The 111516-nt window shown below is 66.6% G+C and carries 113 protein-coding genes, 2 pseudogenes and 1 riboswitch (1 of these 116 only partly in view); of the genes and pseudogenes, 61 read left to right on the top strand and 54 right to left on the bottom strand.

Annotation, left to right across the window (positions count from 1 at the left end; all coding sequences use genetic code 11):
• From AC5Y5O_RS18760 to AC5Y5O_RS18780, 5 genes are all read right to left on the bottom strand, one after another.
• Window positions 1-232: DUF222 domain-containing protein (locus tag AC5Y5O_RS18760; protein WP_500026634.1), on the bottom strand; the 232-nt coding region annotated here is incomplete at its 3' end.
• Window positions 233-383: 151 nt separating this feature from the next.
• Window positions 384-1490: a 3-beta-hydroxysteroid dehydrogenase gene (locus AC5Y5O_RS18765; RefSeq protein ID WP_096289777.1), complete on the bottom strand. Its 1107-nt coding sequence runs from the start codon at window positions 1488-1490 to the stop codon at window positions 384-386.
• A gap of 61 nt (window positions 1491-1551) precedes the next feature.
• Window positions 1552-1812: an exodeoxyribonuclease VII small subunit gene (locus tag AC5Y5O_RS18770; RefSeq protein WP_096289776.1), complete on the bottom strand. Its 261-nt coding sequence runs from the start codon at window positions 1810-1812 to the stop codon at window positions 1552-1554.
• Window positions 1802-3061, bottom strand: a complete 1260-nt coding sequence (xseA, locus tag AC5Y5O_RS18775; RefSeq protein WP_096289775.1) for an exodeoxyribonuclease VII large subunit — start codon at window positions 3059-3061, stop codon at window positions 1802-1804. The genes AC5Y5O_RS18770 and xseA overlap by 11 nt, the downstream gene beginning before the upstream one ends.
• Complete coding sequence (locus AC5Y5O_RS18780) at window positions 3058-3666, bottom strand: lipid droplet-associated protein (protein WP_096289774.1); 609 nt, start codon at window positions 3664-3666, stop codon at window positions 3058-3060. Before AC5Y5O_RS18780 ends, xseA begins: the two co-directional genes overlap by 4 nt.
• An 89-nt stretch (window positions 3667-3755) precedes the next feature.
• Between AC5Y5O_RS18780 and AC5Y5O_RS18785 the strand changes: the two genes are divergently transcribed.
• The gene (locus AC5Y5O_RS18785) at window positions 3756-4754 is read left to right on the top strand and encodes a 4-hydroxy-3-methylbut-2-enyl diphosphate reductase (protein ID WP_096289773.1); all 999 of its coding nucleotides are present in this window, start codon (window positions 3756-3758) and stop codon (window positions 4752-4754) included.
• A gap of 23 nt (window positions 4755-4777) precedes the next feature.
• Here AC5Y5O_RS18785 and AC5Y5O_RS18790 read toward each other — a convergent pair whose 3' ends face one another.
• A complete protein-coding gene (locus tag AC5Y5O_RS18790) occupies window positions 4778-5965 on the bottom strand; it encodes a DUF6542 domain-containing protein (RefSeq protein ID WP_500026639.1) in 1188 nt (395 codons plus the stop codon).
• 227 nt (window positions 5966-6192) lie between these two features.
• Here AC5Y5O_RS18790 and ychF point away from each other — a divergent pair, with 227 nt between their 5' ends.
• From ychF to AC5Y5O_RS18810, 4 genes are all read left to right on the top strand, one after another.
• Window positions 6193-7266 (top strand): redox-regulated ATPase YchF, encoded by a 1074-nt coding sequence (gene ychF, locus AC5Y5O_RS18795; RefSeq protein ID WP_500026640.1) that lies wholly within the window; start codon window positions 6193-6195, stop codon window positions 7264-7266.
• Between the two features lie 134 nt (window positions 7267-7400).
• The gene (locus tag AC5Y5O_RS18800) at window positions 7401-7766 is read left to right on the top strand and encodes a nuclear transport factor 2 family protein (RefSeq protein ID WP_096289770.1); all 366 of its coding nucleotides are present in this window, start codon (window positions 7401-7403) and stop codon (window positions 7764-7766) included.
• Between the two features lie 53 nt (window positions 7767-7819).
• Window positions 7820-8644, top strand: a complete 825-nt coding sequence (locus tag AC5Y5O_RS18805; protein ID WP_096289769.1) for a MerR family transcriptional regulator — start codon at window positions 7820-7822, stop codon at window positions 8642-8644.
• A 179-nt stretch (window positions 8645-8823) separates the two neighbouring features.
• A complete protein-coding gene (locus AC5Y5O_RS18810; protein WP_096289768.1) occupies window positions 8824-9222 on the top strand; it encodes a VOC family protein in 399 nt (132 codons plus the stop codon).
• A 38-nt stretch (window positions 9223-9260) separates the two neighbouring features.
• Here AC5Y5O_RS18810 and arr read toward each other — a convergent pair whose 3' ends face one another.
• A complete protein-coding gene (gene arr / locus AC5Y5O_RS18815) occupies window positions 9261-9671 on the bottom strand; it encodes an NAD(+)--rifampin ADP-ribosyltransferase (RefSeq protein WP_096289767.1) in 411 nt (136 codons plus the stop codon).
• Window positions 9672-9804: 133 nt separating this feature from the next.
• Between arr and AC5Y5O_RS18820 the strand changes: the two are divergent.
• The 6 genes and pseudogenes from AC5Y5O_RS18820 to AC5Y5O_RS18845 all read left to right on the top strand — a co-directional run.
• Window positions 9805-10095: pseudogene (locus AC5Y5O_RS18820) on the top strand (hypothetical protein); the annotation flags it as partial.
• Between the two features lie 108 nt (window positions 10096-10203).
• On the top strand, window positions 10204-10350 hold the full coding sequence (locus tag AC5Y5O_RS18825) for a hypothetical protein (protein WP_165796466.1): 147 nt from the start codon (window positions 10204-10206) through the stop codon (window positions 10348-10350).
• A 93-nt stretch (window positions 10351-10443) separates the two neighbouring features.
• On the top strand, window positions 10444-10806 hold the full coding sequence (locus AC5Y5O_RS18830) for an Mtp family mycobacterial-type pilin (protein WP_096289765.1): 363 nt from the start codon (window positions 10444-10446) through the stop codon (window positions 10804-10806).
• Window positions 10807-10827: 21 nt separating this feature from the next.
• Entirely contained in the window at window positions 10828-11379 is a 552-nt protein-coding gene (locus tag AC5Y5O_RS18835; protein WP_096291327.1) for a VOC family protein, read from the top strand.
• A 13-nt stretch (window positions 11380-11392) separates the two neighbouring features.
• Window positions 11393-11911, top strand: a complete 519-nt coding sequence (locus tag AC5Y5O_RS18840; RefSeq protein WP_500026641.1) for a nitroreductase/quinone reductase family protein — start codon at window positions 11393-11395, stop codon at window positions 11909-11911.
• A gap of 224 nt (window positions 11912-12135) precedes the next feature.
• Window positions 12136-12756 carry a peptidoglycan endopeptidase gene (locus tag AC5Y5O_RS18845; protein ID WP_500026642.1) on the top strand — a complete coding sequence of 207 codons (621 nt, stop codon included), beginning with the start codon at window positions 12136-12138 and terminating at the stop codon, window positions 12754-12756.
• Between the two features lie 358 nt (window positions 12757-13114).
• Here AC5Y5O_RS18845 and AC5Y5O_RS18850 read toward each other — a convergent pair whose 3' ends face one another.
• The gene (locus AC5Y5O_RS18850; RefSeq protein WP_096289762.1) at window positions 13115-13795 is read right to left on the bottom strand and encodes a guanylate cyclase; all 681 of its coding nucleotides are present in this window, start codon (window positions 13793-13795) and stop codon (window positions 13115-13117) included.
• Between the two features lie 160 nt (window positions 13796-13955).
• Here AC5Y5O_RS18850 and AC5Y5O_RS18855 point away from each other — a divergent pair, with 160 nt between their 5' ends.
• Window positions 13956-14141: a hypothetical protein gene (locus AC5Y5O_RS18855; RefSeq protein ID WP_096289761.1), complete on the top strand. Its 186-nt coding sequence runs from the start codon at window positions 13956-13958 to the stop codon at window positions 14139-14141.
• Here AC5Y5O_RS18855 and AC5Y5O_RS18860 read toward each other — a convergent pair.
• Window positions 14108-14926: an adenylate/guanylate cyclase domain-containing protein gene (locus tag AC5Y5O_RS18860; RefSeq protein ID WP_500026643.1), complete on the bottom strand. Its 819-nt coding sequence runs from the start codon at window positions 14924-14926 to the stop codon at window positions 14108-14110. The genes AC5Y5O_RS18855 and AC5Y5O_RS18860 overlap by 34 nt on opposite strands.
• Window positions 14927-15050: 124 nt before the next feature.
• Here AC5Y5O_RS18860 and AC5Y5O_RS18865 point away from each other — a divergent pair, with 124 nt between their 5' ends.
• Together AC5Y5O_RS18865 and gnd are read left to right on the top strand one after the other, a co-directional pair.
• Window positions 15051-16460, top strand: a complete 1410-nt coding sequence (locus AC5Y5O_RS18865) for a glucose-6-phosphate dehydrogenase (protein WP_096289759.1) — start codon at window positions 15051-15053, stop codon at window positions 16458-16460.
• Between the two features lie 11 nt (window positions 16461-16471).
• Window positions 16472-17500: a phosphogluconate dehydrogenase (NAD(+)-dependent, decarboxylating) gene (gene gnd, locus AC5Y5O_RS18870; protein WP_096289758.1), complete on the top strand. Its 1029-nt coding sequence runs from the start codon at window positions 16472-16474 to the stop codon at window positions 17498-17500.
• A gap of 24 nt (window positions 17501-17524) precedes the next feature.
• On the opposite strand, the gene AC5Y5O_RS18875 is transcribed toward gnd, so the two are convergent.
• Window positions 17525-18394 carry an alpha/beta fold hydrolase gene (locus tag AC5Y5O_RS18875; RefSeq protein ID WP_500026644.1) on the bottom strand — a complete coding sequence of 290 codons (870 nt, stop codon included), beginning with the start codon at window positions 18392-18394 and terminating at the stop codon, window positions 17525-17527.
• A 99-nt stretch (window positions 18395-18493) separates the two neighbouring features.
• Between AC5Y5O_RS18875 and AC5Y5O_RS18880 the strand changes: the two genes are divergently transcribed.
• The 5 genes from AC5Y5O_RS18880 to AC5Y5O_RS18900 all read left to right on the top strand — a co-directional run bounded on the left by AC5Y5O_RS18880 (window position 18494) and on the right by AC5Y5O_RS18900 (window position 22824).
• Complete coding sequence (locus AC5Y5O_RS18880; RefSeq protein WP_096289756.1) at window positions 18494-18997, top strand: VOC family protein; 504 nt, start codon at window positions 18494-18496, stop codon at window positions 18995-18997.
• Window positions 18998-19167: 170 nt separating this feature from the next.
• The gene (locus AC5Y5O_RS18885; RefSeq protein ID WP_096291326.1) at window positions 19168-19602 is read left to right on the top strand and encodes an Hsp20/alpha crystallin family protein; all 435 of its coding nucleotides are present in this window, start codon (window positions 19168-19170) and stop codon (window positions 19600-19602) included.
• A 90-nt stretch (window positions 19603-19692) separates the two neighbouring features.
• Window positions 19693-20487, top strand: coding sequence for a sigma 54 modulation/S30EA ribosomal C-terminal domain-containing protein (locus AC5Y5O_RS18890; RefSeq protein ID WP_500026645.1), 795 nt, complete (start codon window positions 19693-19695; stop codon window positions 20485-20487).
• Window positions 20488-20663: 176 nt separating this feature from the next.
• Window positions 20664-21566 (top strand): alpha/beta fold hydrolase, encoded by a 903-nt coding sequence (locus tag AC5Y5O_RS18895; protein WP_500026647.1) that lies wholly within the window; start codon window positions 20664-20666, stop codon window positions 21564-21566.
• A gap of 4 nt (window positions 21567-21570) precedes the next feature.
• Window positions 21571-22824 carry a WS/DGAT/MGAT family O-acyltransferase gene (locus AC5Y5O_RS18900; protein WP_500026650.1) on the top strand — a complete coding sequence of 418 codons (1254 nt, stop codon included), beginning with the start codon at window positions 21571-21573 and terminating at the stop codon, window positions 22822-22824.
• A gap of 3 nt (window positions 22825-22827) precedes the next feature.
• Here the strand turns inward: AC5Y5O_RS18900 and AC5Y5O_RS18905 are convergent, their stop codons facing one another.
• Window positions 22828-23433: a MarR family transcriptional regulator gene (locus AC5Y5O_RS18905; RefSeq protein WP_500026656.1), complete on the bottom strand. Its 606-nt coding sequence runs from the start codon at window positions 23431-23433 to the stop codon at window positions 22828-22830.
• Window positions 23430-25040 (bottom strand): pyruvate, phosphate dikinase, encoded by a 1611-nt coding sequence (locus AC5Y5O_RS18910; RefSeq protein ID WP_096291325.1) that lies wholly within the window; start codon window positions 25038-25040, stop codon window positions 23430-23432. The genes AC5Y5O_RS18905 and AC5Y5O_RS18910 overlap by 4 nt, the downstream gene beginning before the upstream one ends.
• Before the next feature lie 170 nt (window positions 25041-25210).
• Between AC5Y5O_RS18910 and AC5Y5O_RS18915 the strand changes: the two genes are divergently transcribed.
• Window positions 25211-25723: a DoxX family protein gene (locus AC5Y5O_RS18915; protein WP_096289751.1), complete on the top strand. Its 513-nt coding sequence runs from the start codon at window positions 25211-25213 to the stop codon at window positions 25721-25723.
• On the opposite strand, the pseudogene AC5Y5O_RS18920 reads toward AC5Y5O_RS18915, so the two are convergent.
• From AC5Y5O_RS18920 to AC5Y5O_RS18930, 3 genes and pseudogenes are all read right to left on the bottom strand, one after another.
• Window positions 25720-26467 (bottom strand): annotated as a pseudogene (locus AC5Y5O_RS18920) (GGDEF domain-containing protein). The gene AC5Y5O_RS18915 and the pseudogene AC5Y5O_RS18920 sit on opposite strands and share 4 nt — an antisense overlap.
• A 160-nt stretch (window positions 26468-26627) precedes the next feature.
• Window positions 26628-27992, bottom strand: a complete 1365-nt coding sequence (locus AC5Y5O_RS18925) for a flavin monoamine oxidase family protein (RefSeq protein WP_500026661.1) — start codon at window positions 27990-27992, stop codon at window positions 26628-26630.
• A gap of 81 nt (window positions 27993-28073) precedes the next feature.
• Window positions 28074-29489, bottom strand: a complete 1416-nt coding sequence (locus AC5Y5O_RS18930) for a short-chain fatty acyl-CoA regulator family protein (RefSeq protein ID WP_500026663.1) — start codon at window positions 29487-29489, stop codon at window positions 28074-28076.
• Window positions 29490-29608: 119 nt separating this feature from the next.
• Here AC5Y5O_RS18930 and prpD point away from each other — a divergent pair, with 119 nt between their 5' ends.
• From prpD to AC5Y5O_RS18945, 3 genes are read left to right on the top strand one after another with little or no spacing between them, the layout of a single operon-like run.
• Window positions 29609-31114 carry a 2-methylcitrate dehydratase PrpD gene (gene prpD / locus AC5Y5O_RS18935; protein ID WP_500026666.1) on the top strand — a complete coding sequence of 502 codons (1506 nt, stop codon included), beginning with the start codon at window positions 29609-29611 and terminating at the stop codon, window positions 31112-31114.
• On the top strand, window positions 31111-32019 hold the full coding sequence (prpB, locus tag AC5Y5O_RS18940; RefSeq protein ID WP_096289747.1) for a methylisocitrate lyase: 909 nt from the start codon (window positions 31111-31113) through the stop codon (window positions 32017-32019). Before prpD ends, prpB begins: the two co-directional genes overlap by 4 nt.
• Window positions 32016-33143, top strand: coding sequence for a bifunctional 2-methylcitrate synthase/citrate synthase (locus AC5Y5O_RS18945; RefSeq protein WP_500026673.1), 1128 nt, complete (start codon window positions 32016-32018; stop codon window positions 33141-33143). The genes prpB and AC5Y5O_RS18945 overlap by 4 nt, the downstream gene beginning before the upstream one ends.
• Before the next feature lie 4 nt (window positions 33144-33147).
• On the opposite strand, the gene AC5Y5O_RS18950 is transcribed toward AC5Y5O_RS18945, so the two are convergent.
• Window positions 33148-33369, bottom strand: coding sequence for a hypothetical protein (locus tag AC5Y5O_RS18950; protein ID WP_500026675.1), 222 nt, complete (start codon window positions 33367-33369; stop codon window positions 33148-33150).
• Between the two features lie 115 nt (window positions 33370-33484).
• Here AC5Y5O_RS18950 and AC5Y5O_RS18955 point away from each other — a divergent pair, with 115 nt between their 5' ends.
• Window positions 33485-35272, top strand: a complete 1788-nt coding sequence (locus AC5Y5O_RS18955) for a DUF3556 domain-containing protein (protein WP_500026678.1) — start codon at window positions 33485-33487, stop codon at window positions 35270-35272.
• Between the two features lie 54 nt (window positions 35273-35326).
• Here AC5Y5O_RS18955 and metE read toward each other — a convergent pair whose 3' ends face one another.
• From metE to AC5Y5O_RS18990, 7 genes are all read right to left on the bottom strand, one after another.
• Entirely contained in the window at window positions 35327-37606 is a 2280-nt protein-coding gene (gene metE / locus AC5Y5O_RS18960) for a 5-methyltetrahydropteroyltriglutamate--homocysteine S-methyltransferase (protein ID WP_096289744.1), read from the bottom strand.
• 148 nt (window positions 37607-37754) lie between these two features.
• Window positions 37755-37992, bottom strand: a riboswitch (cobalamin riboswitch).
• Window positions 37993-37994: 2 nt separating this feature from the next.
• Window positions 37995-38639, bottom strand: coding sequence for an SDR family oxidoreductase (locus tag AC5Y5O_RS18965; protein ID WP_500026683.1), 645 nt, complete (start codon window positions 38637-38639; stop codon window positions 37995-37997).
• Between the two features lie 63 nt (window positions 38640-38702).
• Window positions 38703-39545, bottom strand: coding sequence for an SDR family oxidoreductase (locus tag AC5Y5O_RS18970; RefSeq protein ID WP_096289742.1), 843 nt, complete (start codon window positions 39543-39545; stop codon window positions 38703-38705).
• A gap of 102 nt (window positions 39546-39647) precedes the next feature.
• Entirely contained in the window at window positions 39648-40952 is a 1305-nt protein-coding gene (locus tag AC5Y5O_RS18975) for a TetR/AcrR family transcriptional regulator (protein ID WP_096289741.1), read from the bottom strand.
• Between the two features lie 154 nt (window positions 40953-41106).
• Complete coding sequence (locus AC5Y5O_RS18980) at window positions 41107-41754, bottom strand: nitroreductase family protein (protein WP_500026689.1); 648 nt, start codon at window positions 41752-41754, stop codon at window positions 41107-41109.
• Entirely contained in the window at window positions 41754-42839 is a 1086-nt protein-coding gene (locus AC5Y5O_RS18985; protein WP_500026691.1) for an acyl-CoA dehydrogenase family protein, read from the bottom strand. Before AC5Y5O_RS18985 ends, AC5Y5O_RS18980 begins: the two co-directional genes overlap by 1 nt.
• A complete protein-coding gene (locus AC5Y5O_RS18990; protein ID WP_500026694.1) occupies window positions 42836-44050 on the bottom strand; it encodes an acyl-CoA dehydrogenase family protein in 1215 nt (404 codons plus the stop codon). The genes AC5Y5O_RS18985 and AC5Y5O_RS18990 overlap by 4 nt, the downstream gene beginning before the upstream one ends.
• 105 nt (window positions 44051-44155) lie before the next feature.
• Here AC5Y5O_RS18990 and AC5Y5O_RS18995 point away from each other — a divergent pair, with 105 nt between their 5' ends.
• The 9 genes from AC5Y5O_RS18995 (at window position 44156) to AC5Y5O_RS19035 (ending at window position 55257) form a co-directional block, all read left to right on the top strand.
• Window positions 44156-45850, top strand: a complete 1695-nt coding sequence (locus AC5Y5O_RS18995) for a nitric oxide reductase activation protein NorD (RefSeq protein WP_500026696.1) — start codon at window positions 44156-44158, stop codon at window positions 45848-45850.
• A 133-nt stretch (window positions 45851-45983) separates the two neighbouring features.
• Window positions 45984-46814 carry a CbbQ/NirQ/NorQ/GpvN family protein gene (locus tag AC5Y5O_RS19000; RefSeq protein WP_096289737.1) on the top strand — a complete coding sequence of 277 codons (831 nt, stop codon included), beginning with the start codon at window positions 45984-45986 and terminating at the stop codon, window positions 46812-46814.
• Between the two features lie 94 nt (window positions 46815-46908).
• A complete protein-coding gene (locus AC5Y5O_RS19005) occupies window positions 46909-48027 on the top strand; it encodes an ABC transporter substrate-binding protein (RefSeq protein ID WP_500026700.1) in 1119 nt (372 codons plus the stop codon).
• Window positions 48027-49166 carry a spirocyclase AveC family protein gene (locus tag AC5Y5O_RS19010; protein WP_500026703.1) on the top strand — a complete coding sequence of 380 codons (1140 nt, stop codon included), beginning with the start codon at window positions 48027-48029 and terminating at the stop codon, window positions 49164-49166. Before AC5Y5O_RS19005 ends, AC5Y5O_RS19010 begins: the two co-directional genes overlap by 1 nt.
• On the top strand, window positions 49159-50160 hold the full coding sequence (locus AC5Y5O_RS19015; protein ID WP_096289734.1) for an SDR family oxidoreductase: 1002 nt from the start codon (window positions 49159-49161) through the stop codon (window positions 50158-50160). The genes AC5Y5O_RS19010 and AC5Y5O_RS19015 overlap by 8 nt, the downstream gene beginning before the upstream one ends.
• 2 nt (window positions 50161-50162) lie before the next feature.
• Window positions 50163-51383, top strand: a complete 1221-nt coding sequence (locus tag AC5Y5O_RS19020) for a cytochrome P450 (RefSeq protein WP_096289733.1) — start codon at window positions 50163-50165, stop codon at window positions 51381-51383.
• Between the two features lie 145 nt (window positions 51384-51528).
• Complete coding sequence (locus AC5Y5O_RS19025; RefSeq protein WP_096289732.1) at window positions 51529-53013, top strand: aldehyde dehydrogenase family protein; 1485 nt, start codon at window positions 51529-51531, stop codon at window positions 53011-53013.
• 295 nt (window positions 53014-53308) lie between these two features.
• A complete protein-coding gene (locus tag AC5Y5O_RS19030) occupies window positions 53309-54457 on the top strand; it encodes a thiolase family protein (protein ID WP_096289731.1) in 1149 nt (382 codons plus the stop codon).
• Complete coding sequence (locus AC5Y5O_RS19035; RefSeq protein WP_500026707.1) at window positions 54454-55257, top strand: crotonase/enoyl-CoA hydratase family protein; 804 nt, start codon at window positions 54454-54456, stop codon at window positions 55255-55257. The genes AC5Y5O_RS19030 and AC5Y5O_RS19035 overlap by 4 nt, the downstream gene beginning before the upstream one ends.
• Before the next feature lie 2 nt (window positions 55258-55259).
• On the opposite strand, the gene AC5Y5O_RS19040 is transcribed toward AC5Y5O_RS19035, so the two are convergent.
• Genes AC5Y5O_RS19040 through AC5Y5O_RS19050 form a run of 3 tightly spaced genes read right to left on the bottom strand, consistent with a single transcriptional unit; the run spans window position 55260 to window position 57853 of the window.
• Window positions 55260-56276, bottom strand: a complete 1017-nt coding sequence (locus AC5Y5O_RS19040; RefSeq protein WP_096289729.1) for an NAD(P)/FAD-dependent oxidoreductase — start codon at window positions 56274-56276, stop codon at window positions 55260-55262.
• The gene (locus tag AC5Y5O_RS19045) at window positions 56273-56773 is read right to left on the bottom strand and encodes an isoprenylcysteine carboxyl methyltransferase family protein (RefSeq protein ID WP_096289728.1); all 501 of its coding nucleotides are present in this window, start codon (window positions 56771-56773) and stop codon (window positions 56273-56275) included. The genes AC5Y5O_RS19040 and AC5Y5O_RS19045 overlap by 4 nt, the downstream gene beginning before the upstream one ends.
• Window positions 56774-56797: 24 nt before the next feature.
• Window positions 56798-57853, bottom strand: a complete 1056-nt coding sequence (locus tag AC5Y5O_RS19050) for a type III polyketide synthase (protein WP_500026915.1) — start codon at window positions 57851-57853, stop codon at window positions 56798-56800.
• A 204-nt stretch (window positions 57854-58057) separates the two neighbouring features.
• Between AC5Y5O_RS19050 and AC5Y5O_RS19055 the strand changes: the two genes are divergently transcribed.
• Together AC5Y5O_RS19055 and AC5Y5O_RS19060 are read left to right on the top strand one after the other, a co-directional pair.
• Complete coding sequence (locus AC5Y5O_RS19055) at window positions 58058-59200, top strand: NAD(P)H-binding protein (protein ID WP_500026714.1); 1143 nt, start codon at window positions 58058-58060, stop codon at window positions 59198-59200.
• The gene (locus AC5Y5O_RS19060) at window positions 59197-59919 is read left to right on the top strand and encodes a CPBP family intramembrane glutamic endopeptidase (protein ID WP_096289725.1); all 723 of its coding nucleotides are present in this window, start codon (window positions 59197-59199) and stop codon (window positions 59917-59919) included. Before AC5Y5O_RS19055 ends, AC5Y5O_RS19060 begins: the two co-directional genes overlap by 4 nt.
• Here the strand turns inward: AC5Y5O_RS19060 and AC5Y5O_RS19065 are convergent.
• A complete protein-coding gene (locus AC5Y5O_RS19065; protein WP_500026718.1) occupies window positions 59916-61235 on the bottom strand; it encodes a DUF2867 domain-containing protein in 1320 nt (439 codons plus the stop codon). The genes AC5Y5O_RS19060 and AC5Y5O_RS19065 overlap by 4 nt on opposite strands.
• Before the next feature lie 76 nt (window positions 61236-61311).
• Window positions 61312-62124 (bottom strand): enoyl-CoA hydratase, encoded by an 813-nt coding sequence (locus AC5Y5O_RS19070; protein WP_096289723.1) that lies wholly within the window; start codon window positions 62122-62124, stop codon window positions 61312-61314.
• A 126-nt stretch (window positions 62125-62250) separates the two neighbouring features.
• Here AC5Y5O_RS19070 and AC5Y5O_RS19075 point away from each other — a divergent pair, with 126 nt between their 5' ends.
• Both AC5Y5O_RS19075 and AC5Y5O_RS19080 read left to right on the top strand, forming a co-directional pair.
• Window positions 62251-63333 (top strand): CaiB/BaiF CoA transferase family protein, encoded by a 1083-nt coding sequence (locus tag AC5Y5O_RS19075; protein WP_500026917.1) that lies wholly within the window; start codon window positions 62251-62253, stop codon window positions 63331-63333.
• Between the two features lie 44 nt (window positions 63334-63377).
• Window positions 63378-64142: a 3-hydroxyacyl-CoA dehydrogenase gene (locus AC5Y5O_RS19080; RefSeq protein ID WP_096289722.1), complete on the top strand. Its 765-nt coding sequence runs from the start codon at window positions 63378-63380 to the stop codon at window positions 64140-64142.
• A gap of 137 nt (window positions 64143-64279) precedes the next feature.
• On the opposite strand, the gene AC5Y5O_RS19085 is transcribed toward AC5Y5O_RS19080, so the two are convergent.
• The gene (locus tag AC5Y5O_RS19085) at window positions 64280-64411 is read right to left on the bottom strand and encodes a hypothetical protein (RefSeq protein WP_096289721.1); all 132 of its coding nucleotides are present in this window, start codon (window positions 64409-64411) and stop codon (window positions 64280-64282) included.
• Window positions 64412-64715: 304 nt separating this feature from the next.
• On the opposite strand from AC5Y5O_RS19085, the gene AC5Y5O_RS19090 reads away from it, so the two are divergent.
• Window positions 64716-67040, top strand: a complete 2325-nt coding sequence (locus AC5Y5O_RS19090; protein WP_500026724.1) for an MMPL family transporter — start codon at window positions 64716-64718, stop codon at window positions 67038-67040.
• 108 nt (window positions 67041-67148) lie between these two features.
• Window positions 67149-67790, top strand: a complete 642-nt coding sequence (locus AC5Y5O_RS19095; protein ID WP_500026725.1) for a class I SAM-dependent methyltransferase — start codon at window positions 67149-67151, stop codon at window positions 67788-67790.
• Between the two features lie 23 nt (window positions 67791-67813).
• Here AC5Y5O_RS19095 and AC5Y5O_RS19100 read toward each other — a convergent pair whose 3' ends face one another.
• Entirely contained in the window at window positions 67814-68542 is a 729-nt protein-coding gene (locus AC5Y5O_RS19100) for an SIR2 family NAD-dependent protein deacylase (protein WP_279304539.1), read from the bottom strand.
• A 27-nt stretch (window positions 68543-68569) separates the two neighbouring features.
• Here AC5Y5O_RS19100 and AC5Y5O_RS19105 point away from each other — a divergent pair, with 27 nt between their 5' ends.
• Complete coding sequence (locus AC5Y5O_RS19105) at window positions 68570-68938, top strand: Rv1152 family transcriptional regulator (protein ID WP_096289717.1); 369 nt, start codon at window positions 68570-68572, stop codon at window positions 68936-68938.
• On the opposite strand, the gene AC5Y5O_RS19110 is transcribed toward AC5Y5O_RS19105, so the two are convergent.
• Complete coding sequence (locus AC5Y5O_RS19110; protein WP_096289716.1) at window positions 68935-69771, bottom strand: class I SAM-dependent methyltransferase; 837 nt, start codon at window positions 69769-69771, stop codon at window positions 68935-68937. The two genes, AC5Y5O_RS19105 and AC5Y5O_RS19110, sit on opposite strands and share 4 nt — an antisense overlap.
• 15 nt (window positions 69772-69786) lie before the next feature.
• Window positions 69787-70320, bottom strand: a complete 534-nt coding sequence (locus AC5Y5O_RS19115) for a DUF1697 domain-containing protein (RefSeq protein WP_096289715.1) — start codon at window positions 70318-70320, stop codon at window positions 69787-69789.
• A gap of 35 nt (window positions 70321-70355) precedes the next feature.
• On the opposite strand from AC5Y5O_RS19115, the gene AC5Y5O_RS19120 reads away from it, so the two are divergent.
• Together AC5Y5O_RS19120 and AC5Y5O_RS19125 are read left to right on the top strand one after the other, a co-directional pair.
• Window positions 70356-70799, top strand: coding sequence for a PPOX class F420-dependent oxidoreductase (locus AC5Y5O_RS19120; RefSeq protein WP_096289714.1), 444 nt, complete (start codon window positions 70356-70358; stop codon window positions 70797-70799).
• A gap of 18 nt (window positions 70800-70817) precedes the next feature.
• Entirely contained in the window at window positions 70818-71021 is a 204-nt protein-coding gene (locus AC5Y5O_RS19125; RefSeq protein WP_096289713.1) for a DUF5302 domain-containing protein, read from the top strand.
• A 30-nt stretch (window positions 71022-71051) separates the two neighbouring features.
• On the opposite strand, the gene AC5Y5O_RS19130 is transcribed toward AC5Y5O_RS19125, so the two are convergent.
• Window positions 71052-71555 carry a nuclear transport factor 2 family protein gene (locus tag AC5Y5O_RS19130; RefSeq protein WP_096291320.1) on the bottom strand — a complete coding sequence of 168 codons (504 nt, stop codon included), beginning with the start codon at window positions 71553-71555 and terminating at the stop codon, window positions 71052-71054.
• Window positions 71556-71649: 94 nt separating this feature from the next.
• On the opposite strand from AC5Y5O_RS19130, the gene AC5Y5O_RS19135 reads away from it, so the two are divergent.
• Both AC5Y5O_RS19135 and AC5Y5O_RS19140 read left to right on the top strand, forming a co-directional pair.
• Window positions 71650-72222, top strand: a complete 573-nt coding sequence (locus tag AC5Y5O_RS19135) for an HhH-GPD-type base excision DNA repair protein (protein ID WP_096289712.1) — start codon at window positions 71650-71652, stop codon at window positions 72220-72222.
• A 28-nt stretch (window positions 72223-72250) separates the two neighbouring features.
• Window positions 72251-72397, top strand: a complete 147-nt coding sequence (locus tag AC5Y5O_RS19140) for a DUF1059 domain-containing protein (protein WP_084163488.1) — start codon at window positions 72251-72253, stop codon at window positions 72395-72397.
• A 13-nt stretch (window positions 72398-72410) separates the two neighbouring features.
• Here AC5Y5O_RS19140 and AC5Y5O_RS19145 read toward each other — a convergent pair whose 3' ends face one another.
• Together AC5Y5O_RS19145 and AC5Y5O_RS19150 are read right to left on the bottom strand one after the other, a co-directional pair.
• Window positions 72411-73487, bottom strand: coding sequence for an Rv1157c family protein (locus tag AC5Y5O_RS19145; RefSeq protein WP_096289711.1), 1077 nt, complete (start codon window positions 73485-73487; stop codon window positions 72411-72413).
• 47 nt (window positions 73488-73534) lie between these two features.
• The gene (locus AC5Y5O_RS19150) at window positions 73535-74212 is read right to left on the bottom strand and encodes a hypothetical protein (protein ID WP_207768588.1); all 678 of its coding nucleotides are present in this window, start codon (window positions 74210-74212) and stop codon (window positions 73535-73537) included.
• Window positions 74213-74398: 186 nt separating this feature from the next.
• Between AC5Y5O_RS19150 and AC5Y5O_RS19155 the strand changes: the two genes are divergently transcribed.
• Window positions 74399-75718: a mannosyltransferase gene (locus AC5Y5O_RS19155; protein ID WP_423790930.1), complete on the top strand. Its 1320-nt coding sequence runs from the start codon at window positions 74399-74401 to the stop codon at window positions 75716-75718.
• Here the strand turns inward: AC5Y5O_RS19155 and AC5Y5O_RS19160 are convergent.
• Entirely contained in the window at window positions 75715-75999 is a 285-nt protein-coding gene (locus AC5Y5O_RS19160) for a 4a-hydroxytetrahydrobiopterin dehydratase (RefSeq protein WP_096289709.1), read from the bottom strand. The genes AC5Y5O_RS19155 and AC5Y5O_RS19160 overlap by 4 nt on opposite strands.
• A 163-nt stretch (window positions 76000-76162) precedes the next feature.
• On the opposite strand from AC5Y5O_RS19160, the gene AC5Y5O_RS19165 reads away from it, so the two are divergent.
• The 6 genes from AC5Y5O_RS19165 to AC5Y5O_RS19190 all read left to right on the top strand — a co-directional run bounded on the left by AC5Y5O_RS19165 (window position 76163) and on the right by AC5Y5O_RS19190 (window position 82735).
• Entirely contained in the window at window positions 76163-77029 is an 867-nt protein-coding gene (locus AC5Y5O_RS19165; RefSeq protein WP_096291318.1) for a cyclopropane mycolic acid synthase family methyltransferase, read from the top strand.
• 135 nt (window positions 77030-77164) lie between these two features.
• The gene (locus AC5Y5O_RS19170) at window positions 77165-77362 is read left to right on the top strand and encodes a hypothetical protein (protein ID WP_133160879.1); all 198 of its coding nucleotides are present in this window, start codon (window positions 77165-77167) and stop codon (window positions 77360-77362) included.
• A gap of 149 nt (window positions 77363-77511) precedes the next feature.
• Complete coding sequence (locus tag AC5Y5O_RS19175; protein ID WP_500026737.1) at window positions 77512-78438, top strand: TIGR03619 family F420-dependent LLM class oxidoreductase; 927 nt, start codon at window positions 77512-77514, stop codon at window positions 78436-78438.
• 7 nt (window positions 78439-78445) lie between these two features.
• Window positions 78446-78838: a (deoxy)nucleoside triphosphate pyrophosphohydrolase gene (locus AC5Y5O_RS19180; protein WP_096289706.1), complete on the top strand. Its 393-nt coding sequence runs from the start codon at window positions 78446-78448 to the stop codon at window positions 78836-78838.
• 71 nt (window positions 78839-78909) lie between these two features.
• The gene (gene typA, locus AC5Y5O_RS19185) at window positions 78910-80799 is read left to right on the top strand and encodes a translational GTPase TypA (protein ID WP_096289705.1); all 1890 of its coding nucleotides are present in this window, start codon (window positions 78910-78912) and stop codon (window positions 80797-80799) included.
• Between the two features lie 61 nt (window positions 80800-80860).
• Window positions 80861-82735: an ABC transporter family substrate-binding protein gene (locus AC5Y5O_RS19190; protein ID WP_096289704.1), complete on the top strand. Its 1875-nt coding sequence runs from the start codon at window positions 80861-80863 to the stop codon at window positions 82733-82735.
• On the opposite strand, the gene AC5Y5O_RS19195 is transcribed toward AC5Y5O_RS19190, so the two are convergent.
• Window positions 82732-83349: a TetR/AcrR family transcriptional regulator gene (locus tag AC5Y5O_RS19195; RefSeq protein WP_096291317.1), complete on the bottom strand. Its 618-nt coding sequence runs from the start codon at window positions 83347-83349 to the stop codon at window positions 82732-82734. The two genes, AC5Y5O_RS19190 and AC5Y5O_RS19195, sit on opposite strands and share 4 nt — an antisense overlap.
• A gap of 82 nt (window positions 83350-83431) precedes the next feature.
• On the opposite strand from AC5Y5O_RS19195, the gene mshB reads away from it, so the two are divergent.
• From mshB to AC5Y5O_RS19210, 3 genes are all read left to right on the top strand, one after another.
• Window positions 83432-84334 carry an N-acetyl-1-D-myo-inositol-2-amino-2-deoxy-alpha-D-glucopyranoside deacetylase gene (gene mshB, locus AC5Y5O_RS19200; RefSeq protein ID WP_096289703.1) on the top strand — a complete coding sequence of 301 codons (903 nt, stop codon included), beginning with the start codon at window positions 83432-83434 and terminating at the stop codon, window positions 84332-84334.
• A gap of 92 nt (window positions 84335-84426) precedes the next feature.
• Entirely contained in the window at window positions 84427-84891 is a 465-nt protein-coding gene (locus tag AC5Y5O_RS19205; protein ID WP_096289702.1) for a hypothetical protein, read from the top strand.
• Between the two features lie 61 nt (window positions 84892-84952).
• On the top strand, window positions 84953-87601 hold the full coding sequence (locus AC5Y5O_RS19210; protein ID WP_500026922.1) for a bifunctional FO biosynthesis protein CofGH: 2649 nt from the start codon (window positions 84953-84955) through the stop codon (window positions 87599-87601).
• A gap of 81 nt (window positions 87602-87682) precedes the next feature.
• Here AC5Y5O_RS19210 and AC5Y5O_RS19215 read toward each other — a convergent pair whose 3' ends face one another.
• Window positions 87683-88015, bottom strand: coding sequence for a hemophore-related protein (locus AC5Y5O_RS19215; RefSeq protein WP_090609537.1), 333 nt, complete (start codon window positions 88013-88015; stop codon window positions 87683-87685).
• Between the two features lie 439 nt (window positions 88016-88454).
• Here AC5Y5O_RS19215 and fdxA point away from each other — a divergent pair, with 439 nt between their 5' ends.
• The 4 genes from fdxA to AC5Y5O_RS19235 are packed head-to-tail and all read left to right on the top strand — an operon-like array spanning window position 88455 to window position 93660.
• The gene (gene fdxA, locus AC5Y5O_RS19220) at window positions 88455-88781 is read left to right on the top strand and encodes a ferredoxin (protein WP_025735298.1); all 327 of its coding nucleotides are present in this window, start codon (window positions 88455-88457) and stop codon (window positions 88779-88781) included.
• A gap of 42 nt (window positions 88782-88823) precedes the next feature.
• Window positions 88824-89924, top strand: a complete 1101-nt coding sequence (dapC, locus tag AC5Y5O_RS19225) for a succinyldiaminopimelate transaminase (RefSeq protein ID WP_096289701.1) — start codon at window positions 88824-88826, stop codon at window positions 89922-89924.
• A gap of 50 nt (window positions 89925-89974) precedes the next feature.
• Window positions 89975-92401 (top strand): APC family permease, encoded by a 2427-nt coding sequence (locus AC5Y5O_RS19230; protein WP_423790929.1) that lies wholly within the window; start codon window positions 89975-89977, stop codon window positions 92399-92401.
• On the top strand, window positions 92398-93660 hold the full coding sequence (locus AC5Y5O_RS19235) for an alpha/beta hydrolase (protein WP_096289699.1): 1263 nt from the start codon (window positions 92398-92400) through the stop codon (window positions 93658-93660). The genes AC5Y5O_RS19230 and AC5Y5O_RS19235 overlap by 4 nt, the downstream gene beginning before the upstream one ends.
• Before the next feature lies 1 nt (window position 93661).
• On the opposite strand, the gene AC5Y5O_RS19240 is transcribed toward AC5Y5O_RS19235, so the two are convergent.
• The 9 genes from AC5Y5O_RS19240 to AC5Y5O_RS19280 all read right to left on the bottom strand — a co-directional run bounded on the left by AC5Y5O_RS19240 (window position 93662) and on the right by AC5Y5O_RS19280 (window position 103378).
• Window positions 93662-94354, bottom strand: a complete 693-nt coding sequence (locus AC5Y5O_RS19240; RefSeq protein WP_096289698.1) for a GAP family protein — start codon at window positions 94352-94354, stop codon at window positions 93662-93664.
• 170 nt (window positions 94355-94524) lie between these two features.
• Window positions 94525-95643 carry a YeiH family protein gene (locus AC5Y5O_RS19245; protein WP_500026748.1) on the bottom strand — a complete coding sequence of 373 codons (1119 nt, stop codon included), beginning with the start codon at window positions 95641-95643 and terminating at the stop codon, window positions 94525-94527.
• 176 nt (window positions 95644-95819) lie between these two features.
• Window positions 95820-97739, bottom strand: coding sequence for an adenylyl-sulfate kinase (gene cysC, locus AC5Y5O_RS19250; RefSeq protein WP_500026749.1), 1920 nt, complete (start codon window positions 97737-97739; stop codon window positions 95820-95822).
• Window positions 97739-98653, bottom strand: a complete 915-nt coding sequence (gene cysD, locus AC5Y5O_RS19255; RefSeq protein ID WP_500026753.1) for a sulfate adenylyltransferase subunit CysD — start codon at window positions 98651-98653, stop codon at window positions 97739-97741. The genes cysC and cysD overlap by 1 nt, the downstream gene beginning before the upstream one ends.
• Window positions 98650-99453 (bottom strand): trehalose 2-sulfotransferase, encoded by an 804-nt coding sequence (gene stf0 / locus AC5Y5O_RS19260; RefSeq protein WP_096289694.1) that lies wholly within the window; start codon window positions 99451-99453, stop codon window positions 98650-98652. Before stf0 ends, cysD begins: the two co-directional genes overlap by 4 nt.
• A 137-nt stretch (window positions 99454-99590) precedes the next feature.
• Entirely contained in the window at window positions 99591-100013 is a 423-nt protein-coding gene (locus AC5Y5O_RS19265) for a hypothetical protein (protein WP_500026755.1), read from the bottom strand.
• 175 nt (window positions 100014-100188) lie between these two features.
• Window positions 100189-100710, bottom strand: coding sequence for an HNH endonuclease signature motif containing protein (locus AC5Y5O_RS19270; RefSeq protein WP_500026757.1), 522 nt, complete (start codon window positions 100708-100710; stop codon window positions 100189-100191).
• The gene (locus tag AC5Y5O_RS19275; protein WP_500026760.1) at window positions 100710-101660 is read right to left on the bottom strand and encodes a DUF222 domain-containing protein; all 951 of its coding nucleotides are present in this window, start codon (window positions 101658-101660) and stop codon (window positions 100710-100712) included. Before AC5Y5O_RS19275 ends, AC5Y5O_RS19270 begins: the two co-directional genes overlap by 1 nt.
• A gap of 107 nt (window positions 101661-101767) precedes the next feature.
• On the bottom strand, window positions 101768-103378 hold the full coding sequence (locus AC5Y5O_RS19280) for a PucR family transcriptional regulator (RefSeq protein WP_096289692.1): 1611 nt from the start codon (window positions 103376-103378) through the stop codon (window positions 101768-101770).
• Between the two features lie 84 nt (window positions 103379-103462).
• Here AC5Y5O_RS19280 and pruA point away from each other — a divergent pair, with 84 nt between their 5' ends.
• The 3 genes from pruA to AC5Y5O_RS19295 are packed head-to-tail and all read left to right on the top strand — an operon-like array spanning window position 103463 to window position 106771.
• Window positions 103463-105094 carry an L-glutamate gamma-semialdehyde dehydrogenase gene (pruA, locus tag AC5Y5O_RS19285; RefSeq protein ID WP_500026762.1) on the top strand — a complete coding sequence of 544 codons (1632 nt, stop codon included), beginning with the start codon at window positions 103463-103465 and terminating at the stop codon, window positions 105092-105094.
• Window positions 105094-106059: a proline dehydrogenase family protein gene (locus AC5Y5O_RS19290; RefSeq protein WP_500026764.1), complete on the top strand. Its 966-nt coding sequence runs from the start codon at window positions 105094-105096 to the stop codon at window positions 106057-106059. The genes pruA and AC5Y5O_RS19290 overlap by 1 nt, the downstream gene beginning before the upstream one ends.
• A 34-nt stretch (window positions 106060-106093) precedes the next feature.
• The gene (locus AC5Y5O_RS19295) at window positions 106094-106771 is read left to right on the top strand and encodes a DNA-3-methyladenine glycosylase family protein (protein WP_500026768.1); all 678 of its coding nucleotides are present in this window, start codon (window positions 106094-106096) and stop codon (window positions 106769-106771) included.
• A 13-nt stretch (window positions 106772-106784) separates the two neighbouring features.
• Here AC5Y5O_RS19295 and AC5Y5O_RS19300 read toward each other — a convergent pair whose 3' ends face one another.
• The 7 genes from AC5Y5O_RS19300 to AC5Y5O_RS19330 all read right to left on the bottom strand — a co-directional run.
• Window positions 106785-107006 (bottom strand): hypothetical protein, encoded by a 222-nt coding sequence (locus tag AC5Y5O_RS19300; RefSeq protein ID WP_500026770.1) that lies wholly within the window; start codon window positions 107004-107006, stop codon window positions 106785-106787.
• Between the two features lie 34 nt (window positions 107007-107040).
• A complete protein-coding gene (locus AC5Y5O_RS19305; protein WP_096289687.1) occupies window positions 107041-107514 on the bottom strand; it encodes a DUF5709 domain-containing protein in 474 nt (157 codons plus the stop codon).
• A gap of 163 nt (window positions 107515-107677) precedes the next feature.
• Window positions 107678-108625: a lipase family alpha/beta hydrolase gene (locus tag AC5Y5O_RS19310; RefSeq protein ID WP_500026772.1), complete on the bottom strand. Its 948-nt coding sequence runs from the start codon at window positions 108623-108625 to the stop codon at window positions 107678-107680.
• 110 nt (window positions 108626-108735) lie between these two features.
• Window positions 108736-109344 (bottom strand): TetR/AcrR family transcriptional regulator, encoded by a 609-nt coding sequence (locus tag AC5Y5O_RS19315; RefSeq protein WP_096289685.1) that lies wholly within the window; start codon window positions 109342-109344, stop codon window positions 108736-108738.
• Between the two features lie 8 nt (window positions 109345-109352).
• A complete protein-coding gene (locus tag AC5Y5O_RS19320; protein WP_096289684.1) occupies window positions 109353-110528 on the bottom strand; it encodes a lipid-transfer protein in 1176 nt (391 codons plus the stop codon).
• A complete protein-coding gene (locus tag AC5Y5O_RS19325) occupies window positions 110525-110980 on the bottom strand; it encodes a MaoC family dehydratase (RefSeq protein WP_096289683.1) in 456 nt (151 codons plus the stop codon). Before AC5Y5O_RS19325 ends, AC5Y5O_RS19320 begins: the two co-directional genes overlap by 4 nt.
• 10 nt (window positions 110981-110990) lie before the next feature.
• A protein-coding gene (locus AC5Y5O_RS19330; protein WP_096289682.1) for an acyl-CoA dehydrogenase family protein crosses the window boundary here: on the bottom strand, window positions 110991-111516 show its 3' end. The gene runs 566 nt beyond the window's last position; only the last 526 of its 1092 coding nucleotides appear in the window; its start codon lies beyond the right edge, outside the window; it ends in the stop codon at window positions 110991-110993.

Here is a 111516-nt window from a genome sequence, read left to right on the forward strand (position 1 = left end):
TCGTGTGGGCATTCGCCGAGGACAGGGCCAGCTTCCAGCCCAGCAACGCGGCCACTGAGCGTGCGCCGGTGGCCCCGCACAGCTCGTCGCGCTCGATCTCGGCGGCGATCTCCACAATGCGCCCATCAATGGCATTGCGCTGACCCGCTAACTCCGCCAACTCCTCGAACAACACCCCCAGACGGTCCGGCGGGCGCGATTCAACGACGCTCGGCGAGGCGGTCAACGACATAACGACATCATCGCGACCACCACCGACAAATCCCGGCCGCCCGACCCCGCCGAGATGGTCCGCATCGCGTCCTTATCCACAGTCACGGGTTTGTCCACAGACTCTGCCGACTATCGGCCGCCGCGGTTGGTTCGCTGGCAGTAGCGGCGCGCTATCGCTTGGTGCCGGCTTTGGCCGCCTCGGCCTGCCTCTTCATCTGGCCGAACATCTCGACGTAATAGGGCAGGCACTCGTCCAACGCCTTCTCGGTGGTGAACAGCGGCTGGTAGCCCAGGTCGCGAGACGCCTTGGCAACCGAGAAGAAGTTGTCCAGGTACAGCCGCTCGACGGCCAACGGCTCCAGGAGTGGCGCGGGAATTCCGAACCGGAAGTGCATCCGCTGCCAGCCGGTCATCGCCGCGCGGACGACGGGGCCGTTGACCCGAATTCGCGGCCAAGGCTGCCCGCACGCTTCCACGACCGGCCGGGCGAACTCAAACATGTTGATCGGGTCGTCGTCGTTGATGAAGTACGCCTGACCGGGCGCGGTGCCGCCGGGTACCAGATGCTGAGCGGCCAGAATGAAGCCGTGAATCAGGTTGTGCACGTAGGAGTTATCCAGCCGGGCCGACTTGCGACCGATCAGCACCTTGACGTGGCCGGCGATCACGCTCTCAAACAGCTTGCGGAACATCGTCTGGTCGCCGCGGCCCCAGATGCCACTGGGTCGGATCGCGCAGGTGAGCATGCCGTCAACGCCGTTCTGGGACAACACGAATCGCTCCGCGACGACCTTGGTCTCGGTGTACAGGTCGTTGAATCGCGTGGTGTAGGGCAGGGTTTCGTCGCCGCCGACGATGGGCTGGCCGCCCATCACGACGCTGTTGGACGACGTGTAGACGAACCGCTGCACGCCCGCGGCACGCCCCGCTTCCACCAAGTTCTGGGTGCCGCCGACGTTGATCGCAAAGCTGCGCTGACGGTACTCGTCGGTCACCGACGCGCCGCCCATCAGCTCGATGATCGCCGCAGTGTGGAATACCGTGTCTATGCCGTCGACGGCCTGCGCGCAGACGTCCTTGTCGGTGATGTCGCCCTGCAGCACTTCCAGGTGCGAATGCGGAGGAAGTGGCGACGGCGCGCGGTCGAAGGAACGCACCGAGTATCCGCGGTCGAGCAAGGTGGTCACCAGGTTGGCGCCGACAAACCCGGAGCCGCCGGTGACCAGGACGCGGCCGAGTTCGGTTGTCAGTGAAGGATCACCCATGCCGGACAGGATAACTGAAACACGTTACAGTTTTGCACAATTCAGCCAAGTCGCTTTGCATAGACGGTTCCATCTACGTCTCGTCGCTCTGCCCGGACGCCAGCGCATCCTCCACTCGCTTGCGAGCGCCAGCTAAGTGTTCTTCGCATCGTTTAGCCAGCTGCTCGCCTCTTTCCCACAGCTTTAGCGACGCATCGAGGTCAAGCCCGCCCTGCTCGAGAAGGCGCACGACTTCGATCAGCTCGTCGCGGCAAGATTCATAGCCGAGTTGACTAATGGGCGTAACCAATTCGGCCTCCGCCTGGTCCACACCGTCGCCTTTGTCATTGACCATCGGTCAGTCCCTCACTCACCGCCGCTACGGCGCCGTCGGAAACGCGCACCCGCAACCGGGTACCGGCCGGCGCCTCGTCGACCGAGCGCAGCACGTGCATGGCGTCGGGGGAGCCGTCCACCGGAACGGCCTGCACCACCGCGTACCCGCGGGCCAGAGTCGCTGCCGGGCCCAGCGTGGCCAGCCGGGCGGACAGGTGGCCGACGCGATCGGATTCGGCGGCGACCAACCGGGTGATGTCGCGGCGTACCGCCGAGCGGGCGCGGTGGATCTCCTCGGTGCGAGCGGTCAACGCCGCCAGCGGCTCGGCCAGCACCGGGCGGCTGCGCAACTGAGCCAGCGCCCGCTGTTCGCGCGACACCCAATTGCGCAGTGCCTGGGCGCTGCGCCGGCGCAGGTCGGCAATCCCGCGCTGCTCCGCGGCGGTGTCCGGGACCACCCGCTTGGCCGCGTCGGTCGGGGTGGCCGCACGCAGATCGGCGACCAGGTCGCAGAGCGGGTTGTCGGGCTCATGGCCGACGGCGCTGATCACCGGCGTACGGCAGGCCGCGATCGCGCGGCACAGAGTCTCGTCGGAGAACGGCAGCAGGTCCTCGACGCTGCCGCCGCCGCGGGCCAGCACGATCACGTCGACTTCGGCGTGCCGATCGAGCTCGAGCAGCGCCTCGACGATCTGCGCGACCGCGTTGGGCCCCTGCACGGTGGTGTTGCGCACCGCGAAACGCACTGCGGGCCAGCGCGCTGCGGCCACCGTCGTCACGTCGCGCTCGGCGGCACTGGCTCGGCCGGTTATCAACCCGATCATGTTCGGCAGGAAAGGGATTGGGCGTTTGAGTCTCGGGTCGAACAGGCCCTCGGCGTCCAGTAGCCGGCGCAACCGTTCGATGCGGGCCAGTAGCTCGCCGACGCCGACGGCGCGAATCTCGTTCAGCCGCAACGAGAATGTGCCACGCCCCGTGTAGAACGAGGGCTTGCCGCAGACCACCACCTGGGTGCCCTCGGCCAACTTCACCGGTGCGTTGAGTACCAGGTCCCGCGGACACGTCACGGTCAGCGACATGTCGGCGGCCGGGTCACGCAGCACCATGAACACCGTCTTGGAATCGGCCCGAATGTTGATCTGGGCCAATTGTCCTTCAACCCACACGGTTCCGAGCTTGTCGATCCAGCCCGCAACCCGGATCGCGACGGCGCGAACCGGGAACGGGTTCTCGGCCGAGTTCGCCTCCGAATTCGCCGGCCGGGTCACTTCGCGGACGCGCGGGTGATCCTGTTGGCCAGCAACGTCTGAAACGGTGCCCGGGCCTTGGTGGCCTGCTCGTAGGCCAGCAGGGCTTCGAGGTCGTCCACGCTCAACGACTGCACCCGGGCCCGCAGCTGGGCCAGTGTCAGCGCCTGATAGTCGAGTTCGGCCGCCACCGACGGCGCCGGAACTTCTGTGGCGGCCGTTGACTTCTTCGCCTGCCCGGTGGGCTTGACCAGCGCGCTGGCGTCTTCGTGCGCCTCGGCCACCGAGTACAGCGCGAAGCGCCCCTCGGCCCGGCGATCGCCGCCGGCGCCGTCGGGCAATTCGGCGAAACTTCCGCCCGAGTTGTCCAAGGCGACGTCGGTGTCCTCGTCGAACGTTGCCCATTCCGGGTTTTCGTCTTTGGGAGGAAATATGGATTCCAGGGTGGAATCACCCTTGATCACCAGCTCCGCGAGATTCTGCTGAAAACGCATCACGATGTGAGCGACCTCACTGGCCAACGTCATCGGGTACATCAGGATGGTCTTCGGCAGTCTGATGGTCTCTTCGACGGCGACTGTCGCCGCGCCGACCAGTAGCCGAACTCCATACGGTGCAGAAGCCATGAGTCCAAGATTGCCTTAAGCAACGGCTAACTCCAAGCCCAGCGCCGCGCGCTGGCGACCCCGTGTCGGCGGAACGTACCCTGGAGCACATGCCTCCGACTGTCGACATGGGGATTCCCGGTGCGTCCAGCTCGGTAGCCGCCGATCCGGCCCGGAAGCGCGTGCTGTTGGCCGAGCCCCGTGGCTACTGCGCGGGTGTGGATCGGGCCGTCGAAACGGTCGAGCGTGCGTTGCAGAAGCACGGTGCCCCGGTCTATGTCCGCCACGAGATCGTGCACAACCGCCACGTCGTCGACACCCTGGAGAAGGCCGGCGCGGTGTTCGTCGAGGAGACCGATGAGGTCCCCGAGGGCGCCATCGTGGTGTTCTCCGCCCACGGGGTGGCGCCGACCGTGCACGCCGCGGCCGCCGCACGCAACCTGCACACCATCGACGCCACCTGCCCCTTGGTTACCAAGGTGCACAATGAGGCCCGGCGCTTCGCCCGCAACGACTACGACATTCTGCTGATCGGCCATGAGGGCCACGAGGAAGTCATCGGCACCGCCGGCGAGGCGCCCGACCATGTGCAGCTGGTCGACGGGGTGGCGTCGGTCGACAACGTGACGATCCGCGACGAGAACAAGGTGGTGTGGCTGTCGCAGACCACGCTGTCGGTGGACGAGACCATGGAGATCGTCGAGCGGTTGCGGCAACGCTTTCCGAAGCTGCAGGATCCGCCCAGCGACGACATTTGCTACGCGACCCAGAACCGTCAGGTCGCGGTCAAGGCGATGGCGCCGGAATGCGAGCTGGTGATCGTCGTCGGGTCCCGCAATTCGTCGAACTCGGTGCGGCTGGTGGAAGTGGCGCTCGGCGGCGGAGCGACGGCCGCTTACCTGGTCGACTGGGCCGACGACATCGACCCGGCCTGGCTGGCGGGCGTCACGACGGTGGGGGTCACCTCCGGAGCGTCGGTTCCCGAGGTGCTGGTGCGCGGCGTGCTGGAGCGCCTCGCCGAATCCGGCTTTGACATGGTGCAACCGGTGACGACGGCGCAGGAGACGCTGGTCTTCGCACTACCCCGCGAGATCCGCTCGATGCTCTGACTTTCCCGCTCACGGGACGGGCCTTAGGCGTCGTACTCCCAGGATTCGGCCGGGGGACGCTCCTGGGGACGACCATTCGCCCGTGACCGACTGCGGCGATCCCCGCGCCGTTCGTCCGACGGACCCGACCCGCGGTAACGGACCTGCGAGATCGGGTGGTGTGACGGGTTTGAGCCATTCGTCCCGCTCGCCGCGGCGTGACGGCGCCGGGGCTCCGAGGCGGGTTGATAGGACTCGTACGGCTCGTAGGACGGGTAGCGGCGCAACGGCTCCGACGGTTCGTACCTGTCGTAGTCCTCGTAGCGACCGCCGCGCGGAGCCGGGCGCTCGTAGGGATTGCGGCGGCTGCGCGGGTCCCGACGGCCTTCCCGTTGCGCTTCGCCGCGCTGGTCAAGATCGTCCGGTCGCGGACGGCGCCGCGCGGACCGGCGCGGCGAGTCGGCGGGGTCGTAGTCGCGCGGCGGGGTCTGGCGCCGCCGGCGGGGTCGCTCGGCTGCCGGGTCGTACTCTTCCTCCGCCGACGGGCGGGCATGCCGGGACCGGCTTCGGGCCGAACTTGCCGCGGACCGGCCGCTGCGCTCCGTGCGGCCGCTTCTGGCCGAGGTTTTCGTGGAGCGGCGCTCCGCATCGACGGGTTCTTCTTCGGGGGCCTCGTCGTCCGACGACGCGACGCCCAGCAGCGAGTTCAGTTTCGCGCTGATGGCCCGCAGGAAGGGCGACTTCTCGGCGACGGTCGCGGTCGCGGTGTCTTCAGTCGCGTCGCCCGCGGCCGGCCGCCGCGACATCCCCAGGTACCAGCGGATCAGTCCGATCAGCAAGACGCCACCGGCGGCGCCCAGCATCAAGGGGAAACGCTCGATGAGCGGATAGCCGCAGTTGATCAGCAGGTCTTTGAGGCTGCCGATTTTGCCGCCGTGGAACAGCCAGTAGGCGCCCGGTACCGCGCAGAAAAGGATCAGCGGCGGCTGGATGACCGCGGTGAACAAGCCTTCCTGGCGCACGGCCAGCACGGCCAGCACACAGCCCGCTATATAGAGGCACGCGAAGATGCCGGTCAGCTCCTTGTGACCGAATCCGGAGTCGATGCCATACCCGATGGCAGTCGCGGTAACGGCGATGAGCAGGGCTATCCACGACGGCACTCCCGGAATGCCCGGGTAGATCGAGCGATGGGCAGCTTCTACTGCCGAGGTTCCCCGCTGCGCTGACACATGTAGACCGTACCGGCAATGAGCGAAAACGCCCGTAAATACCTTGTTAGGGATGCCGGGCGTGCCACGGGCGTCGCGCACGCTGGACCCAATTGGCCGGCGGACGTCGAGTGTGGGCTGTAAGCACGGGAAACGCCGTGGATTCCTACATAAGCCCCACACTCACCGGCTCGAAACACGGCAGCTAGTCGAGTGAGCGCGGCGCGGAGCCCTAAACTTGGTTCCCCGTGAGCCTGAGCCTGGGAATCGTGGGCCTGCCCAATGTGGGCAAGTCGACACTGTTTAATGCCCTGACCCGCAACAACGTGGTCGCGGCCAACTACCCTTTCGCGACGATCGAACCGAACGAGGGCGTGGTGGCGCTGCCCGATCCGCGCCTGGACAAGCTGGCCGAGATGTTCGATTCCGAGAAGATCGTGCCGGCGCCCGTGACGTTCGTCGACATCGCGGGAATCGTGAAGGGTGCGTCCGAGGGTGCCGGGCTCGGGAACAAGTTCCTGGCCAACATTCGCGAATGCGACGCGATTTGCCAGGTGGTGCGGGTGTTCGCCGACGACGATGTCGTGCACGTCGACGGCAAGGTCGATCCGAGCTCCGACATCGAGGTGATCGAGACCGAGCTGATCCTCGCCGACATGCAGACCTTGGAGAAGGCCGTTCCGCGGCTGGAGAAGGAAGCCCGAAGCAACAAGGAGCGCAAGCCCGTGCACGAGGCGGCCGTCGCCGCCGAGGCCGTGCTGGACTCGGGCAAGACGCTGTTTGCGGCCGGTGTTGACGTGTCAGCGCTGCGCGAGCTGAACCTGATGACCACCAAGCCATTTCTGTACGTGTTCAACGCCGACGAGTCGATGCTCACCGACGAGGACCGCAAGGCCGAGTTGCGCGCGATGGTCGCACCTGCCGACGCGGTGTTCCTCGACGCGAAGATCGAGGCCGAGCTCCAGGAGCTCGACGACGAGTCGGCCGCTGAGTTGCTGGAGTCCATCGGGCAGACCGAGCGCGGACTAGATGCGTTGGCGCGAGCCGGGTTTCACACTCTGAAGCTGCAGACCTACCTGACGGCCGGTCCAAAAGAGGCGCGAGCGTGGGTGATTCATCAGGGCGATACCGCGCCCAAGGCGGCTGGGGTGATCCACACCGACTTCGAGAAGGGCTTCATCAAAGCCGAAATCGTGTCCTACGACGACTTGATCGAGGCTGGGTCGATGGCGGCGGCCAAGGCGGCCGGCAAGGTCCGGATGGAGGGCAAGGACTACGTGATGGCCGACGGCGACGTGGTCGAATTCCGGTTCAACGTCTAGATCGCGGGTCTCACGACCTCCTGCATCCCCGATGAAGGTGCGGCCGTTCGATCAACGGCTTGACCCTCCCGTAACGGGAGGGCCCACGCTGGTGTTGTACGGCAATTCGACGTCACAATGCCAAGGAGGAAGCAATGACCACACAACTCGCACTGGACCCCGTGATCACGGCGCACATCGCGGCGATCAACAGCTTCGACGTGGACGCCATCATGGAGACATTCGCCGAAGATGCACTCGTCAACGACTTCTCGCGGGAGTTCTGGGGCCGTGACCACATCCGCGCGTTCATCGCCAAGGAGTTTGTCGGCGACCGCGTCACGGTGGAACCCGTCGGGATCGTCGACAACGCCGGGATGTTGTGCGTTCGGTGCCGCTACGACGGTGACTATGACAAGACCGGATTACCCGATCCGTTGATCATGACCAACTACTTCCGGCTGCGCGACGGCAAGATTGTCAGCCTCTTCGTCATCAAGAACACAGAACCACAGTATTGACCTGACCAGGGGGCCGCTTCCTGCCGGGGAGCGGCCCCTGACCCGGAGCCGCAATGAGTACCACGATTTCCGTTGGGCAGTTCGCGACGATGACCCATCTCAGTGTCAAGACGCTGCACCATTACCACCACGTCGGACTACTCGAGCCGGTACACGTCGATAGCGAGACCGGCTACCGCTACTACTCCCTTGATCAACTGCCGACCGCTCAACTGATCCGACGACTACGGGACTTACGGATGCCGGTCGCCGACGTCCGAGACGTTCTGGTCGCTCAGGACGCCGGCGAACGCGAATCCTTGATCGCAACCCATATCGATCGTCTCGAAGCCGAGCTGGCACAGACGAAGGCCGCGGTCACTTCGCTTCGTGCTCTGCTGAACAACGCGGCGAGTCCGCTGCCGGTGTACCGGCGCACCGAGTCGACTATCCCGGCGATCGCCATCACCGCCGTTGTCGATCCCATCGACATCGAAAAGTGGTGGCGCGCAGCCCTATCCGATGTTCGCCGGGCTGTGCGGACTGGTCGGTTCGATCAAACCGGGCCTGCCGGCGGGATGTACGACGAGAGCCTGTTTCGACATGAACCAGGCCAGGCGACCGTGTTTGTCCCCGTCGCCGCACCGCGACGACTGGGGCTCGTCGAACCCATCGTCGTGCCCGCCGCTGAGGTTGCCGTGACGGTTCATCACGGTGCAATCGCCGACATCGACCTCGCCTACGCCGAGCTTGGCAGCTACATAGCCGGCCAGGGCCTCGCCGTCGGACCGCGCATCCGGGAGTATTACCACTGCGATCATTCGCACACGCCGGACCAGACCAAATGGAGAACCGAAGTCGCGTGGCCCATCACCGATGTCCTCTCGCCCAGAGCATGAACTCTCCCGCGGAGAGCCTCGTCGCAACGTTGTGACGTTGTTCGGCAGCGGCATTCGGTCGAATTCCGGTTCAACGTCTAGCCGAGTTCCGGTTCCAAGACTTGTCGGGGGGCGCACCTAGCATCGGCTCGCCGAGCCCATCCGCCGACTATTCAGTGCGCCCCCGAGGAGAGGTCCCGATGAGACTGGTTTCGATCCGCGTCATCACTGCCGATGTCAAACGGCTGGTCGCCTTCTACGAGGTGGTCACCGGCGTCACCGCCGTCTGGGGTAACGAACTCTTCGCGGAGATTCCGACACCCGTCGCGGCGCTGGCCATTGGCAGCGACAAGACCGTTCCCCTGTTTGGGCAGGGATCTGCTGAGCCGGCGGCCAACCGAAGCGCAATCGTCGAGTTCATCGTGGACGACGTCGACGCCGAATACGAGCGACTTCGCGAGCAGCTCTCCGACGTGGTCACCGAGCCGACGACGATGCCATGGGGAAACCGCGCGCTGTTGTTCAGGGACCCCGACGGCAATCTCGTGAACCTGTTCACCCCGGTGACTGACGCGGCACGCGCCAAGTTCGGGGTGTGACGCCGACCGCAGACGTGGTGGTGTTCCGCTTCACCATCTCAATTGATGATCTCGCCGCGCTCGTCCGCCCGGATCGCGGCCAATCGGTCGTGCCATGCCTGCAGTGCTTCGGGAGACAGCCGTGTCCAATCGTCGACTACTGCGATAACCCGAAGCGGTTCGCGGGTGCGATAGGAGCGGGTTGGATTGCCGGGGAACTTTTTGTCGGTGACGTTCGGATCGTTCTCGAACTCACCGGTCGGTTCGACGAGATACACCCGCGGCGTGCCGTCGCCGGCCGCGAGCTCGGCTGCCAGCCCGGCACCGTCGCGCAGGGCGGTGAAATAGACGTGGTTCATGATGATTTCCGGCCGGTAGTTGGAACGAAAGCCCGCGGTGAGCAGGTCTCCAACCCTGAGTTCAGCCTTTGTTCCGTGATAAAACGGGCCTGAGTCCAGCACCGCATCCATCGCCTCAGGCTAAGGGATCTAACGAAGGTGAGCCCTTTTGAGGCCCATCGACTCTAGAGCGGTGCGCGTTGAGCGGCTACCTGTTGAAGGTACCCAGTTCAGACGTCACTGCTTCCAGAAGAGGAGGGCCGAGATGGTCGAGCCCGCCATTCGCACGGCCGCTGAACGCGAGAATGTCGCATCCGAGCGAGAACGAATTGCCTTTGAGCGTGAGGGCATTGCCGCGGAACGCGAACACCTGGCGTTTGAGCGCGAGCAGGTGGCGCAGACCCGAGAGCTGCTGGCCCTGAGCAGAGAGAAACTGACTGAGGGTGTGGAACGCTTGGCGGCCTTTTTGGAGGCACGTGATCGCGTGGCTGATCGTCGGCAGGCGGTGGCCGATGAGCGCGAACGGATCGCAAACGAGCGTGAGGCGCTCGCGGATGAACGAGAGCGTCTTGCAGACGAACGAGAGGTCTCCGCGGGCCTTCGCGAACTGTCCCAAGAGGGCGGTGTTCGCGGTGTTCGCAACCACACGAAAAGGGCGGAGCAAATGGCTGAACGCCAGCGTGCCGCCGCGCTGCGCGAGGAAGCCGAAGTGGAGCGCGAGCGGGCCGCCAGCGAGCGCGAGCTGGCGAAGTTGGCCGTGGAAAGAGAACTCCAGCGGTCCGCCGAAGCTCGGGTCGAATCCGACGAGTGAAGAGTGCGCTGTCGGTACCCACGCCGATCGGCTAGTCCCGTGGAATGGGGGCGAACACTAGCGGTGCGGCCGCGGGCCGACCATCCTTAGGAGATGTCGACGGACAAGCATGCGAGACCGTGGATTCGGCTGCTGGCGGGTGGCGCTCTGACCTTGTCGGCTTTCGGATTGGCGGACGGCGGCGCCCAAGCGGCCCCCGCGCCCGCGCCCAGCAACCACTGGTGCCCTGGTCAACAATGGGATCCGGCCTGGGGCACCAACTATCACTGGGACTGGAATCAGTGCCACGATTGGCAAGGTCCGGCGCCGGCCGGTTGGGGACCCTGGGGTCCCCCGCCGCCGTGGGCGCCGCCCGCTCCGCCGCCACCGGCGTGGGCGCCTCAGGCCCACCTGATGTGGAACCCGACCACCGGTGTGTGGGGCTTCTTCAACAACGGAATATGGACGCCGGTCTAGCGGATTTGTTGGGGAGCCATGATGCGGTGGCGAGGGGTCCATCATGTCGAGTTCGCGGTACTGGACTATGACGACTCGATCGCGTTCTACGACGCATTGTTCGGCTGGCTTGGCTACAGCAGCTTCTCGACGCTGAACATGGAGTACCAGTCGACCTACTACATGACGCGTAATACCAACCCGCACAGCTACATTGGTATCCAGCCGGCCCGTACCGGCGCAAAGCTGACGCACGGCGAGCAAGCGGTCGGTATCAACCACATTGCGTTGTGGGCCCGCAGCAGGAAAGAGGTCGACCGTTTTCACCGTGACTTCTTGCGCACGCGCGATGTGCACGTCACCGACGAACCCAAGGAATACCCGCAGTACTGGCCGGGCTACTACGCGGTGTTCTTCGACGATCCGATCAACGGTATCCATTGGGAACTGGCCTGGCTGCCGAAAGTCCCTACGCCTGGCCAAGTTTGGTCGTTCTATCGCGCGATTCGTTGCTTCGCCAAGAGCCGGGCGGATCTGGCGAGAACGGTGCCCGCAGTGTTGTGGCAGGCGAGACGAACGCTGCCAGGCCGATGAGTAGAGTCGCCCCATGGCGCTGCGCTATGTCGACCCGAGTGTGGAGTACGGCCGCTGGTATCGAGTGTTGGAACGCTTCGGGCGCTCGCGAGCCGGTGGCTTCATGGCGCGACATCTGTTCTGGCACATCGACCCGTGGCTGTATCGCGCAACCCGTGGCCGTTACCCGGCCATCCTGGGCGGGATCTCCGCAGCGCCGTTGATCAGCACGGGCGCCAAGTCGGGTCAGCCGCGTGAGCACCAACTCGCGTACTTTCACGACGGTTCTGACGCGATCGTGGTCGCCTCGTATCTGGGGGAACCACGGAATCCGGCGTGGTTTTACAACCTGAAGGCGCATCCCGGATGCCGGTTCGGCGACCAGGACTTCGTCGCGGTGGAGGTCACCGATCCCGACGACTACGAGCGCCTGTATGCGCTTGCCGAGCATGTCTGCGTCAACTACGCCGATTACCGCATCAAGGCCGCCGCTCTCGGGCGACGGATTCCGGTCTTCCGCCTCAAGCCCGTCGAGGCGGCAGCGCTAGGGTGAGCTGCGCTCCGCGATGGCGGCACCGAGACACCCGACGAGCTGGAGCGCCGGGCCTCGACTCTGGACGAGCGGCAAAGTGGGCTGGCCGGGCGTGAGCAAAAGCGGCTGCAGCGCGTCGATGAAAGCGAAAAGGGCCGGGACCGCGAGTAAACATGTTTCGCGAAATATGCATTCTCGTGACTTATTTGCTGTAGATGCGGTGTAGGCCATTATTTAATTGACACGTGACGCGCGCCACAAATTTTGGCTTGCTAACTAGCTTGTTGCTAGTGTCCCTCCGCATGATTGTTCTTGCATCGTTGATGTCGCTGATCAATCAGGTATCAGGGACGCCCTATATTGTGGGTGGAGATTCTCCTGCGGGTACCGATTGTTCGGGGCTGGTCTCGTGGGTTGTCAATGCCGCAACCGACAGACCGGTTTACGGAAACCGATTTAACACTGGAAATGAAGAAGCCGCGCTATTGGCACGGGGTTTTCAATATGGAACGGCGCCCAACGCGTTGGTCGTCGGCTGGAACGGTGGCCACACGGCTGTGACCCTGCCGGACGGCACGCCGGTGTCCAGCGGCGAGCGGGGCGGGGTGCACGTTGGTGGGGCCGGCGCTTACCAGCCCGGATTCACCCATCACATGTTCCTGCCGATGCCTGCGGACGATGACGGCGCTCCCGTGGGGCTGCCCGGTCTGCCGCCTGGACCGCCGGACGCGCCGCCTCCGCCGGACGCGCCGCCTCCGCCGCCCGGCGCGCCGCCCGTATTGGTTGGCGCTGTTGCACCCGATATGCCGCCTCCGCCGGCTCCGGAATTGCCTCCTCCCGGCGATCCCGGAATTCCAAGTCGATAAAGGATTGCATCGTGCGTGCGTTATCTATTTGCAGAATCAGCTTGCGAACGTGGATCTCGCTGATCGCATTAGGCGCATGGCATAAGCGGGCCATCAGTGAAGTAATCGATAACATCCCATCGCTGTGGGCTGCGTCACACCTGGCTCGGGGTCGGAGTAAATGCGATTAGCGCATATCAATGCAAAGTCCGCCTAGAAGTCGATTAAGACATCTAGGCGGACTTTGCTATTGCGGCGGAGAGTGGCGGCGGCCACGTCGACAGCGAGCACTCCAAGCAGGTGAGTTGCCGCGGGCCCGGAAGCCCACGCCCATCAGTCAGATGGCAGGCTGGTCGGAGATGGGGGAGATGGCGGTCGGCTAGCCGAGAGCCACTTCGATTTCTTCGCCCAGCGCGAATCCCGGCGCCAGCGGCAGTGTGTCGCCACTCCAGAACGAGCCCGGGTCAAAGTAATTCGAGTACTTCTGGGTGTTGAGCAATCCCATCTCCTCGTACGTGATCGCCACCGTCTCGGCGCAGTACGCCGTTTCCAGGCCCATGCGCTGACGTTCCTTGCGTCGCTGCGTCGACTCCTGAACCTTTTTGTCTACGAAGGGGATCCCCTTCATCCAGTCGTAGGCGGTCGGTAGCCGGCCCCGAAACCACCGGCCGGTCAGGCGCGCGGTGGTCGGAAACGCGGTGCCGTCCATCCGCGCGATCACGCGCAGCAGCTTGTCCTCTTGTTCGCGGGTGGGGTGCGGCGTCAGCTGGCGCAGCCAGCACCGTTGGTGGTAGCGCTCACTCCACTGCAGGACGGCCTGGTGCAGATCGTTGAGCTGCACACCGCGGTGGTTCGTCGCGGTCCACAGGTCGACGAGCTTGTCACCCAGTTCGGCATGCCAGATCAGCGGCGGCAGGTCGTCGATGGCCACGGTCATGCCGACGTGGTTCACCGGACTGTTCGTCAGGGTCTGAATGGCACGATCGGGTCTCGAACCGCCGCGGAACAACCAGAGGTCGCCGGTCCGGGTCTCGTTCAGCGCTTGCTGCAGCGTCAGCATGTAAGTCCGCTCATCGCTTGGGGTTTCGCTTACTTCTTCGGAAATGCTTCACGCGCGAGCTTGCGCGCCGTGGCTGCCGCGGGATATCCCGGGTCGCCGCTGCGGTGACGACGGCGACCTTGTCGCGAAGGGTGTCCATAGCGGTAATAGCGTGTCAAGTATGCGCAGCATTTGGAAGTGGATCGGCCTGGCCGGCGTCGCCGGTGTCGTTGCCGGGGGTGCGCTGGTGGTGCGCGATCAACGCAAACGCCGCGCCTACACCCCCGACGAGATTCGCTCCCGGCTGCATCAGCGGCTGGCCGAGTCCGATACTCAGGGTGAGGGCTCCACGGCGAACAATCGGTAACTGCCCGAAAATCCCTTCAGCTCGACGTCGCGGCCCTCGTCGAAGCAGATGTCGTCACAGTCGCGCAGCGCGTCTCGCACCGACTGGCTCACCAGGATCTCGCCCCCGACGGCTTGCGCCGCGACCCGTGCCGCCATCGCGACGTTGCGTCCGAACAGGTCGTCGCCGCGGCGCACCGAGCGGCCCATGTGAATACCGATTCGCACGCGAATCTCCTGGTGCCGCTTGCGTTTTGCGTCCCGGCGCAGCTCTTGTTGAAGTTCGATGCCACAACGCACCGCCTGTTCGGCGCGGGCGAAGGCGATCATGAAGCCGTCGCCCTGGCTCTTGACCACATGACCGCAGTGGCGCTTCACCAACCCGGAGACGAGCTTGTCGTGCGAGCTGATCAGCTTGACCCAGGCGCGGTCGCCGATCCGCTCGTTGAGAGCGGTGGATTCCTCGATGTCGGAGAACAGAATCACCACCCGCCCGTCGGGAGTGACCCGGGCGAGATCGGGCCGCTCGACCTCGGCCCAGTCGGCGAGGTCTTCGATGTTGCTGCGTACCGCCGCGCCAAAGCCCTCCTTGCGCATCACGTTGGCGGTGTTCCACATCGTCTTGACGGCCTCGCGACCACCGGATATCAGCCAATTACGGGCGTCGGCACGTTGCCTTAACTCCTCGGCTTCCTCCCGGCTACGCACCAGCAACCTGAACATCACACCAAGTGCGCAGGCTTCGATCACGGCAACTCCGGCTAGGACGTAGACCGCGATGTGCAGTGCATCACCCACGTCACGCATCCTTGCAAAGCGTGCGATGGCTTCCGGTTGTCGGCCCTATCAGCAGTGTCTAGGGTTGAGTGCGATCACCCCCGGGTAGTGAATCTCAAGTGAACCGATCCGGTGACTTTTGGGAGGTTCGATCTTGGCCGACGACGGTGGTGATTCGTCCAACCTGCTGGTGATCTTTGGAATTACCGGCGATCTGGCCCGCAAGATGACCTTTCGGGCGCTGTATCGGCTTGAGCGTCGCAACCTGCTGGACTGCCCCATCCTGGGGGTGGCGAGCGACGACATCAGTGTCGAGGAACTCGTCGAGCGAGCGCGCGGGGCGATCAACGACGCCGGGGAGAAGATCGACGACGAAGTGTTCGATCGACTGGCGAATCGCTTGGACTACATCCACGGCGACGTCACCGAGCGCGATCTCTACCACCGGCTCGCCGAGATGATCGGTTCGGACTACCGCCCGCTGTACTACCTCGAGATGCCGCCCGCGTTGTTCGCGCCGATCGTCGAGAACCTCGCCCGGGAGGGACTGGTCGCGCGCGCGCGCGTCGCGGTGGAAAAGCCGTTCGGCCACGACCTCGAGTCGGCGCGCGAACTCAACGAGCGTCTGCACGCGGTGCTGGAGGAAGAGCAGATCCTGCGGGTGGACCACTTCTTGGGCAAGCAGCCCGTGGTGGAACTCGAATGTCTGCGGTTCGCCAATCAGGCGCTGGCCGCGCTGTGGGACCGCGAGAGCGTCTCGGAGATTCAGATCACGATGGCCGAGAACTTCGGCGTCGAGGACCGGGGCAGGTTCTACGACGCGGTCGGCACGCTGCGCGACGTGGTGCAGAACCATCTGCTGCAGGTCCTCGCGATGGTGGCGATGGAGCCGCCGGTCGGCGGTAGTGCCGACGACCTCAACGACAAGAAGTCCGAGGTGTTCCGCGCGATGCCGGCGCTGGATCCCGACCACTGCATCCGCGGTCAGTATCAGGGCTATACCGATGTCCCTGGGGTGGCGAAGGATTCGCAGACCGAGACCTTCGTCGCGCTGCGGACCGAGATCGACAACTGGCGCTGGTCCGGAGTGCCGATCTTCCTGCGGGCCGGCAAGTCACTGCCGGAGAAGGTCACCGAGGTGCGGCTGTTTCTGCGCCGCGTCCCGCAGCTGGCCTTCCTCCCGCACCGCCGCGCGGCCGAGCCCAACCAGATCGTGCTGCGCATCGACCCCGCACCCGGCATGCGCATGCAGCTGTCCGCCCAAGTTCACGACGAATGGCACGACGTCCACCTGGACTCGCTGTTCGCCACCGACCTGGGTGAAGCCGAGGGACCCTACGAATTGCTGCTGCACGCCGCGCTGACCGGCGATCGCACGCTGTTCGCGCGGGAAGACAGCATTGAACAGACGTGGCGCATCGTCCAGCCACTGCTCGACAAACCGGGCGAGATTCACCCCTACGAGCCCGGGTCCTGGGGACCCGAGGCCGCGCAGTCGCTCGTCCGCGGTCACCGCCATTGGCAAGACCCGTGGTTCCCTCCAAAAACGCAGTCGGGACAGTAAGGAGACCAGAAATGCAGCTCGGAATGATCGGCCTGGGCCGGATGGGCGCCAACATCATCCGTCGTGTCGTCGACGGCGGCCACGAGGGCGTCGTCTACGACTACGACAAGGAAGTCGTCAAGACGCTGGCCAACGAGAAGGGGATGACCGCGGCGTTCTCGGTCGCGGAGCTGGCCGAGAAGATGACCGCCCCCCGCGTCGTCTGGGTCATGGTGCCCGCGGGCAACATCACCACGTCGGTGATCGAGGAGCTGGCCGACACTCTCGAGTCCGGAGATATCGTGATCGACGGCGGTAACTCCTACTACCGCGATGACCTTAAGCACTCAAAGCTGTTGGCCGAGAAAGGGATTCACCTCATCGATTGCGGCACCAGCGGAGGAGTCTGGGGCCGGGAGCGTGGTTACTGTCTGATGATCGGCGGTGACGACTACGCCTTCGAGCACGCCGAGCCGCTCTTCAAGACCATCGCGCCCGGTGTCGACGCGGCGCCACGCACGCCGGGCCGCGACGGCGAGGTCGCCCAACCGGAGAAGGGCTACCTGCACTGTGGTCCCTCCGGCGCCGGGCACTTCGTCAAGATGGTGCACAACGGCATCGAGTACGGGATGATGGCCTCGCTCGCCGAGGGGCTCAACATTCTCCGCAATGCGGATATCGGCACGCGTGTCGAAAAGGGCGATGCCGAAACCGCGCCGCTGTCCAATCCCGAGTGCTACCAGTACGACTTCGACATCGCCGACATCGCCGAGGTGTGGCGCCGGGGCAGCGTCGTCGGCTCCTGGCTGTTGGATCTGACCGCGATCGCGCTGCACGAATCGCCCACGCTGTCGGAATTCTCCGGACGGGTCTCCGATTCCGGGGAGGGCCGCTGGACCGCGATCGCGGCTATCGACGAGGGGGTGCCCGCGCCGGTGCTCACCACCGCGTTGCAGTCCCGCTTCGCGTCACGCAGCCTCGACGACTTCGCCAACAAGGCGCTGTCGGCGATGCGCAAGCAGTTCGGCGGGCACGCGGAGAAACCGGGAGTGGGCGGCTGACGCGGCGACCGCGACGGCGGCTGACTAGTCCGTCAGCCGCTTGACGAACTCCACCACTACGTCGCTGAAGGCGTCATTGTCGTCGCCGGCCGCGGTGTGCCCGGCGTCGGACAACTCGACGAAATCCGCACGCGGAACCGTCGCCAGGAAATGCTGCACGCCTTCGGGGCTGACGACGTCGGAGAGCTTGCCCCGAATCAACAGGACCGGAATCTCGAGATCGGCCGCGGCCTGCTCGAAGTGCTCGGTGCGCAGCTCCGGGTCGTCCCCGGGCGCGGTCATGAACGCCGGATCCCAATGCCAGTACCAGCGTCCGTCGCGCAGCCGCAGGTTCTTCTTCAGGCCTTCGGGGCTGCGCGGCTTTTCCCGATACGGCAGATAGGCGGAGACCGCGTCGGCCGCCTCCTCGAGGGATCCGAAACCGTGCAGGTTGGTCAGCATGAAATCTCGAATGCGCGCGCTGCCGGTCTTCTCGTACCGCGGCACCACGTCGACCAGCACCAATCCGGTCACCTTCGCCGGTCCCGCGCTGTCGGCGACCAGGATGCCGGTCAGTCCACCCATGCTGGCGCCGATCAGCACCACCGGGCGGCCGATGGCGTCGAGGACGCGCAAGACGTCGGCCATCAGCGTTTCGATCGCGTAGTCCGCGCCGGGCGCCCGGTCGCTGTCGCCGTGTCCGCGGCTGTCCAGCGCCACGACGTGGTAGCCCTCGTCGGCCAGATACTGGCCGGTGTTCTTCCACGAGAACCGGTTCTGGCCGCCGCCGTGCAGCATCAGGATGGACGGTCGGCCCGCGAGCGCGGGGTCCCGGTTCCATTCGTCGGCAACGAGGCCGATATCGCCTGCACCTGCGAATTTGACCGTCTGGGGACTGCTGCTCACGGTGCTCATCGATCTGACGTTACATAGTCCGCCGATGATTTCTGCCGATTGGTGGGGTCTATCCATGCGGCGACCGAAGCCGGTAGCCCGACAAAGGAGGAGACACCCATGCCATCGATCACGCCCTCGCTGTGGTTCGACCACAACATGGAGGAGGCGGCGACGTTCTACATCTCGGTGTTCCCGAACTCTCGAATCGAGGAATTCAACCGGAGCACCGACGCTGGCCCCGGCGAGCCCGGCTCGGTGCTGTCGGGCACTTTTGTGCTGGACGGCACCCGGTTCATCGGGATCAACGGCGGACCGCACTTCACCTTCAGCGAGGCGGTGTCCTTCACGATCGAGTGCAAGGACCAGAACGAGGTCGACTACTACTGGGAACGGTTGACCGACGGCGGCGAGGAATCGCAGTGCGGTTGGTGCAAGGACCGCTTCGGCCTCAGTTGGCAGGTCGTCCCGAATCGGCTTTACGAGTTGGTGAGCCATCCCGATCCGGCCCGTGCGACGGCCGCGACCCAGGCGATGTATGGCATGCGCAAGATCATCGTCGCCGATCTCGAGCGCGCGGCGGCCGAGGCATCCGGTCAAGCGTCCGAGCCTCACTCTCGTTAACCGCAAATTCCGTTGTCGTTTCAATAGATTCGATCGATGGGTTTGCCGCCGACGAGTCAACACAGTCACGAGATTGCCCGACGTATGGGGACTTCCGTCCCTACCGCTCGCCACACCGACGAGGGATGGTGGAAGAAATTCAACGGCAGACCAAAGCCCAAGGAGGAATCATGACCAATCTGCCCGCACATCCCGAGCAACCCCATTCGTGGCTGCCGGACTGGTCCGAGTTCTGGTCGGATCTGCGCAACGGTGTGCCGTCGGCCTTGCGTCGTGGCAACCTGATCCGGCTCGAGGATGAGACACAAGATGGTCATTACCTACTGCGTGCCGAACTTCCCGGCATTGATCCGGTCAAGGACGTCGACATCACGGTGCGCGACGGGCAGTTGACCATCAAGGCGCAGCGCAGCGAGAAAAATCAGTCCAACGGCCGCTCGGAGTTCTCCTACGGCTCTTTCATGCGGTCGATAACCCTGCCGGCCGGCGCGGACGAAGACGACATCAAGGCCAGCTACGACAAGGGCATCTTGACGGTGGACGTGGCCCTGCCCGAACAGACTGCGGCTACCGAGAAGCACATCGCGGTACAACCTGCAGGCTGACCCCGGTGGTCCGAGCGTCAGCCGCACGTCTTGGCGCGCGGTGACCTTTGACCCTAGAAGGCCTGAAACCGGCGGCGTAGCAAGGAGATTATGCGCCACGGGACAGACCCAGCCCGGACGGATTTCGTCGTGACAACGCACGGCGAGCTGCCCGGTGCGGCGGAGTACGCGCGCGACAAGATCGACAAGGTCGCGCGGCTCATCCCCAGGCCGGTGCTGCATGCCCGCGTCAGGCTGACCAAGCATGGCGATCCGGCCGTGGAGCGAGCCGTCGTCGCCCAAGCCAATCTGGACGTCGACGGCCGGCTCATTCGCGCCCAAGCTCACGGCGTCACCGCGCGCGAAGCCGTCGATCGGCTCGAGGCGAGACTTCGGCGCCGGCTGGAACGTGCCGCTCAACACTGGGAGGCGCAACGGGGGTTGGTCAGCGATCCGCACGAGTGGCGTCACGAATCCGAGCCCACCGATCGACGGAGCTATTTCCCCCGGCCGGCGGCCGAGGTCCGCATCATTCGGCGAAAGTCGTTCGCGATGGCACCCGGTACGGTGGACGAGGCGGTCCTCGAAATGGACTTGCTGGACTACGACTTTCACCTTTTCACCGAGAAAGGCACCGGTGCCGTCGCGGTGCTCTATCGCGGTGGAACGACCGGTTACCGCCTAGCGCTGCTGGCACCGGGACTGGCGGACCAGCTGAGCCCGTTCGAACGACCCGTGACGATCAGTTCCCAGCCGGCGCCGTGTCTTACCGAAGCGCAGGCAGCCGAGCGCCTCGGCCTGCTGGACCTGCCGTTTCTGTTCTTCATCGACGCGGCGCCAGGCCGCGCCTGCGTCTTGTACCGCCGCTATGACGGTCATTACGGGTTGATCAGTCCGGCAGGCTAGCGTCCGGGATGTCGCCTGGTCCGAAGATATTGCGACAGTGCGGATTTGGACGATATCCAGTAGCGGTTGGTGCACTCTGATTCGTGCACGATACTTTGGTCGGTGCGGGTTATTGCCCGTCAGGTGTGCGGTCGGAATTGTGCCGAACAGGGAGTGAAGATGGCGGACTACCCGAGATGACCGAGCCGCGGTGGATCGACGTGCCCGGGCCGCCCGCGGACCTCAAGGCGCTCACCTGGGGCCCAGCCGACGCCCCGATCGCCCTGTGTTTACACGGCTTCCCCGACACGGCCTACGGCTGGCGCAAGATGGCCCCGCTGCTTGCCGCGGCCGGCTGGCGGGTCGTCGCGCCGTTCATGCGGGGATACGCGCCGTCGTCCATACCCGACGACGGCAGCTATCACGTGGGCGCGATCATGGACGACGCGCTGCGGGTGCGCGAGGCCGCCGGGGGCACCGACCGCGACGTGGTGATCGGACACGACTGGGGCGCACTTGCCGCCACTGGCCTGGCCGCGATGCCGAACAGCCCGTTCACCAAGGCCGTGATCATGTCGGTGCCGGTCTCGGCCGCCTTCCGTGGCCAGGTGAGCGAGCGCGCCCGGCTGGCCCGCCTGCTGCCGGGTCAGCTGAGGCGTAGCTGGTACATGTTTTACTTCCAATTGCCTTTGCTGCCTGAGCGTTCCGCGTCCTGGGTGCTGCCGCGGCTGTGGCGACGGTGGTCGCCGGGCTATCGCGGCGCCGAAGAGGACCTGCGTCACGTCGATGCCGCGATCGGAACACCGGAAAGCTGGCGGGCGGCGCTGGGGACCTACCGTGCCACGCTGCGCAACACCCGGCCGCCGCAGCGGTACGCCGAACTGAACCAGCTGTGGACCAAGGCGCCGATCCTGCCGTCGCTGTACCTGCATGGCCGCGACGACGGTTGTATGACTGCGGCGTTCGCGCACTGGACCGAAAAGGTGCTGCCCGCCGGCAGCGACGTCGCGATCATCGACCATGCCGGGCATTTTCTGCAGCTTGAACAGCCCGAGAAAATCGCCGAGCGGGTGCTGGCGTTCATCGGCTCACCCGGCTGACGCCATGCCTGCGCGCCGAATGGCGGCCGTTGATGCGCAGTTCTACTGGATGTCGGCCAAGGTCCCCAGCGACGAGTTCCTGCTCTATGCATTCGACGGCGCACCCGCCGACCTGGGTGGTGCTCTCGAAGAGGTTCGGCGCCGGGCTCAGGCGTGCCCCGAGCTGACGTTGCGGGTCGAAGATGGGTGCTCGCTGAGCTATCCACGGTGGGTGCCCACCACGGTGACGCCCGAGCAGGTGGTGTGCCACGACCTCGCGGATCGCAGTTGGCAGGCCTGCCTGTCGGCGGTTGCCGGTTTCGCCGACAGCCAGCTGGACCTTCGCCGGATGCCCTGGCGGGTCCACGTGTTCACGCCGGTGCTCGGCGTTGCGGGTGTCGAAGGCCCGGGCACGGTGGCGGTCCTGCAGATACCCCATGCGCTGGCCGACGGTGTTCGCGGAGCGGCGCTGGCCGCCTGGCTGTTCGGTCGGGCGGTGCCGGTGCCCGAGGTGCGACGGCCCTCGCCGGGGATTTTCGCGTGGCGAGCCGCCCGGGCGGCGTGGAGCCACCGCGGGCTGGTCCGCGATACGCGGGCGGGTCTGCTGGCACCGGGGGCCGGGACTCGCCCGGCGCTTGCCACCAATACCCGCCCCGACGGCGTCCGTTCGATGCGCACGCTGGTGCGCCATCGCTCGCAGCTGCGCGGGCCCAGCGTCACCGTCGCGGTGCTCGCCGCGGTCTCGACCGCGCTGTCGCGGTTGCTTCCCGACGCGACCGATATGTTGGGCGCGGAGGTTCCGATGGCCAAAACCGGTGTGCTGCAGGCGAATAATCATTTCGGGAACGTCGTCGTCGGTCTCTATCCGCAGCTGGAGCTGGATGCGCGGCTGGATCGGATCGCCACCGATCTGGCCAACGGCCGGCGCCGATTCGAACATCCGGCGACACGGGCGGGCGACCGGGCTTTCGCGACGGTACCCGCCCCGCTGTTGCGTTGGGGCATCTCACGATTCGACGCCGACGCCCGATCCGCACAGGTGCTGGGCAACACCGTGGTGTCCAGTGTCAACCGCGGGCCCGCCGATCTGCGGTTCGGGGATGCGCGGGTGGTGCTGACGGCCGGCTATCCGGGACTGTCGCCGTCGATGGGTCTGACGCACGGAGTGCACGGCATCGGCGAGACCGTAGCGATCAGCGTCCACGCGGCGGAGTCGGTCTTTCGATTCGGAGATGCCGACGTCGACGCCTATCTGGAGTTGCTGGACGCCGCGCTGTAGAGGCTACTGTGCGTCACCGGATCTCGCCGCTTGCTCGCGCGTCAGCCCGGCCGCGCCGATCAGCTCCTCGTGCCATTCGAACCACACGGTGTGGTAGGAGTCGATCAGGGGGCGGGTCAGCCAGGTGCTGTCGCCCGACTTGACTTTGTCCAGTGCCGCAACCAGTTTCACCGAATAGGCGGTCAGCCGGGGCAGCTGGGCCGCGACCGCTTCGATGATCGGCAGCACCCGGGCGTGTACGCCGTCCAAGCGGGCCAACACCGCCGCGTCGTACTCGGCGTCGTCGTGCGCGTTGGGTTTTCCGGCGGGGCCGCCCTTGAGCTGCCAGTCGGTGACGAGGGCTTTGAAATCGGCGTTCACGCTTCGGAAGTCGTCATAGGCGGCGGTCATCGCCGCCCCGTCGATGCCTTCGCGCTCCCGCGCGAGCAGAATGTCCAGCCGGTCGCGGCCGCTGGGGCTGATTCGCAACGTCGCATCACCGACCAGGAAACCCGAGTCGGTCAGCTGTTCGACGGCATCGTCGACGTCCTGGTTCAGCGTGGCGCTCAGGTCGGCCGGGCTGACCCGGCCCTTGAGTCGGACCGCTTGCAGCACGGCCAGTTCGGTCATCCGGTGGCCTGGCTCGACGATCGCAGCGCGGCCAGCATGACGATCAGCGGGGAGTCTGAAAGCACGTCGGTCTGGCCGCTGTCCAGGGCGGCGCGCACCGTGGCGTCGGCGGTGTCCGCCAGCCTGGGATGGTCGCCGCCGGCGTGCGCGCGCAGCGGACTGATCCGTCGCGCCAGGTCGGCGAGTTCGCGCAGTTCGGGCGTATCGTTCTCCGACCACGACGTCGGGGCCAGATCGCCCTCGCGCACTTCGCCTTCGTAGCCGTCGACGGTGATCTGCTTGCCGGCCAGCGTCGCCGCCACGCCGTTGCCGCAGCCCACCACCGCCACCCGGCCGAGTTCGCGGCTGACTACTGCCGCATGGCTGGCGGCCCCGCCGATCTCGGTGACGATGCCGTGGGCGGCCAGCATGCCCATCACGTCTTCGGGCCGGGTGTGGTCGCGCACCAGGATCACCTGCTCACCTCGGTCGGCGGCTTCCAGCGCCTCGTCGACCCGGGTGTAGGCCTTGCCCGACACCACGCCCGGACAGGCGGGCAGGCCTTTGGCCAAAAGTGGTGCGGCCAAACGTATTTCGGGTTGCAGCGCGGGCAGCAGCAGGGCCTCTACATGGGCCGGGGTGACCCGGCGCAATGTCTCGGTGGCGTCGATGAGCCCCTCGTGATGCAGCTGCAGCGCCAGTCGCACCGCGGCCTGCGCCGAGCGCTCGGCCGCCCGGGTCTGCAGCAGCCAGAGTTTGCCCTCTTCGACGGTGAACTCGATCTCCTGCACGTCGGACCCGAGCCGCTCCAGGGTGCGGGCGACGTCCATCAGCTGCTGGTAGACCGCCGGCTGCTCGTCGCGCAGCGCGGTGATCGGTTCGACGTCGACCAGCCCCGAGACGACATCGTCGCCCTGGCCGCCGGGCAGCCACTCGCCGAACGGCTCGTTGGCGCCGGTGATCGGGTTGCGTGAGAAGCATGCTCCGGCACCGGAATTGGCGCCGAGATTGCCGAACACCATGGCCTGCACCACCACCGCGGTGCCGCCGCGATCGTCGAGGCCGTAATGGTCGCGGTAGGCAACCGCGCGCGGCGAATTCCACGACGCGAACACCGCCTCGATGCCGGCACGCAGCTGCGCGTACGGGTCGGTCGGAACGGATTGCGATGCTGCGCCGACGATGCGCTGATACATGTCGGTGAATCGCAGCCGGGTGTCGTGGGCGAACTTCTCGGTCCCCGACGCCGCCAGCGCCCGCACCACGTCGTCGTTGAGGCCGACGTTCAGGATCGTGTCCATCATGCCGGGCATCGACAGGGTGGCGCCCGAGCGCACACTGACCAGCAGCGGGCGCGGGCCCCGGCCGAACGTGCGGGAGGTTACGGTCTCCAGCCACTTCATCCGGCGCAGCACGTCGTCCCAGATCGCGTCCAGGGTCGTCGCGGGCTCGGCCAGATACCGCAGGCCCACCTCGGTGGTGATGCAGAACGCGGGAGGCACCGGCAGGCCGTGCCGCTGCATGACCTCGATGCCGTGGCCCTTGTTGCCCAGGATCTCCCGCGGATGGTCCGCGTCGCCGTTCAGCAACACCACGGTGTGGTCGGTGGAGGTGGCCGCATGCCCGATGCTCTCGGGAGTGCTGTTGCCTCGTGCGATACGCGCCGTGGTGCACCCCCTCCTGGCTCGGCTGGTTTCGGCATACGCGGGAACGCCCGCTATGTTCCCACACGGATCGACCGCCACAGCCGCTCACCGCTGCTGTTATCCGATCCGGCCGATGATCTAGGTTTGCACGTATGACTCCCTATGACGTCGGATTACTGATCCTGCGGCTGGTCCTGGGCGTGACACTGGCCGCGCACGGCTACAACAAGTTCTTCGGCGGCGGCCGCATCCCGGGCACCGCGCGCTGGTTCGAGAGCATCGGCATGAAGCCGGGCAAATTTCACGCCACGGTGGCCGCCACCACGGAAATCGCCGCCGGGCTGGGGCTGGCGGCCGGGCTGCTCACGCCGATTCCGGCGGCCGGCTTTGTTGCGCTGATGCTGGTCGCGGCCTGGACCGTCCATCGCCACAATGGCTTCTTCATCGTCAAGGAGGGCTGGGAGTACAACCTGGTGCTGGCGCTCAGCGCGGTCGCAGTGGCCGCGCTGGGCCCCGGCCGGCTCAGCCTGGATTGGCTGATCTTCGGGATCAACAACCCGCTGATCGGCTGGAACGGCCTGCTGATCTCGGTCGGGCTCGGGCTGGCGGGCGGCCTCGGCCTGCTGCTGATCTTCTACCGCCCGCCGGCCAAGCAAGCCGGTTAGATCCCGAGCGCGCCCGGAAGCTTCTTGCGCTTGGCGTCGTAGAGCGCGGCGTCGGCGGCTGCGTAGAGCGCGGTGATGTCGGCGCCCACACCACTGTGCGACGCGGTGCCGATGCTGGTGCCCGGGGTGTGCAGGCGGACGTCGGCGAGAAATCGGTCGGAACTGCCCGGCGTCAGGTTCGCGTCCTCGGCGATACACACCGCGAATTCGTCGCCGCCCAGCCTGGCCAGAACGGCATTGGCGGGCGCCAGTTTTCGCCAGCACTGCGCGCGGCTGACCAGATGCTCGTCGCCGGCCAGGTGCCCGTGGGTGTCATTGATCGTCTTGAAGTTGTCGATGTCGAACACCATGACGGTGACGGTGATGGCTGCCGAACGGGACCGGTCCAGCAGGTCGGCGGTGGCGATCTTCCAACCCGCCCGGTTGAGCAGGCGCGTGAGGGGATCGGTGCACGCCGCGGCGACCAGGGCTCGCATCAGCAACCCGAACGACTCGGCGGCACCGGCGATCGCGATCACGAAGATGAATACATCGCCAGGAAGATCGGCGCGATCAGGCAGACGAACTCGGTGAGGATCGCGACGTGGAAGGCCATCACGATCGGGGTGGCCCCTTGCGGAGGGGAAAGAGGGTGAACGCCACGCCATAGGCGTAAAGAAAAGTCGTGCCGCCCAAGAAGATTCGCAGCAGCCGGACTTGCTCGCCGGCGTAGAAGCCGCTGCCGGCACTGGTATGTAGCCGCAGCCGATATCGCCGAGTGGATCGACGACCGAAAGGGCCTGGGACGTTAACGCCCATCCCGTCAACTCTCCTGGTCAGGCCCCCGTGATGCCGATGATCGGCCCATTGTGGCACTGCTCTTTTCAGCAGGCACGCCGGGGATGACCAGGCGGGTGTGCGGCCCCTAGGCGACCGCGGCGGTTTCGGCGGCCGCCACTTCGGCCGCGGCACGTTCGCCGGACCGGATCGCGCCGTCGATCCAGCCGCACATGATCGCCGAGCTTTCGGTTCCGGCCCAGTGGATCCGGCCGCAGGGCTCGCGCAGGGTGTAGCCGTACTCGGTCAACACGCCGGTGGGGGTGTGGCCGATCATCCCGCCTCCGGAGTAGCGGTCCAGGGTCCAGTTCTGTTCGTGAAATTCCCGCGGCGTCTTGGCTTTGTCGCCGAACCGGTCGACCAGTTCACCGATGACCACCGCTTTGCGCTCGGCCTCGTCGAGCATGGTGAGCCGGCGCGCCGCCGGCCCCTCGGTGATGACGCACATGATGCCCGGGTTTCCGGCGTCCGTGCAGGCGTCGATGGTCAAGGAGGCCGGCGAGCCCGGCGCGGCGGACTGGCCGGACAGTCCGTCGGCGCGCCAGAAGGGGTCGTCGTAGCAGACCGACGTCTTGATCACCGCGCCGCTTGTCACACGCTGGTGCAGAAATGCGCGGTCCACCGGCAACAGCGGCTCGTAGTCGATCGAGGTGGCGATCGCCAGCGGGATCGCGACGATGACCCGTCGCGCTCGCACCGCCAGATCGGCCGCGCTGACCGTCACGCCGTCGTCGTCCTGGCTGATCTGACGGACCGGCTGTGAAAGGTGTAGCGCCTCACCGAGTTCGGCGACCATCGGGCGATGCAGGGCGCCCATGCCGCCGACCGGGCGGGCATCCTGGGACCCACCCTTGCCCGAAATCGCGAAGGTGAGACCGCCGGCCGAAGCCGTCTGCAGCAGCCCCCACAGCAACGACGTCTCGGATGCTGCCGAGGTGTACAGGCCGGCGAAGGCCATGTCCAGCATCTGGGCGGCCTCGGAGGACATGGAATTCTTTTCGATCCATTGCCCAATGCTGATCCGGTCCCACTCGTGGGCCTTCTTCGCCTCCCATGGGGCTTCGCGCGGAAGAGCTTTGCCCATCTTCTCGATGCTGGCCAGTGCGAGCCCGAGGTTGGCGACCGCCCACGGGCTCACGGTCCACGGGATGGTGCCGCCGTAGCGGTGCTTTTTGCCACCGACGATCATCATCGCGTCGCCGTCGTTGTGCTGCTTGTATTCCCGCACCCCGAACTCATTCATCAACGCGTAGATCCGGTCCTGTCCGGGCCCGATCCACGCCCCGCCGCGGTCGACCCACACGCCGTCGTCACGGGTGACGGTGAAGGTGCGGCCGCCGACGCGGTCACGGGCCTCCAGCAAGGCCACCGAGTGCCCGGCTTGCTTCAGCCGCAGCGCTGCGGTCAAACCCGCGAAACCCGCTCCGACCACGCAATAATCGACGTCCGCCATGACCGCTCCTCGGTTGCCCTACCCCCGCTGAGCAGCAAACTACACCGGCCGGGCTGCGCCAGCGGCCGGTTCGCGCGGAATTCATGTCCCGGGCGCCGGCGGATAGGGCAGATCGGTGCTGGAGTGTGGGTCGACGTGCACCGGGTGCCCGAGGTACGGGAACGCCCGTTGCGGGCAGGAGGGCCGGTCACAGATCTTGCAGCCCGCGCCGATCGGCACGATCGCCCCGGCGCCGGTGAGATCGATACCGACGGAGTAGATCAGTTTCTCGGCGTGGGCCACGTCGCAACCGAGCCCGATCGCGAAAGTCTTATCCGGGCCGAGATAGCTGCTGGGTTCCGTCGACGTGGTCCTGGCGAGCCAGAAATAGGTGCGCCCATCGGGCATTTGTGCGATCTGAGTCATGAACTGGCCGGGACGCGAAAAGGCGTGGTGAACCACCCACAGCGGGCAGTTGCCGCCCACGCGTGAGAAGTGAAAAGCCGTGGCGGACTGACGTTTTGAGATGTTTCCCGCACTGTCTGTCCGGACGAAGATGAACGGGACACCCCGAGCGCTCGGTCGTTGCAGCGTGGACAGCCGGTGACAGACGGTTTCGAAGCCAACCTCGAAACGTCTTGCCAGCTGGTCGATGTCGTAACGCATGGCTTCGGCGGCCTCGAGCAATCGCTGGTAGGGCAATAAGAGTGCGCCCGCGAAGTAGTTGGCCAGCCCGATGCGCGCCACCCCTCGCGCATCGTCGCTGAGCTGGTCGTCGCCGTCGATGAGCTGTGCGATCAGCTCGGCCTGGGTGAGCAATGCAATTTGGGTTGCCAACTGGAAGGCGCGTTGGCCCGGATGCAGCCACCGGGCCAGATACAAGGTCTTCGACTCGGCGCGAAACAGGCGTTTCGAGTTGGGATTCAAGACCTGGCCATCGTCGATGATCACGGTCACGCCGAGCCGGTCGCGAACGAACTCCGCCAGCTGGCTGTCGAGTCCGCCTGTGTGCAAACCGTTTTGGTTGAACAGGCGCTCGGCCGCGACGTCGAGATCCCCGATGTAGTTCTTGCGGTCGTAGAAGAAGTCCCGGACTTCTTCGAAGGGCATCGGCTGTGAGGGTGCCGCGGATGTCTCGGCGCTGGCCCGGCTGTGCAGCGCTTCCAGGTCGGCCGTGGCGTCGTGCAGGCGCCGCTGCAGATTGACCAGCGTCTGGCCGACCTCCGGCATGCGCGCGACGAGCTCCTCGATTTGGCCGGCCGTCGCGGGTCCTGCGGCGAAGATCTCGCGCAGATCCGCGACCAGCCGGGCATCGGACTCGGGTGCGAAGTACTGATTCGGCAAGTCGAATCGCTCGGTAAGCGTCAGCAGCACCGGTACCGTGATCGGGCGCTGGTCGTTTTCCAGCTGGTTGACGTAACTGGTCGACAATCCGAGGGCGCGCGCCAGCGCTACTTGAGTCAGCCCCTGCTCCTCGCGCAGCCGGCGTAGCCGCGCACCCGCGAACGTCTTCGCCACCTACAACAGGGTACGCCCACCGCCTTTCACAAAATTCGCAAAATCGCCGGGGTCGGGACGCAAAATTACGCTCTTTTAGGGGATTTACCGCGTTTCTTCGGCTGCGTACTGTGCGATTTATGCGCATCCACGACGTGCGAACCCGGCGTAGCGCCGACGACTTCCCCCGCCGCGAGCACCTGGCTTTCAAGATTGCCGAGGTCGCGGCGGACCCGGTCGCCGTGCCCGCGGAGACCGCGGAGATGGTCATCAACCGCATCATCGACAACGCTGCCGTCAGCGCCGCCTCGGTGATCCGCCGGCCGGTGGCCACCGCTCGGGCCCAGGCGCTGGCGCATCCGGTCCAGCGCGGGGCGCGCGTGTTCGGCGTGACGGGCGCTTATTCGACCGAGTGGGCGGCCTGGGCCAACGCCGTCGCGGTGCGCGAGCTGGACTTCCATGACACGTTCTTGGCCGCGGACTACTCCCATCCCGGCGACAACATTGCGCCGCTCGTTGCCGTCGCTCAGCAGCTCGATGTGCGGGGCGCCGACCTGATCCGCGGTTTGGCCACCGCCTACGAGATCCAGATCGACCTGGTCAAGGGAATCTGCTTGCACGAACACAAGATCGACCACGTCGCGCATCTGGGTCCGTCGGTGGCCGCGGGGATCGGGACGATGCTGCGGCTGGACACCGAGACCATCTATCAGGCGGTCGGGCAAGCGCTGCACCTGACCACGGCCACCCGGCAATCCCGCAAGGGCCTGATCTCCAGCTGGAAAGCCTTCGCGCCGGCGTTCGCGGCGAAGGTGGCCATCGAGGCCGTCGACCGCGCGATGCGTGGGGAAGGCGCCCCGGCGCCCATCTGGGAAGGCGAGGACGGGGTGATCGCCTGGCTGCTGGGCGGTCCCGACCACACCTATCAGGTGCCGCTGCCGGAACCGGGTCAAGCCAAGCGCGCGATTCTGGACAGCTACACCAAGGAGCATTCCGCGGAGTACCAGAGCCAGGCGCCGATCGACCTGGCCCGCCGGCTGCGTGACCGAGTCGGCGATCTCGAGCAGGTCGCGACGATCGTGCTGCACACCAGCCACCACACCCACTACGTGATCGGCACCGGCTCGGGTGACCCGCAGAAGTTCGATCCGGACGCCTCCCGGGAGACGCTGGATCACTCGCTGCCCTACATCTTCGCGGTCGCACTGCAGGACGGCAGCTGGCACCACGAGCGTTCATACGCTCCCGAGCGAGCCCACCGGCCCGACACCGTCGAGCTGTGGCACAAGATCTCCACCGTCGAGGATCCGCAGTGGACTCGTCGGTACCACTCGAACGACCCGGCCGACAAGGCTTTTGGGGCGCGCGCGGAGGTGACGCTGAAGAGCGGAGAGGTGATCTGCGATGAATTGGCGGTGGCCGATGCCCATCCGCTGGGGGCCCGGCCGTTCGCGCGCGAGCAGTACGTCCGCAAGTTCACCGAGCTCGCCGACGATGTCGTGGAACCCGCTGAGCAGCAACGGTTCTTGTCTGCCGTCGACTCCCTCGCCGATCTGAAGGGCGGCGCGCTGGGGGCGCTGAACGTGGTGGTCGATTCGCGGGTGCTGGACAAGGCGCCGGTGATTCCGTCGGGGATCTTCCGATGATCGACTCCTCGTCCAGTGCCGCCGACAAGCGCGTGGCAATGCGCGCGAGCCTGGAAAGTGGCCGGCTGCAGCGGCTTCCGGGTGCCTTCTCGCCGCTGGTGGCCAAGGCGGTCGCCGAGGCGGGCTTCGAAGGTGTGTACGTGTCGGGTGCCGCGCTGGCGGCCGATCTCGGGTTGCCGGACATCGGCCTGACGACGCTGACCGAGGTGGCGGGCCGGGGCTCGCAGATCGCCGCCGCCGTCAACCTGCCGACGCTGATCGACGCGGACACCGGATTCGGCGCGCCGCTGAACGCCGCGCGCACGGTGACGGTCCTGGAGGACGCCGGACTGGCCGCATGCCACCTCGAGGATCAGGTCAACCCGAAGCGTTGCGGCCATCTGGACGGCAAGGCCGTCGTCGCGGCCCAGGACATGGTAAAACGCTTGCGCGCAGCGGTATCCGCGCGGCGCGACCCCAACTTCGTCATCTGCGCTCGCACCGATGCTGTTGGCATTGAGGGTCTGCCCGCCGCGATCGACCGTGCGCGTGCTTACGCCGACGCCGGCGCGGACATGATCTTCACCGAAGCGCTGACCGAGGTGGCGCAGTTCGAGGCCTTCCGTGCCGCGGTCGACGTTCCGTTGCTGGCCAACATGACCGAATTCGGCAAGTCGCCGCTGCTGAGCGCACGCCAACTGGCCGACCTCGGCTACAACGTCGTCATCTACCCGGTCACCACGTTGCGGCTGGCGATGTTCGCCGTCGAAGCGGGCCTGCGTGAAATTGGTTCTTCGGGAACGCAATTCGATCTGCTGGATCGCATGCAACACCGCAGCCGGCTGTACTCGCTGCTGAGTTACGAGGACTACAACGAATTCGACACCGATACTTACAATTTCAGCTTTGAAGGGAACCAGCCATGACCGCGCCGACCGCTGACATCAAGAAGGGCCTCGCCGGTGTGGTGGTGGACACCACCGCCATCTCGAAAGTGGTGCCGGAGACCAATTCGCTGACTTATCGCGGATATCCGGTCCAGGATTTGGCCGCGCACTGCAGTTTCGAGCAAGTCGCATTCCTGCTCTGGCGCGGCGAGCTGCCCACCGACGCGGAGCTGGCGCTGTTCAGCCAGCGCGAACGCGCCAGCCGCCGGCTCGACCGCTCGATGCTGTCGCTGCTGACCAAGCTGCCCGACAATTGTCATCCGATGGATGTGGTACGCACCGCCATCAGCTTTTTGGGTGCCGAGGACCCCGAGGAGGACGACGACTCTGCGAACCGGGCCAAGGCGCTGTGCATGCTCGCGGTGTTGCCGACCATCGTCGCGGTGGACATGCGGCGCCGGCGCGGGTTGGCGCCGATCCCGCCGCACAGCGCGCTGGGCTACACCGAGAACTTCCTGCAGATGTGTTTCGGCGAGGTGCCCGAGCCGGCGGTCGTGCAGGCCTTCGAGCAGTCGATGATCCTCTACGCCGAACACGGCTTCAACGCCTCGACGTTTGCCGCGCGGGTGGTGACGTCGACGCAGTCGGACATCTACAGCGCGGTCACCGGGGCCATCGGTGCGCTCAAGGGTGCGCTGCACGGTGGTGCCAACGAGGCGGTGATGCACGACATGATCGAGATCGGCGAGCCGGGCAACGCGCGGGAGTGGTTGCGCGGCAAGCTCGCCCGCAAGGAGAAGGTCATGGGCTTCGGGCACCGGGTCTACAAGAACGGTGACTCCCGGGTGCCGACGATGAAGGAGGCGTTGAACCGCGTCGCCGCGACGCGCCCGCACTCTGGTGGACAGCGCTGGCTGGACATTTACAACGTCCTGGAAGCCGAGATGTTCGGCGCCACTGCCATCTTGCCCAATCTCGACTTCCCGACCGGCCCGGCGTACTACCTGATGGGATTCGATATCGCCTGCTTCACGCCGATCTTCGTGATGAGCAGGATCACCGGGTGGACGGCTCACATCATGGAGCAGGCCGCGTCGAACTCCTTGATCCGCCCGTTGAGTGCGTACTCGGGACGCGAGCAGCGGGCACTGGCCCACAGGTGAGCGCCTAGTCCGTCGGCCCGCCGTATTGCCAGACCAGGCTGTGGTCGCCGGTCATGGTCGGGTTGCACCACATCGTCCGGCCGTTGGCGTCCTGCGTGGTGGAGTGCAACACCGTGCACGAATCTCCCGCTGCGGGGACCTGACCGCAAGCGACGCCGACGCCGAGTGCTGCGGCCAGCACGCTCGCCAGCGCCGCGGCCGGTATCAGGAACCGAAGTCTGCTCATGACGGACATCTCCTAAGCAGGTGCCAAGCCATCACGCTAACCGCCGGAGAACCCGGGGGCAAAGGATGTCATCCGCGATCCGCAACACGGTCGGCAGGTTCTAGGGTGTGAAACCATGGGATTTCTCCGACCCGAACTGCCGCAGGTCGACATCGACGAGTGGAGCAAGCTGTCCCGCAGCGAAAAGATCCGCCCGATGGCCCGACATTGGGCCGAGGTCGGGTTCGGCACGCCGGTCGTTCTGCATCTGTTCTACGTCGGCAAGATCTTGCTTTACATCCTGTTCGCGTGGTTGTTGGCCGTGCCGACCACTCGCGGGTTGGCGTTCACCGACGTCATGTCGTGGTACGCCGAGCCGATCGTGTTCGAGAAGGTCGTGCTGTACACGATGCTCTTCGAGGTGATCGGGCTGGGCTGTGGCTTCGGGCCGCTGAACAACCGGTTCAACCCGCCGCTGGGCTCGATCCTGTATTGGCTGCGGCCCGACACCATCCGGTTGCCGCCGTGGCCCCAGCGCATCCCCGGGACCAAGGGCACCGCCCGCACGCTGGTCGACAACGCGCTGTACGGCCTGTTCTTGCTGGTGACCTTCCTGACGTTGTTCGCCGACGGCACCGGCCCGATACCGGAGCTGGGCACCCAGATCGGGGTGATTCGCCCGTGGCGGATCGTGCTGATCCTGGTGCTTCTCGGGATCCTGGGACTGCGCGACAAGGTGATCTTTTTGGCCGCCCGCGGTGAGGTATACGCGACGCTGTCGGTGACGTTCCTGTTCGGCGGTGTCGACATGATCGTCGCCGCCAAGCTGGTGTTCATGGTGATCTGGGTCGGCGCCGCCACCTCCAAGCTGAACAAGCACTTTCCGTTCGTGATGTCGACGATGATGTCCAACAACCCGGTGTTCCGGCCCCGGTTCATCAAGCGGATGTTCTTCGAGAAGTTCCCCGACGATCTGCGGCCCGGACGGTTGTCGCGCGTATTCGCCCACGTGAGCACCTTCGTCGAGATGTGTGTGCCCATCGCGCTATTCGTCGGGCACGGCGGCTGGTGGACCGCGGTCCCCGCAGCGATCATGGTGATCTTCCACTTCGGCATCCTGTCGGCGATCCCGATGGGCGTGCCGCTGGAGTGGAACGTGTTCATGATCTTCGGCGTCTTCGCGCTGTTCGTCGGCCACACTCACACCGGACTGACCGACCTGAAAAACCCTGTCCTGGTTGGGCTTTTCATCGCGTTCATCGCCTCAATCGTGATCGCGGGCAACCTGTTTCCGCGCAAGATCTCGTTCCTGCCCGGCATGCGCTATTACGCCGGCAACTGGGACACCACGCTGTGGTGCATCAAGGCATCGGCGGACAAGAAAATCAACCACAACATCGTCTCGATCGCCAGCATGCCCGCGGCCCAGCTGGAGAAGGTGTACGGCAAGGAACGCGCCCAGATCCCGATGTATCTCGGATATGCGTTCCGCGCCATGAACACTCACGGCCGGGCGTTGTTCACCCTGGCGCACCGGGCGATGGCCGGTCAGAACGAAGACGACTATGTGATCACCGACGGGGAGCGGATCTGCAGCACCGCGATCGGATGGAATTTCGGCGACGGCCACATGCACAACGAACAGCTGATCGCCGCGATGCAGCAGCGCTGCGGCTTTCTGCCCGGTGAGGTGCGGGTGGTGCTGCTCGACGCCCAGCCGATCCACAAGCAGACGCAGGCCTACCGGCTGGTGGACGCCGCGACGGGCGAATTCGAACGCGGCATAGTCAAAGTCGCGGACATGGTCACCCGGCAGCCCTGGGACGACCAGGTGCCGGTCCAGGTGCTGTCCGGGTCCGAGCGGGAGACAGAGGCGGACGAAGAGCCCGAAGAGCCCTCAGAAAGTGAAAGTTCGCGAGCGTAACGCCACGGCGAGATTTCGCTCGGTAACTCGCCGTGGCGTTACGCTCGGCGAGTCTTAGACTCCCGCGCGCACTTCCTGCGCCGCGGCGACCATGTTCTGCAGCGACGCGGTTACCTCGTCGGTGTTGCGCGTTTTGAGGCCGCAGTCGGGGTTGACCCACAGCCGCTCCGCGGGCAGAGCCTGCAGCGCGGCCCGCAGCGACTCAGCCATTTCGCCGGAGCTGGGCACCCGCGGCGAGTGGATGTCGTAGACGCCCGGGCCCACGCTGTTGGCGAAGCCGACCGCGTTGAGATCGTCGAGCACCTCCATGTGCGAGCGCGCTGCCTCGATGGACGTGACATCGGCATCCAGGTCGGCGATCGCGCCGATCACCTCGCCGAACTCCGAGTAGCACAGGTGGGTGTGGATCTGAGTCGAGTCGGCGACGCCCGAGGTGGCTAACCGGAAAGACCCGACGGCCCAACGCAAGTAGTCCTCCTGATCGGCCCGGCGCAGCGGCAGCAGCTCACGCAGTGCGGGCTCGTCGACCTGGATGACCGCGATGCCGGCGGACTCCAGATCCACCGTCTCGTCGCGGATCGCCAGTGCCACCTGGTTGGCGGTGTCGGCCAGCGGCTGGTCGTCACGGACGAACGACCACGCCAGGATCGTCACCGGGCCGGTCAGCATGCCCTTGACCGGCTTGTCGGTCAGGGACTGCGCGTATTTCGCCCACTCCACCGTCATCGGCTGCCGGCGGATTACGTCGCCATAGAGCACCGGCGGCCGCACGCAGCGGCTGCCGTAGGACTGCACCCAGCCGTTCTTGGTGGCGAAGAAGCCGTCCAGCTGCTCGGCGAAGTACTGCACCATGTCGTTGCGCTCGGGCTCACCGTGCACCAACACGTCGAGGCCGAGCTGCTCCTGCAGCGCGATGACGTCAGAAATCTCCTGTTTCATCCGCCGGTCGTACTCGGCCTCGTCGATCTCACCGGCGACCAGCGCGGCGCGCGCCTTGCGAATCTCGACGGTCTGCGGAAACGACCCGATCGTGGTGGTCGGCAGCGGCGGCAGGTGCAGCCGCTCGTCCTGGCTGACCCGCCGTTGTGCGGCGTCGCCGCGGTGGGTACCGGTCGCGACGATCTCTTCGATGCGGGCCCGGACCCGGTCGTTGTGCAGCCGCGGATCCTTCTTGCGGGAGGCGACGGCGGCGTTGGATGCCTCGATCTGCGCGGCGACGGCGTCGCGGCCCAGATGCAGCGCACGGGACAGCGTCACCACCTCGGCCACCTTCTCCTGCCCGAATGCCAGCCAGCTGCGCAGCGCGTCGTCCAGGCCGGTCTCCGGCTCCAGCGAATACGGCACGTGCAGCGTGGAGCATGACGTCGACACCGCGATGTTGGCGGCCGAACCCAGCAGCGATGCCAGTTTGCTCAGTGCCGCTTGCAAGTCGGTCCGCCAGATGTTGCGTCCGTCGACGATGCCGGCCACCAGGGTCTTGTCGGCCAGCTCGGGCACTGCGGCGATCGCCGTGTCGGCGCCGTACACCAGGTCGACGCCGATCGCCTCGACGGGCGTGCGGGCCAACGCTGCGAGCGACTCGCCGGGGTCACCGAAGTAGGTGGCGACGTAGATGGCGGGCCGGTTGCTCACCTTGCCTAGCGCGTTGTAGACCGCTTCGGCAAGCGCGGGGGCGTCGGGCGAGATGTCGGTGACCAGCGCCGGCTCGTCGATCTGTACCCATTGCGCGCCTCCAACAGACGGGTCGGCGAGCAGGCTCAGCAGCTCGGAGTAGATTCCCACCAGCTCCTGCAAGCGCTCGATCGGCGCGCCGCCACCGTTGACGCCCTTGCTCAGCAACAGAAACGTGATCGGACCTATGACGACCGGGCGGGCCGGAATCCCTTGCCCGAGAGCTTCTTTCAGCTCAGAGAGCACCTTGTCCGGGTTCAGCGTGAACTTCGTCGCGGGTTCGATCTCGGGAACGATGTAGTGGTAGTTGGTGTCGAACCACTTGGTCATCTCCAACGGCGCGACATCGGCGTTGCCGCGGGCGGCGGCGAAGTAGCGGTCCAGGTCGTCGGGAACCTGTGCGGCCCGGGCCGGCAACGCGCCCAGCATGACCGCGGTGTCGAGCATTTGGTCGTAATAGGAGAAGGTGTTCACCGGCACCGAGTCCAAACCGGCTTCGGTCAGGGCCGTCCAGGTGTCGCGGCGCAGGGTGGCGGCGACTTCTTCGAGTTCCGCGCGGCTGGTTCGGCCTTTCCAATAGCCCTCGGTCGCGCGCTTGAGTTCGCGTTTCGGGCCGATGCGCGGAGAACCGACGACGGTTGCGGTAAATGGTTGGGAGGTCACGATATTCGTCCTTCAATCGACGTGGTGGTCACCGCCGGCGGACGTACAGCCACTCCAACAGCGGTTAGCACCTCTTTTTCTTGAAGCACTAACCACCAACGGCTGCAGCCTAACGCCCATTCCACGAGGCGATGAGCCGCCGGACGCGGCGCGCCCGGCACAGCTGGCAGGTCTCCGGACTCGCAGGCGCGCACCCACTGGTGCTCCTAGTGGCCGTCGCTTCCCAGTCGTGAGACCAGTGCCTAGGTGACGGCGGTCGTTCCTGCATACCGTTGCGGGACAGTCCCGGATTCCCACCGGGTTCCCTCTCACGAAGCATGGCTAACGTTGCTTCGCTCGATGCCCGCGCCTTGCGGCGCACGCAAACCAGTTGCGAGATGAAGTTTAGTCAGCCCGCCAATGCCTCGGCGACCGGGACGTCTCCGTTGTTGAATTCGATGGTCCGCCGGATCGTCGAATCGTCGGAAAGCGCGGCGGCCACGACGAGCGCGACATCGGCACGGGATACCTCACCCGTGCCCTCTTCGCCGACAGTAATGCGCCCGGTCGCTTCGTCCAGCGTCAGCCGGCCGGGACCGAGCACCGTCCAGTCCAACTGGCTGGCCCGCAGGTGCTCGTCCGCGGCGGCCTTGGCCTCCGCGTAGGCGAAGAATGGATCATCCTGCGGTACACCATGATCCGGACCCGCACCGAAGTAAGACACCATCACAAACCGCGGGACGCCCGCCTGGCCGGCGGCATCGATCACCCGGATCGCGGCGTCCCGGTCGACGGCAAAGGTACGCGCCGGATTGCCGCCGCCCGCGCCGGCCGAGAAGACGACCGCGTCGTGTCCGGCCATCTGCTCGGCCAGCGCGTTGGTGTCCAGCTGCTCGATGTCGGCAACCACCGGTTCGGCGCCGGTGGCGGCGACATCGTCGGAGTGGTCGGGATTGCGGAAGACGGAGGTCACTTGCTCGCCTCGTTCGCTCAGGATGCGAGCCAGCTGCAGTGCCACCTTGCCGTGTCCGCCGAAGACGATGATGCGTGCCATGCTTCGACGGTACCGACGTCAGGTCCGATGGTGGCGACCCGACTACGCCCTATGGTGGCGCCCCTAGAGCTTGATCTTGCCCATGATGATGTCGATGATCGGCTTACCCGGCGCGTAGGCACCGGTCATGGAGGCCATCGTGTGTCCGGAGTCGACCAGCAGGGTGATACCGCTGACGCCGCAGGCGGCCTCGCTGTTGAGGAACGCCATCACGTCGCCCATCTGCTCGGGCGTGTGCACCTTGGCGCCGGTCTCGTCGCGGTAGTCCTGGGCGAAGGACAGCCACAGGTCCGCGTTGGCCTGGGCCAGGGGCGTGTCGGTCGGCCCGGGGCAGATCGCGTTGATGCGAATTCCCTTCTTCGCCAGCGGGTAGCCCTGGGTGGCCACGTAGGTGTTGATCACCTTCTTGCTGGTTCCGTAGTGGTTGATCCCGTCGGCCTCGTGCGCCTGGCACCACGCCTCGGCCGCGGCGAAGTCCGGTGTCTCGAGGAATTCCAGCATCAGGTCCAGGTCGTTCTCCCAGCCCATGCCGGCGACCGAGGAGATGAAGCAGATGGCCGAACCGTTGGGAAGCTGGTTCTTCTCGAGCAGGCGGTCGATCAGGTGGCGGTGGCCGATGAAGTTGATCTTCATCAGGTCGATCGTGCCGTCGGCGACGCCGGCCGCGGAGAACACCGCGTGGATGGGACCCGTGATCTGGTCGAGAGCGGAGTCGATCGAGGCGGGGTCGCGCAGGTCGACCTGCACGGACTGGGCAACGTCGTAGTCCACGGGCGCGTAATCCAGCACGATGACCTCGGCACCGAGCTCGGCGGCTGACTTGGCCGCCGCGGCGCCCATGCCGGTGGCGCCCCCGACCACGAGAGCGCGCTTGCCGTCGTAGCGCAACCGATCGACAATGGTCATGGAAATCCCCTTCTCGGATAATGCCAACGCGGTTCTAACTGCTCAACTGTATGGGTAACAGTTATTTGGTTCAATACCGGGGCCGTATTGAGTTGGCCGGTCTTACTTGCCCCGGACGGCGGCGCCGCGCAAAACGGTGTCACGGATGTGCACCAGCGCCGGTCGCTTTCCGATCTCGCGCAGAATGTTCTCCGGAATCCACTGCAGGCTGATGACGCAGCGCGCCAGCATCGCGGTCGACGGGGCGTCGATGCCGATCTCGCCGGAGCGGATGCCTTCGGAGAGCAGCGATTTCATCTGCCGTAGCCGGGTGGGATACGACCAGCCGGGATTGGCGGTCGGTGGTGTTTGCCGCATCCACGCCAGCTGAATGCGGAATTCGTCGGAAAAGCGATCCAGAGCATTGACGTTGATCCAGCTCAACGCGTCCAGCTTCTCGATGAGGGAGGAATCCGAGCGCAGCACGCTGACCCAGCCGGCCTCGACCTTCTGACCGAACGACATCATGATCGAGTCGAGAAGTTCGTCCTTGGAGCCGATCACCCGATACACCGTGCCGGTACCAAGTCCCGCCGCCGATGCGATGTCGCGGATCGTGGTGGCTTCATAACCCTTGCGGCCGAACTCGGTTCGTGCCACGGCGCGGACATGGGCGGCCTTGTCGCTGGGATCGGCGTCGATGTCGTCGGCCCACGATTCGATGACGGCGCTGGCCGCCGAAAATGCATTGGACCGATCCAACGCCGCATCGGTGGGCGGCCGGGCGGCCAAGCCCCGCAGGATGATTCGGCACAGCAGCTCCGCCACCTGGTCGGGGGGAGAGTTATGCCGCATGACGTCCAGCCCGACCTGCAGCATGGTCTGGCAGATACGGTCGGCCAGCGTGGGCAGATCGATGTCCGGCTTGATGTAGCCGCTCCACCTGCCGGCGCGCAGTGTTTGCACCATCGCCGCTTGCACCGCGACGGACTGATTTCGGGTCAGGTTCATCAATTCGGGGTCCGCGCTCGGTCCCTCGTAGAACGACATCTGCAGCGCGGCGCGATGATGCACGGCGCAGTTGGCTACCGCCGATCCCAGCTCGATGATTTTGTCGGCGGGCGGTCGCGAATCGGGTTCGTCCAGTCGCGCCTGGGCCCGCTCCCCGATGCGGTGCAGATCGTCCTGATAGCGCCGGATCAGCTCGATGAGGATCGCTTCTTTGGATTCGAAATGGTGATACAGGCTTCCAGGCAGAATTCCCGCCGCGTCGGCGATCTCCTGCAACGACGTCCGCAATCCCGAGGATGCGATCAAAGATGCGGCGGTCTGCAGGATCTCGGTGCGGCGCGTCCCGGAATCGTCCGGCTGATCCAGGCGATCGGTGGCCGCCCGCTTTCCCTTAGCCAAGGGTTCGGCTTTGGCCATGGCTAACGGTGCATATGTTGAGAGGACTGCGACCGGGCCGCGCTGCGCATTCGTCCTCCTGCCGAACCAAATCGTTGTTAAAGGCTATCAGATTGGCCGTCGGGAACCGGCTCAAATGCGCTGCTAACAGCGGTGACCCACCCAGTCTAAGGCCCTAGAGCCCGGGACCGTCCCAACTGTCCACCGCGATCACCTCGGCGAGGGGGCGCCGCGGGGCGGGGGAGAAGGTCTGCCCGGCCCGCAACCGGCCTACGGGCAGCAGGGCGCCCTGGACGAAGGTCGGCGGAATCCCGAGCAGTTCGGACACCTCGTGTTCGTGGTGCAGGTGCAGGGTTGTCACGCAGGTGCCGTAGCCGCGGGTGTGCAACGCGAGCTGAAAATTCCACACCGCGGGGAAGATCGAGCCGTACAGGGTGGCCAGGTGAAACGACTCGTCGCCGTCGATGCGCGGCAAGTAGGGCTCATAGCTTGGGATTACCAGCAGCGGCACCTTCGCCATGTTCTCGACCAGCCACTCCGTCGACGACATGAGCCGGCTTTCGGGCGTCCCGGCCGGCAGCAGGTCGGCGAGCAGTTGGCCGCCGACTCGTTTCAGATATGCGTCGCGGTACAACTCGGCGATCTGCTGCCGCTTCGCCGGGTCGGCGACCACCAGCCAGCGCCAGGCCTGCGAGTTAGAGCCGTTGGCCGCCTGCAGGCCGATGCGCAGGGATTCGCGAATACACTCGAGGTCGACGGGCGCGTCGAGGTCAAGCGTCTTGCGTGCGGAGCGGGTGGCGGTCAGCAGGTATTCGATCTCCATCAGGTGCTCCTGTTCGCAAGGCGCGCACCGAGTTCGGTGAGATACCGGTCGGATCCGCCGAGAAGTGCGCTCCAGCTCAGCAGTCGCTTGAGGTACAGGTGCGCATCGTGTTCCCAGGTGTAGCCGATGCCGCCGAACACCTGGATCGCGGTGTCGCCGACGGTGGCCAGTCGTCCGGCGAATGCTTTGGCCCGAAGGGCGGCGAGATGGCGTTCGTCGGATCCAAGCGCGTCGGCGGCCCACAGCGCGTGCACCACACCACTGCGGGCCAGTTCGACGGTCTCGTACATATCGACGCACAAGTGCTGGACCGCCTGAAACGACCCGATGACCTGACCGAATTGCTTTCTGACTTTTGCGTATTCGACGGCGAGGTCCATCACGGCCCGCGCGGCACCCAGCGCGTCGGCGGCCGTGGCGATCAGCAGGTCGTCGATCACCGCCGCCACGTCGTCGGGTGTGGCTGTGGCCAGCCGTTGCCCTGGTGTGTTGTCGAGCCGGACGCGAAACTGTTTGCGGGTCTGGTCGATACCGCGCTCGGGTTGCACGGCAAAGCCGGGGGAGTCGGTGCGCACGGCGAAAAGACCTGTGCCGCTTGATCTTTCGGACAGAACCAGCACGACGTCGGCCGCCGCGGCGTCGGACACACCGCCGAGTTCGCCGCGCAGCAGTCCGTCGTCGTCCGCCGCGACGTTCGCGAAGTCCAGGAAGCTGACCGTGGCGATGATCGTTCCGTCGGCGATTCCGGCCAGAATCGTTGCGGCAGCGTCGTTGTCGCACAGCCGGGTCAGGGTGCGCGGCGCGGCGACGGCCGTCGACAGCCAGGGCCCCGGGTGCAGGGCGGCGCCCAGCTCTTCGGCCACGACGCCGGCCTCGACCATCGTCATCCCGGCGCCGCCGTGTTCCTCCGGCACCAACAGGCCGGTGGTACCGAGGTCGGCCAGGCCGCGCCAGACCGCGTCGTCGACACCGGCCGGATCGTCGAGCAACTCGCGCACGTGACCCGAAATCGGTGCCTTGTCAGCAAGAAAGCGCCGGGTGGTGTCGCGCAGCGCGACCTGTTCGTCGGTGAGTTCGAGGTTCATTTGCGCGGCAATCCCAATACGCGTTGGGCGGTGATGTTCTTGTTGATCTGGCTCGTTCCGCCGGCGATGGTCAGCGAGCGTGAGGTGAGACGGTAGTTCGCCCACGCGGCGTTGGTGCCGCGGGTACCCAGCACGTCGAAGGCCAGTGCGGCCATGTCCTGCCCGATCTCACCCCACACCGTCTTGGCGAGGCTGGCCGATCCGACCGCTGTTATTTCTGACCCGCCGTGCAGCGTCGCCGAGATGGACCGCTGGCAGAGCACCTCGAGATACTTGATGCGCAGCCCGATTTCGCCGAGGCGCCTCAGCGTCACGGGGTCGTCGAGTCCGTCGCTGTGCGCGGCGATGTCGTCCACGAGGTCTTCGAGCCGGACCTGCATCTCGGCGTACAGCCGTGCGGCGCCGGCGCGTTCGTGACTGAGCGTGGTGGTGGCCACCTGCCAACCGCCGTTGAGCGGCCCGAGCAACGCGTCGGCCGGCACCCGCACGTCGTGAAAGAACACTTCGGCGAAATCCGTGTCGCCGTTGAGCGTGACCAGCGGACGGACCTCGATGCCGGGCAGCTTCATGTCGAGGATCAGGCAGGAGATGCCCTGGTGCTTGGGGACATCGGGATCGGTGCGCACATACAGCTGGCACCAGTTCGCCCGATGCCCGAGCGAGGTCCAGATCTTCTGACCGTTGACGACGAAGCCGTCGCCGTCACGCACCGCCCGGGTACGCAGCGAGGCGAGATCGGATCCGGCCTCGGGTTCCGACATGCCCTGGCACCAAATGTCGTCGGCACGCATCATCCGGCGCAGCAGCGTCGTCTTCTGGTCTTCGCTGCCGTACTGCATGATCGCGGGAGCGATGTTGTTCATCCCAATGACATTGAGCGGCATGGGCGCCCGCGCGCGGGTGGTCTCCTCGGTGTAGACGAGCTGCTCGAGCACCGTCGCCCCACGGCCGCCGTATTCGCGCGGCCAGGACACGGCGGCCCAGCCCGCGTCGGCCATCGTCGCGTTCCAGGTGCGCATCATCTCGAAGGTCGCGTCGTCGCGTCCCAGGTTCCGGCGGGCGGCCACCAGCTCGTCGGTGAGGTTTGCCGACAGCCACTCGCGCAGCTCGACGCGGAACTGTTCCAATTCCGCCGGATAGGAGAAGTCCACTGTTCCTTGACTCTGGTCGTGGCTAACTGCGACTTTAGCCCGGACTTTACGGTGGAGCATTTTTTTGGTCAACAACCTCCAGGCATAACGGCTCCCATTTCGTTGACTGTCGTCGAGCCGCACCTTACGGTGGAACAGATATTTGGTCAGCAGGTCGGAGGTGGGGTGGCGGACGACGCTGGTGCCGAGCGGTTGCAGGCCCTGGGCATGCTCGCCTCCGCATTGGCGGGCCGGGCAATCGCGGTTGCCGGGCTGTCACCCGGTGAGCCGGCCTGGACGGACGGTAAGGCGATTTACGTCGATGCCGGCGCCCCTGCCCGCCCGAAACTCGAAGCCATCGCGGTACAGGCGTCGATGATCGCGGCCGGCAGCCTGGAGCCCGACGTGGTGGGCTCGTTGGTGCACCACCCCCGGCTGGCCAAGCGCTACCTCGCGATCGAGAGCCACCGCGCCCTGGTCGCCAATGAGCATTTGCTACCAACGGTTTTGGCGTCGTTGGGCAAGCGCGACATCGCGAGTCGCAGCGACTCGCCCGCAGCGTCGCTGGCCCTGGCCGCCGGGCGGGCTCCGGTCGCCGACCCGCAGCCCGCCTTCGGCGTGATCCGTGCGGCCAAGGTGATGGCCGCGTGCGCCCGGGTGACCAAACAGGACGAGCAGGCCAGTGCTGGGCATGTCCCGCGCAGCCGCGGCCCGCGCGAGCTGGCGGAGCTCGACGACGGCGAGGTGGACGACTCCGACGATCCTGACCTTTTCACCAGCCCGGTCGGTGGCGGCGGCTTCATCGGCAAGTGGCTGAAGAAGATGTTGTCGTCGGCCCGCAAGACCGGCAGCGGCGGCGGGCCGCCCGGCGCGGACGCCCCCACGCATCGCACCAACTCCGCTAAGCGCGGCCTACATGCCGTGTCGTCGCTGGCCTCGACCGTGAGCGAGGAGATCAAAGACGAAGAGGCCGCGGCCGACGGGGTGCGGTATCCGGAATGGGATGTCGCGCGCAAGCGCTATCGGCCCGCCTGGTGCACGGTCCGGGAGGTCGAGCCCGAGGTCAAGGTCTCGGCGACCCAGGCGATCGACGCCGCCGTCGGGGTACGTCGGCCGCTGTCGCGGCTCGGCATGGGACTACACCGTCGCCGCCGGCAGTCGCAGGGCGACGACATCGACATCGACGCCGCCGTCGAAGCCCGCGTCGAGATACGGGCCGGATCGGTCCCCGACGAGTCGGTGTACTCCGATAGCTTGCGGCGCCGGCGCGACCTGTCGGTGTTGCTGCTTCTCGATGTGTCGGGGTCGGCGGCCGAGCCCGGCACGCTCGGGCGCACGGTGCACGAACAGCAGCGCGCCGCGGTCGCGAACCTGACCGTCGCGCTGCACGACCTCGGTGACCGGGTCTGCCTCTACGCCTATTACTCGCAGGGGCGCACGGCGGTAACCATGGTGCCGGTCAAGCGATTTGACGACCCTCTCGACGCCCACATCATCAGGCGGCTCAACAGCCTGGAACCCGGTGCCTACTCCCGGCTCGGAGCGGCCATCCGGCACGGCTCGTCGGTGCTGGAGGTGCGCGGCGGCACCTCCCGGCGACTCCTGGTGGTGCTATCCGACGGCCTCGCCTACGACCACGGCTACGAGCGGGCCTATGGTGCCGCCGACGCCCGGCGCGCGCTGACCGAGGCACGGCGCCGGGGGGCCGGTTGCGTGTGCTTGACGATCGGCGCCGGCACGGATGTGGCGTCGTTGCGCCGGGTGTTCGGCAGCACCGCACACGCCACGATCGCGCGCCCCGATCAGCTGGCCGGGGTGATCGGACCGCTGTTCCGATCCGCGTTGCGCGCGGCGGAGGTGCGCCGGAGGGTGAGCGCCTGATTGGGGCGGCTTCGCGCTGATGCCATGTCCCCGAGGGCAGTTCGTGTACGCCGTCGAGATGCGACTGGAGTCAGCGCTCTTGAAACAAACATCTGTTCCGGATAGGCTCCAAGAATCCGGCAGAGGGGACGTCATGACCAACGAGTCCGGGGCCGCTTGCCGCAACGGCGCGGCTCCCGACATACGGCCCTATTACCGGGCGGTCGGCGGCGAAGAGGCGATTTTCAAGGCCGCCTACCGCCAGGGTCTGGCGCTGGTGTTGAAGGGGCCGACGGGTTGCGGCAAGACCCGCTTTGTCGAGGCGATGGCTCATGACCTGGGCCGGCCGCTGATCACCGTGTCCTGCCACGACGACCTCACCACGGCGGACCTGGTCGGACGGTATCTGCTGCGGGGTGACGAAACGGTGTGGGCGGACGGCCCGCTGACCCGTGCGGTGCGCGAGGGCGCGATCTGCTATCTGGACGAAGTCGTGGAAGCGCGGCAGGACACCACCGTGGTGCTGCATCCGCTCGCCGACCACCGGCGGCAGCTGCCGATCGAGCGCCTCGGCATCACACTGGACGCGGCACCCGGCTTCGGCTTGGTGGTGTCCTACAACCCCGGCTATCAAAGCGTGCTCAAGGACCTCAAGGATTCGACCCGTCAACGCATGGTGGCCATCGAATTCGGTTTCCCGGCAGCCGATGTCGAAGAAGGCATCGTCGCGCATGAGGCGGGTGTGGACGCCGCCACCGCGGCCGAGCTGGTGCGTTTCGGCCAGGCCATCCGCCGGCTGGAAACCGGTGGCCTGCGCGAGGTCGCATCGACGCGCCTGCTGATCGCGGCGGGCCAACTGATCGCCGAGGGGCTGAGCATGCAAGAGGCGGCGCGGGCCGCGATCACCGCACCGCTCACCGACGACGTCGCCGTGGGTCGCGCGCTGGGGGAGATGGTCGAGGTCTACCTGGGTGGCGGCGGGTAGATGGTTGACGTTGCAGACCGCCCCCGTTACGGTCTGAACAAATATTAGGTCTGCCATGGATGGTTGCGAGTGAGCGGGTCAGCCGGGAGGTCAGATGTCCTACGAAAGCAGTGCTGAGCCGATCAAGGTCGGCTATTTGATGGACTTCAAGCTGCCGCCGGGCTTCCCCGAGGAGCTGTTCGCCTCCTTCACCCAGACCTTCGACTTGATCTTCGAAGAGGCGGTCGAGCAGGGCCTGATGGACCGTCCGGTGCAGATGATCTATCGCGAAGTGGAGGGTCTGCCCAAGGGTTCGGTCAAGGCGGTCATCGATGCCTACGGCGAACTGGTCGACGAGGGCTGCCTGGTCGTCTTCGGCCCCAACATCACCGACAACTGCGTGCCGGTGCGTGAAGCGATCGAGGACCGGTTCAAGGTGCCGGCCATCAGCGTCACCGGCACCGACGACTGGCTGGGCGAGTGGACATTCGCCTTCCCGCAGGGGTCGATGACCGACGAGCCGATCTTCTTGGCCGACCTGATCGCCAAGCGTGGGCTCGCCGAGATCGGGGTGCTGGTCGAGCAGAGCCTGATTGGCGAGAGCTACCTGAAGAACCTGCGAAGTGCCTGCCGGCGCAAGGGGATTCGCATCGTGGCCGAGGTTTCGATCGCCCAGACGGCGCAGGACATCAACGCCGCCGTTGCGGCGCTGCACGAGGCCAAAGCCGAGGCGATCGTGCACCTGGGATTCGGCTTCGGCGTCGTCTTCATCAACCCGGCGCTCGAAGCGCTCGGTTGGGATCCGCCGCGCTTCACCACCACCGCGTGGCAGAACGCCTGGGTCAACCCCATCATGTGGAACGCGTTCATGGGCTGGACCGGTGTCGACCAGTACGACGAGGCGAACCGGATCGGCCAGGAATTCCTCGACACCTACGCCAAGAAGTACAACGGCAGTCGTCCCGAGTTCTGCGTGACGGTGGTCAACCGTGACGTCGCCGCGACCCTCGTGCGCGCGTTCACCGACGCCCATCCGCTCAGTCCCCGTGGCGTCAAGGAGGCCCTCGAGCGGGTCAAGATGATGCCCGCCGCGTCGGGCGCGCCCGGGACTCGAGTGTCGTTCGGCAAATGGACCCGCCGGGCCTGGATGGGTGCCGGGTACCTGGTGGCTCGGACTCTCGACGCCGACGGGATCAACTCGCATCTGGTGGATCGCTTCGGGGAGGAAAACTGATGTCCACCGAGCAATCCGCACCGCTGAAGACGGACGGCACGCCCACCCCGCCGGGAGCGGAAAGGCGCGGCTGGGGCGGCTGGATCGCCGGTGCCGCGCTGGCGGCCTTCGCGCTCTTCTTCATCGCGAATTGCCGTGTGGCCCTTGACCCGCGGGTTGCCAACCCGGAGGTGCAGGGCCGGCCGCGGCCGGTGAAGTTCCTCTTCGGATTGGACTACATCACCTTCCTGCACATCTCCACGATCATCATGCTGTTGGTGCTGCTGGTGGTATTCGTCCGGGGCTGGCGCCGCAATCCGGGCAGTCCGGTCATGCTGATGTTCCTGTGCACCACGCTGATCGTGTGGCAGGACCCGATCATGAACTGGTCGCCATTTGCGGTCTACAACCCCGACCTCATCCACTGGCCGGAGTCCTGGCCGCTGGTGTCGCTGTCGCCGACGGTCGAGCCGTTCGTCGTATTCGGCTATGTCACTTTCTATTTCGGGCCGTACTTTCCGGCGGTCTGGATCCTGCGTAAGCTGCAGGCCAAGTACGGGCCGACGTCGTTCGTGTCGCGACACCCGTTGTGGAGCCTGGGCCTGCTGACGTGCGTGATCGGTTTCATCTTCGACGCGTGGCTGGAGATCCAGCTCGTGCACGCCGGCATGTACATCTATTCGCAGGTGATTCCGTGGGGATCGGTGTTCACCGGCACCACCTTCCAATTCCCGCTGATCTGGGAGTCGTTCTCGGTGACCTTCGTGATGGTGCCCGCGGCGATTCTCTGTTATCGCGATGACACCGGCAAATCGGTGGCAGAGAAGCTGGCCGCCAAGGCGAGAATCTTCCCGCGCCGGCCGGTGCTGGGCACCTTCTTGGTGATGTTCGCGATCATCAACGTCTCGTACTTCGCCTACGGCGCCTGGTTCTGGGCCATCAAGGCCAGCCACGCGGCGACCTCGGTTGCCTGTCCATGGCCGTACCCGGAAGCGAAAGTGTATGACCCGCAGGGCTATTACGAGAAGGCCGGGGCCCAGGGCCCCTTCTCGGTCGGCATCTGGTCGACCTGGGCCAGCGGCGAGCCGAATGGCCGCCCGCATGTCGAAGCGCCGCCGCCGGGCCAAGGCCCTTGCGCGACCGGGAGCAAGAATGGCTGAGCCGCGCTCGGCCGTCATCACCGGCGCCTCCCGCGGACTCGGATTCGCCTCAGCCGTGCGCCTGTATCGCGAGGGGTGGCGCGTGGTCGCGGCGATGCGCACCCCCGAGAAGGGGATGCCACTGCTTCGGAAGGCTATTCAGGACCAAGGGTTGCCGCGGCCTGACGACGACCGGCTGATCGGGGTGCAACTCGACCTCACCGACTTCGCGTCGATTCCCTTGGCCGCCAAAGCAATCGACGAGGCCGTCGGCGCCCCTTACGCGCTGGTTCACAACGCCGGGATCTCCGCCGCCGGGATGGTGGAGGAGGCCGATATGGCGCTGTGGCAGCGGATGTTCGCCACCAGCGTCCTGGGACCGGTGGAACTCACCAAAGCATTGTTGCCGTCCATGCGCGCGGCCGGTCAGGGGCGCATCGTGCTGGTCTCCAGCGCGGCCGGGGTGCGCGGTCAGCCCGGCACCGCGCCGTACTCGGCGGCCAAGGGCGCGCTGGAGCGGTGGGCCGAATCGATGGCGTGCGAGATCGCGCCCTTCGGCCTGGGTGTCACCACCCTGGTGTCGGGCACCTACGACACCGAAATCATCACCGACGCCGGCACTATCGACGACCGCAATTTCGATGGGCCGTACGCGCGGCTGCACAACACGATGAACAGCCGGGGGAGGTTCGCGGTGAGCTTCGCCCGAGCCCCGGAGCGATTCACCGACGGGCTGGTCAAGGCACTGGCCGACGAGGCGCCGTACCGCCGCCGCGGTGTCGGTCCAGACGCGTCAATGCTGTTGGCCGCCAATCGAATTCTTCCGGCAGCGGGCATGCACCACCTGTCGCGCACGGTGCTCGGCATCCCCAAACAGGGGTCGATGCGGGGCGGGGCATGGCCGTTGACGACGGGTCAAAAGGCGATGGTGCTCGTCGCACGTGTGCTTCCACCGCCGGTGTTACAGCGCTTGGCATCACTAGCGGCCAAGCGCCGCAAGGCAAATGAGGGGTAAAGATGGAACAGCTTTTCGACGACTTGGCCGACTTCGGCGCCTTCGACGACGCGATCTCCGGTGATGTGCGTGACCCCTACACCGAACTGGCGCGGCTGCGTCGTGAGGAACCGGTGCAGCGACTCGAGACCTCGGGAGCGCTGCCGCACGAGGAGTCGCTGCCGATGTTCATCGTGTATCGCCACGAGGACATCCAGCAGATGCTGCGAGACAACGAGACGTTCTCGTCGTCGGCCGTGATCGCCGCGTTCGGCCCCGTGCTCGGTGACGGCGTGATGCTCGGCATGGACGAACCCATCCACGGCCGGCTGCGCTCGCTGGTGTCAAAAGCGTTCTCGCAGAAGTCATTGGCGCGTTGGCAAGACGAGCTGGTCGGCCGGGTGGCGAACGGCCTGATCGACAAGTTCGCCCCCACCGGCAAGGCGGATCTGGTCAAGGAGTTCACCTTCGACTATCCGAGCCAGATCATCGCGGGCCTGTTGGGCTTGCCCGAAGAGGACTACCCACAGTTCCAGCGGTGGTCGATTTCGCTATTGAGTTGGTTGATGAACCCCGAGCGCGGGCTGGCGGCCTCGGCCGCGCTGTGCGAATACTTCGCGCCGATACTGCGGGCCCGGCGGACCGAGCCGAAGGACGACCTGATCAGTGCGCTCGCCGCGGCCGAGATCGACGGGGAAAAGCTCGCGGACGAAGAGATCTTCTCCTTCCTGCGGCTGCTGTTGCCCGCCGGCGTCGAGACGACCTACCGGTCGTTGGGCAGCCTGCTGTTGGCGCTGCTGTCGGATCCCGCGCAGTTGGCTGCGATCCGCGCCGACCGCTCACTGCTGCCGCAGGCCATCGAGGAGGGTGTGCGGTGGGAGTCGCCCCTGCTGACCATCACCAGGGTCGCGACGCGCGACACCGAACTCGGCGGGGTGGCGATCCCGGCCGGGGCGACGGTGATGCCGATGCTGGGTTCGGCGAACCGGCAAGAGGACCGCTACGACGATCCGAACACGTTCAACATTCACCGGCCTGCCAAGGCGAATCTGGGCTGGGGGCACGGCGTGCATGTCTGCCTCGGCATGCACCTGGCGCGCCTGGAGATGCGGACCGCGATCAACCTTTTGTTGGACCGGCTGCCGAATCTGCGGCTGGACCCCGACGGGGACGACCCGCACATCCGCGGACAGGTGTTCCGGTCGCCGACCTCGGTACCGGTGTTGTTCGACGCGCAGAAATAGCGCGGTCACGATGCCGAGCGAGCGTGCGGTAATCGCACGTCAGGGCCCTGCCCGCAGGCAGCATGTTGCCAATCGGCTAGTTTCCAGTAAGGCTCTCCGCAGGGACGAGTCACAAGATCACGAGTCTGAAGAGAGCTGAACAAAAATGGCTGACACTGTAAAGGTCCGGTTCGAGCCGAAGATGATGATCGACGGCAAGCTGGTCGAAGGCCAGGCCGGCACCTTCACCAACATCAACCCGGCGACCGAGGAGTCACTCGGCGAGGTTTCCGACGCCTCGAAGGAAGATATGCATCGGGCGATCGACGCCGCCCGGCGGGCGTTCGACGAGACCGATTGGTCGACCAACAAGGAGCTGCGCAAGCGCTGCCTGCTGCAGCTGCACGAGGCCATCGAGTCCGAGATCGACGAGCTGCGCGAGGAGCTGATCCTCGAGGTCGGCGCGCCCCGCGCCATCACCTACGGGCCGCAGCTGGACGCCCCGCTGGCAGACGGGCTGAAGTACCCCGCCCGGCTGATCGACTCGTACGCCTGGGAGACCGACCTCGGGGACCGGGTGATCAGCCTGACCGGTGCGAACACCACGATCAAGGTGTGGCGCGAGCCGGTCGGTGTGGTCGGCGCAATCGTGCCGTGGAACTTCCCGTTCGAGGTCACAATCAACAAGCTCGGCCAGGCGCTGGGCAGCGGCAACACCGTGGTGCTCAAGCCGGCGCCGAACACCCCGTTCAACGCGAACCGGCTCGGTCGGCTGATCGCCGAAAACACCGACATCCCGGCCGGCGTCGTCAACGTCGTCACCGCGTCGGATCACTTTGTCGGCGAGGAACTCACGCTGTCGCCCAAGGTCGACCTGATCTCGTTCACCGGCTCGACGGTGGTCGGCAAGCGGATCATGGAAAAGGGTGCGGCCACGATGAAGCGGCTGTTCCTGGAGCTCGGCGGCAAGTCGGCGACCATCGTGCTGGAAGACGCGGACTTCGGCACGGCCTGCATGGTCGGCATCGCACCGTGTATGCACGCCGGTCAGGGTTGCGCCAACCCGACCCGGATGCTGCTGCCGCGGTCCCGCTATGACGAGGGTGTCGAGATCCTGAAGAACATCTACGAGAACGTCACGTGCGGCGACCCGCAGGACCCCGCGACGTTGTGCGGCCCGGTGATCTCGCAGCGGCAGTACGAGCGGGTGAACAGCTACATCCAGCAGGGCGTCGACGAGGGTGCTACGGCTTTGGTCGGTGGCCCCGGCGCGGAGACCGGCTTTGACAAGGGATACTTCGTCCGCCCAACGCTTTTCACCAACGTCGACAACAAGATGACGATCGCGCAGGAGGAGATTTTCGGGCCGGTGCTCTCGGTCATCCCGTTCGACGACGAGGAGGACGCGATCCGGATCGCCAACGACAGCGTGTATGGCTTGGCCGGCAACGTCTTTTCGGGTTCCCTGGAGCGCGCGCTGTCGGTGACCCGCCGGATCAAAGCCGGCTTCATGGGCGTCAACGGCGGTGCCGGCTACGCGGCCGACTCGCCGTTCGGTGGGTACAAGGAGAGCGGCATCGGCCGGCAGAACGGCATCGCCGGCTTCGACCAGTACACCGAGATCAAGTCGGTGGCGTACCCCGCCGTCTGATTCGCCCGCGGGTAGCGGCCGCCCGGCTCAGGCCATGGCAGAGTTGACCTAACATTTGTTCGGTCTGAAGTCGGTGGCCGGGCCGGGCGTCATGTCTGCGCTGAGGGCGTCGCGCGTGCGCTGAGGGCGTCGCGTGTGCGCACAGGCCGGACCCCTTCGGCGTGTCTTCACCACGCACGCACACTCAACGCCGCGGTGCATCAGCGAATGGGCGCGCCCAGCCCACCCCGCTACCGGGCCGCCCAACCCCTTGGTTGACAATCGAGGCAAGACCGGAGTCAAAGGAGACCTAACCATGCCTGAAGCTGTCATCGTCGAGGCCGTGCGTTCACCCATTGGCAAGCGCAACGGAGGACTTTCCGGGGTGCACCCCGCCGAGCTGTCCGCCCAGGTGCTCAACGGGCTAGCCACCAGGGCCGGCATCGACCCCGAAATCGTCGACGACGTGATCTGGGGCTGCGTGATGCAGGCCGGCGAGCAGGCCCTCGACATCGGCCGTACCGCACTGCTGACCGCCGGGTGGCCGGAGACCGTCCCGGGCGTGACGGTCGACCGCCAGTGCGGATCGAGCCAGCAGTCCATCCACTTCGCCGCGGCCGGTGTGGTCGCCGGGCACTACGACGTCGTCGTCGCCGGTGGTGTGGAGTCGATGTCGCGCACGCCAATGGGCGCCTCGCTGGCCAATGGCGGACGGCCCTACCCCGAGAACTTCATCTCCCGCTACGACGGTCAGATCCCCAACCAGGGCCTGGGCGCGGAAATGATCGCCGAGCAGTGGGGATTCGACCGCACCGCGCTCGACCAGTTCTCCCTTGACTCCCACGAAAAGGCCGCTGCAGCACAGGATTCCGGTGCATTCGACGATCAGATCGTGGGCATCAAGGACGCCGACGGCAACGTCGTGCTTAAGGACGAAGGCATCCGGCGCGGCACTCCGATGGAGAAGATGGCCTCGCTGAAGCCGGCCTTCAAGGAGGACGGCGTGATCCATGCCGGGAACTCCTCGCAGATCTCCGATGGCGCGGCCGCGCTGTTGTTCATGTCGGCGGAGAAGGCCAAGGACCTGGGCCTGACCCCAATTGCCAAGGTGCACACCGCCACTCTGGCTGGAGCTGACCCGGTCATCATGCTGACCGCGCCGATCCCGGCCACCCAGAAAGTGCTGAAGCGGTCCGGGCTCTCGATCGACGACATCGGCGCCTACGAAGTCAACGAGGCGTTCGCGCCCGTTCCGCTCGCGTGGCTGAAGGACATCGGTGCCGACGAGAAGAAGCTCAACCCCAACGGCGGCGCGATCGCGCTCGGCCACCCGCTCGGCGGCTCCGGCGCGCGGATCATGACCACGCTGCTCTACCACATGCGGGACAAGGGAATTCGCTACGGCCTGCAGACGATGTGTGAGGGTGGCGGCCAGGCCAACGCCACCATCGTGGAGCTGCTGTGACGGACGCGCAGGGCGCGGCGCCGGCAGTTTTGGTTGAGCGCCTCGGCGCCGTGATGGTCATTACCATCAACCGGCCCGAGGCGCGCAACGCGATCAACGCCGCGGTCAGCATCGGAGTCGGGGATGCGCTGGAGGAAGCCCAGCACGACCCCGAGGTGCGGGCGGTGGTGCTCACCGGCGCCGGAAACAAATCCTTTTGCGCCGGAGCCGATCTCAAAGCGATCGCACGCCGGGAGAACCTCTATCACCCCGACCATGCCGACTGGGGCTTCGCCGGTTACGTGCAACACTTCATCGACAAGCCCACGATCGCGGCCGTCAACGGCACCGCGCTGGGCGGCGGCACCGAGCTGGCACTGGCCAGCGACCTGGTCGTCGCCCACGAGGTGGCGAAATTCGGTCTGCCCGAAGTCAAACGGGGACTGATCGCCGCAGCCGGTGGCGTCTTCCGCATCGCCGACCAGCTGCCCCGCAAGGTCGCGATGGAGCTGCTGCTGACGGGTGAGCCGATGACGGCGTCCGACGCCTGGGAATGGGGCCTGGTCAACCAGGTCGTCAAGGACGGCTCGGTGCTCGACGCGGCACTGGCGATGGCGGCGCGCATCACCGTGAACGCGCCGCTGTCGGTGCAAGCCAGCAAGCGCATCGCAGCCGGCGTCGACGAGGGCGTCATCACCGGCGACCAGGTCGGCTGGGAGCGCACTGTGAACGAGATGCGCACCCTGATCCGGTCCGAGGACGCCAAGGAGGGCCCGCTGGCGTTCGCCGAGAAGCGCGAGCCGGTCTGGAAGGCCCGCTAGCGTTAGCTCGCGAGAATGTTTACGCCGAAGCCGAACAACCCGGGTAGGCGTTCACAGGCCGGCACGATGGCACGCCGCGTCGCGCGCGGCGTGCTGGCCAGCACCACTCCCCGGGTCAGGTAGCGGTAGTTGCGGGTAACCCGGTGCCACGCCGCCTCGTACGCGGCCGGTGTCTCGTTGGCGATGGCGTTGACCGCGACCGCCGCCTGTTTGACGGCCAGGCTGACGCCCTCGCCGGTCAGCGCATCCTCGTAGCCGGCCGCATCGCCGACCAGCAGTACGCGGCCGGCGACGCGGCGCGAGACCACCTGGCGCAACGGGCCGCAGCCGCGCGCCTGCCCGCGGCCGGCTCCCTCGAGGTGCCGGGCCAGCCGTGGGAACCAGGCCAGGTCGGGCCGTCCCTGCGACAGGATCGCCACGCCGACCAGGTCTGGTTCCACGGGCGTCACGTACGCCTCACCCAGCCGCGACCAGTACACCTCGACGAACTCCGACCAGGCCGGCACCGTGAAATGCCAACGCACACCGTAACGTCGCGGCTTACCGGCCGCGGCCTTGATGCCGACACAGCGCCGCACCGTCGAGTGCAGTCCGTCGGCACCGACCAAGAACTTCGCCCGGATGCCGGCGGCGCTGACACCATGGGCGTCCTGCTCGACGCTGGTCACCTTTGTCCGGATCCATTCGGTGTCTTGCTCTTTGGCCCGTGCCTGCAGTGTGGCGTGCAGCGTGGTGCGTCGCACGCCGCGGCCGGGCCCGTTGCGAAACAGCGCCTCGGCGCGCCGTTGCTCGCTGACATAGGCGATCCCGTGAAACGGCATGCCGGCCGGGTCGACACCCAGCGACATCAGCTCGGCGAGGCCGCCGGGCATCAACCCCTCGCCGCATGCCTTGTCGATCGGGTCCTCGCGCGGTTCGGCCACGATGACCGAAAGCCCGTGCCGGCGCGCCTGCAACGCCGTCGCGAGGCCGCCGGGCCCGCCTCCGACGATCAGCAGGTCGGTGTCATAGGAGCTCATGTGTAACCCAACGCGGAGTTCTCCACCCTGATCCGCACACTGAGCAGAATCGCGTTGGCGACGGTGAACGTGGCCGCGGTCAGCCACGCGGTGTGCACCAGCGGCAACGCGAACCCTTCGGCCACCACTGCAACATAGTTCGGGTGGTGCAGCCACCGGTAGGGCCCCCGCCGCACCAGGGGCGCCTCCGGCAACACAATCACTCTGGTGTTCCACCTCCGGCCCAGCGTGGTGATACACCACCAGCGCAGCACCTGACTGGCCGCGGCGATGGCCAGCATCGGCCAGCCCAGCCATCCGATGAACGGCCGGTGCAGTGCCCACGGTTCGACGACGCAGCCGACCAGTAGAGCCGTGTGAATGACGACCATGACGATGTAGTGCGGTTTGCCAAACTCCTTGGCGCCCTGGGCAAAAGACCATTGCGCATTCCGGTTGGACAGCACCAGCTCGACAATGCGTTCGAGCCCGACCGCGAGGATCAGCAGATAGTACATGCCACCACTATCCCGTGTCCGCCGCTACCAGGCCAACAGCACGAGCTCGGAGCAGAACGCCGGACCCATCGCGATCATGAGGCCGAGCGAGCCGGCCGGTGGCGGATCGGCCACGTTCGCCCTGAGCACATCCAGCACCGAGACCGAAGACAGATTCCCGTTCTCGCGCAACGACTTTCGGGTGTGATCAAGGGCATCTCCCGGCAGATCCAGCACTTCCTCCACCGCCTCGATCACCCGCGGGCCACCGGGGTGGCAGACCCAACGCGACACATCCTGCGGTTGCAGTCCGTGGTCGGCGAGGAAGCGGCGGACGTCGTCGCCCAGGTATTTCTCGGTGACGTTCGCGACGTCGGCCGACAGTACGATCCGGAAGCCGTCGCTGCCGATGTTCCAGCCCATGACATCTTCGGTGTCGGGGTAGAGCCGGCTTCGGGTGGCCAGCACCCGAGGACCCCTTGGCCGGCCCGCGTAGTTGGCGCCCTTCGCGATGACGGCGCCGGCGCCGTCGCCGAACAGGCTGGTGGCGACGAGATTTGCGACCGAATGGTCTTCGCGCTGAATGGTCAGCGAGCACAGTTCGACGGCGAGCAGCGCGGCGACGTGATCGGGGAAGGCCCGCAGGTAATCGTGCATGCGGGCGGTCCCGGCCGCACCCGCCACGCAGCCCAGCCCGAACAGCGGAATGCGTTTGACGTCCTGGCGTAGGCCCACCCGTGCGGCAAGTCGTGCCTCGACCGTCGGTACGGCCAGTCCGGTCACCGTCGTGGAAAAGACGACGTCCACCTCCGAGGGTTCGACGCCCGCCTCGTCCAGCGCCGCGCGCAGCGCCTGCTCGGCCAGGTCGAGAGCGACGTCGAGGTAGGCGGCGTTGGCCTCGGTGAAACCGGTCAGCTCGCGGTAGCGCGACAGCGGCAAGGCGGTGTTGCGGTGCTCAACCCCACTGCTGAGCGCGAACCGCTGGAAGTCCGGGCCGGCGAAGTCGGTCAGCGCGCCGACGGCTTCGTCCTGGGTGTACCGGTTTTCTGGGAACTTCACCGCGACCGCTGCGATGGATGGATCCGTGTAGTTGGTCGACATTTCCAGTCCGATGTGTGCCGAACTGGCCCCCGTAGTTTTGTCCATACCTTGCGTTACGGTGCCGTAGATCGCATTGTTCAGTTGTCATAGTTGTGATGATGACCACTGGTCACGTCCGGCATCCGCCTGGACCCTGGCCTGCATGCGCCGCCGCGGCTGGGTCGACCGGGTTTAGACGTGGCCCGTCCGGGATAGGGTCAGTAGATGCGGATTCTGGTCACTGGTGCCAGTGGTTATGTGGGATCGCGTCTGGTCACGGCGTTGCTCGCGAACAACCACCAGGTGGTAGCCGCCACTCGAAACCCCGAGCGGCTCAAGCGGTTCGGCTGGTTTGATCGCGTTGCGCCGGTCCGGTTGGATGCCTCGGATCCGGTGTCGGCGCAGGCGGCGATGGACGCCGCGGGCCCGGTTGACGTGCTCTACTACCTGGTGCACGCGATCGGCCAGCCCCACTTCCGCGACGCCGACCGGGCAGCGGCTTCCAACATCGCGGCCGCCGCCCGCGACGCCGGGGTGCGGCGCATCGTGTACCTGGGTGGCTTCGTGCCCGCTGCCGATGAGCTGTCCGATCATCTGGCCAGCCGGGCCGAGGTGGCCGAGGCCCTGGCCGTGCCCGACGGCCCGGAACTGGTGTGGTTGGGCGCGGCGGTGATCATCGGCGCCGGCTCGACGTCGTTCGAGATGATGCGTTATGTCGGCGACCGGTTCCCGCTGCTGCCGGTGCCGAACTGGTTGGACAACCCGATCGACCCGATCTCCATTCGCGACGTGCTGCACTATCTGCTCGCCGCGGCGAACCCCGAGCGGGTGCCCGCGGGCGCCTACGACATCGCCGGTCCGGACACCACGTCCTACCGGGGCCTGCTGAAGACCTATGCGCGTATCTCGGGCCGGTGGCACACCGCACTACCGGTCGGCCGGATCGACACCTCGCTGGCGTCGCTGGTCACCGGGCTTGCGTTGCCGGTCCCACCAGGATTGGCCGGCGACCTGGTGGAATCGCTGGATCACCCGATGGTCGCCTCCGCCAGCGACCTGCGCGGCCGGGTACCCGACCCGCCCGGCGGCCTGCTGAGCGTCGAGGACGCCATCCGTCGGGCATTGACCACCAACGGGCGGCCCCGCCCGGTCAACGCGCTGACCGATCCGCATCACCTCGCCGACACCGATCCCGGGTGGGCCGGCGGGGACGCGCTGCGCATCCGGCGCCTCGCACGGGCGATCACCCCGCCGATAGCGCGGCCCACGCTGAAACTGGTCAACAGGGTGCCGGGTCCGGTCGCGGGAGCGCTGCGCACCAGCCTCGACATCATGCTCACCCTTACGCCCAAGGTACGTCCGGCATGAGCCAAGCCACCAGCCCGTACCACACCAGTGTGTTCTCGGAGCTGCGTCGGGCTGTCACCAATGTCGCTGTGTCACATCACGAAGCGCCGTCGATGGTGCGGCGCCGCCGGGCCGTGGTGGCGCTCACGCTGGTGGTCGGTGCTGTGGTGCTCGGCTTTTCGCTGCGGCGCGCGCCCGGCGACTCGAACTTCTACTGGCTGACGCTGGTATTGGCGGCAGTGTGGATCGGTGGCGCGTTCCTCTCCGGGCCGCTGCATCTCGGCGGCATCAACTGGCGTGGCCGTAATCAGCGCCCGGTGATCACCGGCACGCTGATCGGACTGCTACTCGGCGGCATCTTCGTGGTCGGCGGATTGATCGTCCGGGAGATTGCGCCCGTCGCGGAACTGATCGCGCGAGTGCTGCAATATGCCCACCACGGGTCGTATTGGTTGGTGGTGGTGATCACCCTGGTCAACGGCGTCGCCGAGGAGATGTTCTTCCGCGGTGCGCTGTATACGGCGCTGGGTCGGCGTGCGCCAGTGGCGATTTCGACCCTGCTGTATCTCTGCGTGACTTTGGCGAGCGGTAACCCGATGCTCGGCTTTGCCGCGGTCATCCTCGGCACGGTGTGCGCGTTGGAGCGACGGGCCAGCGGCGGCATTCTGGCTCCGATGCTGACCCACTTCTTCTGGGGTCTCATCATGGTGCTGGTATTGCCGCCGATGTTCGGCGTCTAACTGCCAATCACGTTGCGCGCCAATGCGCGTGCCGCGGCGATGTGCAGCGGCCGCGCCACCTGCCAGTAAATCCGTCCTGGGATGCCGCGAGGCACGAAGGTCGTTTGTTGGGTGTAGACGGTGCCGCCGCCGGCCTGCGGGGCGACCGTGATCGTCATCCACCCCGATCCGGGCATGCGCTGACGAGAGCGCAGCCGCAGCGACGTCGCGGGCTCACGCTCGGCCACCCTCCACTGGCCGGAGTTTTTCGCCGCCCTTTCCGCGGCATCCCAAACCTGTTGTGGCGCAGCATCTGTCGTTGCCGTACGGACGTCGGTGTAGATGATGTCGCCAGCCCAGCCCGGGTCGCTGGGCAGCAGGTCGGCGGGCTCGGATTCCGCCGAGGCCCAGGTGGCTTCGGGCAGCCCGCGCGCCGGGCGGTCCAGCGCCAACGAGACGGCGCGCCGGTAGGAGATGAGGCCGCCGGGCGGTGGCTCGATGATCTTATCGATGTCCGAATTGCGCATCACCGCATCGCATTCCAGCGATTCGATCAGCGGGCGCGCCAGGCCGGGGGGAATCGGCGTCACGGTTCCCACCCACAGGCTGGCGATCGTCGGCGTCAAGAACGGCAGCACGATCAGGTAGCGGCGGTGCAGGCCGGCGACTTCGGCATAACCCCGCATCATGTCGCCGTACTCCAGCACGTCCGGCCCGCCGATATCCCAGGTGCGCGAGGACGGCACCGGCGCCGTCGCTGCCGCAACGAGGTAATGGAGCACGTCACGCACCGCGATGGGCTGAATCCTGTTGTGCACCCACTTCGGCGTCGTCATCACGGGCAACCGATCGGTGAGGTGCCGGATCATCTCGAAGGACGCTGACCCCGAACCGACGACCACACCGGCCTGCAGTACCAGTGTTTCGATTCCCGAGTCGATCAGCGCATCGCCGACCGCCTTGCGCGACTCGAGATGGGGGGACAGGCGGCGGCCTTCGGGATGCAGCCCGGACAGGTAGACGAATCGCCGAACCCCGGCCCGCCGCGCCGCCGTTACGACGTTGCGGACCGAGCGGCTCTCCTCGTCGGAGAAATTCTTCGCTGTCCCCATCGAGTGCACCAGGTAGTACACGACGTCCATGCCCTCGAACGCGTCGATCAGCGAATCGACGTCACCGAGGTCACCGCGGGCCACCTCGACGCGCGCCCGCCACGGCACGTCCGCCAACTTGTCCGGGTTGCGGGCCAGCGCGCGCACGCTGTGGCCCTCGTCGAGCAGACGCGGCACCAATCGGGCACCGATGTAGCCGGTCGCCCCGGTCACCAGACAGCGCATTGTTCCCCTTCCGGCATGTCAGTTTATTCGGAACTGACGCTAAGCAGGATTGCCGTTCGAGGGGCCGCCAACCGTGCTAGCGGTCGGTGAAGTTCGGCGCGCGGCGCTCCTGGAACGCCGTGGCACCCTCGCGCAAGTCGGCCGACCGCAACAAGATCGCCTGCCCGCGGTACTCACGCTCGAGCGCGCCGTCCAGCTCGGTCAGGGTGGCCGCGTTGATCGAATCCTTGGTCTTGGCAAACGCCACCACCGGGCCGCCCAGCAACGTCGCGATCACCTTGTCGACTTCGGCGTCGAAGTCCTCGGCCGGATAGACCGCGCTGACCAGGCCCGCGGCGAACGCCTCGGCGGCCGGCAACCGCTCGGCCAGCAGCGCCATGCGCATTGCGCGAATCCGGCCGATCGCGGCGGCCACCAACGCCGACGCCCCGCCGTCGGGCATCAGCCCGATCTTGGTGAACGCGAGCATGAAAAATGCTTTGTCAGAAGCTAATACGATGTCGCACGCCAGCGCGATGGAGACGCCGACGCCCGCGGCGGGCCCCTGCACGACGGCGACCACCGGGTGCGGTAACGCGGTGATGGACCGGATCAGCCGGTTGACTTCGACGACGATCTCGTCCGGCGGAACGCCGCCGCTGCCCGACATGTCGTCGGCGCTGATGCCGGCTCCGGAGCAGAAGCCGCGGCCCGCACCGCCCAGCCGAACCACCTTGACCCCAGGGTCGGTCGCCGCGCGTTCCATGGTGTCGGCGAGTCCGGAGATCACCGGAGCCGTCAGTGAGTTGAGGCTGTCGGGCCGGTCGATGGTCACCGACAGCACGCCGTCGGACAACGTGATGGCCAGGCCGTCGACGGACGACGGCTTGTCGAGCACGGATTCAGACATGGGCTCACGATAACGACCGGGTAAGCGACCGGGGTGCGCGGCCGTCGAGCGCGGCTGCGAAGATGCCAACGACCGGGTTGACACGCGTCAGAGCAGACGAAAGGTCGGTGGACCATGGCGGGACCGTTGGGTGGGCCCCTCAAAGGACTCCGGGTAGTGGAGCTGGCCGGCATCGGGCCGGGCCCCCACGCCGCGATGATTCTGGGAGATCTGGGCGCCGACGTGGTGCGCATCGATCGCCCGTCGTCCGGCCCCGGCGGCGTCGCGAAGGACGCCATGATGCGCAACCGTCGGGTGGTGACCGCCGACCTCAAGTCCGACGAGGGGCGCGCGACCGTCCTGCGGCTGATCGCCAAAGCGGACGTGCTGATCGAGGGCTACCGCCCGGGCGTCACCGAGCGACTCGGCCTGGGACCCGACGACTGCGCCGAGGTCAACGAGCGGCTGGTCTACGCGCGGATGACCGGTTGGGGCCAGACCGGTCCGCGCAGCCAGCAAGCCGGTCACGACATCAACTACATCTCGCTGAACGGCATCCTGCACTCGATCGGCCGGGCGGGCGAGCGGCCGGTGCCGCCGCTGAACCTGGTCGGCGACTTCGGCGGCGGTTCGATGTTCCTGCTGCTCGGGATCCTGTCCGCGCTCTGGGAGCGGCAGACCTCCGGCAAGGGGCAGGTCGTCGACGCCGCGATGGTGGACGGCTCCAGCGTGCTGGTCCAGATGATGTGGCAGATGCGCGCCTCCGGGATGTGGACCGACGCGCGCGGCACCAACCTGCTCGACGGCGGCGCGCCCTACTACGACACCTACACCTGCGCCGACGGGCGCTACGTCGCGGTCGGCGCCATCGAGCCGCAGTTCTACGCCGCCATGCTGACCGGCCTGGGCCTCGACGGCGCCGACCTTCCCGGGCAGAACGACGTCGGGCGCTGGCCCGAACTACGGGCGATCCTGACCGAGAAGTTCGCCAGCCAGGACCGCGATCACTGGGCGAAGGTGTTCGCCGACTCCGACGCCTGCGTGACGCCGATCCTGGCGTTCGGCGAGGTACAGAACGAGCCGCACATCACCGAGCGCAACACCTTCTACGAAGTCAACGGCGGTCTGCAGCCGCTGCCGGCGCCGCGGTTCTCTCGCACCGCGCCGCCGACACCGCGCCCCGCGGCGCCGGTGACCGACGTCGAGGACGTCCTCAACGACTGGGTATAGTCCCCAACCAACAAGTTGGTCGGCAGGATCACGAAAGGACTCGCATGGAGATCAAGGACGCTGTCGCCGTCGTCACCGGGGGTGCCTCCGGTCTGGGCCTGGCCACCACCAAGCGGCTGCTGGATGCCGGCGCTCAGGTCGTCGTGATCGACCTCAAGGGTGAGGAAGTGGTGGCCGAACTCGGCGACCGCGCGAAGTTCTTCGCGACCGACGTCACTGACGAGGAGGGCGTGAGCAAAGCGCTCGACGTCGCCGAGTCGTTGGGCTCGCTGCGCATCAACGTCAACTGTGCGGGCATCGGCAACGCGATCAAGACGCTGGGCAAGGACGGGCCGTTCCCGCTGCAAGGGTTCAAGAAGGTCGTCGAGGTCAACCTGATCGGCACCTTCAACGTGCTGCGGCTGGCCGCCGAACGTATCGCCAAGACCGAGCCGGTTGGTCCCGAAACAAGCCCCGAGCGCGGCGTCATCATCAACACCGCCTCGGTCGCGGCGTTCGATGGCCAGATCGGACAGGCCGCCTACTCCGCGTCCAAGGGCGGCGTGGTCGGCATGACGCTGCCGATCGCCCGCGACCTGTCACGCGAGCTCATTCGCGTGATGACCATCGCGCCGGGGTTGTTCAAGACCCCGTTGCTGGGTTCGCTGCCCGAGGAGGCGCAGAAATCACTGGGCAAGCAGGTGCCGCACCCGGCGCGGCTGGGAGACCCGGACGAGTACGGCGCGCTGGCGGTGCACATCGTGGAGAACCCGATGCTCAACGGTGAGGTCATCCGCCTCGACGGCGCCATCCGGATGGCGCCGCGCTGAGGCTCGTTGGCGGCGCATACACAAAAACCCCCGCCACGGCGGGGGTTTTTGTTGGCAACAAGATCAATGCGATCGACGGAACCAACGAGAAACTGAGGGTTCGGCCATAAGTAGCCGAGCGAGCAGGCTCATGGCGGTCAGCTCGCGTTGGGCAGCGGGTGCCAGTCGTCAAACTGCTCGGAGGTCTCGCCTTCCACCAACACGTCTCCGTGGTAGAGAGCCTCGAAGTCAACCTTGATGACGTCCGCACTTGAGTCGTCGATCCACATGACACTGAGCCTAAAAGCCACCATTAAGGAATCTTTGAGTCACGATTCGGAAAATGGTGGCAATTTACTCGCCAGTAGGGTTGCCTGGCGTCTAGACGCGGATTCGGCCCCTGACCGGCTTAATCAGCGCCCAATTTTCTAGCCGGACTCTTAGTGTTCGCGGGTTTGAAAACCGCATCGAACCAACCGGACTCTCACCCCGTGGCTTGGTGAGTAGTTGTTTGACACCTGTCTCTTACCGCGGCTAGGTTACCGCGAATATGGTGTGCGCCCCGCGGGACCGCCACCGGGGGAGGAAGCGTAGATGCTGCCAAGGATCGCTCGGCTGGCCATCGCCGCGCCGCGCCGGATCATCGCGGTCGGGGTGCTGGTGTTCATCGCCGCAGCGGTCTTCGGGATCCCCGTCGCCAAGAGCCTGGCTCCCGGCGGTTTCCAGGACCCGGACTCGGAGTCCGCGCGCGCCATCTCGGTGCTCACCGAGAAGTTCGGGCAGAGCGGTCAGCAGATGCTGATCCTGGTGACCGCACCCGCGGGGGTCGACAGTGATCAGGCCCGCACGGTGGGCACCGATCTCGTCAACGAGCTGCAGCGCTCGCCGCTGGTCTACAACGCGACCTCCCCGTGGACCGCGCCGCCGCAAGCTGCCGTCGATCTGACAAGTAAAGACGGCAAGTCCGGGTTGATCGTGGTCAACCTCAAGGGCGGCGAGAACAATGTGCAGAACAACGCCCAAACCCTGTCGGATCAGCTGGTGCACGATCGGGACGGGGTCACCGTCCGGTCCGGCGGCGCGGCCATGGAGTACGCACAGATCAACAAGCAGAACCAAGAAGACCTCTTGGTCATGGAGATGATCGCGCTTCCGCTCAGCTTTCTGGTGCTGATCTGGGTGTTCGGCGGGCTGCTGGCGGCGGCGCTGCCGATGGCCCTGGGTGCGCTCGCCGTCGTGGGTTCGATGACCGTACTGCGGCTCATCACGTTCAGCACCGAGGTGTCGATCTTCGCGCTGAACCTGAGCACCGCGTTGGGCCTGGCGCTGGCGATCGACTACACGTTGTTGATCGTCAGCCGTTACCGCGACGAATTGGCCGAGGGCGGCGACCCCCATCAGGCGCTGATCCGAACCATGACGACTTCCGGGCGCACCGTGCTGTTCTCCGCCGTCACGGTCGCCCTGTCGATGTCTGCGACGGCGCTGTTCCCGATGTACTTCCTCAAGTCGTTCGCCTATGCCGGGGTGGCCACCGTGGCGTTCGTCGCGACCGCGTCGATCGTGATCACCCCGGCTGCGATCGTGTTGCTGGGCCCACGGCTGGATTCGCTGGATGTGAGAAAGCTGGTGCGACGGGTGCTGCGCCGCCCCGCGCCCGTGCACAAGCCCGTCGAGCAAATGTTCTGGTACCGGTCCAGCAAGTTCGTGATGCGCCGTTGGCTGCCGATCGGTGTGGCCGTCGCCTCGGTGCTGGTGCTGCTTGGTCTGCCGTTCCTCCGGGTGACATGGGGCTTCCCCGACGACCGCGTACTGCCCCGATCCGCGTCGGCGCATCAGGTCGGTGACCAGTTGCGCACCAACTTCGCGCACGATTCGGCGACGTCGGTGCCCGTCGTCATTCCCGACGCGCGCGGCGTGAGCCCGGCCGACCTCGACGCTTACGCCGCGGCACTGTCGCGGGTGCCCGGGGTCTCAGGCGTGTCCGCGCCGAGTGGGACGTTCGTCGGCGGGAACCCGGTCGGGCCGCCCGCGGGAGCCACCGGGCTGTCCGACGGTAGTGCGTTCTTGACCGTCAGCAGCACGGAGCCACTGTTCTCGCCGGCGTCCGACACCCAGCTCAAGCGATTGCATCAGGTACCCGGGCCCGCCGGGCGAGCCGTCGAGATGGCCGGCGTCGCCCAGGTCAACCGCGACAGCGTCGACGCGGTGACGGACCGGCTTCCGATGGTGCTCGGCGTGATGGCCGTGATCACCTTCATCTTGCTGTTCCTGCTGACCGGCAGCGTGCTGTTGCCGCTGAAGGCGCTGATGTGCAACGTGCTGTCGTTGACCGCGGCGTTCGGCGCGCTGGTGTGGATTTTCCAGGACGGCCATCTCGGCGCGCTGGGAACGACGCCGAGCGGCACGCTGGTGGCGAACATGCCGGTGTTGTTGTTCTGCATCGCGTTCGGTTTGTCGATGGACTACGAAGTGTTCCTGATCTCGCGGATCCGCGAGTACTGGCTGCAGTACCGGCCGCTGGCGTCGACGGCCAAACAGGCGCACGACGCCAACGACGAAGCGGTGGCGCACGGCGTCGCGCGCACCGGCCGGGTGATCACCGCGGCCGCGCTGGTGATGTCGATGTCGTTTGCCGCGCTGATCGCCGCGCACGTGTCGTTCATGCGGATGTTCGGTCTGGGCCTGACCCTGGCCGTGTTCGTCGACGCGACCCTGGTCCGGATGGTTCTGGTTCCGGCGTTCATGCACGTGATGGGCCGCTGGAACTGGTGGGCGCCCAAGCCGTTGATGTGGCTGCACGAGCGGTTCGGCGTCAGCGAGGGACCGGCCGAACCGGCCGCGCCGATCGAGCCGGTGGCGATCGCCGTCGAGCACAACGGCTATCCGGTCGCCGAACCGGTGACTAAAATCGGCTGAGCTCGGCTGATGGCGGGGGGCTGCGCCGATAGCCAAGGTGGGGATCGTCAATTGCGCGCGCCGGCTGGCTTTATGCTGAGGCCCCGTTCCGAATCGAATAGGTGGGGGATGACAACAGCAACGACACCGACGTTCGAGAACCCGTTCTTCGCGCGGGTGTGGCCGGTTGCCGCCGCTCACGAGACCGAGGCGGTGCGGGCCCTGCGCCGGGAGAACCTGGCCGGCTTGTCGGGCCGGGTGCTCGAGGTCGGGGCGGGTATCGGAACGAACTTCCCCAACTACCCCGAGTCCGTCGCGCAGGTCGTCGCGATGGAGCCCGAGCCGCGCTTGGCGGCCAGGGCGCGGGTGGCCGCCGCTGCCGCGTCGGTACCGGTGGTCCTGACCAACGAGACCGTGGAGGAGTTCCACAGCGGGCAGCCGTTCGATGCGGTGGTGTGCTCCCTGGTGCTGTGCTCGGTGCGCGACCCCGAAGCGGTGCTGCGGCGGGTGTATGAGTTTCTGCGCCCGGGCGGTGAGTTGCGCTATCTCGAGCACGTGGCCAGCGCCGGTATGCGCGGCCGGCTGCAGCGGTTCGCCGACGCGACGATCTGGCCGCGGCTGCTGGGTAACTGCCATACCCATCGCGATACCGAACGCGCGATCGTCGACGCCGGGTTCGAAGTGAACAGCTCCCGGCGGGAGTGGACACTGCCCGCCTGGTCCCCGATGCCGGTATCGGAGCTGTTGCTGGGCCGCGCGCGACGGCCGTAATCCGCTGGGCCGCCGCGAATCCGCTACTTCAGCAGCGCGGGTAGTTTTTGCAGCAGCCCCGGCAGGGCTTGACTCGCGGACTCGCGGATGCAGAGCGTGACGCTGCCCGACAAAGGGGTGGGCTCGGGGTTGACCTCGATCACGGTGACGCCGCGCGAGAGTGCGAGATCGGCGAGGCCGGCGGCCGGGTAGACGATCGCCGAGGTCCCGACGACCACCATCACGTCGGCCGTGTGGGTCGCCTCGACGGCGTGGCTCCACGGGCCTTCGGGCAGCTGCTCGCCGAACCAGACGATGTCGGGCCGGATCAGCCCACCGCAGCGGGGGCACAGCGGCGGTTGCACCTCGATCGCCGGCTCGGCCATCGCGGGCAGGGTCTCGTGATAGGGCAGACCGCAACTCGCGCAACGGAATTCGAAAAGGCTGCCGTGTAGGTGATGGACCGGACTGCTGCCGGCGCGCTCGTGTAGGTCGTCGACATTCTGGGTGACGACGCTGACCTCGGCGTAGTCCTGCCAGGCCGCGATGGCCCGGTGCCCGTCGTTGGGTTCGACGGTGCCCACCAGGTGGTGCCGCCACAGATACCAGGCCCACACCCGTTCGGGGTTATTGACCCAGCCCTGGGTGCTGGACAACTCGTAGGGGTCGAAACGGGCCCACAATCCGTTTTTGTCGTCGCGAAATGTCGGCACTCCACTCTCCGCGGAGATCCCTGCGCCGCTGAGCACCGTCACTCGCATAGCCACCAACATAGCGCTGGTTGGGGTAATACTGGATACGTGGAGCTGGGCGAATGGCTAAAGGTCGACCTCAAGGGCGGCCGGCCGCTTTTCGACCAGCTCCGGACGCAGGTCATCGATGGTGTGCGGGAAGGCGCCCTGGCGCCCGGCAGCCGCTTGCCGACCGTGCGCGAGCTGGCCGGCCAACTGGGTGTGGCCGTCAATACGGTCGCGCGCGCTTACCGTGAGCTGGAGACAGCGGCCATTGTCGAAACTCGCGGGCGCTTCGGCACTTTCATCGCCCGCTACGACCCGACCGACGCGGCGATGGCGGCCGCGGCCCGTGAGTATGTCCATGTCGCCCGCGGACTCGGGTTGGGCAAGGCCGAGGCGCTGCGCTACATCGAGGCCGTGCCCGACGAGGGCTAGCCGAATTCCAGCAGCGTCAAGCACGGTCGCAGCGCTTGGAACACCGGCGCGCGATAGATCATCCGCACCGCGGCGTTGAACGCGCGACCACGTCCCGGCGGCAGTCGCAAATCCCGCACCGCCCGCACCCCCGGCACGGTGTTGACCAGGTCGGCCACCTGGGCCGCCGACAGGCTGAACGGCAACGGTGGCCCCGTGTAGCGTCGCGAGGTTCGCATACCGCGCCGGCTCACCCTGGACACCCAGGCCGGCGGCAGGTCGAAGATCATCTTGCCGCCGGGAAATCTCTTGGCGCACTGGGCAATCAGGCCCATCGCCTGGTCGGGCTCCAGATACATCAGTAGCCCCTCGGCGGTGATGAACACGCCACCTGCCACGTCGACCGAATCCATCCAGCCGTAGTCCAGGGCCGACTGGGCGCACACCGCCACCCGAGGCGAGGCCGGCAGCAGTCGGGTCCGAATTTCGATGATCTCTGGTAGATCGACTGTCAGCCAACGGAATTGGGCATCCGGAATCGCCGCGTCCAACCGCCAGAAGCTGGTCTGCAGACCCTCTGCCAGCGCCACCACGGTGGCCGTCGGGTGCCCCGTCAGAAACGACGCGGCCTGGGTGTCGAACAGTCGTGCGCGCAACGCGATGTCCTGGCGCGGCCGCCCGAACTTCGCGAAGTCGTAGTCGATCGAGTCGACCAGCGCCACCGCCATCGGATCGACGAGCAGGGGATCGGGGCGGCGCGCTTCCTGCGCCCGCGCATTCAGCGTCAGGAGAGCGGTTTCGGAGACGCCGCCGAGGGAGACCTTCTTTTTGGGAGTGTCTTGGGCAGAGCTCATCGTCGAAAACCTTACCTACGTTTCGCTTCCCAGCATGACTTTGGCCAGAGTTCGCATATTGCGCGTAGTAGTCGAGGACTTGTACCGGGGCTTGCCCATCGTCTTGCCGATCGTGCTGTCCAGGGTGCTGCCCTTGGGTACCTGCCAGTAGATGACGCCGTCACCGCGGCTGATCTTCTCGTCGGAGCCGGCCTCGGTGGCCAACTTCGCGAGCTCGCCGAGCACCTCGGCGTCCGCGACGAACGTGACGTAGGACTGGTAACCGTCGACCTCGGGCTGGTACGGGTAGGCCTCGATGACGGCACGCACCGCGTCGACGTCGTAGACCAGGACCCACGCGTCGTAGCCGAACCGTTCGCGCAGCGCGGCTTCGGCCTTCTTGCGCACCCCGGGCGCCTTGGCCGACGACTCCAGCAGCACGTTGCCGGTGGCCAGGATGGTGCGCACGGCAGCGAATCCCGCGTCGGTCAGGGCCGCCTTGACCTCGGCCATTTTCACATTGACGCCGCCGACGTTGACGCCGCGCAGGAACACCGCGTACTTGGTCATGATCCGATTGCACCAGAGCGACGTAGTCTTTGGGGATGGGACGCCAAGTCTTCGACGACAAATTGCTGGCACTGATAGCGGGGAACTCACTCGGGGTGCTGGCCACGATCAAACGCGACGGGCGCCCGCAACTGTCGAACGTGAGTTACCACTTCGACCCGCGTGAGTTGGTGATCCGGGTGTCGATCACCGAACCGCGGGCCAAGACCCGCAATTTGCGCCGGGATCCGCGGGCGTCGATCCTGGTCGACTCCGACGACGGTTGGTCGTATGCGGTCGCTGAAGGCACCGCCGAACTCACGCCCCCGGCCGCCGCGCCCGACGACGACACCGTCGAAGCGTTGATTGCGTTGTATCGCAATATCGCCGGTGAGCATCCCGATTGGGATGAGTACCGCGAGGCGATGGTCACCGATCGGCGGGTGGTGCTGACGTTGCCGATCTCGCACCTGTACGGGATGCCTCCGGGCAAGCGGTAGTCGGACTAGGCTGCCGATATGGCCGACACGACTCCCGGAAAAGATGCCACGCCCGCGCAGGGCGAGGACGACAACAAGCGCAAGTTTCGCGAAGCGTTGGAGCGCAAGATGGCCAAGTCCGCAGGCGGGTCCGACCACAAAGACAGTGGCGGCAAGCAGGCCCGGGCGCACGGCGCCGCGGGCGGGGGCCGTCGGGAATTTCGTCGCAAGAGCGGCGGCTAGTCTGCCCCAGAGTTGTTGGCGGACAGAGCTTTAGCTCAGCCCCGGGGCGAAGAGTCCGATCGACGGGTCGGCCTTGCCCGGCTTGCCGCGCATGCTGGCGCGGGTGCTGGGATGGCTGAAGTCGACTTGGGACGGGTCGTTTTGATAAGCCCAATCCGCCACGATGGTGCGTTGGAAGAACTTCCAGCGGCCGTCGTGGCGGATATAGGTGTCCAGGTACCGACCGCCGATGATCACGTCGATGTCGTGTTCGGGACCGGCGAAGGTGTGAAACACCAGGCAGTAGATCTCGCCACGGGCCCCGTCGCCGTCGACCACGAAGTTCGTGGTGGTGATGTTGTGTTGGGAGACACGCACATACGGCTCGGCCGCCTGTAGCTGCGCGATGAACGGTTCCACGCCGCCCGACGAGAACGAGCCGTGTGAATCGGTCGCGTCCGGGTGGTAGAGATCCCGGAGCGCGCCGTAGTCCGCGCGGTCGACGGCCCGGCAATAGGCGGTGACGAGCTGATGCAGTTCGTCGCGGGCAACCATCAGGGCCAATTTGGCTTCATCCACCACCTCGCCACGATAACCCGGTGGTAATGCGCTGGTCGCCGGCGCCTTTCTGGTGGGTAGTCTGTCGACTGTGAAACTTTGCCTCGCGCAGGATCCTGAGGCCGACGCGCTGCTGGCCAGCGACCCGTTGGCCCTGCTCGTCGGGATGGTGCTGGACCAGCAGGTCACGTTCGAGACCGCTTTCGCGGGACCGAAGAAGATCGCGGACCGGATGGGCAGCTTCAGCGCCGCCGAGATCGCCGACTACGACCCCGACAAGTTCGCCGCGTTGTGCTCGGAAAAGCCTGCGATACACCGGTTTCCGGGGTCGATGGCCAAGCGCATCCAGACCCTGGCCCAGATCGTCGTGGACCGCTACGACGGCGACGCCGCGGGCTTGTGGACCGCCGGCGATCCCGACGGCGACGAGCTGCTGCGGCGCATCAAGGGCCTGCCCGGTTTCGGTGAGGTCAAGGCGCAGATCTTCCTGGCGCTGCTGGGCAAGCAGTACGGCGTCACCGCGAAAGGCTGGCGCACCGCGGCCGGACAGTTCGGCAAGGCCGGCACACATATCTCCGTCGCCGACATCGTCGACGACCAGTCGATGGGGAAAGTGCGCGCGTACAAGAAGCAGATGAAAGCGGCAGCCAAGGCGGCTAAGTAGTAGGTCACCAGAAGGGAAGGGCGGCAACGTGAAGACACACCTGACGTGTCCGTGCGGAGAAGCCATCGTCGGCAAGGATGAGGATGAGCTGGTCGAGCTGACCCAGGCTCACCTGTCCAGCGTTCATCCGGGCCTGGAGTACGACCGCGACGCCATCCTGTTCATGGCGTACTAGCCAACCCCTGGCTTCAGGGCACCACCGTCGAGCCGATGGTGGGCAGGAACTGGCACTGCTTTTCTTTGGTCGTGACCTGACCGAAGATCGTCGACATGATGCTGCCCGAACCGGTGTCGGCGATCGCGGTCAATGTCGTCGGTCCCTCGGGATTGATGTCGGTGCGGGGCGTGAGGGTCACGGTGCCCGACTTGCCCGTCGTCAGGTTCACCCAGGTGACGTTCAGCGGTAGCTTCTGCACCTCGGCGGGTCCGGGCGTCCCGACCGCGGTGAACACGTAGGCGGTCTGGCCTGGCTTGGGGCCGGGCGTCGGGATCGGGGCCGGCCCGGCCACCGACAGCGCGGTTGCCAGCGCGCTGCTGCCGTCGGCGAGGCAGTTGCTGCCGACTGAGGGATACATGAAGTCCTGCGTGACCGGTGCGTCAGGGCCGAAACCCGGGGCCGTCGCGGCCGCCGGGGCCGCGCCCGGGGCCGGCGCGGGCGTTGGTGCGGGTGCGGGTGCCGCCGAGGGGGCCGGAGCCGGTGCCGCGGCCGGAGCGGGTGCGGGGCCTGGCGCGGGTGCGGCCTCGGGAGCCGGACCGGGAGCGGCGCCGGGTACCGGAGCGTGTGGCGTGCCGGCCGGGGGAGCCGCCGCCGGGGCCGGGCCCGCGGCGTGGACCGGGTCGATGCCGGTCGGCAGATGAGCCTGGGCGCCCGGCACGATGCCGGCACCGGGCACATGCTCGGACGGGGCGGCGATGGGCGCCGGAGCCGGCGCACCGGGAACCGGGGCACCCGGCTCCTGAACGAATTGATTCACCGACGCGGCCACGTTCTTCGATTCGCCGGGCGCCGACGGGTTATGGGTGAACGCCTGGGCCGCGGCCATCAGCAGCTGCGTGGCTTGGCCGGGGTCGGTCGCGGCCTGCTGAATGATCGGGCTCAGCTGCGACAGCGCGGGCAGGCCGGGCAGGCCCTGGGTCGCGCTTTGTTGGGGTGTCGGCTGCGGTGCCGCCGGATCGGCTGCCGCGCTCGGGCAAAGCCCGAACGCGGCAACCGATGCCGTCACGACCGCGGCCAAACCTCTGGACAGATTCCAACTGCTTGCCACGATGTCCTCCGGTCCTTCGGTAGTGGATTAGCCGTTTAACGAACTGCTCAGGGAATGGCCGAGAGCAGCGGCGACAGCGGGGTAGCCGCCGGCGCGGCGGCGGCCGGCGCGGCTGCCGTCCCCGGGACGGCGCCCGCGGCGAGCGACGTCAGGTCGCCCGGAAGCGACAGCTTCGGCGGCACGTTCAGCGGCAGGCCGGGCAGTGCCGGCATGTTCACATTCGCCACCTGGGGTGCCGACGCCGGTGCGGCGGCCGGCGCCGCCGGTGACGTCAGGCCCGGGATCGAGCTCAGCCCGGGGATACCGGAACTCGCCGGCGCGGTGGGAGCCGCCGGTGTGGTCTGGCCCAATCCAGGAATCGAGCTGAGGCCGGGAACCGTCGGGCTGGCCGCCGTGGGGGCGGGCGTTGCCGGGGTGAGTCCCGGAATCGACGGGACACCCGCCGGGGCGGACGCCGCGGGCGCCTGTGCGGCCGAGCTCAGGCCCGGGAAGGTGATACCGGGCTGGGGCGGAGCCTGCGGCGGCTGCGCACCGAGAGCGGTCGCGAGGTTCTGCAGAATCTGCGGAGCGTTGGCCGCCGAAGCGATCAACTGCTGCGGGATGTTCTGCAGGCCGGGGTCGGGAATCGGCGCCGGGTCGGCGTGGGCGATACCGCCCGTGAGTAGGGCGGCGGACGAACCGACGACAACGGCGGCGGCTTTCACGTAAGTCCAGATGCTTGGCATTGCTCCCCCAAGGGATCGACAACAGGTGACGGAGCCGAAGCTACTTTGATGCTGGTGGGACTCAAGTGACACGTGTGGCATTTATTTGATCGTTATCGAGACGAGTGATGGCGGTGACCAGACGGTTGCGGACGCGGCCGCGACTGCGGATCGCCGGCAAAGTCCGCTGCTCGGCGCGTGCCGGGGGTGGCGACGGACAACACCACAGCGTCCGCCGCGGTCGCTAAAGTCAGGCGGGTAGACACCAATGTGGCCGCCCGGGCGGCACCCATCTCCCGGCGGATGGCGAGTGTGATCAGCTCCGCCGCGCCGCTGCTGTTGGTCGTGAGCGTCGCCGCACGACTCGCCTTGACGTACCTGACGCGCAACGGCGCGAACTTCGTCGACCTGCACGTCTATCTCGGCGGCGCGGCCGCGCTGGAGCACCCCGGCACCCTGTACGACTTCGTCTACAGCGAGCGCACACCGGACTTCCCGTTGCCGTTCACCTATCCGCCGTTCGCGGCGATCGTCTTCTACCCGTTGCACCTGTTGCCGTTTGGCCTGACCGGCTTCCTGTGGCTGGCCGCGACGATGGCCGCGCTGTACGCCTCGGTTCGCATCAGCCAGCGACTACTCGGCGTGCCGCCCGGCAGTGGCCGGCGTGTCGCGATGGCGTGGACCGCGATCACGATCTGGATCGAGCCGCTGCGCAACAACTTCGACTACGGGCAGATCAATGTCTTTCTGATGCTCGCGGTGCTCTGCGCGATCTACACGACGCGCTGGTGGCTATCCGGACTGTTGGTCGGCGTGGCGGCGGGGATCAAATTGACCCCGGCGATCGCCGGGGTTTATCTGGTGGGCGTCCGGCGATTCGCCGCGGCCGCGTTTTCGGCGGTTGTGTTCTTCGGCACCATCGCGCTGTCGATGTTGATCGTCGGCGATCAGACTCGCTACTACTTCACCGATCTGCTCGGCGACGCCCACCGGGTGGGGCCGATCGCGACCTCGATCAATCAGTCGTGGCGGGGCGGCATTTCCCGGATCCTGGGTCACGACGCCGGCTTCGGTCCGCCGGTCGTGATCGCCATCGCCGTGACGGCGGTACTGGCCATCCTGGCGTGGCGAGCCGTGGACTCCTCGGATCGGCTCGGCAAGTTGCTGGTGGTCGAGATGTTCGCGCTGCTGATGTCACCCATTTCGTGGACCCATCACTGGGTGTGGCTGGTGCCGCTGATGATCTGGCTGATTCACGGACCCAGGCGCGAGCGACGCGCAATGCGGGTCGCGGGCTGGGGCTGGTTGGCGCTGACCATCGTCGGCGTGCCGTGGCTGTTGTTGTTCGCTCAGCCGAACATCTGGCAGATCAGCCGGCCCTGGTACTTCGCGTGGGCTGGGCTGGCGTACACGGTGGCCGCAGTGGCAACCCTGGTTGTCATCGCCACGTCCGGCAAACGAGTCGGCCGCTCTGATGCGACGCCGGCCCAGCAGTCTCGCCCACGGGCGGCGCCGTCGCTGGGCTAGCTCCCGACGATCCCGTTGATATCGCGTGCCATCTCGATGTCGTTTTTGGTGATTCCGCCTTCAGAGTGCGTGACAAGTGCGAAAGTCACTGTCCGCCAACGGATATCGATATCCGGGTGATGGTCTTTACTTTCGGCGTGCTCGCCGACCCGGCGCACCGCGTCGATGCCGTCCAAGAAACTTCCAAACTTGATCGAGCGGCGCAATGCCCCATCCGCACGTTCCCAACCGTCGAGATCGGGCAGAGCGGCATCTACTTGCTCATCCGTCAGTACGGCCATGACAGCAAACCTTTCTAGGCGAAAAACCTTGCCAGTCGCCACGTTACGCCATGACTCCGGTCGTTTGAGTTCGCCAATTTGGGGAAGTCGGTGTTGAACCGCCGTAGCGGCCACTTCGTCAAGCAGGTAATGGCCCCGGGGTTCAGGGAGGGACGTGGCCGCCATGACGGAGAATCTGACACCGCACTTCGAAGACGTCCAGGCGCATTACGACTTGTCGGACGACTTCTTCCGGCTGTTCCTCGATCCCACGATGACTTACAGCTGCGCCTACTTCGATCGCCTGCAGCCCATCACCCTGGAAGAGGCCCAGATCCGCAAGATGGACCTGTCGCTGGGCAAGCTGGGGCTGCGGCCCGGGATGACGCTCTTGGACATCGGCTGCGGCTGGGGAGCCACGTCGCGCCGCGCGATCGAGAAGTACGACGTGAACGTCGTCGGCCTGACATTGTCGGAACACCAGGCCGCCCATGTCCAGAAATCGTTCGACGCGATGAACACCCCGCGCAGCAGGCGGGTGCTGTTGCAGGGCTGGGAACAATTCGACGGGTCCGCCGACCGGATTGTCTCCATCGGTGCGTTCGAGCACTTCGGTTACGACCGCTACGACGATTTCTTCGCGATGGCCTATCGCACCCTGCCCGGCGACGGGGTGATGCTGCTGCACACGATCACCATGCTGACCGCACAGCAGATCGTGGAGCGCGGCCTGCCGATGTCCGAGGAGCAGACCAGCTTCAACGACTTCATCGCCCGGGAAATCTTCCCCGGGGGCCAGTTGCCCGCGATCGAGATGGTGGAGTTCCACGCCTCGAAGATGGGTTTCAACCTGGCCCGCCGCCAGTCGCTGCGACTGCACTACGCCCGGACGCTGGACCATTGGGCCGTCGCATTGGCCGGGCGCCATGACGACGCGGTCAGCATCCAATCCGAAGAGGTTTATCAGCGCTATATGCGTTACCTGACGGGATGTGCCGATGCGTTCCGGGACGGCTACATCGACGTCAACCAATTCACGTTGCGTAAGTGAATCGGGTTGCGACACATGTGAGTTCGTGGCACGTGCCCGGTGCCGACGGGTAGGCAACCGTCTACTGCGCGAACTTTGCTGAACGTGAGCATGAACGGCGGGCTGATACGCCCCGATCTGCCCTACCCTGACCGCATGAAGCCCGAGAATTTCATTGCTCTGCATCGCGACTACCTTGAACGACCCGACGCCGTCAAAGTCATCGCCGATGCGGACGGCGGATGGAGCGTCTTCATCGAGATCGGCGGCCCGTATAAAACCCTGGAGAGGGCCGACGAGGTCGCCAAACTGATCACCGCCGACCTGTTCGACTTGTACCGCGCCAAGGCGTGACATCAATTGTGGGCCAGCATCGTTCGGCATCGACCGTCGATGAGGTCCACCGGCTGCGCGGGCGGGACGAGGGCCCGCGCCGCATTGCTGCTTGCCTGACAGTCGATGCGATCGGCGATCGGGCGGCACCGATCGGTTAACTTGTCGCAATGGCCTCGATACAGCTGTCGATGGGAATACCCTCCTTCTCCGCCGAGGAGCCGGTGAACTGGGAGCACCTCACTGACTGGGCGCGCGTGCTGGAGAGCGCCGGATTCGATCGAGTGCTGGTCTCCGAGCACATCGCGTTCGGCATGAACATGGACGCCTACGCGGATCCCGGCGTCGGGGGAACGGCCGGCGGTCGCCAACCCACCGGGCCGGACGGACCCTGGCTGGAGCCGCTCACCGTGCTGACCTACCTCGCGGCCCGCACCGAACGCATCCGGTTGGGCACCAACATCTTGCTGGCTGCGCTGCGTCCCGCCGCCGTTCTCGCGAAAACCGTTGCGACACTGGATGTTCTTTCGGGCGGGCGCGTGGATCTCGGGGTGGGCGTCGGCTGGCAGCGCGAGGAATACGACGTGGCCGGAGTGGATTTCGACAGGCGCGGGGCGATCCTGGACCAGACGCTCGAGGTGTGTACGCGGTTGTGGCGGGAGAACGAGGTCAGCTACGCCTCACCCGAGTTGACCTTCGATCGGATCCACCAGATGCCCAAGCCGCTACAGCCGGGCGGCGTGCCGATCTGGGTGAGTGGGACGGTCAATCGTGCCGTCGCCCGCCGCCTCGCGCGGTTCGGAAAGTATTGGATTCCCTGGGGTCAGGATGCCCGTGACCTCGCCGACGGGATCGGACGGATGCGGGCGGCGGTCGAAGGTGCCGGCGGTGATCCGCACGGGTTCGGCGTCACCGGCTCGCTTCGGGTCAGGGCCAGCGCCGACGGCGGGCCGGATCTCGCTGCCGTCGCCGCCGACGCGGCCGCACTCGCGAAAGCCGGCGTCACGGACTTGAGGCTCATCCAATGGCCGGCGCGGTTCGGGAACGGCGAAAGCGATCTGCGCGTGTTTGTCGAAGCGGTACGCGCCGCGGTCTGACCCGGCCGTGCCGACCCAGATCGTCGTTGCCGGAGCCGTCATCCGTGGCTCCGCGCTGCTGGTCGCCCAACGCGTGCGGCCACCGGAATTGGCCGGCCGCTGGGAGCTGCCTGGCGGCAAGGTCGCGCCCGGCGAGACCGAGCCGCAAGCGTTGGCCCGCGAACTGGCCGAGGAACTCGGCCTCGAGGTTGCCGACGTGATGGTGGGGGATCGCCTTGGTGCCGACATTGCGCTGAACGACACGACGACGTTGCGGGCCTACTTGGTGCGCCTGATTGACGGCGAACCGCACCCGCATGACCACCGGGCGCTGCGCTGGGTGACGGCAGCCGAGTTGCCCGAAGTCGACTGGGTGCCCGCCGATCGCGGATGGCTGGCGGACCTGGCCAGCGTCCTCTGAGCGGCTCGGGCGCACACCGGATGAGCTGCTCGGTTCGCCATTGATGGGCCACCGCTGCCAGAATCACCGACGTGCCATTCCGCAATGTCGCCATCGTCGCCCACGTCGACCACGGCAAGACCACTCTCGTTGACGCGATGCTGCGCCAGTCCGGCGCGCTGACACATCGTGGCGATGACGCGGTCGAGCGCCTCATGGACTCCGGGGACCTGGAGAAGGAAAAGGGCATCACGATCCTGGCCAAGAACACCGCCGTGCACCGCAAGCATCCGGACGGATCGACGACCGTCATCAACGTCATCGACACCCCGGGCCACGCCGACTTCGGCGGCGAGGTCGAACGCGGGCTCTCGATGGTGGACGGTGTGCTGTTGCTGGTCGACGCTTCCGAGGGCCCACTGCCGCAGACCAGGTTCGTACTGCGCAAGGCACTGGCCGCCCACCTGCCGGTGATCCTGGTCGTCAACAAGACCGACCGGCCGGACGCCCGGATCTCCGAGGTTGTCTCGGAGAGCCACGACCTGCTGCTCGACGTCGCATCGGACCTCGACGAGGAAGCGCAGAAGGCCGCCGAGGAGGCCCTCGGCCTGCCGACGCTGTACGCCTCGGGCCGAGCCGGCATCGCCAGCACGACGGAGCCGTCCAACGGACAGAACCCCGAGGGCGACAACCTCGATCCGCTGTTCGACGTGCTGCTCGAGCACATCCCGCCGCCGCAGGGTGATCCCGAGGCGCCGCTGCAGGCGCTGGTGACCAACCTCGACGCGTCGGCGTTCCTCGGCCGGCTCGCCCTGATCCGCATCTACAAGGGCCGCATCCGCAAGGGCCAGCAGGTCGCCTGGATGCGCGAGGTGGACGGCCATCCGGTGATCACGACCGCGAAGATCACCGAGCTGCTGGTGACCGAGGGTGTGGAACGCACGCCCACCGACGAGGCGATCGCCGGCGACATCGTCGCTGTCGCGGGCATTCCGGAGATCATGATCGGTGACACCCTCGCCGACCCCGAGCACGCGCACGCACTGCCGCGCATCACCGTCGACGAGCCGGCCATCTCGGTGACCGTCGGCACCAACACCTCACCGCTGGCGGGCAAGGTGAAGGGTCACAAGCTGACCGCCCGGATGGTGAAGTCGCGCCTGGACGCCGAACTCGTCGGCAACGTCTCCATCAAGGTCGTCGAGATCGACCGGCCCGATGCGTGGGAGGTGCAGGGCCGCGGCGAGCTCGCGCTGGCGGTGCTCGTCGAGCAGATGCGCCGCGAGGGTTTCGAGCTGACCGTCGGCAAGCCGCAGGTGGTCACGCAGACGATCGACGGCAAGCTGCACGAGCCGTTCGAGGCGATGACGATCGACTGCCCGGAGGAATTCGTCGGCGCCATCACCCAATTGATGGCCGGCCGCAAGGGCCGCATGGAGGAGATGACCAACCACGCGGCGGGCTGGGTCCGGATGGACTTCATCGTGCCCAGCCGCGGCCTGATCGGCTTCCGCACCGAATTCCTCACCATCACCCGCGGCACCGGCATCGCCAACGCGGTGTTCGACGGCTATCGGCCGTGGGCGGGAGAGATCCGGGCCCGCCACACCGGCTCGCTGGTCTCGGACCGCTCCGGTGTCATCACGCCGTTCGCGATGATCCAGCTCGCCGACCGCGGCCAATTCTTTGTCGAGCCCGGGCAGGACACCTACGAGGGCATGGTCGTCGGAATCAACCCGCGCGCGGAGGATCTCGACATCAACATCACGCGGGAGAAGAAGCTGACCAACATGCGGTCGTCCACGGCCGACGTCATCGAGACGCTGGCCCGACCGCTGGAACTCGACCTGGAGCAGGCCATGGAGTTCTGCGCGGCCGACGAGTGCGTCGAGGTGACTCCGGAGATCGTGCGGGTGCGCAAGGTCGAGCTGGACGCCACCTCGCGGGCGCGCAGCAAGGCGCGGGCGAAGGCTCGGAGCTAGTTTGTTGTTGTCCTTCGCCCGAAGGAGTCGACAAGCCGCCGGGCAGGCGGTCGATACCCTGATGCTCGTGCTGCATCGGGCCCGCCACGTTTTGCTGACCGGCGCCGTGCTGTTCGCACTGATGGGACTGACCCTGGCGGCGTGCACCGTCAGCCCGCCGCCGGCCCCGCAAAGCACCGATACGCCGCACAACACACCGCCGCCGCCGCAGCGGGTCACCCAGATCATCATGGGCATCGACTCGATCGGCGCCGGGTTCAACCCGCATCTGCTCTCTGATCTGTCTCCGGTGAACGCCGCGATCAGTGCGCTGGTGTTACCGAGCGCGTTCCGGCCGGTGCCCGACCCCAACACGCCCACGGGTTCGCGGTGGGAGCTGGATCCGACCCTGCTGGTGTCCGCCGAGGTGACCGGCCAGAACCCGTTCACGGTCACCTACAAGATCCGGCCCGAGGCGCAGTGGACCGACAACGCCCCGATCGGCGCCGACGACTTCTGGTACCTGTGGCATCAAATGGTCACCCAACCCGGGGTGGTCGATCCGGGCGGCTATGACCTGATCACCGGTGTGCAGTCGCTCGAGGGCGGCAAGCAGGCCGTCGTCACCTTCGCCCAGCCGTATCCGGCCTGGAAGGAATTGTTCAACGACCTGCTGCCGGCACACATCGTCAAGGACGTGCCGGGCGGTTTCGCCGCCGGACTGGTCCGGTCGCTGACGGTCACCGGCGGACAGTTCCGGGTGGAGAACATCGACCCGCAGCGCGACGAGATCCTGATCGCCCGCAACGACCGCTATTGGGGGCCGCCCGCCAAGCCGGCGCTGATCCAGTTCCGGCGGGCCGGAGCGCCTGCGGCACTGGCGGATTCGGTGCGCAACGGTGACACTCAGGTGGCCCAGGTGCACGGCGGCTCGGCGTCCTTCGCCCAGCTGTCGGCCATCCCCGACGTGCGGACCGCCCGGATCATGACCCCGCGCGTCATGCAGCTCACGCTGCGTGCCAACCAGCCCAAGCTGGCCGATACCCAGGTCCGCAAAGGGATTCTGGGATTGCTCGACGTCGATCTGCTCGCCGCCGTGGGCGCCGGCAGCGACAACACCATCTCGCTGGACCAGGCTCAGATCCGGGCGCCCAGCGACCCCGGCTATGTCCCGACCGCGCCGCCCGCGATGACCAAACAGGCTGCGCTGGCCCTGTTTTCGGCGGCCGGGTACCAGGTGGAGAACAGCGCACCGGCGCCCGAGAGCACCCCGCCGCCGACCACCGGGCCGCCGGAGGTGATCCGCGGCCGGATCAGCAAGGACGGCAAGCAGTTGTCGCTGGTGATCGGGGTGGCCGCCAACGACCCGACCTCGGTGGCCGTGGCCAACACCGCCGCCGACCAATTGCGCAACGTCGGCATCGCCGCATCGGTGTCGGCGCTGGATCCGGTGACGCTGTATCGCGACGCGCTGACCAACAACCAGGTGGACGCGATCGTGGGGTGGCACCAGGCCGGTGGAAACCTGGCGACGCTGCTGGCGTCGCGCTACGGCTGCCCCGCCTTGGAGTCGACGCCGGTACCGACCGCGACCACCCCGCCGACGACCACTCCCGTCGCATCGACCTCACCGGCGTCGCCGGCCAGTACGGCGCCGACGGCGCCGGGTCGTCCGCCCGATCCCGGGGCGCTGGTGCAGGCGCCGTCGAACCTGACCGGGATCTGCGACCGCAGTATCCAGTCCAACATCGACGCCGCCCTCGAAGGCACCAAGAGCATCAACGACGTGATCACCGCGGTGGAGCCGCGGCTGTGGAACATGTCGACGGTGTTGCCGATCCTGCAGGACACCACGATCGTCGGGGCGGGCCCGAGCGTGCAGAACGTCAGCCTCTCCGGAGCCGTGCCGGTCGGCATCGTCGGAGACGCCGGGCAATGGGTGAAAACCGGGCCCTAGGGACTAGTCGGCGACGCCGACGCCCGGGGCGGGATGACGGTGTCGACGATCAGCGCCAGCTCGCGCCGGTTGGGGGGCACGCCGGTCAGCATGAAGTGATGGTTGATCAATGCCGGTCCGACGCGTGCGGTCAGCGACGTGACGTTGGCAGGATCGAGTTCGCCGGCGTCGATCGCGGTTTGCAGGATCGATTCGACAATCTGTAGCCGCGGGCACACCACGGCGTCGGCGAAGATGGCCCGCATCTCGGGTTCGTGCAGCAGCTGATGGATGGTGTCCAGGCCGGGAAACCCCGTCTTGCCGGCCAGCACATCACGGTGCGAGGTGAACAGCGTCAGCAGGGCGTCCCTGGGCGATCGGCCGGAGCGGGGTTCGGGCACCGGCGGCAGCGCGAACACCAGCGCGGCGTGCACCAGATCGTGCTTGCTGCACCAGCGCCGGTACAGCGCGGCCTTGCCGGTCTGAGCGCGCGCGGCGATTCCTTCCATCGTCAGCCCGCCGTAGCCGACCTCGGCCAACTCCGCCAGCGTGGCCTCGTAGAGCGCTCGCTCGAGCACCTCGCCGCGGCGGCGGCTGCGGACGCCCGTCCGCGCTGTCTCGGTGGCTTGCGGCATTTCTCGATAGTAGCCGTTGGCGTTCCTATTTGGTGTGTCCTGGTGCAACACGACGACCGAGACCGGCGGGTAGGGTGCGTCCATGCCTGAGACTCCGCGGCTGTTGTTCGTGCACGCCCATCCCGACGACGAGAGCCTGAGCAACGGCGCCACGATCGCGCACTACGCCGCGAGCGGCGCCGAGGTCAGCGTCGTGACCTGCACGCTGGGCGAGGAGGGCGAGGTCATCGGGGAACGCTGGGCCGAGCTCGCGTTCGACCGTGCCGACCAACTCGGCGGCTACCGAATCGGCGAACTCACCGCGGCATTGCAAGCACTTGGTGTGGCCGCACCGATCTATCTCGGCGGCGCGGGACGCTGGCGCGACTCCGGCATGGCGGGCACCGAGAAGCGGCGCCGCGAACGCTTCATCGACGCCGACGAACGCGAAGCCGTCGGGGCGCTGGTCGAGATCATTCGCCGGCTGCGCCCGCACGTCGTCGTCACCTATGACCCCAACGGCGGATACGGGCATCCCGACCACATCCGGGCCCACACCGTGACCACGGCCGCGGTCGCGGCGGCCGCCGGCGACGATTACCCCGGCGAGCCCTGGGACGTGCCGAAGTTCTACTGGACGGTGCTGGCCGTCGATGCGTTCCTGGCCGGCTGGGACGACCTGGGCCCCGACGACTTTCTGCCCGGGTGGGCGAAACCGCCCCAAGAGGAATTCGACTTCGGATACTCCGGCGATGCGATCGACGCCGTCGTGGCGGCGCCGCCGGATGCGTTGGCCGCCAAGGTCGCCGCGCTCGCCGCGCACGCCACGCAGGTGGTCGTCGGGCCGTCCGGACGGGCCTGCGCGCTGTCGAACAACATGGCGCTGCCGATCCTCGCCGAAGAGCATTACGTCCTGGTCGCCGGGGCCGCGGGGGACCGCGACGAGCGTGGCTGGGAGACCGATCTGCTCGCCGGACTGGATCTCGACGGATCCGCGACGCGGTAGGCTGCCAAGCAGGCAGCCACGGAAGGAATTCGCATGGACCCCGACCTGGACCCTAACCTGCAGCACTGGCAGGACCGGCTCGACAGCTTGCAGTGGGTTATCGGCTCCGTTCTGTCCAACATCGACAGCGTCCCGACCTGACCGAAACCAAGTCGCGCGCCGCGACCGTCGAGGATGCCGGCGCGACGGACCCCGCTATTCGCGTCGTGGTGTTGGCGCTGCTGGCCGTGGATGGGGTCTTATCCGCACTAGCCGGGGCCCTGCTGCTGCCTTTCTACATCGGCGCGATTCCGTTTCCGATCAGCGGACTGATCAGTGGCCTGGTCAACGCCGCCCTGGTCTGGGCGGCCGGCCGCTGGACCCGTTCGGCGCGGGTGGCCGCGCTGCCGTTGTGGACATGGCTGCTGACGGTGGCGGTGATCAGCATGGGCGGTCCCGCCGACGACATCATTCTGGGAGGTAGCGGGCTGATGGCTTACGGCGCTCTGCTGCTGATCGTGCTGGGGGTGACACCGCCGGTACTGGTGTTGTGGAGGCGCAGCTACCACTACGGCTGACGGATACCGGCCTGGCGCTACTGTTGCGCTTATTGCACCGGCTATGGTTGCCGAAATTCAGATGTTGGGACACGCGGATGAAATTCGATCGTGGGGAAGTTACACCAAGGTGCCAGTGACACCGAGGCCTTCGGGCGAGGAGCCCACCGCTTTGCCTAATCCCGTCATTCCGGCTCGGGCCCCCTCCAAGGCCAGCGCGTCCGCGTTGCGGCGGGTGTTGCGCCGGGCGCGGGACGGTGTCGCGCTCAACGTCGATGAGGCCGCCGTGGCGATGACCGCCCGCGGTGCCGACCTCGCCGACCTGTGTGCCAGCGCGGCTCGGGTGCGCGATGCGGGTCTGGAGTCGGCGGGCCGGCGCGGCGCGGGAGGTCGGCTGCCGATCACGTATTCGCGCAAAGTGTTCATCCCCGTCACTCATCTGTGCCGGGACACCTGCCACTACTGCACGTTCGTCACCGTGCCCGGCAAGCTTCGCGCTCAGGGCATCGGTATGTATCTGGAGCCCGACGAGATCCTCGACATCGCCCGGCGTGGCGCCGAACTCGGTTGTAAGGAAGCATTATTCACCCTTGGCGACCGGCCGGAGGACCGCTGGCCGCAGGCCCGTGAATGGCTCGACGAGCGCGGCTACAACTCGACCCTGTCGTATGTGCGCGCGATGGCAATCCGGGTGCTGGAGGAAACCGGGCTGCTGCCGCACCTGAATCCGGGCGTGATGAGCTGGTCGGAGATGTCGTTGCTGAAGCCGGTGGCGCCATCGATGGGCATGATGCTCGAGACGACGTCGCGGCGGCTCTTCGAAACGAAAGGGCTCGCGCACTACGGCAGCCCGGACAAAGACCCGGCGGTGCGGCTGCGGGCGCTGACCGATGCGGGTCGGCTCTCGATTCCGTTCACCACCGGTCTGCTGGTCGGTATCGGGGAGACGCTGGCCGAACGCGCCGATACGCTGCACGCGATTCGCAAGTCGCACAAGGAATTCGGTCACGTGCAGGAAGTGATCGTGCAGAACTTCCGGGCCAAGCAACACACCGCGATGGCCGATGTGCCCGATGCCGGAATCGACGACTACCTGGCGACGATCGCGGTCGCCCGCCTGGTGCTCGGGCCCGGCATGCGGATTCAGGCGCCACCGAATCTGGTGTCCCGCAAGGAGTGCCTGGCGCTGGTCGCCGCGGGAGTCGACGACTGGGGCGGGGTTTCGCCGCTGACGCCCGACCACGTCAACCCGGAACGGCCCTGGCCCGCCCTCGATGAGCTGGCCGCGGTGACCGCCGAAGCGGGATTCGACTTGGTGCAGCGGTTGACCGCGCAACCCAAATACGTCCAAGCCGGTGCCGCCTGGATCGACCCGCGAGTGCAGGGCCACGTTGCGGCACTGGCTGATCCGGCCACCGGCCTGGCTCGCGACGTCAACCCCACCGGCCTGCCCTGGCAGGAACCCGACGAGGCGCAGTCGAGCGGGCGGGTCGATCTGAACGCCGCGATCGACACCGAGGGCCGCAACACCGAGGCGCGCAGCGATCTCGACAGTGCCTTCGGCGACTGGGAATCGATTCGTGCGCACGTGCACGAGCTGGCCGCCCAAGGCGCCAGAGCGCCGGAACGCCTAGACACCGATGTGCTGGCCGCGCTGCGCTCCGCCGAGCGCAACCCCGCCGGGTGCTCCGACGACGAATACCTGTCGCTGGCCACCGCCGACGGCCCGGCATTGGAAGCCGTTGCCGCGCTGGCTGATTCGTTGCGACGCGACACCGTCGGTGACGACGTGACGTTCGTGGTGAACCGCAACATCAACTTCACCAATATCTGCTACACCGGTTGCCGGTTCTGTGCTTTCGCGCAGCGCAAGGGCGATGCCGACGCGTATTCGCTGTCGGCGGCCGAGGTGGCCGATCGCGCCTGGGAGGCGCATGTCGAAGGCGCGACCGAGGTGTGCATGCAGGGCGGGATCGATCCCGAGCTGCCGGTCACCGGCTACGCCGACCTGGTGCGCGCCGTCAAGGCCCGGGTCCCCTCGATGCATGTGCATGCGTTCTCTCCGATGGAGATCGCCAACGGGGTGACCAAGAGCGGGTTGAGCGTGCGCGAGTGGCTGATCAGCCTGCGCGAGGCCGGGCTTGGCACCATCCCGGGTACCGCCGCCGAGATCCTCGACGACGAGTTGCGCTGGGTGCTCACCAAGGGCAAGCTGCCCACGTCGATGTGGATCGACATCGTGTCCACCGCGCACGAGGTAGGCCTGCGGTCGTCGTCGACGATGATGTACGGGCACGTCGACAGTCCCCGGCACTGGGTCGGGCACCTCAACGTGCTGCGCGAAATCCAGGACCGCACCGGCGGTTTCACCGAATTCGTGCCGCTGCCGTTCGTGCACCAGAGCTCGCCGCTGTATCTGGCCGGCGCGGCCCGCCCGGGGCCGACCCACCGCGACAACCGCGCGGTACACGCGCTGGCCCGAATCATGTTGCACGGCCGCATTTCTCAGATTCAGACCAGCTGGGTCAAGCTCGGCACCGAGCGCACCCAGGTGATGCTCAACGGCGGCGCCAACGACCTGGGCGGCACGCTGATGGAGGAGACCATCTCGCGGATGGCCGGCTCCGAACACGGCTCGGCGAAGACGGTGGCCGAACTGGCCGCCATCGCCCACGGCATCGGCCGTCCGGCGCGCCAGCGCACCACCGATTACAGCCCGCTCGCCGCGTAGCCGCGCGTCGGCGATACCGACGACGTCCTGCTCGACGCCCGACTGCGGCTACTGCTCAGCGGCTACTGAGCCGACTGCGGCTCAGTAGTTGTTACAGACGACCGCGACCTGCTGGATCGTGTTGAAATACTTCGCGGCCGCCGGCATCGCCTGAATCTGCGCAGCCATCTGCTGGCGCTTCGGCGGCGGAGAGGCCAGGAACTGCCGGATGTAGTTCTGCGCGAACGGCGAAGCGTTCAATTCCTGGGCAGTGGCCGGATCGTTCGCGTTGAGCGCGGCCATCACCTGCCCGTAGTTGCAGGTCGTGTTGATGATCGGATCCATGGGGTCTGCCGAAGCAACCCCCGCCGCGGCGCTCAGCGCCACTGCCGCACCACCAACCGCGGCTGCCAGTTTGCTTAACGACAGCGTCATCATGCTTGGACACCTTCCCCGGATCTCTGAAAGCCAACGACGGCTGAGTGATCTGCCCTAGCGGCTGCCGTCTCGGACGAGGCTACCAGCCGTTGCGGACGTTCTTTCGTTTCACGGTTATTCGCCGGCCCCGCCCGGAATGTAACCATCGGCCGACCCGCGTCGGGGTGACGTTCGTCACACGGCCCAAATCGTAGGGCCAAACGTCGGCCGGCGATCGTGTCGACACGTTCGAATGGTCCGTGCGGCGACCTGCACGGCTGCGAGACTGGCCGTATGAAACTTGGCGGCCGCCGTGGCGTGCCACCTGGTTGACGTGTATGTGCAACGTCTAGTATCAGTAACCGAAAGCCTTGCTTACGCGGCCGGGAAGCGCCGCAGCGAGGCTAACAGCAGCCCACACTGAGCCGTACATCGAGAAAACGTTGAGGAGACGTCCGTGACGTACACGATCGCCCAACCCTGCGTCGACATCAAAGACAAGGCGTGCATCGAAGAATGCCCCGTCGACTGCATCTACGAGGGCGCGCGGATGCTCTTCATCCATCCCGACGAATGCGTGGACTGCGGGGCCTGCGAGCCGGTTTGTCCTGTTGAAGCCATCTATTACGAAGACGACGTGCCCGAGCAGTGGAGCCAGTACACCCAGATCAACGCCGACTTCTTCGTCGAGCTGGGGTCGCCCGGGGGCGCAGCCAAGGTCGGGATGACCGAGAATGACCCGCAAGCGGTCAAAGATCTGCCGCCGCAGGGCGAAGGAGACTAAGGGGGCGCAGTGGCGCAGGAGCCCAGGGGGGGCCGACCTGCCTTGTCGGCGTCCCTGCCGGAGTTTCCCTGGGACACCCTGGCAGAGGCGAAAGCGCTGGCCGGGGCTCACCCCGACGGCGTCGTCGACCTGTCCATCGGAACCCCGGTGGACCCGGTCGCGCCGGTAATCCAGGAAGCGCTGGCGGCCGCCAGCGCCTCGCCCGGATATCCCGCCACCGCCGGCACTGAGCAGCTGCGGGAATCCGCGGTCACGGCCCTGGGCCGCCGCTTCGGCGTCGCCGGGCTCGCCGAGAACGCGGTGCTGCCCGTGATCGGCACCAAGGAACTCATCGCCTGGCTGCCGACGCTGCTCGGGCTGGGCCCCGCCGATGTGGTCGTGGTTCCCGAGCTCGCCTACCCGACCTATGATGTCGGCGCCCGGCTGGCCGGAGCGCAGGTGCTGCGCGCGGATTCGTTGACCCAACTGGGCCCGTTGTCGCCGGCGCTGATCTACCTGAATTCGCCGAGCAACCCGACCGGACGGGTGCTGGGCCTCGATCATCTGCGCAAGGTCGTCGGGTGGGCGCGGGAACGCCGGGTCGTGGTGGCGTCCGACGAGTGCTACCTGGGCCTCGGCTGGGAAGCCGAGCCGCTGTCGGTGTTGCATCCCGCGGTGTGCGACGGCGACCACACCGGACTGCTGGCCGTGCATTCGCTGTCCAAGAGCTCGTCGCTGGCCGGGTACCGGGCCGGCTTTGTCGCGGGCGATCCCGGCCTGGTCGCCGAGCTGCTGGCGGTGCGCAAGCACGCCGGGATGATCGTGCCGACGCCGGTGCAGGCAGCGATGGTGGCCGCACTGGATGACGACGACCACGAGAAGGTGCAGCGCGAGTGCTACGCCCGCCGCCGCGCCGCTCTCGCACCGGCGCTGCGCGCGGCCGGGTTCGCGATCGACGATTCCGAAGCCGGGCTCTACCTGTGGGCAACCCGCGGTGAGTCCTCTCGCGACAGCGTGGGGTGGTTGGCCGGCCGCGGCATCCTGGTGGCGCCCGGCGAGTTCTACGGCCCGAGCGGCGGGCGGCATGTGCGCGTCGCGCTGACCGCCACCGACGAGCGCATCGACGCGGCGGTCCACCGGCTGACCGCATCGGCCGCGCGCTGATCGCCAGAATTCTCCGCGTCCGTCTGCCGCCGATCCGGTGAACCGGCAGAATGCATCGAGGGCATTGGCCAACCGCTGGATCTCGGGTAAGGACTGTTGTCGTGACAACTTCGGCTAGCAAACTGCGCCTCCCGCTGTCGGTCCAGGACGTCGCCAAGCGCCTCTTTCTCGGAAAGCCCCTGATCACCGAGGAGCTGGCGGGCGAAAAACTGTCGAATCCGGTTGCACTGGGCGCACTTTCACCCGACGCCATCTCGTCGACCGCTTATGGTCCCGAGCAGATCCTGATCGAACTGCTGCCTGCGGCCGGCCTCGCGGCGTTCGCCTTGTTGCTCCCCATCACCGGCGTCATCCTGTTGATCCTGGTGTTGGTGACCGCCTCCTATCGGCAGGTCGTGATGGCCTACACCCGCGCGGGCGGCTCCTACATCGTGGCCCGGGAGAACTTCGGGCCGCGGGTGGCTCAGGTCGCCGCCGCCGCGCTGCTGATCGACTACGTCGTGACGGTCGCGGTGCAGTCCGCCGCCGGAACGGTGGCGGTGGTGTCGGCCGTCCCGGCGCTGGGGCCGCACAGCCTGCAGATCACGGTGGGTGTGGTGCTGCTCATCTGCTTCCTGAACCTGCGCGGACTGAAGGAAGCGGGATGGCAGTTCGCGTTCGCCACCTACTTTTTCATCATCATGGTCGGTCTGACGATCGTGGTCGGCGTCACCCGGGTGCTGCTGGGTGATCTGCCGGTCTACGACCCCGCGCAGATGCCCGGAACGGTGCCGGTGCACAAGGCCGACGGCTTGGTGATGGGCGCGACGATCCTGACCCTGCTGCGCTCCTTCGCCAACGGCGGTTCGTCGCTGACCGGTGTCGAGGCCATCTCCAACACCGTTGACCTTTTTCGAAAGCCCCAGGGCCGCAACGCACGTCGGGTGCTCACCGCGATGGCGACCGTCTTGGGATTCTTGCTGGCCGGTGTCGCCTATCTGGCGTTCGCCACGCACGCGACGCCGTACGAGAGCGAGTACCCGTCGGTGCTGTCACAGATCGCCCGTGCCGTGTTCGGCGGCGGGGTTCTCGGCAACGTCTTTTACATCCTGGTTCAGACGGCGACGGCCGCGATTCTGTTCACCGGCGCGAACACCAGTTTCAACGGCTTTCCGGCGCTGGCCAGTTTCGTCGCCGAGGATCGCTTCCTGCCCCGGCAGCTGATGAAACGCGGTCACCGCCTGGTGTTTTCGAACGGCATCATCGCGCTGACCGCACTGTCGGTGGTGTTGCTGGTGGTGACCGGCGGTTCGGTCAATGCGTTGGTGCCGTTCTACGCGATCGGTGTGTTCACCGGATTTTCGATGGCCGGCTACGGCATGACCAAGCACCATCTGACCCACCGCGAGCCCGGTTGGCGAACCCGGTTGATTATCAACCTTTCCGCGGGAATCCTGTCGACGGTCGTGGTCGCAATCTTCGCGGTGGCGAAGTTCACCGAGGGCGCGTGGCTGGTCGTCATCGTGTTCCCCCTGCTGGTGTTCGTCCTGATGCGGCTGAATCAGGAATATCGTGCGGAGGCCGCGATTCTCGAGATGTTCCGTACCGACCGGCCCGATTTGGTCAAGTACGCGCGGCACAAGGTGTTCGTGTTCGTGAATTCGGTCGACCTCGCGGTGATCGAAGCGCTGCGGTACGGCAAGGGATTACGCGCCGACGAGATGATCGCGGTGCACATCGTGGTCGACGCCGCCTATGCCGCCCAGATACGGAAGCGTTGGGATCACTTCGAACTCGACACCCGGCTACGCGTCGTGGACTGCCCGGATCGGCGCGTCATTCGCGCCGCACAACTGTTCATCGCGAAGGCGCGTGACGAGCAACCGAATACCAACGTGACCGCGCTGCTGCCGCGACGCACATATAACCCGTTGGTGGGCCGGCTGCTGCACGATCGCACCGCGGACAAGATCGCCCGAGCGGTCAGCATGATTCCCGACGCCGCGGCGACCATCGTTCCTTACGATGTCCAGTCGCGAATCGAGGAGGCATACCCGGAACGATTCGAACAGCGAATCGCGCGCGAATTCGAAAAGTTCGGCGAGTGGGTGACCCGCGGCGAGGACGAGAACGTCGACGCCTACGAACATCCCGATCCGTCGCGTTCGGTGATCACCGTGGCGAGCCTGATCCCGGGTCGCCGCGCCACCTTCGAAGGACGGGTCAGCGAGGTCGAGGACACCAGCAAGGGCCGGCGCACCATCCGGTCGATCGTGGTCGGCGACCACAGCGGCGAGATCACCGTGGTCTTCCCGTCCGGACACGGGGGAGCCGACATCCAGCCCGGCCAGCTGTTGCGCATCACCGGCAAGCCCAGGCAGAGCGGCAATCGGGCGATGTCGATGGTCGATCCGATGTACCACATCGTCGAAGACCCGGCGCAGGCCGGCCGGCCCGGGGCCTCACAACCCGGCACAACCTGGAAAGGACAGCAGTGAAGCGACTGCGCGCCGTATTGGCGGCCCTGGTGAGCCTCGTATTCACCGCCAACGGTTATCGGCCGTTGAGCAAGGGGGGATACGGCTCGGTATTCGCATTCGCCTATGGCGTGTTCGCCTCCGAGTTGCCGCTGCAGATGCTCGCGGTCCAATTCACCGCGCTGGCAGCGCTGTCGCACCGGCTCCCGCCGCGGGCCCGGCGCATCAGCTGGCTGGTGTCGGGGGTGTCGGCAGTGGGCCTGCTGGTGTTGCGTCACTTCGGGCACAAAGCCGACGAACCGCTGGCGGCCGCGCTGGACGCCGGACTGGGAACCGAGCGCCGCACCGAGTCGGGCGATCTGTGGAAACGCCCGGCGCCCGGCGGTGCGACCGCGAAGCGGCCCGGCCCGGCACGCATGCTGCGGATCTACCGTGACTATGCGCACGACGGCGACATCAGCTACGGGGAGGCCGGCTCCCGCAACCATCTCGACATCTGGCGCCGGCCCGACCTCGACCGCAACGGGCGGGCTCCGGTGTTGCTGCAGATTCCCGGCGGTGCCTGGATGGTGGGAAACAAACGCGGACAAGCACATCCGCTGATGAGTCATCTGGCCGAATTGGGCTGGATCTGCGTGGCGATCAACTACCGGCTCAGCCCGCGCTCCACCTGGCCCGATCACATCGTCGACGTCAAGCGCGCGATCGCATGGACCAAGGAGCACATCGCCTCCTACGGCGGCGATCCGGACTGGATCGCGATCACCGGAGGTTCGGCGGGTGGGCACCTGACCTCGCTGGCCGCACTGACGCCCAACGATCCGCGGTTTCAGCCGGGCTTTGAAGACGCCGACACCCGGGTGGACGTGGCGGTGCCGTTTTACGGCGTCTACGACTTCAACGCGACCGGTACCGCGATACATCCGATGATGGCGGCGATGGTGGCCAAGAACGTTTTCAAGGTCAGCCGCGGCGACATCGACGAGCCTTTTCGCGCGGCGTCGCCGATCGCTCATGTTCGGCCAGACGCCCCACCGTTTTTCGTGCTGCACGGGACCAACGATTCGCTGGTTCCGGTCGAACAGGCGCGCAGTTTCGTCGCGCGTCTAGGCGAGGTCAGCACCCAGCCGGTGGTTTACGCCGAATTGCCTTGGGCGCAGCACGCGTTCGATATTTTCGGTTCGGCCCGCGCGGCGCACGCCGCGGTGGCGGTCGAACAGTTCCTCGCCGAGATGTATGTGCGCCGCGAAAGTGCAGCGGCTACCGGCACCAACAATTAGCTCAAAGGCTTCGCATGCCGATGAAGACCAGCACACATCCGGCTGCGGCCAGCAGGCTGGCAACCTCGACGCGCCGGCGCGAGCGGATCCAGATTTGCAGCGACACCATCCAGGCGCGCGTTTGATCCGGCGCCAGCAGGTAGGCCAGCAGCGGGATCTCCACGAGTGCGAACGCCACGACATGGAACATCAGCAGCGCGCTGAACTGCGTCATGGCCGCGGTGCCGGAGGCCACGATGGCGGCCAGCGCGGCGAGATAATCCACGGACGGCAACGCGATTCCCAGGCCGGCCACCCCGGCCACCCACAGCGAACGCCCGTGCAGTAGCCGCCGGGAAAACCGCCCCAAACCGTGATGCTCGTGCAGATCCGTCTCGGCCACGGCCGGGCGTTTGAAGCGGCCGACCTTCTCCCGCAGCAGGACCTGAGCACCCAGCACAACGGCAACAAGCAGTGCCGAACCGCCAATCAGAATCTGAAGTTTCGGCAAACTTACCTGCGGTGAACTCAGCAGTCTGCGCTGAAGTCCGAACACCACGGACAGGCCGACGGTCATGCCCATCGCGAAGCCGCCGCACAGAAAAGCGAAAAGCTGCAGCATCGGCCTGGGTCGATTCAGCATCAGCACCGTCATGCCGATCCGGAACGGCTCGACGCTCATCGCGAATGCCATGACCAGCAGGGTGATCCACATGTCAGGATTCGGCTGCCTGGGCGTCCAACGTGGTGTGAAGAGAACCCGGTAGACCAGCGCGTTCGCGTAGCAGAGCAACGACGGACGAGTGCTGCATGATCATTACGTTACCGTCTGGCCTGCAGACCGGTGTGTTGCGCCTCGCCAGACGGTCTCGTTACCTGCCGTCGCTAGGTGCTTACGCCCCAATGCAATACGCGCGACGTCAGCAGGACGATCCCCAGCGAGACCGTCGCGACGACTGTGAGTCCTATCACAGCGACCAGCAGCGGACGCCATCCGGTGCGCGCAATTTGACGGAAATCGGTGCTGAGCCCGACACCGGCGAAGGTCAGCAGAAACGCCCACTTCGACACGTTCGCCAGGTTGGCCGTTTGCCCTTTCGTCAGCCAGCCGGCCGTCGCGATCGCAGAGACCGCCAGGAAGCCCAGCACGAATTTCGGGAACTTCTGCCAGATGAATGAGGCCTTGGCGGTCGCGCCCGGGGCGATCTCGTCGGCCTGTCCGCGCGCGGCCCAGTACAGGGCGAAACCGAGGACGACAAACCCGATCAGCGCGTTGCGGGTCGACTTCACCAGCACCGCGATCTTTCCGGCGTGGTCGGAGAACAGGTAGCCGGTGGCGGTGGTTTCGGCGGTGTTGTCCACGGAAAGACCTGCCCACAGGCCGAATTCGTGGTCGGTAAGCCCGATCGCGTGTCCTAGCGGCGGCAACACGAACAGCGAGACCGCGCCCAGCGCCAGGATCGCCGCGATCGCGTAGCTGACGTCGGAGTTGCGCGCGCGGATCGCGCCCTTGGCCGCGATGATCGCCGACACCCCGCAGATCGATGTGCCGATCGCCAGCAGCGACCCCAGCTTGCCCGACAGTCCGAAGGCGCGTGCCACGACGATGATGACGGTTCCCGCGATCGTCATGTCCACCAGAATCTGGACCAGGCTGATCGCGCCGAGCTTGACGATGTCGCCGAGCACGAAGCGCGCCCCAAGCACCACGATCCCGACCTTGAGCCAGAACTCGTAGGTCTGCACGCCCGGACGAAATATCCGGTGCAGGCCGATGGTGTTGGTGATCAGCAGCCCAATCACGATGGCCCACAAGACGTATTCGATGTCCGGCACCCGCCAGTGCTCGTGTTTGGCCAGCGTGTTCCACCAGAGCTGTGCGTATTTGCCCAGCAAGCCAACGCCGATCAGCAGCACGACCCCCGGCACGTAGTCCAGCGGCTGCCTGCTGGTAAACGTTGGTTCGTCCAGCGTTTCATCCGCTTCGACCCGAGTGGTACTCACGCGATCACCACGGAATCTTCGGAAGCGCATTGGCCACCGCCAACGCCACGATCACACCGGCGATCAGCGTCGCCCACCAGTCCACCGATATCGAGCCGACCCGCTCGCGCCAATCACTCACGCACGCATATTGCCGGGCCCGGCGTCGCGGACCAAGTGATTAGCTCGCGCTGAATCTAGGTGACGGGCGGCTGCGGGCTGCGTTCGTCGAGCAACGCGATGACCCGGGCGGCGAGCTCGTCGATGTCGGCGCCGGACGTGTCGAGCACCAGGTCGGGATTCTCCGGCGCTTCATAGGGCGCGTCGACACCGGTCAACCCTTTGAGCTCGCCCTTGCGGGCCCGCGCGTAAAGACCTTTGGGGTCGCGTCTTTCGCATTCGGCCAGTGAGGTGGCGACGTGCACCTCGATGAACGGCAGCTTGGCGGCGTCGTTGAGAGCGCGTGCGGTCTCCCGGTCCGATTTCAGCGGTGACACCAGCGAGGCCAGTGCGACCACGCCCGCGTCGGCCAGTAACCGAGTCAAATGCCCAACCCGCCTGATGTTTTCGGTGCGATCGCCGGGGGAGAAGCCGAGATCGTCCGAGAGGCCGTGCCGCAGGTTGTCACCGTCGAGCAGATAGGCCACCCGGCCGGATTCGACGAGCGCGCGCTCGACGGCGACCGCGACGGTCGACTTGCCGGAGGCGGGCAGACCGGTGAACCAGATCGTTGCCCCGGCCTGGCCGGTGGCGTGCCACCGGTGGCGACGGTCCAGCGCCGAGGGATGCCAGCGAATGTCGGTGCGTGGATGGGTGCCCGGCTTGACTTCCCGCGCCTCGATGATGGTGCCCGCGCCGACGGTGTCATTCGTGGTCTCGTCGATCAGGATGAACGCGCCGCTGTCGCGATTGTCGGTGTAACTGTCGGCGATCACGACCGAGCTGGTCCGCAGGGTCACGGTGCCGATGTCGTTGAGCGCCAGCTCAACTGGCTGGTCGAGCTCGTCGAGTGTCTCGGGATCCAGCCGCGAGTGCAGTTCCTGCACGGTGGCCCGCACGGTCTTGGCGGTCTGCTTCAGGGCCAGCCGGTCGCCGGCTCGCAGCGGGGTGTCGACGAACCAGCACACGGTCGCGTCCAATTCCCGGGCCTGCACCGGTAGCGCCGCGTCTTCGGCCCCGCTGACCAGGACGTCGCCGCGGCCCACGTCGATGTTGTCGGCCAGTTCGATCGAAACCGACAGCGGCGCAACGCCTGTGGTGCGCTCGTCGTCGAGGGTGTCCAGCGCGGTCACAGTCGAGCGGGTACCGGCGGGTAGCGAGATCACCGGGTCGCCGACGGACAGTGTTCCCGCCGCCAGCCGTCCCGTGTAGCGGCGCCGCACGTCCGCGGTGGGTCGCGAAACCCATTGCACGGGCAGGCGCAGCCGCGACGGCTCGGCGTTCGGTGCGGCCAGTTCGATTCCCTCCAGGTACTCCAGCAGGGTGGGGCCGCTGTACCACGGTGTGTTCTCGGAACGGTGGACGACGTTGTCGCCGTGCTTGGCGGCGATCGGAATGACCGTGATGTCCACCTCGCCCAGGCGTGCCGCCAACTGCCGCAGCTCGTCTTCCACCCTGGCGAACCCGGCTTCGTCGAAATCGATCAGGTCGATCTTGTTGACGGCCGCGACAAAGTGCTTGATGCCCAACAGCTTTGCGATCCGAGCGTGCCTGCGGGTCTGGCGCAGCACCCCGGCGCGGGCGTCGACCAGCAGGATGGCCACGTGGGCGTTGGAGGCACCGGTGAACATGTTGCGGGTGTAGCGCTCGTGGCCCGGAGTGTCGGCCAGGATGTAGCTGCGGCTGGCGGTGGAGAAGAACCGGTAGGCGACGTCGATCGTGATGCCCTGCTCGCGTTCGGCGCGCAGACCGTCGGACAGCGCGGCGAGGTCGGCGATGCCCTCCTCGTCCGTCACCGCCTCCAGGTGGTCCAGCGGCAGGCTGTCGGTGTCGTGCAGTAGCCGCCCGATCAGCGTGCTCTTGCCGTCGTCGACCGAACCCGCGGTGGCGATGCGCAGCAGCTGACGCGTGATGCCCTTGTGCGGCAGAGTCTTTGCGGCGTTCTCGGTAGCCGTCATCAGAAGTAACCCTCTCGCTTGCGGTCTTCGATCGCGGCGGCCGACGTGCGGTCGTCGGCTCGCGTCTCGCCGCGCTCGGACACTGTCGCGGCCGAGATCTCGGTGATCACCCGGGCGATGTCGGTCGCCCGCGAGCGCACCGCCCCGGTGATGGTCAGGTCCCCGACGGTGCGATAGCGCACCCATTCCGTCGCCGCGGTTTCGCCGTTTTGCGGACTGGTGTATTCCGAGACCGCCAGCAGGATGCCGTCACGCTCGAACACCTCGCGTTCGTGCGCGTAGTAAATCGACGGTATCTCAAGGTCTTCCAGCTCGATGTAGCGCCAGACGTCGATCTCGGTCCAGTTGCTCAGCGGGAACACCCGTACTTGCTCGCCCTTTTTGATCCGGCCGTTGTACAGCGACCAGGGCTCCGGTCGCTGAGCCCGGGGATCCCATTGGCCGAACTCGTCGCGGAAGCTCAGGATCCGTTCCTTGGCGCGGGCGCGTTCCTCGTCGCGGCGCGCACCGCCGAAGGCCGCGTCGAATTCACCGGCCTCCAGCGCGTCGAGCAGCGTGCGTGTCTGAGCCCGGTTGCGCGAGGCGCCGGGGCCGGGGTCGGGGACCCGGCCGTTGTCGATGGACTCCTGCACCGACGCGACGATCAGCTTGTGCCCTAGGCCGGTGACCCTGCGGTCCCGGAATTCGATGACCTCGGGAAAATTGTGTCCGGTGTCGACGTGCAGCACCGGAAACGGCAGCGGCAGCGGACGAAAAGCCTTCTCCGCCAGACGAAGCAGCACGATCGAGTCCTTGCCGGCCGAGAACAGCAGAACGGGCCGCTCCAGCTCGGCGACGACCTCACGGATGATGTGTACCGCTTCTGCTTCCAGCAGTCGCAATTCGTCGACGCGGGTGTCGGTTGTGGTGGTCATGTCGGTAGCCCCTCTCGTTCGGCGTCGACCCGGTAACGATCTACCCATTCGTCGGAGCGTTTGTCGGCTTGACGCTCCAGCACCGGATCGGGCGCCAGGTTGGGATCCAGGCCCAACTCTCCGAGAATGTTGCCTACGACTTGAGTCAGATTGCGCCACAACACCGGATACGGGATCTCCAAGGGCTTGACGTCTTCTTCGGCGAACCAGTTGCGCCAACCCTGCTCTTGGGCCCGCAGCATCGTGATGACGTGCGCGATGGCTCCGGCGTGATAGGTGGCGCGCGCATCGCGGACCGGGTCGGGCCGGCCGCGCCAGACCCGGGTCTGTACGGCACGCCAGAACGACACCGCCTGCGACACCACATCGGGCCGATAGACATAGACCAGCAGCGGGTCCTCGCCGACGACATCGCGGATCGCGGCGAGCAGTCCGTCGCCCGACCGATTGGGCAGGCCTTCGGCGCGCTCCAGCAGCAGCGGCGTCTGGTTCCACATCAGCTTGCCGCCCCACACGCCGTTGGGCGTCCTGCCGACGGTGCGGATGTAGTCGCGCCAGATTTCCGGGGGCGCGAGGTCCGGCTTCCCCTCGTCGAGCGGATCGAGCAGACGCAGGATCGACTCGTCGTCAACGCCGGCGAACCACTCCCGCGGTTGGGGCGCCTGGCTGGTTTTCGGCAGATATTGGAAGAACTCCTGGGGTTCGCCGGCCACGCCGGTCGCCCGCAGCGATTCGACGAGTAGCGTGCTGCCGCTGCGCTGGGAGGCCAGCACCAAATAGGACGACGGATTGTTTGCCACCAGCAAAGCCTAGCCCGATGCAAATCCCCTGCAACACGCAGAATTACGTTCACGCTGAGCATAATTCAGCAGCGAAATCGCTTGACCTTCGTCCAAGTTTGCTGGTCAGCACCCGAGGGTGGCCGGATCGGCCGGATCTAGATGTGTCCTGGAATTTCCGGGGGCGGGGCGATCGGTTCCATTCGCGGCGGCGGTGCGATCGGCGGGGGCGCGATCGGCTCGACCGGCGGCGCGACTACCGGCGGCGGCGGTGGTGGAGGCGGGGCCACCGGCGGGGACGGCGGCAGGAACGGGCTCCCCACACACGCCGCGTCGGCGGGATACAAGGTGCATTGGGGATCGAGCGGACCCGTGGGCGGTCCCGGTGGTGGGGACGCTGTCGGCGGCCCCACCCAGTACGGGCCGCCCTGACACGCGGCGAACCCGGGATACTGCAGGCATCGGGGATCGTCGGGACCAGTGGGCAGATCGGAGCGGAACTTGTCGGGCGAGACCGGCGCACCCGGCGTTGCGCTGGCCGGCACTCCCGCCGAAGCCGTGGCAATAACTGCCAGGGCCACAGACAATTTCGTTATCCGGCATCGAGCACTCGAACCGCGCATCTAACCTCCCGTGCTCGGCTATTCGCTATCGCTGGTTGGACCTTTGCATTTCGGAAAGCCCAGGTCAAGCCCCGTTGTCGGCGCGCACGCTGCGCCGCCGCGAAAGATGCGGGCGCACTTGGCATTTGACGCGTTATCCGAGCGCGACATTCAGCGAGCGTTCGGCCTTGATGCGATACGCGCGGTCTTGTTCTCGGGTTCGGTGACGCCTCGGCATGAGGACACCACGACCGCCCGGCGGATGGTCACTCCTTGGAGCAGTGGGCAATTCGCCGGTGGGCAGGCACAGTGCGGGAAACAGCAGGCTACTGCCCGGACGAGTGACGTACGTCTGCCCGTTCGGAGTCGTCCACACGACCGTGCCATCGGGCCGTTGCTCGTCATGCCAGCTGGTCCAGAAAGTCTTCAGCAGGTGGTGTTTTCGGCATAGGCACTTGAGGTTCGACGCATGCGTCGGCCCTAGCGGGTAGGGGACCGTATGGTCCAGATCGCAGTATTCCGCGGGACGATCGCAGCCGGGGAAGCGGCAGGTCAAATCCCGGCACCGGATGAAACGGTCCAAACCCGCCGATGGGTGGTAGCCCGCCTCGGGACAGGCCCCGGCGGGGTGGACCACGGGCCGCACCTTGGCGCCATTGCGGATGAGTTCCGCCATCAGCGGCGCCGGGACCATACCGCCGCCGCGGATATGGGCGGCGGGTGTCCACTCCGGCGCGGGCGGTTCGGGGTCCGGGCCAGCGCGACGTGTAGCGGTGTATCCGCAGTAAGCGGGCGGCTTGGGAGTTCGCCCGAGATGCACGGATCCGGCCGGGCGCCGAGGGCGGCTTCCTCGGCGATGACATGAATCATCACCGCGCGGGCGCGTGGGTCGGTGTCGAGGGCGGCTGGACATTCGGGTGCTCCGCACGCGCACGCCAGTAGATCGGAACCGGCGGCCAGCGCGCCCAGCGCATCAGCGCGACGTTGCGCGAGCGTGCGGGGGTCGCGGTCGCACACCTGGTGTGCCATCTGAGTCAACCTCCGGTCCAGCACGGCTGCGTCGGTCGCGAACAAGGAGCCCCATAGCGCCGCGGTGCCGGAGTTACCGTCCGCGGGGCTGATCACCACATCACGCCCGCGGGCGGCGGCCCGGGTGCGGCGCACCGCCGCGGGATCGTGGCGGTCGACGATCGTGTCGATAGCCTGGCTGCTCTTGGCGGCCGAGAGTGGCCCGAACCGCGCGGCCGCACCGGCGAGTGCCGCGTCGACAATCTGCAGAGTTCGCGGGTCGGTGATCAAGTCGGTACGCCAAACCAACGCCGTGGCCAACCGTGCGCTGAGGACGCCTTCGGCGAACAGGGCCGCCACCCGGGGCAGTCGGTCTCGCAACGCCACTGCGAGATACATCTGCCCGGATGCCGTTCCATGGCTAATTCCCTGCGCAGCAGCAACTTCCGCGGCGATCGCATCCCAGTTGTCACACGACCAGCTGCCCCGATCCACGGGACCATCGGCACGCAGGCGCACCAATTCGGCGACAGCCTGCAGTTTGCGCGCCGCGGCCGCCGCTTCGGCGCGGGCGCATTCGGTGATGCTGGCCACCACCGCGCGATCACTATCGAACATAGTTTCGAATATAGCGAACTCCACTGACTCAAACTTTTTGGCAGGGTCACCCCCTGTGGATAGACGGCGGACTGTGGATAACGCCGCCAGCCGCTAGGCACGCTCCGCTAGGCGCTCGCGCGCTCCAGCACCCGCAGCCCCAGCGAAAAGACCAGCCGCACTTCGGGATCACCCAGCGACGTCGCCAGCAGCTTTTCGATCCGGCGTACCCGATAGCGCACCGTGTTCGGATGCACCTGCAACCAATATGCGGCCGTGGCGATGTCGCCGAAGCTGTCCAGGTAGGCCCGCAGCGTCTCGGCCAGCACAGGATCGCGCGCCCGCAGATCGCGTATCCGCGGATCGACCAACCGCTCGTCGGTTCCGATCGTCGTGATGATCTCGTCGAGCAGGACGGTGGTGCGCGCCTCGGCCAGCGTCGTCACCGGCCCAATCGAAACCGGGTGTCGCTCGGCGCTATCGAGTACTCGATCGACCTCGCTGCGGGCGGCGGCGACCCCGGCCAGGCCGGCGACCGGCGCGGCGATGGCGGCCCGCAGCTCGACACCGAGTTCGGCACGCAAGGCGCTGATCGTGCCGCGCACCCACGACGTCACCGACCGGGCTGTCGACGTCCCGGGCAGCAGTACATACATTCGCGATCCTCGCGAGGCGATTTGAGCGTCACGCCGAAAAGCGCTGGCGCTCAACGCTAAAACGTCAGCCAGTCGTGCGTGGCGGGATCCGGTGTCGGTTGCGTCCCAACCGATCAGCGCCGCGGTATCGTCGGCGGCCAGGCCCAGCTCACCGGCGATCGCCGCCACGTCGGCCGGATCGGCGTCGGTCAGGCCGAGCAACTGCTGGACCCGTCGCGCATGCGTTGACGGCCGGGCCGCGAGCCGAAACATGATGCGAGCGGCCAACACTGCCGCGCCACGCAGGATCTCCTCGGCGTCGTCGGCCAGTGGCGCTGACCCCTGTTGCACCCAGATGGTGCCGGCGAACACCGGCGGACGCCGCGGCCCGGCCGGCGGCTGGTAGATCCCGATCGCCAACCGTGGACGCAGACCCAACTCCGGGCGCTCGTCGACGCGGACCACCTCGGCGTTGGCCCGCAGCGCATCGAAGATTCCCCACTGGCCGATCCACTTCAGGTGCTCGGGCGGTCCGGCCCGGCCCAGGATGGACAGCCGGCGCAGTTCGTCGGCCTCGTCATTGGAGGCCGAGTAGGCGAGCACGTGCGACTGCGCGTCTTCGATGCTGACCATGCCGTGGATGCGATCGGCGAGCGACTGCGCCAAGCCGAACAGATCGGTGCCGGAGTCTTCCGTCGGATCGGTGCGATCGCCGTGGTGGTCCAGCACGTAGTTGACCAATTGGTACAGCCGCTCCCAGCGGGCCTGCGGCTCGACGGCCACGACCGCCGACCCGACCGCTACCGCCCTGGTCACCAGTGCGGCCGACGGCTCTTTGGCGAAAATCGCCACCGGGACGCGCTCGCGTGCCTGCTTGTCGATCCAGCGCAGCGCCTCGTCCTCTTCCTTCAGGGCGACACCCAGCAGGAAGAACACATCGGCGGAGCTCGCTGCCGCCGCCAGGCCCAGCCGGACGTCGTCGGAGTCGATCAGCGCCGCCGATCGCACCGGCAGGTCCAGGCCACGCGGCGCCTCGGCCAGGCTGACCAGCGTCGCATCCAGCGCCAGCAGCAGCTGACCCAGTCCGACCCCCGGCATCCGCATATTGTCGGATTTTACTACGAGTGATCGGATATCTTGTCTGATCAGCTAACGGGATGACGGCTTGCGCCGAGGATCCTGGGCACCATGGATGCGATCACGCAGGTGCCGACGCCGGTCAACGAGCCGGTCCACGACTACGCCCCCCACTCGCCCGAACGCGCCCGCCTGCATGCCGAACTGGCCGCGCTGGCCGATCAGCCGATCGAGCTCCCGCACGTCATCGGCGGCTTACGCAAAATGGGCGACGGTGCCCGCATCGACGTCGTCGCGCCGCACCGGCACGACGCCACGCTGGGCACCCTGACCAACGCCGGGCATGCCGACGCGACGGCGGCCATCGAGGCCGCGATGGCCGCCAAGCATGACTGGGCGGCCCTGCCGTTCGATGAGCGCGCCGCGGTGTTCCTGCGTGCCGCCGACCTGCTCGCGGGCCCGTGGCGGGAGAAGATCGCCGCCGCGACGATGCTCGGCCAGTCCAAGTCCGCGTATCAGGCCGAGATCGATTCGCCGTGCGAGCAGATCGACTTCTGGCGGTTCAACGTGGCTTTCGCCCGTCAGATCCTGGCGCAACAGCCGGTCAGCGGGCCGGGGGAATGGAACCGCAGCGAGTACCGGCCGCTGGACGGCTTCGTCTACGCGATCACGCCGTTCAACTTCACCTCGATCGCGGGCAACCTGCCGACCGCGCCCGCACTGATGGGCAACACCGTGGTGTGGAAGCCGTCGATCACCCAGACGCTGTCGGCGTATCTGACCATGCAGCTGCTCGAGGCCGCCGGCTTACCGCCCGGCGTGATCAACCTGGTCACCGGCGACGGCTTCGCGGTTTCCGATGTGGCACTGGCCGATCCGCGGCTGGCCGGAATCCACTTCACCGGGTCGACCGCCACGTTTCAGCAGCTGTGGCAGCAGGTTGGCACCAATATCGGCCGCTACCAAAGCTATCCGAGACTGGTCGGCGAGACCGGCGGTAAGGACTTCGTGGTCGCGCATACCTCGGCGCGCCCAGAAGTGTTGTGCACGGCGCTGATTCGAGGGGCGTTCGACTACCAGGGCCAGAAGTGCTCGGCGGCGTCGCGGGCATTCATCCCGCACTCGGTATGGCAACGTATGGGCGACGACTTCCTGGGCGCGACGGCCGGCCTGAGTTACGGCGACATCACCGACTTGACCAACTACGGTGGCGCCCTGATCGACCGGCGAGCCTTTGCCAAGAACGTCAACGCCATCGAGCGGGCCAAGGGCGCGGCCGGTGTCACGATCGCGGTCGGTGGTGAATACGACGACAGCGTCGGCTATTTCGTGCGCCCGACCGTGCTGTTGTCCGACGACCCGACCGACGAGGCGTTTTCGACGGAGTACTTCGGCCCGCTGCTTTCCGTTCACGTCTACCCCGACGATTCCTACGAACGCATCCTCGACGTGATCGACACGGGGTCGCGCTACGCGCTGACCGGTGCGGTGATCGCCGACGACCGTCGGGCCGTGCTCGCCGCGCAGGAGCGGCTGCGTTTCGCGGCCGGCAACTTCTACGTCAACGACAAGCCGACCGGGGCCGTCGTCGGACGCCAGCCGTTCGGCGGGTCGCGTGGCTCGGGGACCAACGACAAGGCCGGCTCGGTGCTGAACCTGCTGCGCTGGACGTCGGCGCGCACCATCAAGGAGACATTCGTCCCGGCCACGCAATACACGTACCCGCACATGGGGTCCGACTGATGGCCGGCGTGTTCGCCAGCACGCTACGGCCGGCCATCATGGCCGCCAGCCGGCGTCCGGGTCTGCGCCGCGCCGCGGAAGGGCTGCCGGTCACCCGTAAGGTGGTGCACCGCTTCGTACCCGGCGAGACGATCGATTCCGCAGTGAATAGCGTTGTTGCGCTGCGCTCTTCGAGCCGCCTGGTCAGCGTCGACTATCTGGGCGAGGACGTCGTGAACGCCGACGGCGCCGATGCGGCCGTCCGGGTCTACCTCGACCTGATCGAACGGTTGGGCCGCCTGGATTCTTCGGGTGCGCGAATCCGGCCGCAGGAGGTCTCGGTCAAGCTATCGGCGCTGGGGCAGTCGCTGCAGCGTGACGGAGAAAGGATCGCCCGGGACAACGCCTGGTCGATCTGCGACGCCGCGCGGCGGGCCGGGGTATGGGTGACGGTGGACGCCGAGAACCACACCACGACCGATTCGACGCTGTCCATCGTGCGGGAGCTGCGAAACGAATTTCCTTGGCTGGGCACGGTTTTGCAGACGTATCTGAAGCGTACGCTGAGCGACTGCCGGGAGTTCGCCGCTTCCGGGGCCCGGATCCGGCTGTGCAAGGGCGCCTACGACGAGCCGGCGGCGGTGGCCTACCGGGGCCGCGACGAGGTCACCGACTCCTATCTGGCCTGCTTGCGGGTGCTGATGGCCGGCTCGGGATATCCGATGGTGGCCTCCCACGACCCCGCCATCATCGCGGCGGTGCCGGCGCTGCTGCGCGAATCGGGCCGTGGCACCGACGAATTCGAATACCAGATGCTGTACGGAATCCGCGACGACGAACAGCGCCGACTGGCCGACGCCGGTCATCACGTTCGCGTCTACGTGCCCTTCGGCACCCAGTGGTACGGCTACTTCATGCGCCGGCTCGCCGAACGGCCCGCCAACCTGACGTTCTTCCTGCGGGCGCTGGCGCAGCGCGGGCACTGAGCTCACGCAGTCGCGCAGGCGTAGCGTCACGGCCATGAGCCCGGTCGTCGACGAGCGGCCCGACCCCGCCCGCACCCATCTGCGCCATGCCGATCCCGTGCTGGCGAACATCATCGACAAGCACCCCGACTTCGACCCCCGCGCGTGGCTGGCGGACCTCCCGCCTCTGGACGCGTTCGCGACGTTGATCTTCCAGATCATCGGCCAACAACTATCCGTCGCAGCCACCCGCCGTATCCTCGACCGCCTCCAGGACCGGTTCAACGGACACCTCCCCACCCCCGCCGAGCTGCTGGCCATCGATCCCGACCAGCTCCGCCGGACCGGGCTGTCGCGCCGCAAGATCGGCACGCTGCGAACCGTCGCCGCCCAGTTCGCCGACGGCACTCTCAGCGCCAGCGAGCTGCGCCGACTGTCCGATGACGAGATCGAGACGCGCCTGACCGCCATCCCCGGTATCGGGCCCTGGACTGTGCACGGCTTTCTGATCATCGCGTTCGCGCGCCCCGACGTGGTGCTGCCCGGAGACCTGGCCCTGCGCAAGGCCATTCAGCGGTCCTATGGGCTCGACCACCTACCCAGCCAGGACGAAGTGGTCCGCCTCGCAGAGCCGTGGCGGCCGTATCGCAGCCTTGCCAGCGCCTACCTATTCCAAGACGCCTTCGGCCCTGCCGCACCGTCGACCGGTACCACCGCCGATACCGAGATTTGACTCCGCACGCGCCTCATTGCCATTTGAGTTCGTCGTCGAGTCGTCCGGCCTGCTCGTCCTGCGCAGCGGCGGGGCGGGTATCGATCGTGACCTCTTGCCAGTAGGCTGGACCGTAAAGGTGAATATCGTTGCCGCTGTTAACCTTTAACACGCCGCCGGTGAGTACTTCGTAGGTGGCGTCGTCCGGGTACTCGTCGTCTTCGTCGTGGCCCTCGAGTTGGACCCACATTTTCATGGTGCAAGCAGTCCTTCGCAACCTGGCGAGTTCGCTAATCCTCGTCTTCGATGCCATCGATCTCGTCGTCGATGATGTGAACCGCGGCTTCTTCGGCAGAGGCGGCGCCGCCACAGATACCGACGTCCTCGGCGACCAACTCTGCCTCGGCGTCTTCGCCAAATCCCTGGTCCGGTGCCAAAAGCCGGCCCGCTCGGACTCGACCGACCTCGCGCCGCCGGGCAAATTCGGCTTCGCGCTCCGATTCGTCGGAGCGTTGTCGCTCGGCCTCATCGAGCACCACGTTGAGTCGCGACGCCGGATCCGGTTCTTCCTCGCCGAGCATCTGGTCCAGGGTTTCAGACGGGCCAAATGCACCGGGCCCGTAGGGCTGCTCGGGCGGCGAATAGCCCTCGTCGAGAACGTCGTCCACACCGCGGTCGATCAGACTGTCTTCTGGTTGAAGTTGGTCGTTGTCTTCGGCGCTGTATTCGCCTGCGGCAGGGCGTGCCTCGTAGTGAGTGCTCATGATCGTGTGCTCCTGAATCGTGGTAACAGTGCCCGTGGCAGGCTTACGCCATCCAGGGGTCAGCCCGTGGTCATGAAGTGCAGTGTGTACGACGAGGGCCGCTGTCGCGAGGGCCGAAAGTCATGTGTTGAGCCTGTTCTGCATCAACGACGAGGGCGGGTTCCTAAGGGTTGGGACAGCCGTCGCGGTTGGGTCCGTCGAATGACGTTGGTGCATTCTGCAGGGCGGTGTGCAACACCTCGAAGACCTGCGGGTCCCAGGTGAGCGCCGTATTCCAGTCCAGGCCCGCGGCATTGGACACGTAAATGCTGTGCGTGTCGTCGAAGGTATAGCAGCGCCGGTGTGGCAGCACCTGGTCCCCGACATCGCCTGCCAGCGCGCTGCGCAGCGCGACGATGCCGTCATTCGGCCACACCATCGCGTTCACCGGACCCGGCCTGGCGAACCTCGTGCCGCCGATCAGCACCACCGGGACTTTGTCCAACACCCCGGACTGGAATTGATTCCATCCGTCCTTGCCCATCAGGTAGGGCTGGTTGACCTCGCGCCCGGAGCCCGACATCAGGCGCAGCACTTCATCCTTGAAGCCCTTCATCGCGTTCTCGCAGAACTGATCGCCGGCACAGTCGGTGAGCGGGACGAAGTCATTTGCGTAATCCGAAAGGTAGGAGCCTTGCCAGGGCGTCCCGATCGTGGTCAGCGAACGCACGCGCACCGGGGAGTTCGTGGTGGCCAGCACGCGGATTGCCGCGCGCGAGTACAAGCCGCCCATCGAATGGCCGACCAGATCGACGACGTTGATGCCCCTGTCGCTGTGCAGATAATTCAGGAAGCGGGCCAGATGCTCACCTGCCGTGTCGATGCTGCCGGTGGAGTTGACGGTCATGTTCTCCGGCAAGGTGATCGGGCACTGCCCGAAAGCGCCGAAGCCGCTCTGATCCACTACTTGCCCGCGGCCGGCCATCGCTGGTGAGGTGAAAGCCCGGTAATGCTGGGTGAGCAGATATTCCCGGATCGCGGTGTCGGTGTTGCCCGCCGCAAGCCCCGTCGCGCAGGCTTGGTCCGGCGTGGTGAATGGGCTCGTCGCGTCGCCACCCGATACGACCACCACCGCGTGTGGATCCTGGGGGCTGTTGCAACCCGACAATAGGGGCGAAATCGCAAGCAGGACTGCGATGATTGCTCTGATTTTTCGCAGGGCAGACGATGTGTTCATGTCAGTCACCGCCTCCGCGGGCGCTCGCTGGCGAACCCGCGCACCACATGCGCGCAGACGAATTCGGTGACGACGTCGGGGTCGTCCATATCCCGGATCGGCGACGGTGTGCTGAACAACGAGAACAGGATTCGCGCGAACCATTCGCCCGCTGCTTCGATGTCGAGGTCCTTACGGACCTCGCCGGTCAGCTTGGCCGCGGACAGATAGGGCGAGAGGAAGTCCACGCACTCGCGCAGCAGCACGGCCGCGTCCTTGGTCAGCAGCAGGCTGATCGCGTCCTCGTCGAAGTACTCCTCGGAGGCCATGACCCGTCGCGCCTGCGTCACGAACACCGCTGCCGCACATAGCTTGTCCTCGAGCGAGCTGCCGCGTTCCATCGCCTTGCTCATCTCGCGGTAGAACTGCTGCGACGCGTGCTCGGCGCACGCCTCCACGATGGACGCCTTGTCGGAAAAGTATTCGTAGATGGTGCTGCGCGATATCCCGGCCTGCTTGGCGATATCGACGATCGTGGCCTTCTGCAGACCCTGCCTACCGAAGCAGGCGAACGCGGATTCGACGATGACCTCGCGCGTATCGGTCGCCTGGCGGTCTGCAGAAATCTGAGTCACGAGTCCCCTCAGCCCGCCGGCGCGAGAATCAAGCCACTGGTCGGCACACCGGTACCCGAGGTGACCAACACGTGTTCGACGTCGTCGACCTGGTTGTACGACGTTCCGCGGACCTGCCGCACACCCTCGGTGATGCCGTTCATCCCGTGGATGTAGGCCTCGCCGAGCAAACCGCCGTTGGTATTGATCGGGAATTCTCCGCCCAGCGACAGCCGCTCCACGGTGGCGAAGTCTTTGGCTTCGCCGCGCCCGCAGAAGCCGAGTTCCTCGAGCTGGGTGAACACGAACGGTGTGAAATGGTCGTAGATGAAGGCGGTTTGGATGTCCTGGGGCTTGAGGCCCGAGTCACGCCACAGCCGGTCTGCGACCACGCCCATCTCCGGGAGACCGGTGATGTCGTCGCGGTAGTAACTGGTCATCATCTCGCCGTTGGCGGCCGCGCCCTGCGCGGCGGCCGTGATGATCGCCGGCGGTTGCTTCAGGTCGCGGGCACGCTGCGCGCTGGTCACCACCAGCGCGACACCGCCGTCGCTTTCCTGACAGCAATCTAGCAGCCGCAGCACGGGTTCGACGATCCAGCGCGACTTCTGGTGGTCTTCCAACGTGATCGGGCGCTGGTAGAACCACGCGTCGGGGTTGGTGGCGGCGTGTTTGCGGTCGACGACCGCGATGCGGCCGAAGTCTTCGTTGGTGACGCCGTAGGTCGACATGTAGCGCTGGGCGTGCATCGCGACCCACGCTGCGGGAGTGAGCAATCCGAACGGCGCGTAGTGCGCCATGAACAGTGGGGTCTCGGTCATGTTGCGCCCGCTGCCGCCGAACCGGAACCCGGAACGTTCGTTGAAGGCGCGCCAGCACACCACCACGTCAGCGACCCCGGTCGCGACGGCCATCGCCGCATGCACGACGGTGCCGGCCGCGGCACCGCCGCCGTGGTGCACGCGGGAGAAGAAGCTGAGATCGCCGATGCCCACGTTGCGGGCGATGTCGATCTCGTCGCTGGAGTCCATCGTGAAGGTGACCATGCCGTCGACGTCACTGGGCGCCAGGCCCGCATCGTCGAGCGCGGCGCTGACCGCCTCACACGCCAATTGCAGTTCACTGCGCCCGGATTCCTTAGAGAATTCGGTCTGGCCGATTCCGGCGATCGCAGCAGCGCCGGGCAATAAAGGACTGGCGCTCATGCGTCGGCTCCGTCCAGCAGGCTGAGGATCGCCGTCCCCGAGACATGGTCGCCAAGGCTGTTGGCGCCGGCGAAGGTGACCTCGACGAAGTTCTCACCGCCCGTCCCTTCGGTCTTGGCGGTCACGCTGCCGGTGAAGCGCAGCGGATCGTCGGGAAAACACGGCACGCCCAAGCGAATCGACAGATTCTTGACCATCGCTTCGGGGCCGGCCCAATCCGTCAGGAAGCGCACGCAATATCCGTTGGTGGTGAGGATGTTCATGAACAGGTTGGGCGAGCCCTGCTTCTTCGCGTATTCCACGTCGTGGTGCACCGGCATGAAGTCACGCGAGGCGATCGCGCCGGCCACGATCATCGTTGTGGTGATCGGGATTTCGAGTGGGCTGACCTCGTCCCCGACATTGATGTCGGCCCACTTCAAGGTGGTGGTGCGGTGTGCGGTCGTCGTCATCGTTTCCTTCTCAGTAGGTGCTGCCGATACCGGCCAGCTGCGCGGTGGCGCAGCCTTGGGTCAGCTCGTTGTGCTTGGCCCAGAGGAAATAGCGGTGCAGGGGATAGGTGATGTCGATTCCGATGCCGCCGTGCACGTGCTGGGCGGTGGCGACAACCCGTGCACCGGCGTCGGCGGCCCAGAACTTCGCGATGCGTGCCGCCCGATCCGCCGGGCGTCCGTTCGCGATCAGCCAGGCGGCATGCCAGGTGGTCCAGCGGATCGCTTCGACGTCGATGAAAGCGTCGGCCAGCCGCTGTTGCACGGCCTGGAAGCTGCCGATCGGCCGGCCGAATTGTTCACGCCCGCTGGTGTATTCCGCGGCGATCCGCAGCGCCCGTTCGGTGACGCCGAGCTGGATCGCACACAGCCCGATCAGCGCTCGGGTGTGCAGCGATTCGATCGGGCTGTCCAGCCGGTCGGCTTCGGAAACAGTTGCACCACAGAGGAATACGTCTGCATGCGGTTCGCGGCTGGTGGTCGCTACCGGTCGGATC

The sequence above is a fragment of the Mycobacterium sp. NGS40 genome, assembly GCF_059812735.1.

Bases quoted from the DNA above. Each gene is read 5' to 3' on its own strand.
- AC5Y5O_RS19115 (WP_096289715.1), bottom strand. From the start codon at position 70,320: ATGACCAAGTACGCGGTGTTCCTGCGCGGCGTCAACGTCGGCGGCGTC.
- AC5Y5O_RS18990 (WP_500026694.1), bottom strand. From the start codon at position 44,050: ATGCTCCACCGTAAAGTCCGGGCTAAAGTCGCAGTTAGCCACGACCAG.
- AC5Y5O_RS19240 (WP_096289698.1), bottom strand. From the start codon at position 94,354: ATGTGGATCACCCTGCTGGTCATGGCATTCGCGATGAGCGTCGAGCCG.
- AC5Y5O_RS19305 (WP_096289687.1), bottom strand. From the start codon at position 107,514: ATGAGCACTCACTACGAGGCACGCCCTGCCGCAGGCGAATACAGCGCC.
- AC5Y5O_RS19090 (WP_500026724.1), top strand. From the start codon at position 64,716: ATGCTGCCAAGGATCGCTCGGCTGGCCATCGCCGCGCCGCGCCGGATC.
- prpD (WP_500026666.1), top strand. From the start codon at position 29,609: ATGCGCATCCACGACGTGCGAACCCGGCGTAGCGCCGACGACTTCCCC.
- AC5Y5O_RS19270 (WP_500026757.1), bottom strand. From the start codon at position 100,710: ATGGCGGAACTCATCCGCAATGGCGCCAAGGTGCGGCCCGTGGTCCAC.
- AC5Y5O_RS18970 (WP_096289742.1), bottom strand. From the start codon at position 39,545: ATGACCATTGTCGATCGGTTGCGCTACGACGGCAAGCGCGCTCTCGTG.
- AC5Y5O_RS19195 (WP_096291317.1), bottom strand. From the start codon at position 83,349: ATGCCGCAAGCCACCGAGACAGCGCGGACGGGCGTCCGCAGCCGCCGC.
- AC5Y5O_RS19120 (WP_096289714.1), top strand. From the start codon at position 70,356: ATGGGACGCCAAGTCTTCGACGACAAATTGCTGGCACTGATAGCGGGG.
- AC5Y5O_RS18955 (WP_500026678.1), top strand. From the start codon at position 33,485: ATGGGATTTCTCCGACCCGAACTGCCGCAGGTCGACATCGACGAGTGG.
- AC5Y5O_RS18785 (WP_096289773.1), top strand. From the start codon at position 3,756: ATGCCTCCGACTGTCGACATGGGGATTCCCGGTGCGTCCAGCTCGGTA.
- AC5Y5O_RS19080 (WP_096289722.1), top strand. From the start codon at position 63,378: ATGGAGATCAAGGACGCTGTCGCCGTCGTCACCGGGGGTGCCTCCGGT.
- AC5Y5O_RS18950 (WP_500026675.1), bottom strand. From the start codon at position 33,369: ATGAGCAGACTTCGGTTCCTGATACCGGCCGCGGCGCTGGCGAGCGTG.
- AC5Y5O_RS18985 (WP_500026691.1), bottom strand. From the start codon at position 42,839: ATGAACCTCGAACTCACCGACGAACAGGTCGCGCTGCGCGACACCACC.
- AC5Y5O_RS19020 (WP_096289733.1), top strand. From the start codon at position 50,163: ATGGAACAGCTTTTCGACGACTTGGCCGACTTCGGCGCCTTCGACGAC.
- mshB (WP_096289703.1), top strand. From the start codon at position 83,432: ATGCCTGAGACTCCGCGGCTGTTGTTCGTGCACGCCCATCCCGACGAC.
- AC5Y5O_RS18925 (WP_500026661.1), bottom strand. From the start codon at position 27,992: ATGGCGGACGTCGATTATTGCGTGGTCGGAGCGGGTTTCGCGGGTTTG.
- AC5Y5O_RS19150 (WP_207768588.1), bottom strand. From the start codon at position 74,212: ATGCCAAGCATCTGGACTTACGTGAAAGCCGCCGCCGTTGTCGTCGGT.
- gnd (WP_096289758.1), top strand. From the start codon at position 16,472: ATGCAGCTCGGAATGATCGGCCTGGGCCGGATGGGCGCCAACATCATC.
- AC5Y5O_RS18855 (WP_096289761.1), top strand. From the start codon at position 13,956: ATGCGCAGCATTTGGAAGTGGATCGGCCTGGCCGGCGTCGCCGGTGTC.
- AC5Y5O_RS18770 (WP_096289776.1), bottom strand. From the start codon at position 1,812: ATGGTCAATGACAAAGGCGACGGTGTGGACCAGGCGGAGGCCGAATTG.
- AC5Y5O_RS19170 (WP_133160879.1), top strand. From the start codon at position 77,165: ATGAAGCCCGAGAATTTCATTGCTCTGCATCGCGACTACCTTGAACGA.
- AC5Y5O_RS18840 (WP_500026641.1), top strand. From the start codon at position 11,393: ATGGCGCTGCGCTATGTCGACCCGAGTGTGGAGTACGGCCGCTGGTAT.
- AC5Y5O_RS18980 (WP_500026689.1), bottom strand. From the start codon at position 41,754: ATGGAGATCGAATACCTGCTGACCGCCACCCGCTCCGCACGCAAGACG.
- AC5Y5O_RS19095 (WP_500026725.1), top strand. From the start codon at position 67,149: ATGACAACAGCAACGACACCGACGTTCGAGAACCCGTTCTTCGCGCGG.
- AC5Y5O_RS19210 (WP_500026922.1), top strand. From the start codon at position 84,953: ATGTTGGGACACGCGGATGAAATTCGATCGTGGGGAAGTTACACCAAG.
- AC5Y5O_RS19280 (WP_096289692.1), bottom strand. From the start codon at position 103,378: ATGCGGATGCCGGGGGTCGGACTGGGTCAGCTGCTGCTGGCGCTGGAT.
- AC5Y5O_RS18945 (WP_500026673.1), top strand. From the start codon at position 32,016: ATGACCGCGCCGACCGCTGACATCAAGAAGGGCCTCGCCGGTGTGGTG.
- AC5Y5O_RS18860 (WP_500026643.1), bottom strand. From the start codon at position 14,926: ATGCGTGACGTGGGTGATGCACTGCACATCGCGGTCTACGTCCTAGCC.
- cysD (WP_500026753.1), bottom strand. From the start codon at position 98,653: ATGACCACCACAACCGACACCCGCGTCGACGAATTGCGACTGCTGGAA.
- AC5Y5O_RS18800 (WP_096289770.1), top strand. From the start codon at position 7,401: ATGACCACACAACTCGCACTGGACCCCGTGATCACGGCGCACATCGCG.
- AC5Y5O_RS19110 (WP_096289716.1), bottom strand. From the start codon at position 69,771: ATGAGCTCTGCCCAAGACACTCCCAAAAAGAAGGTCTCCCTCGGCGGC.
- AC5Y5O_RS19025 (WP_096289732.1), top strand. From the start codon at position 51,529: ATGGCTGACACTGTAAAGGTCCGGTTCGAGCCGAAGATGATGATCGAC.
- AC5Y5O_RS18875 (WP_500026644.1), bottom strand. From the start codon at position 18,394: ATGAGCACCGTGAGCAGCAGTCCCCAGACGGTCAAATTCGCAGGTGCA.
- AC5Y5O_RS19325 (WP_096289683.1), bottom strand. From the start codon at position 110,980: ATGACGACGACCGCACACCGCACCACCACCTTGAAGTGGGCCGACATC.
- AC5Y5O_RS18965 (WP_500026683.1), bottom strand. From the start codon at position 38,639: ATGGCACGCATCATCGTCTTCGGCGGACACGGCAAGGTGGCACTGCAG.
- arr (WP_096289767.1), bottom strand. From the start codon at position 9,671: ATGGATGCGGTGCTGGACTCAGGCCCGTTTTATCACGGAACAAAGGCT.
- AC5Y5O_RS19300 (WP_500026770.1), bottom strand. From the start codon at position 107,006: ATGAAAATGTGGGTCCAACTCGAGGGCCACGACGAAGACGACGAGTAC.
- AC5Y5O_RS19050 (WP_500026915.1), bottom strand. From the start codon at position 57,853: ATGTCGACCAACTACACGGATCCATCCATCGCAGCGGTCGCGGTGAAG.
- AC5Y5O_RS19230 (WP_423790929.1), top strand. From the start codon at position 89,975: ATGCATCGAGGGCATTGGCCAACCGCTGGATCTCGGGTAAGGACTGTT.
- AC5Y5O_RS18975 (WP_096289741.1), bottom strand. From the start codon at position 40,952: ATGGCCAAAGCCGAACCCTTGGCTAAGGGAAAGCGGGCGGCCACCGAT.
- AC5Y5O_RS18905 (WP_500026656.1), bottom strand. From the start codon at position 23,433: ATGACCGAACTGGCCGTGCTGCAAGCGGTCCGACTCAAGGGCCGGGTC.
- AC5Y5O_RS18895 (WP_500026647.1), top strand. From the start codon at position 20,664: ATGACCGAGCCGCGGTGGATCGACGTGCCCGGGCCGCCCGCGGACCTC.
- prpB (WP_096289747.1), top strand. From the start codon at position 31,111: ATGATCGACTCCTCGTCCAGTGCCGCCGACAAGCGCGTGGCAATGCGC.
- AC5Y5O_RS19160 (WP_096289709.1), bottom strand. From the start codon at position 75,999: ATGGCCGTACTGACGGATGAGCAAGTAGATGCCGCTCTGCCCGATCTC.
- AC5Y5O_RS19320 (WP_096289684.1), bottom strand. From the start codon at position 110,528: ATGAGCGCCAGTCCTTTATTGCCCGGCGCTGCTGCGATCGCCGGAATC.
- AC5Y5O_RS19000 (WP_096289737.1), top strand. From the start codon at position 45,984: ATGACCAACGAGTCCGGGGCCGCTTGCCGCAACGGCGCGGCTCCCGAC.
- AC5Y5O_RS18915 (WP_096289751.1), top strand. From the start codon at position 25,211: ATGACTCCCTATGACGTCGGATTACTGATCCTGCGGCTGGTCCTGGGC.
- AC5Y5O_RS19175 (WP_500026737.1), top strand. From the start codon at position 77,512: ATGGCCTCGATACAGCTGTCGATGGGAATACCCTCCTTCTCCGCCGAG.
- AC5Y5O_RS18880 (WP_096289756.1), top strand. From the start codon at position 18,494: ATGCCATCGATCACGCCCTCGCTGTGGTTCGACCACAACATGGAGGAG.
- AC5Y5O_RS19295 (WP_500026768.1), top strand. From the start codon at position 106,094: ATGAGCCCGGTCGTCGACGAGCGGCCCGACCCCGCCCGCACCCATCTG.
- AC5Y5O_RS18805 (WP_096289769.1), top strand. From the start codon at position 7,820: ATGAGTACCACGATTTCCGTTGGGCAGTTCGCGACGATGACCCATCTC.
- AC5Y5O_RS19015 (WP_096289734.1), top strand. From the start codon at position 49,159: ATGGCTGAGCCGCGCTCGGCCGTCATCACCGGCGCCTCCCGCGGACTC.
- pruA (WP_500026762.1), top strand. From the start codon at position 103,463: ATGGATGCGATCACGCAGGTGCCGACGCCGGTCAACGAGCCGGTCCAC.
- AC5Y5O_RS19085 (WP_096289721.1), bottom strand. From the start codon at position 64,411: ATGTGGATCGACGACTCAAGTGCGGACGTCATCAAGGTTGACTTCGAG.
- AC5Y5O_RS19275 (WP_500026760.1), bottom strand. From the start codon at position 101,660: ATGTTCGATAGTGATCGCGCGGTGGTGGCCAGCATCACCGAATGCGCC.
- AC5Y5O_RS19055 (WP_500026714.1), top strand. From the start codon at position 58,058: ATGCGGATTCTGGTCACTGGTGCCAGTGGTTATGTGGGATCGCGTCTG.
- AC5Y5O_RS19065 (WP_500026718.1), bottom strand. From the start codon at position 61,235: ATGCGCTGTCTGGTGACCGGGGCGACCGGCTACATCGGTGCCCGATTG.
- AC5Y5O_RS18810 (WP_096289768.1), top strand. From the start codon at position 8,824: ATGAGACTGGTTTCGATCCGCGTCATCACTGCCGATGTCAAACGGCTG.
- AC5Y5O_RS19010 (WP_500026703.1), top strand. From the start codon at position 48,027: ATGTCCACCGAGCAATCCGCACCGCTGAAGACGGACGGCACGCCCACC.
- AC5Y5O_RS19060 (WP_096289725.1), top strand. From the start codon at position 59,197: ATGAGCCAAGCCACCAGCCCGTACCACACCAGTGTGTTCTCGGAGCTG.
- AC5Y5O_RS18835 (WP_096291327.1), top strand. From the start codon at position 10,828: ATGCGGTGGCGAGGGGTCCATCATGTCGAGTTCGCGGTACTGGACTAT.
- AC5Y5O_RS19190 (WP_096289704.1), top strand. From the start codon at position 80,861: ATGCTCGTGCTGCATCGGGCCCGCCACGTTTTGCTGACCGGCGCCGTG.
- AC5Y5O_RS18780 (WP_096289774.1), bottom strand. From the start codon at position 3,666: ATGGCTTCTGCACCGTATGGAGTTCGGCTACTGGTCGGCGCGGCGACA.
- AC5Y5O_RS19130 (WP_096291320.1), bottom strand. From the start codon at position 71,555: ATGGTTGCCCGCGACGAACTGCATCAGCTCGTCACCGCCTATTGCCGG.
- AC5Y5O_RS19030 (WP_096289731.1), top strand. From the start codon at position 53,309: ATGCCTGAAGCTGTCATCGTCGAGGCCGTGCGTTCACCCATTGGCAAG.
- AC5Y5O_RS19040 (WP_096289729.1), bottom strand. From the start codon at position 56,276: ATGAGCTCCTATGACACCGACCTGCTGATCGTCGGAGGCGGGCCCGGC.
- AC5Y5O_RS19005 (WP_500026700.1), top strand. From the start codon at position 46,909: ATGTCCTACGAAAGCAGTGCTGAGCCGATCAAGGTCGGCTATTTGATG.
- AC5Y5O_RS19125 (WP_096289713.1), top strand. From the start codon at position 70,818: ATGGCCGACACGACTCCCGGAAAAGATGCCACGCCCGCGCAGGGCGAG.
- AC5Y5O_RS19165 (WP_096291318.1), top strand. From the start codon at position 76,163: ATGACGGAGAATCTGACACCGCACTTCGAAGACGTCCAGGCGCATTAC.
- AC5Y5O_RS18890 (WP_500026645.1), top strand. From the start codon at position 19,693: ATGCGCCACGGGACAGACCCAGCCCGGACGGATTTCGTCGTGACAACG.
- AC5Y5O_RS19100 (WP_279304539.1), bottom strand. From the start codon at position 68,542: ATGTTGGTGGCTATGCGAGTGACGGTGCTCAGCGGCGCAGGGATCTCC.
- AC5Y5O_RS19070 (WP_096289723.1), bottom strand. From the start codon at position 62,124: ATGTCTGAATCCGTGCTCGACAAGCCGTCGTCCGTCGACGGCCTGGCC.
- AC5Y5O_RS19290 (WP_500026764.1), top strand. From the start codon at position 105,094: ATGGCCGGCGTGTTCGCCAGCACGCTACGGCCGGCCATCATGGCCGCC.
- AC5Y5O_RS18830 (WP_096289765.1), top strand. From the start codon at position 10,444: ATGTCGACGGACAAGCATGCGAGACCGTGGATTCGGCTGCTGGCGGGT.
- cysC (WP_500026749.1), bottom strand. From the start codon at position 97,739: ATGACGGCTACCGAGAACGCCGCAAAGACTCTGCCGCACAAGGGCATC.
- AC5Y5O_RS18850 (WP_096289762.1), bottom strand. From the start codon at position 13,795: ATGCTGACGCTGCAGCAAGCGCTGAACGAGACCCGGACCGGCGACCTC.
- AC5Y5O_RS18825 (WP_165796466.1), top strand. From the start codon at position 10,204: ATGGCTGAACGCCAGCGTGCCGCCGCGCTGCGCGAGGAAGCCGAAGTG.
- AC5Y5O_RS18900 (WP_500026650.1), top strand. From the start codon at position 21,571: ATGCCTGCGCGCCGAATGGCGGCCGTTGATGCGCAGTTCTACTGGATG.
- AC5Y5O_RS19215 (WP_090609537.1), bottom strand. From the start codon at position 88,015: ATGACGCTGTCGTTAAGCAAACTGGCAGCCGCGGTTGGTGGTGCGGCA.
- AC5Y5O_RS18885 (WP_096291326.1), top strand. From the start codon at position 19,168: ATGACCAATCTGCCCGCACATCCCGAGCAACCCCATTCGTGGCTGCCG.
- AC5Y5O_RS19045 (WP_096289728.1), bottom strand. From the start codon at position 56,773: ATGTACTATCTGCTGATCCTCGCGGTCGGGCTCGAACGCATTGTCGAG.